Genomic DNA, 115,343 nt, shown 5'->3' with positions numbered 1-115,343 from the left:
AGGCGCATGACGTCGTCCTGACCGGGCTGACCAACACCCCGGAGCTCGACCCTCGACGCAGCTACACCACCGCCGAGCACCGCCATGCCGACGACCTTCTCGAGCTACTCGGAATGTCTGCGCGCCGGGAATCGGTGTGGACCACGATGAGTCAGGGCGAACGCGGGCGCACCCTCATCGCACGGGCACTCATGCCGCGGCCCTCACTGCTGTTGCTCGACGAGCCCGCCACCGGCCTCGACCTCGCCGCCCGCGAACAGCTGCTGACCAGCATCGACCAACTCCGAAAAGAAGTCACCGATCTGGCCAGTGTCATGGTCACCCATCATCTCGAAGACCTGCCGACGAGCACCAGTCACGCCGTGCTGCTGCGTGATGGAGAAACGGTCATCCAAGGCGGCGTCGAGGTAGCCCTCACATCGGCAACCATCACCAAGTGTTTCGACCACCCGGTCCTGGTGACGCGCGATGGTGGTCGGTGGGCTGCGCGCAGTCGTTAGGTCCGTAAACCCACGATCGGAGGCAATCCCATGACAGCTGACTTTCCGGAGATCGGTGCCATCCACCACGTCAGCATCACTGTCGTCGACCTCGACCGAAGTGTTGATTGGTATCGATGGGTCCTCGGCTTCGAGGTCGCCTCGCGCCAACAGAAAGACGGTGCCGACAAGGCGATGCTCCATCACCCCGGCGGGCTCATCCTCAGCCTGATCTCACACGGTCCCCGCGCAGCGCGCGGCGGCTTCTCCGAGTTCCGGCCCGGTCTCGATCATCTCGCGTTCGAAGTCTCCGACCTCGACGAACTGGAACGCTGGCGGTCGATACTCGACAACGCCCAGATCGAACACAACGGGATCGTGGCCGGGATGATCGGACACCTCATCGCCTTCCGCGACCCCGATGGCATCGCCCTCGAGTTCTACACTCGCCGGCCGGCCACCTGATCCCCCCGCGTTCGGATCAGCGGGGTCCGAACTGGCGGTCACCGGCATCGCCGAGACCCGGCGTGATGTAAGCGACGTCGTTGAGACCGTCGTCGATGGCCGCGGTCACCAGGCGAACAGGAAGACCTGAATTACCCAGCGCTGCCACACCTTCGGGCGCCGCCACCACGCACACCGCGGTGATGTCGGTGGCATTGCGGGTCACCAGCAATTCGATCGTGTGAATCATCGAACCACCGGTGGCAAGCATCGGGTCGAGGACAAAAACCGGCTGGCCGGACAGGTCGTCGGGAAGCGACTCGAGATAGGGCACCGGCTGGTAGGTGTCCTCGTTGCGAGCCATACCCACGAATCCCACGTTGGCTTCGGGCACCATGGCGTGCGCCTGCTCGACCATGCCCAAGCCGGCCCGGAGCACGGGTACCAGCAGCGGGGGCGCAGCCAACCGGACGCCCTTGGTCTCGGTCACCGGCGTCGACACCGCGATCTCGGTGACCGGAGCACCGATCAGTGCCTCGTAGATGAGCATCTGGGTCAGGTCTGACAACGCCCCACGAAACGCCGCGTTATCGGTGTTCTTGTCGCGCAAGGTGGTCAGTCTGGCCGCGGCCAAGGGATGATCGACAGTCCGGATCTGCATGGGATAACCATACGAGGGGAACCAGACCACCCGCCCATCGCGTCGTAAACCCATGACTTCGGTATCCGTTGAACCCGCCGCCCTGACCGCCGCCGCTGCCGGAACACGATCGGTCGCTGCCGAAATCGGGGCATACGCGGCCACCGGTCGCATCGAGGCGGCCGCACTGATTCCGGCATTCGGCCTCATGGGAGCCGAGTTCGCAGCGGCGGCGGTGACGGTCACCGACCGGCACAGCCGTGAACTCACCGACCTCGCGTCCCGGATCGACGCGCTGGCAACCGACCTGCAGCAGTCCGCCGCCACCTACTCAGGCGCCGACAACGGCAGCGCGCACGAGATCAGCGCCCAACAGATCAGAGTCCAACAGAACAGGGCGCTGTAGATGATCCCCGTCGAGATCCTGATCGCACCGCTGCAAGCACTCCTTGCCACCCTTGGCACCGGGGTTCTGCCAGGTGGTGCGCCCGCCACGCAATTGAGAACAATCGCAACGGTTCTCGACGATTCCCGCGCCGGCCAGTACCGCGTGAACACCGAACTCAAACCACAGTGGTCCGGGGCAGGCGCCAACTCGGCCATCGCAGTTCTCGACGAGGCTGTCGTCGCGGCGGCCAACTACTCCGACGACAGCCTTGCCATCGCCGACATCATCGAGTCGGCAGGCGACACCGTGCGGCAGGCAGCCCTCGAACTCGAGGCCATCCTCGATTCCTTTGTGACGATCGCGGCCGCGATGGGACCGACACTGTTCACCCCGGCGGGCATCGCCGCGATCCTGCCGGTTGCGATGACCCACCTGCAACGTGGCATCGATGTCGTCGAACGCACCCGCACGAAACTCGCCGCGGACACCGATAGGCTTCTACAGATCGGCCGCACACCCGCGCCGGCCACCACCGATTCGGTCACCTCCCAGCTCGCCCGAGTGGGCACCGGACTCGGCAATCTCGCAAACGCCGCCTTCGGGCCCGTCACCGCGGCCGCACAGTCAACCCCATCCGAAGCAGGACTGCCGCAGGACCCGGGCGCCGCACCGACCGTTCCCGCCGGGTTGTCGGCCACCAACACCGACGGCACCGGCGTCGCGATCACCCTGCCGGACGGCTCGGTCGCCTACGCCCCCAACGAGCGTGCAGCCAAGGCGGTGCGGGCCGCGTTGAGCCAGCAGGGTGTCCCCTACGTCTGGGGCGGGACCACTCCCGGCGTGGGCCTCGACTGCAGCGGCCTGACCCAGTGGGCGTACCGCGAGGCAGGCGTCGAACTCCCCCGCCTCGCCCAAGAACAGGACACCGCCGGAGTTGCGGTGTCACAAGCCGACCTTCAGCCAGGCGATCTCGCTGTCTGGTCCGGACACGTCGCGATGTACATCGGCAACGGCCAGATGGTCGAAGCCGGCGGCGATCCGGTCAGCGTTTCGCCCGTCCGAACCTCAAACCTGAATCAGACGTTCGAGGGGTTTTACCGGCCCACGTGACTACAGGCCGCGTCTGACGATTTCGACTTCGTAGCGCCGGATGTGCTCTTCGATGTGTGGGAGGTTGTCCGGATCATCCATCGCGATGGCCAACTCTCGCGTCCGCTGCGACGCAAAGAGCCCGGGGCGCAACTCGTCGTCGTCCATTGCCTCTGGATCTCTCATGCTTCCCATCGTCGCATCGCGGGGCCGACGATGTGTGGACACTCACACACCACGATGAAGTTGCCGCCTACTGCAATCGCGCTCTCGAACCCGACTTTCGAGGGCTTTTGTCGGCCCTTCTGAGACGCGGCGACAAATTCATGGCAAAGCCACAGCGGTAATGGTGAGGCGAAGTAGCCCACGGTCATCATCGGTGACTAGGCTCTGTCCCCATGGCCGGAGACATCGTCCCAATTGAACTCGTGATCACCGAAGGCAACACCTTTACGCTGTGGGCTCCCCGCTGGCGTGAGGGTGATGACGAGTGGGAGGCGTTCCTGGGTCTCGACGAAGACTTGTACGGATTCAGCTCGGTCGCCGAGCTTGTCGCGTTCGTCCGATCGGGCGCTGAAAACGATCTCGATGAGCACCCCGCATGGAAGACCGTTGTCGGACTCAAGGCCGACGAGTTCGAACCCGCCGAGGACAAGTCCTTCGACCTGATCGCAGTCCCGGAACTCGCTGCCGAAGACCCGACACCTGATGTCATCGCCAAGCTCGAAGATGTACTCGAGATCGTCCGGATCATCGGCGAGGTCTGTGAACTGACGCCGATCACCAAGTTCTTCAACGGCAACCCCATCCTCGGCGCGGTCACCACCGGCACCCGCAACTTCGTCGGCAAAGACGGCGCCGAACTGTGGGAGCGCATCGGCACGCTCATCGACAAGCGCTGGGACGACGTCATCGACGCGATCGATGAGGTCATCAGCTCTCCAGACGTCGACGCCGATGCCGTTGCGGTGGCCGACGCCGAACTCCTCGCAGCCGCCAGCGCCGAAGACGAGGACGAGCCGGACGAAGACGACGTCGAGATCGTCGACCGTGATGCCGATGACGACGACGAAGACGACGACATCGTTGATGAAGACGACGAGGACGAAGACGAGTACGAAGAGATCGACGAAGACGACTTCTGGGCGTCCGTCGGTATCGACCCCATCCAGATCGTCACCGCAGAAGGCGAATTCTTCTCACTCCGTTGCTATCTGGACGATGATCCGGTCTTCCTCGGTAAGGACGGCAAGATCTACGCCTTCAGCTCGAAGCGCGCTTTGGAGCGGTACCTGGCCGACGACAACGAACACGACCTGTCGCCGATCAGCACCTTCGAGGACATCCAGGTCGCGGCCACTGACGGCTCTCTCGAGATCGACGTCTACGAAGACAACGTCTACGTTCTGCCGGGCCTGACCGATGACATCCTCGACGGCCCACGCCGCATCGACCGCAAGCAACTCGAATTGGCCGTCGAACTGCTCACGGACGCAGCAGATTATGCGGACGACGATTCGGTGGCCGAGGCCTTGGGCACGACCACACCGCTCGGCTGGTTCGTGGACTACACGCTCAACCCGGATCCGAAACGGATGGCACCGAGCCCGCCGTTCGACAACGAGTCCGAAGCCTGGCGAGCACTCGAGCACGACTTCGACGCCCGCCTGGAGAAGAAGCGCGGCTGACGCGCTTCCAGGGCTGGTCAGCCGATCAGGACCGCATAGCCCGGTTTGATGACGTCGTCGATGATGGACAGACGTTCGTCGAAGTGGATGAACGCTGATTTCATGGCGTTGACCGTGAAGCGCTCCAGGTCAGACCATCCGTAACCGAATTGGTCGACGAGCACCTTGCACTCGCGGCTCATGCTGGTGTCGCTCATCAGCCGGTTATCCGTGTTGACGGTGACCCGGAACCGCAGTCGCGCAAGCACATTGAACGGATGCTCGGCCAGACTCGCCACAGCGCCGGTCTGCACATTGGAGCTCGGGCACAATTCCAGCGGGATCCGCTTGTCGCGGACATAGTTCGCGATATCCCCCAGCTGCGCGCCTTTGAATGCGTCAGCGGCGAGGTCGGCACCTTCGGGCAACGTGATGTCGTCGATGACCCGGACCCCGTGGCCGAGCCGATCGGCACCACAGAAACTGATGGCCTCATGGATCGACGGCAATCCGAACGCCTCACCGGCGTGAATGGTGAACGGTGCGTTCGAGGCCCGCATGTACTCGAACGCGTCGAGATGACGGCTCGGCGGGTAGCCCGCCTCTGCGCCGGCGATGTCGAAGCCGGCCACACCCTGATTCCGGTATCGCACGGCCAACTCTGCGATCTCCCGGGACCGCGCCGCGTGCCGCATCGCGGTGACGAGGGTGCGAACCTGTATCCGGCGACCCCGAGCCGCGGCCTCCGCGGTGCCGTCGACAAAGCCGCGCAACACCGCTTCGACAACCTCGTCGAGCGACAACCCGGCCTCGAGGTGCTGTTCCGGCGCAAACCGGACCTCGGCGTAAACAACGCCGTCGTCCGCCAGGTCTTCGGCGCACTCCCGAGCCACCCGTTCGAGCGCCGGGGCGGTCTGCATCACGGCCACCGTGTGCTCGAACGTCTCCAGATATCGGACAAGCGAGCCACTGTCGGCGGCCTGCCGAAACCATGTCGCGAGGTCTGCGTGATTGTCCGCAGGCAGCGATGTATATCCGGCTTCGTGGGCGAGCTCGAGCACCGTTTCCGGACGCAGGCCACCGTCGAGGTGATCGTGGAGCAGCACCTTGGGAGCCAGCGCGATGGAGGTCAGATCCAGCGGCGATGATGTCATTCCTCGACGGTAACCCGATCGATCACCCGGGACCCGGTCTGCGGCGCCGACGAACCGATCACAGCGGCTCCGGCGAGTGCGTGAACTCCGGCCGCGAACCGCTCCGGTGTCTGCGTGTACATGGTGAACAGCGGGTCGCCGGCCTGAACCCTTTCCCCGGCCACGGCGTGCCATCGGACTCCCGCTTCGGCCTGCACGGCCTGGCCCTGCCGTTCGCGGCCCGCGCCCAGACGCCAGGCCGCGACTCCGACCGCCATCGCGTCGATCGACTCGATCACCCCGGCCCCCTCCGCCCTGACGACCTCTTCGTGGTCCGCCTGCGGCAGAGGCGCTTTCGGATCGCCACCCTGTCCGGCGATCATCGCCTCCCAGACGTCCATCGCCTTGCCGTTGCGAAGGTTTTCGGCCGGGTCGACGCCGGTGATCCCACCGGCGGTCAGCATCTCGCGCGCCAGTGCCACGGTCAGTTCCACCACATCGGGTGGACCACCACCGGCGAGTACCTCCAACGATTCGGCAACCTCGAGCGCATTGCCCGCCGTCAGACCCAATGGCTCCGACATCGACGTCAGCAAGGCCGACGTCCGCACACCCGCGTCATTGCCGATCTCGACCATGATCTGGGCGAGCTCACGGGCATCACTCTCGGATTTCATGAATGCACCAGCTCCGACCTTCACATCGAGTACCAGCGCACTGGTTCCCTCGGCGATCTTCTTGCTCATGATGGAGCTGGCGATGAGCGGGATCGACTCGACAGTCCCGGTGACATCGCGCAGTGCGTAGAGCTTCTTGTCGGCAGGTGCCAACGCCGAACCGGCCGCGCACACCACGGCACCGACCGATTCGAGTAGTTCGGTGATCCCGGTGTTGGTGAGGTCCGCGCGCCATCCCGAGATGGCCTCGAGTTTGTCGAGCGTCCCCCCGGTGTGACCCAGGCCACGTCCCGACAATTGCGGCACCGCAATGCCATACGACGCCACCAACGGTGCGAGCGGCAACGTGATCTTGTCGCCCACCCCACCGGTCGAGTGTTTGTCGACGGTCACCAACCGCTCACCGGCGCGACGCAGGTGAGTGAAATCCATCCGCTCACCGGTGTTGATCATCGCCTCGGTCCACCGCGCGATCTCACGACGGTCCATGCCGCGCAACAGGATCGCCATCGCCAGCGCCGACATCTGTTCGTCGTGCACCAGGCCGGCGGTGTAGGCGCTCACCACCCAATCGATCTGGCCATCGCTCAGCGCCCCGCCATCACGCTTGGTCCGGATCACCGAGACCGCGTCGAAGACCTCAGCCACGGAGATCCCCCGACACCCGGCCGGCGGCCAGGTCCGACGGACCGAAATGGTCCGGAAGCAACTCGCCCAAGGACTTCGGGCCGCCCGGGTGGTCGATCAACATCTGCGGTCCGCCGTGTTCGAGCAATACCTGCCTACAACGCCCGCAGGGCATGAGGATCTCACCTCGGCTGTCCGTGCAGCTGAGCGCGATCAGGCGCCCACCACCGGTTGTGTGGAGATTTCCGGCCAATGTGCACTCGGCACACAGGCCCAATCCATATGAGACATTTTCCACATTGCAACCCGTCACAAAACGCCCATCATCGACTATTGCAGCCGCGCCCACCGGATAGCCCGAATAGGGCGCATATGCCCACCCCATTGCTTCAATCGCCTTGTCCCGCAATATTTTCCAGTCAATTTCCGGTGCCACAGGGCAACCCTTTCGCCATCGACGCCCACGAAAGCGGACATCACCTACGCGCTAAAACCTTGGTAAGGCAATCCTAAGTCCAGATGTGTTGCAGCTCATATCCACTCGGGCAGGATTCTTTCTCACAACAGCTTAGGTTTATGGTTCTTGACGTGGGTCCACGATCGAGCAGCCCGGAACCGCGCTCGACGCGTCCATCAACGATGTTGGAGGCCAATTTCTCGATGAGCATTCCTACCGAGACCGCGCCCAAACCGGTGCGCAAGCGCTCGTTGTACCGGGGCGATCCAGGCATGTGGTCCTGGGTGCTGCACCGGATAACCGGCGTATCTATATTCTTCTTCCTCTTTGTACACGTTCTCGACACGGCAGTGATCCGGATCGATCCGGACAAGTACTCCGAAATCATCGAGACGTACAAGAACCCGATCGTCGGTCTGATGGAGATCGGCCTCGTCGCCTGCGTGCTGTACCACGCGTTGAACGGTGTCCGGATCATCCTGGTCGACTTCTGGTCCAAGGGACCGAAGTTCCAGCGTCAGATGCTGTGGACGATCTTGACCTTGTTCGTGATCATCTTCGGCGCAGCGGCGATACGTCTGCTGCAGCTGCTCGTGGAACACATTTAGGAAGGCGCCGCAGATGACCGCATCACAAGCACCTCGGATCGCCAAAACCTACGGCACCGACCACGATCGTCCCGCCAGCCTCGACAACCCGCGCTCACCGCGCAGGCCCAAGGGCGGCAACTTCGAGAAGAACGCATGGCTCTTCATGCGCTTCTCCGGTATCGCACTGATCATTCTGACCATCGGTCACATGTTCATCATGCTGGCGTGGGACGACGGCGTGCACCGGATCGACGCCTCGTTTGTCGCCGCCCGCTGGAAAGAACCGTTCTGGCAGGTCTGGGACCTCTCCATGCTGTGGCTCGCCCAGCTTCACGGAGGAAACGGCGTCCGTACCGTGATCGCCGATTACTCCCGCAAGGACTCGACCCGGTTCTGGCTGAACACACTGCTGGTCCTGTCGATGATCCTGGTGCTGCTCACCGGCACCTATGCCCTGCTTACCTTCGACGTGAACAGCGTCTAGACCCGGCCCGAATCGGAGCAACAAACACATGCAGGAACATCGTTACGACGTAGTCATCATCGGCGCCGGCGGCGCCGGGATGCGCGCGGCCATCGAGGCCGGGCCCCGCGCCCGCACCGCAGTGCTGACGAAGCTCTACCCGACCCGCAGCCACACCGGCGCGGCACAGGGTGGAATGTGCGCAGCACTGGCCAACGTCGAAGAAGACAACTGGGAATGGCACACCTTCGACACCGTCAAGGGCGGCGACTACCTCGCCGATCAGGACGCGGTCGAGATCATGGCCAAAGAGGCCATCGACGCCGTCCTGGATCTGGAGAAGATGGGGCTGCCCTTCAACCGCACCCCTGAGGGCAAGATCGATCAGCGCCGCTTCGGTGGTCACACCCGCGATCACGGTAAGAGCCCGGTCCGCCGTGCCTGCTACGCCGCCGACCGCACCGGCCACATGATCCTGCAGACGCTGTACCAGAACTGCGTCAAGCACGACGTCGAGTTCTTCAACGAGTTCTACGCACTCGACATCTGCCTCACCGAGAACGAGCAGGGTGAGCAGGTGGCCACCGGTGTGGTCGCCTACGAACTCGCCACCGGTGAGATCCACGTCTTCCACGCCAAGTCGATCATCTTCGCCACCGGCGGGTCGGGCCGGATGTACAAGACCACATCCAACGCCCACACCCTCACCGGCGACGGCATGGGCATCGTCTTCCGCAAGGGCCTGCCACTGGAGGACATGGAGTTCCACCAGTTCCATCCGACGGGTCTGGCCGGTCTGGGCATCCTGATCTCCGAAGCCGTCCGCGGCGAAGGCGGAATCCTCCGCAACGTCGACGGTGAACGCTTCATGGAGCGCTACGCACCGACCATCAAGGACCTCGCGCCCCGTGACATCGTCGCCCGGTCGATGGTGCTGGAGGTCCTCGAAGGCCGCGGCGCCGGACCGAACAAGGATTACGTCTACATCGACGTGACCCACCTCGGCGAGGAAGTCCTCAACGAGAAGCTTCCGGATATCACCGAGTTCGCCCGTACCTACCTCGGTGTCGACCCGGTCACCGAGTACGTGCCGGTGTTCCCCACCTGCCACTACGTCATGGGCGGTATCCCCACCAAGATCAATGGTGAGGTGTTGCGCAACAACGACGAGATCGTCCACGGTCTGTACGCCGCCGGCGAATGTGCCTGCGTCTCGGTACACGGCGCCAACCGTCTCGGCACCAACTCGCTGCTCGACATCAACGTGTTCGGCCGTCGCGCCGGCATCGCTGCCGCCGAGTACGCGCTGTCCACCGAGTTCACCCCGCTCCCCGAGGCACCGACCGCCATGGTCGATGGCTGGCTCGATACGATCCTGTCCGAGCACGGACACGAGCGCGTCGCGGACATCCGCTCCGAGCTGCAGGCCACGATGGACGCGAACGCATCGGTGTTCCGCACCGACGCGACGCTCACCAAGGTCTTGAACGACATCCACGGGTTCAAGGAGCGCTACAACAGCATCCGCGTGCACGACAAGGGCAAGCGCTTCAACAGCGACCTGCTCGAGGCCATCGAGCTGGGCTTCCTGCTCGAGATGGCCGAGGTCACCGTGGTCGGTGCGCTGAACCGCAAGGAAACCCGTGGCGGGCATGCCCGTGAGGACTTCCCGACCCGCGATGACGTCAACTACATGCAGCACACGATGGCCTACAAGAAGGGCGACGGACTGATCGCCCCGATTGAATTGGACTACAAGCCCGTGGTCCAGACCCGCTACGAACCGATGGAGCGGAAGTACTGATGACTGCCACCACTGATACTGCTGTCCGGCACGACGATCCGCCGTTGCCCCCGGTCCCTGAAGAGGCGACCATGGTCACGCTCAAGATCAGCCGGTTCAACCCGGAAGATCCTGACGCGCAGGGCTTCGAGAGCTTCCGGGTGCCGGCACTGGCGACCGACCGCCTTCTCAACCTGCTGCTGTACGTCAAGGGCTACCTCGACGGCACCCTGACGTTCCGTCGTTCGTGTGCCCACGGCGTCTGCGGCAGCGATGCCATGCGGATCAACGGCGTCAACCGGCTTGCCTGCAAGCTGCTGATGAAGGACCTGCTCCCCAAGGACAAGTCCAAAGAGATCACCATCACCATCGAGCCCATCAAGGGTCTGCCGGTGGAGAAGGATCTCGTCGTCGACATGGAGCCGTTCTTCGACGCGTTCCGCGCCGTCAAGCCGTTCTTGATGACCAGCGGCAACGAGCCGACCCGCGAGCGCATTCAGAGCCAGACCGACCGCGCCCGCTTCGACGACACCACCAAGTGCATCCTGTGTGCGTGCTGCACCACCAGTTGCCCGGTGTACTGGAACGAAGGCAGTTACTTCGGTCCGGCCGCGATCGTCAATGCTCACCGGTTCATCTTCGACAGCCGTGACGAAGGTGCCGCCGAACGCCTCGACATCCTCAACGACGTCGACGGTGTGTGGCGCTGCCGCACCACCTTCAACTGCACCGACGCCTGCCCTCGTGGCATCCAGGTGACCCAGGCGATTCAGGAAGTCAAGCGCGCGTTGATGTTTGCCCGCTGATCGCACTGATCTGATCTGACAACAAAATGGTCGCCGCCCTTTCGAGGGCGGCGACCATTTTTGTGTTCGGTCCGGCGATCAGTAGTGATAGGTGTCCGACGGTGCCGGCATGTGGTCCGGGTCGTCGTATTCCTGGCTGAACTCGATGCCGTAAGCGCGGGCCAGATCCAGGATCTTGGTGCCACGGGCGATGCGGGGCAGATCTGATCCGTTGCGGATCTCTCCCCCGTCGCGCTCGTATTCGGCGAAGAACTCCAGCGCCCACGCGACCTCTTCGTGCGACGGCGACAGTCCCTCGTTGACCGCGGCGCACTGATCGGGTGTCAGACAGATCTTTCCGGTCATGCCGAACTCAGCGCTGACCGCGGTGGCCTCGCTGAGTTTGAGCGCCGACGAACCGACGGTCGGTCCGTCGATCGCACTCGGCAGGTGCGCCGCCTTGGCCGCGATCGTGAAACGCGACCGGGCGTAGGCCAGCGTCGCGGGCTGATCACCGAATCCGGTGTCGCGGCGGAAGTCGCCGATCCCGAAGGCAAGACGGAATGTGCCCTTGGCCGAGGCGATCTCGCTGATCCGCTCCAGACCACGTGCGGTCTCGACCAGGGCCACGATCGGCACACCCGGCAGTCGCTTCGCGGTTTCGGTGACGTGGTCCACCGACTCGACCATCGCCAGCATCACGCCACCGACCTTGACCTCACTCAGTGCGGCCAGATCCTCGGCCCACCACTGGGTTCCGAATCCGTTCACCCGCACCCAGTCCCGGTTGCCGCCGGCAAGCCACCGGACGACGTGGTCGCGGGCGGCGACCTTGTCCTTCGGTGCCACCGCATCCTCGATGTCGAGGACAACGATGTCGGCACGCGACTGGACGGCCGGTTGGAAGCGTTCATTCTGCAAACCGTTGACCAGGAGCCAACTCCGGGCCAGCACCGGATCGATGCGCGAGCCGATGTCGTCGGGGTCAGTAGTCGTGACTGGAATCTTAGAGGCGTTCACAAAGGAACATGATCCCCTACCGACCGACCTCGACGCCATCCTCGTGGACCATCCAGTGCACAAGGCGATGCAACGGGTACATCGCATCGTGTGGATTGCCGATCGTGCTCGGCCCCGCCTCACCCAGGTGAACAATCCGCTGTGCACCGCCGCTGGCGAGCTGATCGCGATAGTCGGACATCCGGTCGAACGGGTAGAAGCCGACGGTCTGGGTCGCGACGTTGACGTACTTCATCGCGTCGTCGAGAGAGTCGACCCGCACCACGTTGGCGGTCTTGTTGATGGGGTGGAAATCAACCGGTTCGTCCGAGCGGATCACCAGGCCGGTGCCGTCGGTTTTACCCCATACCCGAAACTCGTCGTCGAGCATCGTCAAGGCGTCGACCTGTTCGCGCAGATCCATCTCCAGCGGCCGACTGTCTCCGGACTCCGCCGCCTTGGCGACGATACGTGCGTGGAGGCGATCGCAGAACCGGTCGGCGTCGTCCTGGTTCGCCTCGACATGCACAAACCGGCTGGCCACGCACGCTTCCTGGTTCAAGATCATGACGTCGGTGGCAGCCAACTCGGCAGCGAGGTCGAGCGACTCATCGGAGGCAAACGCTTCTTTGCCGACCATCGAGATCGACGTCTTGGGATCGAACGACACCAGCTGGAACCCCGGACCGAGGTACTTGATCACATTGTTGATCGCGTCGCCGCCACCCCAGGCCACGATCTTGTCGTAGTACTGCGGGCGATAGAGCACGCGCTCCACCTGGTCGTCGCCACCGCGCCAGTAGACCGCCGACATCGACTTCACGATCGCGTGGTCCGGATCGATCTCGGCCATGGTCCGCAGGATCGCGACGGTGGTGAACGGATCACTCGATGACATCTTGAAAAGGTTGACGGCCTTGACCATCGCGCCCTGGGCGATGGATTTCACGGCGACACCGGGCGAGTTGCCCGGCAGCACGTGAACCAGCCGCGGAGCGAAGGCACGGACAAAACTCTTGCGACCGGTGAAGTCCCCCTTCGGAACCCACTCGTCAAGCGCTTTGGGGTCGGGGAAGTTCTGCTCCACTACGGCCTCGAGCACCCGCTTGTCGAGATAAGCGGCTGCGCCCTGGACCTGCGCCTGCAGCACCGCGCGCGGCAGGACGTGCGTGGAGGCCATCCGGTCGATGCAGTCCTGTACGAACGGATTTCCGGGATCATTGATGCGCTGACCGGTCTCGACGAGGAAGTCGATGATCTCGGCGAGCGGCACGTTGAGCAGGGGTGGCAGCTCGGTGCGCGGGTGCACCACTTTGTCCATCGCGATCCGTGGAGTGGTGAACGTGACCCCGAGATCGCGGGAACGGTGCGAGACTTCCTGGCCCTCGAACAGTTCTCCCCGAAGAAAGAACGGTGCCGAGACCGTGGTGTCCCCTGCCCTGTCGGTGTCCACTGCTCGGTCGGTGTCGATCGTTGTCATGACAGACCTCTCACATATGCGTCGACGGTGCCGGCACAGCCGATTTTGTCGTCGCCCTTGATATCCGCGTAGCGGGCGATGTTGTCGCGGATCGATGCACCCTTGGAGCCACAGGCGCAGGGACTGAAGTCGAGCGAGATCTTGTCGCCGGTGATGACGCCGCCCCAGCGACCGTCGAGCGAAAGGTCGAAGAAGGCTGCGCGCCCCTCGATCTCACCGGTCTCGTGCGGAAGCAGGGTCTCACCGGATTCGTCGAGGACGAAGGGCACAATCCACGGCGGTACGTGATAGCGCTCCCCCACTTGACACTTGGGCATTCCGGAGTTGAGCTCCTGCATGGAGTAGTTCTGGAAATCCCGGCTGGCCGGGATGTTGAAGGTTTGGTGGACGAACTCCTGATAGTCCGGTGGCAGCTGCGCCCGCTTGAGTCCGCCGCCGACGTAGATGCAGTTGTCGGGATGAAAGTCCTTCGCGGAGTAGCCCATGTCGCGAACCAGCTTCGCCAGCTGGTACAGCGAGTTCCACATTCCCGCGATGTAGAGCTTTTCGTGGCGATACTCGATGAGCGCCTCGGCGCCGGAGATCATCGCCTTGTCGAGGCCTTCCTGACGCTCCAGCGAGGTCCGCTCGAAGTCCGCCAGTTCATCGGGTCGGGCGGTGCCATCGGCGATCTTCTTGCGCAGCACCACCATCTGGGTCAGCGAACCGACTGTGATCGGTGGGATCGGCAACCGAAACCGCTCCAGGGCCGGATCGCCGAATGCCGCGAGCTGAGCCTGGGCGATGACCTCGTTCTTGGGAACCGACGCCGTCGGCGCCAACCCCATGATCCGCCGGTCCGCGGCCGGTTTGACGCCCGAACCCCACGAGAAGACGTTGACCGTGTCCATCCGCGACCACGCCATGTCTTTCTCGCTGGCCGGCAACATCGCGGACTTTCCGGTGGTGCCGCTGGAGCAGGACACATAGTGCCCGGCAGCCGCGAGGCGCCCGATCCACTCGTCGATGTCGCCGATGTCTGCGGTTTCGATTGGGCTGATGGGATGCGGGGAGACCGTCCCCAGCCATTTGCCGAGGCGGTCCCACTTCTCCTCGATCAGGAAGCTCTCGGGATAGCTCTTGTACGCGGTGTGCGGAAACAGCAACGCCACCATGTCCTCGCGACTGCGAACTTCGGTGATGCCGGCCTCGCGGGCTCGGTGACCGAGCAGTTTGATGCGATCTTTGCGTTCCTGGAATTGCTCCTCGAGCGCTTCGATCTGAATCGGGAGCAGGTCGGCGGGCGAATGGTCGAAGCGGTCCTCCGCATCGACCAAACTCACCAGCCTCTCGGTGGCTGAAGTCACTTGGTCAACCTTTCAATTGTGGTCGAGCCGGTTCCACTTAATGGCACCTTATGCGTATCATTCCTACCTGTACTCGATGTCAGAGCGCAAGAGGCAACTTCGGCGAGGATGCGATGGCCAACACAGATTCATCAGTTCACCGGGGGGCAGGCCGCCCCACCCGCGAGCAGGCGCAGGCACGCCATGAACAGCTACTCGATGCCGCGCTCGATCTGTTCCTCGAGCACGGATACGAGCTCGCGACGATCGAGATGATTGCCGCCAGAGTCCACATGACCAAGCGCACCGTCTACGCGCGCTACCCCGACAAGGCCTCGTTGTTCCACGCCGCCACGCAGCGGGCCATCGAACGGCAGGTCGTACCTCCTGACACACTCGCAGAGGCCGACAAAGGCGACCTGGCCGAAACCCTCGAGACGATCGCCCGGCTGCGCATCCGCCAGGTGATGACACCCAACGGTGTTCGGCTGCAACGCATCATCAACACCGAGAGCTACCGGTTCCCCAAGCTGTTCGCATCGAACTACCAGCAAAGCACCAAACCGGTGATCGAGTTCGTCGCCGCCTTGTTCGACCGCGCGGTCATCGCCGGGCAGATCGCTCCGACCGACTGCGACCGCGCCGCTCGGGCGTTCATGTCTCTGGTGGTCGGTGGCTGGGTGCGCGCGATCGTCAATGGCCGCGAACCGACCCCGACCGAGCTGGACATTCAGGTTCACTTCACGATCGACTTACTACTCAACGGCCTGCGACCACGATGATGTTCACGACAAAACACGAGGAGACAACCATGGAACTCGATGGAAACAGTCCGGTCGCCGTCGTCACCGGAGCCAGCGCGGGCATCGGCAAAGCGACCGCCGGCAAACTGGTGGCGATGGGCTGGCAGGTGATCGGAGTCGGCCGCGACCCCCAGCGTTGCGCGGAAGCCGAGGCCGAGATCGCCGAATCCGCCCGAGCTGGTGGCAGATTCATCATGCTGCGCGGCAACTTCGACCTGATGACAGAGGTTCAGCGCGTGGCCGTCGAGGTCGCCGAACTCACGACTCGCGTCCAAGTACTCATCAACAATGCCGGCGGCGTGCGGGATCAGCAAATGGTCACCGCCGAAGGCACCGAGGCCACCTTCGCCGCGAACCACCTCGCCCCCTTCCTGCTGACCCGGGAACTGATGCCGCTGCTCATGGCGAATGCCGCCGACTCGGTCCCCGGTTCGACACGAGTGCTCGCGGTGTCCTCGACTGCCCACCGGATGAGCAGCGGCATCGATTGGGAAGACATGCAAAGCCTGACCGGGTTCAGCGCCGCCTCATCGGCGTACGGGCAGGCCAAGCTCGCCAATATCCTGTTCACCCGAGAACTGGCACGGCGGGTGGCCGCCGATGGGATCGTCGCCCAGGTCATGCACCCGGGTGCGGTCGCCAGCAATTTCGCATCCCACGGCGACGAGCGCATGCAGGCGCACATGGCCGCCCTCGACACCGTCACCCCCGATGAACCTGCCGAAACGCTCCTCTGGCTGGCCACCGACCCCGAAGGTGGACGCGATGGTGGGCGCTACTTTCACCGCATGCGCGAAGAGCAGCCCACCCCGGTCGCACTCGACGATGTCGCGGCGGCTCGCCTGTGGATCGAGAGCGAAAAATTACTGGCCGCCTTGGGTATCTAAATCTGGCTATCAGGCAGTATCGGACTGGTCCGGCCGAGCTGTCTTCAGCTTCTGGAGAGACATTACGGATTGGGTGTGACACACCTGAGTTGATCTAAAAGGGTGGCGCTTCACCGTCATATACGACCGCGATCTCGTCCGGGTCAGGCGCAGGCTCTGGCTCATCAGGCCTTCGCCGGTTACGTTCCCGTTCGGCTTGTCGTCGAGCGTGTTTGCTTGCCAGGCGGGTCTGCGTCCGGAGCTGCATACCCTCACTGGCCGGTCTCCGTTTCGCACCGATCCACGTCATGACGGTCAACTCTGGGAACAGGTCCTCGCCTGTCCACGCGGGACCTTCGAACCGCTCACCTTCGGGGCTGATGAACACAACCCGGCTGCGACCCTCATCGTCGAGCTCCTGGACGTCAATCCAGTCACCAAAGGATTTCAGCAGGTGATGAAACCTGCACAGGCACTTGGTGTCTTCCGGACAGGTCTGTCCCCCGGCCTCAGGATTCTCGTGGTCGTATTCTTCGGTGTGGTCGACGTCGGATCGCCACGCCGGACGATTGCATCCGGGAAAGACGCAATAAGCATCGCGAATCCGTACGAACGTATCCAGCGCCGTCGACAGCCGATAGGGATTCGACGGAATGCTCATCGGCATGAGCAACGGTCCCGTGCCGCGTCTGTGGCTGCGACCATTCCCGACGGTGCAGCACTGCCGATTCGGGCTCTCAAGTGAGGTTATGCGTCGCACGCGTGGCGCTGGCTTGGGAGGCGGAGCTTCACACCCGGCAACGATCGGACCATTCCTGGTCTTCTCCGTGCTCGTTGGCTCCGCCTCTTCTTGCAAAGCGTCCTTCTCTGGGGTGGGGTTCTTGGCGTTCGTGCCGATCGCCGCCGCATTGGGTTCGGACGCGACACCGACATCCACCACGCGGTCGGCTTCTGCGCCGAAAGCGGCATCCGAATCCTGTGGCGCCGCAGTATCCTTCGCCTCTGTTTCGCTGAACTTCGTAAGTCGCTTCCATTCGGCGAGTCGCTCAGTTGGGGTCATCTCAGGATCGCGTTCGGGAGCTCTGGGCGCGTACGCGCTAACGCCCAGAGCATTGTCATCGGAAATATTTTCAGTTGACAGGTTCTTTGCCAACTCGCCACCGAGCGGCCGGATTCGTGCATCACGCCGGCGAGCGATGTCGCTGGCGTGATCTCCAGAGATCACCCCGTGCCCATCGATGAAGCCCGGGTTACTCGCCCGGCCTTCGGCAGTCGCCTGGTCCATCACCACATGGACAACGAACAGCGCAGACCCGTCGCCGTCATTGTCCGACTCGCGGTATCCGTGTTCACAGTTATCGTCGCCGCATTCGCAGGAGAAGTCGACGCCCATCGTTGCGCAGAACAGCGCGTCAGAAAGCCGCTGGGGCTTGGTTCGTGGATCTCCTTCGCAGACCTTGGACGCCAGCTCCTGCACTCTCTTGTCCAGCAACAACGCATTCTCGGCTGTCATCGAAGCGACAATGTCAGCCATGCCGTCCTGGGTGGTGTACCTCTGGAAGCTGCGGCCATCCTTGGCTTTTTCGCGGCGTTCCCGGACACCTTCGGGGTCGTGCCGAAACACGATCTGGTCGACCATGTTTCGCATGCGATCGATTGACCAGGATCCATCTCGCCACAACATTTCTGCGATCTCGGCGTCTATGACCGCTGCCCACGGCATACCTTCGACAAGATCGGTGCGTGAGACGATGTCCGGAATATGATGCGGTGCAATCTGTCCCGCCTTCAATGCGTCATTGACAAGCGGCAGCCGATCCCGCAATGCCAATGCGCGGCGGAGGACCCCATCAGCAGATCCCGGTGTCAGATTCAGGCAGGCCGCTACACGAGCGGAACATTGCGCCCATCCGTCGAGTTGTCGGAGATCTTCTTTCTCAGTGGGTTTGGCCAACTGCCGATGAATCTCGGCCGCGGTGGAGTACTCCGCCCATGCCGCATAGCCTTTCGCGTGAGCAATCGTCCGTAGCGACCGCACCAGCTCCGGCGGACGCAATAGGTTCGGGGACGCCACACCCAGGTCCCCGAACGCTGCCTCCACTCCGTCTTCGAACATGCTTGCTATTTTGCCACGCGTCTACGACAGCCCGAGGGCGTCAAACCAAATCTGTGGATGGCTTCCGGGACTGTGGATGACCTGCTGGAGGCCAGCACTGGGGATGGTCAGACGCGCATCCTTCATGTGGCTGGCGTATGTGGACTCCACGCCCCCATCTCACGAATGAAGGGAAAGATCCGCTTTGCGACTCGGTCGTATGCCTCGTCCGGACCAACCTGCGTGAGTCGTAGCCACCTCAAACCGTCGTAGTCATTCCGTTGCCAGGTGGACTCTGTTGGCTGCGCCTGGGGCAACCAAGCTACCCATGCGGTCCGGATCCGGCCGCCGGAACGTATCCAGACAACCGATTTAGTCGAAATGTTACCGATTTGGAAATAATTCCATCGTTGCGCAGCGACATGACCACGAAAATCGTACTCTGACCGTGTTCGAATCCCTCACTGTCGGGAGACATACATGGCCATATCGGAAGCATCGGAAGCACCAGGTCCAACTGTTCCAGACAAGGGCCTGCGCAGCGGATCGCTCGGACTCTTCGGCAACGTGGTCATCGGACTCTCGGCGGTCGCACCCGCCTACAGTCTCGCGGCCACGCTCGGGTTCGTCGTGGCAGCTGTGCACGAGAAGGCGCCGGCAATGTTTGTCCTGGCCTTCATCCCCATGTTGCTCATCGCCTTCGCCTACCGGGAACTCGGAGAAGACACCCCGGATTGCGGCACCACATTCACCTGGGGCACCAAGGCATTCGGTCCATGGATCGGCTGGATCGGCGGCTGGGGACTGGCGGTGTCGGCGATCATCGTGCTGGCCAACGTGGCCGAGATCGCCGGTGTCTATTTACTCAAGTTCCTGGGCCTCGACTCGTGGGCGGAAAACCTCTGGGTCAAGGTCCTCCTCGGCTCCGCCCTGATCGTGATGATGACGTGGGTCAGTATCCGCGGCATCCTGATCAGCGAGCGCATGCAGAACGTGCTCGTCGTCATCCAGTTCGGCGTCCTGATCGTCGCAAGTGTCATCGCGCTGTTCAAGGTGGGATTCGACAAGGCCGGCCCGCAGGCCATCAACCCGAGCCTGTCGTGGCTGTGGCCGAGCGGCCTGACCGCCTCATCCATCGCCGAAGCGGTGATCCTCTGCATCTTCATCTACTGGGGCTGGGACGCCTGCCTCGCCGTCGGCGAGGAGACCAAGGACTCCGCCAAGACCCCCGGCCGCGCCGCGGTCATCACCACGATCATCTTGGTGTGCACCTACGTTCTGGTCGCCTACGCGATCCAGTCGTTTGCCGGATTCGGAGAGGAGGGAATCGGTTTGAACAACCCGGACAACGCCGACGACGTCCTGACCATTCTCGGCGACCCCGTGGCCGGGGCGATCATGGCCTCCCTGTTGTTGCTGACGGTATCCATCTCGGCGCTCTCCTCGACCCAGTCCACAATTCTCCCGACCGCTCGCGGAACGTTGTCGATGGCCGTGTACGGCGCGATCCCGAAACGATTCGCCACCATTCACCCCCGGTACATGACCCCGGCCTTCGGCACGGCCGTGATGGGCGCCTCGGCACTGATGTTCTATCTGGTTCTTTCCCTCGTCAGCGAAGACACCCTCGGCGACTCCATCTCATCCCTCGGTCTCGCAGTGGCCTTCTACTACGGCATCACCGCCTACGCCTGTGTCTGGTACTTCCGGCAGACGCTGTTGCGGTCGGCGCGCAATCTGTTCTTCCGCGGTATCTTCCCGCTGATCGGGGCCCTCGCGATGACCTGGGCCTTCTTCCAAAGCGCCGTTGACATGTACGCGACCGACTACGGTTCGACATCGATCGGCGGTGTCGGTGGCGTGTTCATCATGGGCGTCGGCATGCTGGTGCTCGGTATCCCGTTGATGCTGTTGTGCTTTGCGTTCGGTCCGAAGGATTTCTGGAAAGGCAAGACACTCAATGCCAAGACCGAGGTCAAGGTCCCCGATGTCTACTGATTGCAGCTCGGCCCGGTCCCTGTGCACCACAACGGCATCCACGGAAGCGAGTACCAGGCGATGAGACTGACAGTGGGTTACCTCTACACCGACACCGGCGACGACGGCGTCAACCTGGCGATTGCCATCGCCAAGACCACCGGCGCCGCAATCGACCTGGTGTGTGTCGTTCGGGAGGTCGAACCCGACGGCACCCCCGGCCGGGTCACATTCCAGGAGGCGCTGGTCAAGAAGGCGCAGAAGTGGCTCGAAGAAGCCGCCGCCGATATCCCCGACGACATCGAGGTCGCCCTGCACACGCCGGTGGCGGAGTCATTTCCGCAGGCGCTCATCGACTTTGCGGTGCACAGCCATGCGACGATGATCGTGGTCGGCGGCACCAGCGACGGCATCCTGGGCAAACACACACTCGGCAGCATCTCGTCGGCACTGACCCATGCATCGCCGGTTCCGGTTGCCCTCGCTCCACGTGGCTACACCCGCCTCGAGCGTCCGGTCATCCCCACGCTGACGGTTGCCATCCCCACCTCGGATTCAAAAGACAGCCCTCTGCCCTTCGCACTCGATCTCGCAGAGAAGGCAGGCCTGAATCTCCGACTGCTCTCGCTGGTCTCGCACGACGACCTACACGGTCAGGACGAGGAGTCGATTGCGGTCCGGCAGCGACACGTCGCCCAGGCGACTGCCAATCTGGAACTCGCCAAGAAGAGTTGTGGCAACGCCGTCAAGATCGAATCCCTTGTCGCCGACGGCAATACCATCGAAGAGGCACTCGAGCAATTGCAATGGTCGCGCGGCGACGTCGTCGTCATCGGTTCCGGACACCTGGCACCACCGCGCCGGGCCTTTCTCGGGTCGATGTCGGCGCGGATCCTCAAGAACACCGACGCACCCATCGTTGTGGTCCCCAAGGGCTTCACCCCGTAAGCCCGATGGGTGCGGAGGCGGGGGGTCAGGAGTCGAAACCCAACCCGACGGCGTCCATCGCCCGTAGCCACAGTCCTCGTCGACCCTGATTGCGATCGGCTCGGGCGAACTCACGACGGGTCACGGTGATCCCGAACCAGCGCAACGGCTCTGGCGGGAACGGGATCGGCTTGGATCGCACCATCTTCAGGCGGGTGCGTTCGGTGTCGCGGCCGTCGACGAGGTCGAGTGCGGTCGCGGCGCCGAAGTGCGACGCGCCAACACCGAGTCCGGTGAACCCCAGCACCGAGACGACCTTGCCGCCCATGCTGACATCCCAGAAGTTGCTGAACCGCGAACACGTGTCGATGACACCGCCCCACGTGTGGCTCGCGGTGATGCCTTCGAGTTGCGGGAACACCTGCAGCAAATGCTCTGCGAGCAGGCCGAATTCACTCGGCTTCTGCGCCCGGCGTGGATCGGTGTCACCACCGTAGTAGTAGAACGCATCCCAGCCACCGAACAGGATCCGGTTGTCGGCCGTGAGCCGGAAGTAATGGAAGCGATTGCCGGAATCAGCCAGCCCCTGACGTCCGGACCAGCCGATCGCGGACAGCTGCTTGTCGGTCAACGGTTCGGTCATGATGGCGTAGTCCCACACCGGCACCATCAGATGGCCGAGCTTGCGGCGCAACGGCTTCGACGCCGACGTGGCTACGACCACCCGCGCCGCATCCACACTGCCGTACCCCGTCGCCACGGCGACCCGGTCCCCCACCGAGGTCAGCGACGTCACCTCACTGTGCTCGAAGACCCGGACCCCGAGGCGTTCGGCCGCCGCAGCCAGCCCCCAGGCCAGCTTGGCCGGGTCGATGATCATCACGTCCGGGTCGTACATGGCTCCGTGGGCCATCGGACTGTGCAGATGCTTCGTGAGTTCGTCGCCGTCGAGGAAGCGCAGTGGCTGGTCGAGGCGATGTCCTTGATCCACCACATCTTTGAGTCCGGGGACCTGCCAGTCGAAACTCGCCAGGTTGAGTTCCCCGGTGCGTTCGACGTCGGCATCGATTCCGAGCCTGGTGATCGCATCGGCGATCGCCTCGAGGGTCTCGACCCCCATCCGGAGCAGCTCCGGCAATTCGTCTTCGTACCTCTCCATGCCGTTGACGAGCCCATGGGTCAGACTGGCCGAGCAGAATCCGCCGTTGCGGCCAGAGGCACCCTCGGCGATCCGGTCACCTTCGAGCAGGACAACAGATCGCTGCGGATTCGCCTCGGCCGCTTGGACTGCGGCCCACAAACCGGTGAATCCGCCTCCCACGACAACCAGATCCGCGCTGCGGCGCCCCGCCAGACGCGGTCGCGCGGCGGGTCGCAGTGGCCGGTCGAGCCAATAGGGCGCCGGGGTCGCGCCCGCGACCATCGCCGTACCGCGAACGGTGGGCTCGAGTGCCCAGTCGATCCGCGACCCTGAGCTGCTCACTGCGGCAGCGTGAAAATCGTTCGGTGCCATGGCTTGTGCGGTACTCCTGTGATGTCACTCATCACGTGTTTGATGGTGAGATATTCGTCGAGCGAATACGTGGACATGTCTTTTCCGAAGCCCGAGGCCCCGACGCCGCCGTGCGGCATCTCGCTGATGATCGGGATGTGGTCGTTTATCCACACACATCCGGCATGGATTTCGCGGGACGCCCGCTGTGCGCGATACACATCCCGCGTCCACGCCGATGCCGCCAGGCCGTAAACGGTGTCATTGGCCATCCGGAGCGCATCGTCGTCGTCATCAAAAGCGCTGACGGTCAGGACCGGTCCGAAGATCTCGTCGCGATACACCTCGGCGTCTTCGGGTACGTCGGCGAGCAGAGTCGGCTCGTAGAAGGCACCGGGGCCCTCCGGTGCGCGACCACCGGTGACAACCCGGATCCCGGCCACCCGGGCGCGTTCGACCATCGCGCCCACCTTGTCACGGTGACCGAAAGAAATGAGCGAGCCCATGTCGGTGGCCGGATCGAACGGATTGCCGACGCGCACCTTTGACATGAGTTCGGCGACACCGGCAACGAAGTCGTCGTACACGGGACGGGCGACGATGGCCCTGGTCGCCGCGGTGCAGTCCTGGCCGGAGTTGATCAGCGCACCCGCCACCGCTCCGTGGATCGCTGCCTCGAGGTCGGCGTCGTCGAACACCACAAACGGCGCCTTGCCGCCGAGCTCGAGTTGGACCCTGGTCCCATTGGCCGCAGCCTGCGACATCACCTGTCTGCCGACCCCGGTGGACCCGGTGAACGTGACCACGTCCACCCCGGTATGACCGGCGATGGCGGCGCCGACCTCTGCGCCGGTCCCGGTGAGCACGTTGAACACACCGTCGGGGATACCGGCTTCGGTGGCGAGCCTGGCCAGCGTCAATGTGGTCAGCGGCGTCAGCTCCGCCGGCTTGAGCACCACCGTGCATCCGGCGGCCAGCGCCGGGATCACCTTCCACACCGCCATCTGCAACGGGTAATTCCACGGTGTGATGGAGCCGACCACACCGACCGCCTCGCGACGGATGGATGACGTGTGGTCGCCCGAATACTCGGCGCTGGCCTTGCCTTCGAGATTGCGGGCCAGGCCTGCGAAGAACTCGACGTTGTCCACCGAACCCGGGACATCGAACCCGGTTGCCAGGCGAATCGGCTTGCCGGTCTGACCGACTTCCTCTGCAGCGAGCTCATCAGTGGCCTTCGACATCGCCGACGCCAACGACCGCAGCGCCGCACTTCGCTCGGCCGGTGTTGCGCTTGACCACTGCCCCAGCGCATTTCGTGCGACGTCGACCGCCTTGTCCACATCTGCGGCCGTGGCCAACATTGTGGATGCGACGACGGCGCCGGTCGCCGGATCGATCACCTCGTGAACACGTCCAGCACCGGAGCGCTCACGTCCGTTCACCCAGCCGGCGGCAAAAGTTGTTGCAACAATGGTCATTTTCAGTCCTCGCGGGCCGTCGTCCTCGATGGGTATCTGATGGCCACCCTACCGAGGCACTGCGCATTTCGCGATGGTTACCGGCATCAGACAACGAATTTCCTCCGTTTGGGTTGCAGATTATTGCGGATTCCGTAGCATGTGGGGTGCAACGATCGAACCGGCCAGCGCATCGAGAAGAATCGGAGCCATGACCGAGCAGCCAATAGTGTTAGACAACATCTCCAAAAAGATCATCGAGGAGCTGCAGGCCGACGGCCGCCGCTCGTACGCCTCGGTGGGCAAAGCAGTGGGGCTCTCGGAAGCGGCGGTGCGCAACCGGGTTCAGCGCCTCGGCGAGGCGGGTGTCCTCCAGATCGTGGCGGTGACCGATCCGATGCAGGTGGGTTTTGCCCGCCAGGCGATGATCGGAATCCGTTGCACCGGAGACACCGCAGCACTGGGCGAAGCACTCGCGGAGGTCGAGGAAATCGACTATGTGGTCCTGACCGCCGGATCATTCGATGTGGTCATCGAAGTGGTCTGCGAGAACGACGAACACCTTCTCGAAGTACTGAACAAAAAGGTGCGATCGCAGCCTGGCGTGACCGGGACAGAGACCCTGGTCTACCTGAAATTGGTCAAACAACAATACAATTGGGGTACCCGATGACCGCAGTCGAGAACAACACCACCACCCTTGGCGACCGCTCGGCACGCCACCTGTGGGGCCACTTCTCCAGGCACGGCGACACGACCACACCACCGGTCATCACCCGCGGCGAGGGTGTCCGGATCTTCGACGACCGCGGTCACAGCTACCTCGACGGCCTGTCGGGACTGTTCGTGGTGCAGGCAGGCCACGGTCGAGTCGAGCTCGCCGAGGCCGCGGCGAAGCAGGCCAAAGAACTCGCTTTCTTCCCCCTCTGGTCATACGCGACATCGCCTGCGATCGAGTTGGCCGAACGCCTGGCGAACTATGCACCCGGTGACCTCAACCGGGTCTTCTTCACCACCGGTGGTGGCGAGGCAGTGGAGAGCGCATGGAAACTCGCGAAACAATACTTCAAACTGACCGGAAAACCCGGCAAGCACAAGGTCATCTCGCGATCGATCGCCTATCACGGCACACCGCAGGGCGCGCTGGCGATCACCGGTATCCCGGCGCTCAAGGAAGCCTTCGAACCACTCACGCCAGGAGCGTTCCGGGTTCCGAACACCAACATCTACCGCGCCGGTGAATACGGTGACGATCCCAAGGCATTCGGTCTCTGGGCCGCCAACCGCATCGAAGAGGCCATCGAGTTCGAGGGACCCGACACGGTTGCCGCAGTCTTCCTCGAACCGGTTCAGAATGCCGGCGGCTGCTTCCCACCGCCGCCCGGCTACTTCCAGCGGGTTCGGGAGATCTGCGACAAGCACGACGTGCTGCTGGTCTCCGACGAGGTGATCTGTGCGTTCGGCCGGATCGGTTCGATGTTCGCCTGCACCGACTTCGACTACGTCCCCGACATCATCACCTGCGCGAAGGGCATGACCTCGGGCTACTCCCCGATCGGCGCAATGATCGCCACCGATCGACTCTTCGAGCCCTTCAACGACAACACCACATCGTTTGCCCACGGATACACCTTTGGCGGACATCCGGTTTCGGCGGCGGTCGCGCTGGCCAACCTCGACATCTTCGAGCGTGAGGGCCTCAACGATCGGGTGAAGCAACTCGCACCGGACTTCCGGCGGACGCTCGAACGCCTGAGTGACCTGCCGATTGTCGGCGATGTCCGCGGCGAAGGTTACTTCTATGGCATCGAATTGGTGAAGGACAAGGCCACCAAGGAGACGTTCACACCGGACGAGTCCGAGCGGGTCCTGCGCAACTTCTTGTCCACCGCATTGTTCGACGCCGGACTCTACTGCCGCGCCGACGACCGGGGAGATCCGGTGGTCCAACTCGCTCCCCCACTCACCTGCGGGCAGGCCGAGTTCGACGAGATGGAACAGATCCTGCGGTCAGTGCTGACCGAGGCCTACACAAAGATCTGAAGGCAAGCCCGCTCAGATCCATCCGAGATTTCGGGCTTTGAGGGCTGCCTCGTACCGGTTCGAGGCACCCAGCTTCGCCATCGCCGACGACAGATAGTTGCGCGTGGTGCCGACCGACAGGTGTGCGCGCGTGGCGATCTCGTCCACGGAGGAACCATCGATGGCGAACTCCAGGACGTCGGCTTCGCGTGCGGTCAGTACGGTGTCCCCGGCACTTATCGCTTCGGCGGCCAACTGTGGATCGACGTGACGGCCACCGCCGTCGACCGTGCGGATGACTTCGGCGAGGGTGGCAGCCGACGATGTCTTGGGCAGAAAACCCCGAACCCCGGCGGTGAGAGCACGTTTGAGGTAGCCGGGCCGTCCGTGACTGGTGACGATCAGGATGCCGGCGTCCGGCGTCAGAGCGAGAAGCTCGGTCGCGGTCTCGATGCCGTCGATCCCGGGCATCTGCAGATCGACGACGGCGACGGCAATGGGTTGGCCGTCGGCCACGCGTTGTCGCCACATGGTGACCAGTTCTTCGCCAGACCCGACGTTCGCGACGACATCGAGATCGTCCTCCAAGTCGAGCATGGCGGCCATCGCGGTGCGGATGAGAGTCTCGTCGTCGGCCAGTAGTACTGGAATCACTTTTTCTCCCACTGTATTTCGAGCATGAAAGTCTCGCCGCTCGTGGTGGCCTCGAGTCCGGAGCCGACGTGTGCCAGACGCTCCGACAGGCCACGGAGCCCCGAATGCCCACCGGCATCTTGTCCGGTGACCTCGCGGGAGCCGTTGTTACGCAGGGACATTCCCGCCACACCGATCGAGAGGGTCGCCGACGTCGCTGCCGAATGTTTGACTATGTTGGTTGTCCCTTCTCGCACCACCCATGCCGCCACCTCGTGGAATTGTGGGGGCACCTTGGCCGGGTCGCCCTCGACGACTAGCAGACAGCCCGCCGCCGCCAGGAGTGAACGGGCACCGGCGACCTCACCGTCGAGGTTGATGTCACGATAGCCACGCACCAGCTCGCGCATCTTGTCCATCGATTCGACAGCGAGTGACTTCACCTCGTCCATCTCGGTGGCCGCCCGGTCTCCGGCTCCGACACGTGAAAGTGTTGCGGCGAGTTCACTTTTCACCGCGATGGCGGAGAATCCACGGCCGACCACATCGTGCAGGTCCCGGCTGAAACGCAATCGCTCTTCGGCAACCTGCAACCGGGCCTCGACGGTCTTGGCGCGCTCCAGCTCGTCGACCACATCCAGACCCCACATCGTCAACAGCGTGGTGGCGACGAGGAAACCGCCGATGAAGAACGTGACCGCAGCCAACCAGAGTCCCGCTGCCGGAGACGACCCGAAAGCCACGCCGGAAGCGATGCTGACGCCAAGAATCAGCCACCACCTGCCCCGCCGAAACGGAACGATCGAAAGCATCGGCAGTAGTGCGGCGAAGATGCCCGCCGTACGTGCCGCGTCGATGTCGGATTCATCGGTGGCCAGATTGGCCACCAGAGCACAGAACAGCCAGACCACGACAAGTACCGCTGTCCCCACCGGTTGTGCCCACCGCCGCAGTCCGGCATTCGTCCAGACCGACAGATCAGGTTGGGTCTGCATGGCGAGAAGAGCTGCAGCCCCGGAGATGACAATCGCCGCTGCCGACCACGGAACGCCGACGGTGGTGGCCGCCGAAACGACCACCACCCCGGCGATGGCGCCCTGGAGCGTGAGCTGGCTGTAGAGCCGGAACTTCGCAGGCCCCGACAGCTCACGCCACCAGGACGCCACCCGTGTCATCCGCGGTCGTCCCAACGGAAGCTTGTTGCGACGATTGCCAGCGCCAACGCGGTCCATATACCCAGTGTTGCAAGTGGTTGTGCCATCTCGGCAAAAGTGCCCGCGAAATCGAGCGGTGCGTCGGACTCGCCTGCGGCGGCAGGCAGGCCGGCCGTGCCGAGGGAGACCAGGTCGGACAAGGCCGCGAACGGTGTCCACGAGACCACGTCGCCGAGGCGATCGGGAAGGATGTCACGGATCGATTCAAGGCCGACCATCGCGATCATCATCACCGGTAGAGAGGTGATCTGCGCTGCCTCAGCGTTTTTGGTGACCGCACTCGTCGCCAGTCCGAGCAGCGAGAAGACGATGATTCCGCCGGCCATCGCAACGATCAGTGCGATCGGATTGACGGGCGCTGGCGCACCGGCGCCGTAGATCACCCCCGCGACGATCACACCACCGATCACGGTGAGGATGGCACCGGGTACGGCCGGGGCCGTCTGGATCTGCCAGTCCGCTGCCTCACCCGTTCGCAGCCTCTTCAATACTCCTTCCCCACGGCGGGTGGTGACCATCGACAGCACCGAGTAGTACTGCACGAACAGAAAGGCCATCAGCGCGAACATCTCCAAGCCCGTGGTCGCGACCTCCGCCGTGGCACCGGACTCGTTGCGAGCGATGAAGAATGTCGCAAGCGGAAGAGCCACCGGGAACACCGTTCCCAGCACGACAAGGGTTTTATTGCGGACGAACTGCCGGTACTCGGCCTTGGCCAGAGCGCTCAGCGGGCGTCGGCCGTAGCCGACAGATGTGGATACGGTGGTCGTGGTCATCGGTGTGCTCCGATCATGTCGGGGGTGGATGCCGAGGCGTCGACCGGGTCGGCGGCGACGTCGAGGAAGACCGATTCCAACGACGCGGCGCGGGCTTCCAGGCCACCCAGCTGCAGGCCGCGAGCACCGGCCCAGGCCAGCACCTCCGAGAGGTGGCCCTGCAGGTCGTGGGTGTACGCAGTCACCCGAGCGCCGGCATCGACGCGAGCGCCGGGTAGTGGCGGCAGAGGCGTCCCGGGGTGGTCGAAGACAATTCGCGCCGGATGCTCGTCGACGATGTCGCGGAGTGTGCCGCGGCGGGCGATCTGACCCTTGTGCATGATCGCGATCCGGTCGGCGAGCGCTTCGGCCTCGTCGAGGTAGTGGGTCGTCAGGACCATCGTGACCCCGGACGCCTTGAGATCTGCCAGCAGACGCCATGTGGCGCGGCGACTTTCCGGATCGAGGCCGGTGGTCGGTTCATCGAGGAACAGCAACCGGGGCTGCCCCAGCAACGCGCAGGCGAGGTCGACCCGGCGCCTTTCACCGCCGGACAGCACTCCGACGCGCACATGGGCGCGGTCTGTGAGGTTGACCTGTTCCAGGACTGCGTCCACGGTCGTCGGATTCGAGCAGGTGCCACGCCACATTTCCAATGTCTCGGCGACGGTCAATTCGGCGGGCAGACCACCGGACTGCAACATGATGCCCACCTTCCGGCGGACCAGCTTGCGGTCCCGTCGTGGGTCGAGACCGAAGACCTCGACCTGACCGGCAGATGGTGCGGCAAGTCCTTCCAGCACGTCGAACGTCGACGTCTTACCGGCACCGTTGGTGCCGAGCAACGCAAAGACCTCGCCCTCTCCGACATCGAGATCGATGCCCTTGACCGCCTCGAACGCGTCGTCGCCCTGGCCATAGACCCGACGCAACCCGCGGGCGGTGATCACTGCACTCATCGCTGCCCCCATTTCCGGCTGCCAACGGGTGCCGGACCGATACGAAGGACGTCTTTCATCAGATTGCCGAAACTGGTTGCTTGCGAACTTGTTTCGCGATAATCAGGCGGATGTTGGTTGTGGTTGTGATGTGTTGTGTTCATGCCTTCAAGGCTCACCCACATCGACTGTGGGTCACCAGTGCACCCGATCATCAAAAGCTCGATGGATACTCATGTCCGAGCCATGACAAATGTCATCGAAAACCGGTTGATCGACTCGAAAACTGAATGTCATGGGTGCGCGGACGAGAGAAATAGGCCAACATGTTGATCATTGCGCCGGGGGTTTGTCGGTGTCAGTGTTCGAGTGTGGACGGCTGGAACGACGAGTGAAGAGCGGGGGCACCGGTTGAACGCATTGTGGAATTACATGACGTCACACCGATCTCAGTTGGTGTTCGATTCCTATCAGCATGTCAGTGCAGTACTTCAAAGCGTTCTCATCGCGACCGTGATCGGTGTCGTGGTCGGTCTGCTCACCTATCGCAGTGACATCGCTTCCAACCTGGCCACATCGATTTCCAGCGCCATCCTGACCGTTCCGTCCTTTGCGCTGTTGGGATTGCTCATCCCGCTCGTCGGTCTCGGTGTCATACCGTCGGTGACCGCGTTGGTGCTGTATTCGTTGCTACCGATCATCCGGAACACCATCGTCGGACTCAACAACATCGAGCCTGCACTCATCGACGCCGCCAGGGGAATTGGCATGGGCGGCTTCATCACCCTCGTCCGGGTACAACTCCCCTTGGTGTGGCCGGCAATTCTCGCCGCGATGAGACTGAGCACGCAGATGGCCATGGGCGTGCTGGCCATCGCCGCCTACGTCAAGGGCCCGGGACTGGGCAATCTCATCTTCGCCGGCCTCGCCCGCGTCGGCAGTCCGACCGCGGTGCCCATGGCCCTCAGTGGCACCTTGCTGATCGTTGTCCTCGCTCTCGTTCTCGACGCCCTCTACGTACTTCTCGGACGGCTCACAACGTCGAAAGGCATCCGATGACAGAACAGACCTCAGCGTCGAAAAGCCTGCGCTCAGCAAACCCGACCGGGGTGCAGATCACCCTCGAACACGTGTCGAAAACCTACCCGGGATCCAAGACGCCTGCGGTGGAAGATGTTTCGCTGCACATCCCGGCCGGCGACGTCGTCGTCTTCGTCGGGCCCTCCGGATGCGGCAAGACCACCACCATGCGGATGATCAACCGCCTGAGCGAGCCAACGTCGGGCAAGATCACCATCGGCGACAAAGACGCGCTGTCGATCAAACCCACCGAGTTGCGGCGCTCGATCGGCTACTCGATCCAGCAGGCCGGACTCTTCCCACACATGACGATCCGCCAGAACATCGGCCTGGTACCGGGATTGCTCAAGTGGGACAAGAAACGTATCGCCGCCCGCGTCGAAGAGCTACTCGATCTGGTCGGCCTCGATCCGGCACAGTACTCAGGCCGCTACCCCCGCCAGTTGTCCGGCGGTCAGCAGCAACGTGTCGGTGTCGCACGGGCTCTGGCCGCGGATCCTCCTGTACTCCTGATGGACGAACCCTTCGGTGCCGTCGACCCGATCACGCGAAGCTCGCTGCAGGACGAACTCCTGCGACTGCAAAGCGAATTGGGTAAGACCATCGTCTTCGTCACCCACGACTTCAGCGAGGCGGTCAAACTCGGGGACCGCATCGCAGTACTCGGTCAGCAGTCGAAGGTCCTGCAATACGACACCCCACAGGCGATCCTTGCCAATCCCGCCGACGACACCGTCGCCGGGTTCGTGGGAACCGGCGCCTCACTGCGCCAACTCGGGTTGGTCCGGGTCAAGGATATCGATCTCGAGGCCCGATCCACCGCGCACACCGGCGACGACGTCGACGCACTCCGAGCGGAACTGGCCGCAGGCGAACATGATTGGGCCGTCATCCTCGACGACCGGGAACGCCCGGTCAGCTGGGTGCGCGAGAGCCGGCTCCGGCAGGCGCGCACCGTCGAGGAGTTCGCCGAGCCGCTTGGCGAGGTGATCAGTGTGCAGGCCACGCTGCAGGACGCGCTCGAGGCGATGCTCGCCGAGGACCACGCCTCCGCAGTGGTCGCAGGCGCGGGAAACCGCTATCAGGGGGTGGTGACACTCGAGACGTTGATCTCCACCATCACCAAACTCCGCGACACCTCGCCCACCGCGACGGCTGCCCCCGACTCCCCTGACACCCCTGACACCCCCGACACCGGGGACGTCACGCCATGACCACGGCCGTCGAGACGCCGCCGACCTCGATCAGCGTGGCGGACCGCCTGCGCCTGATCATCCAACCGATCCTCGTGCTGATCGTCGCGGTCGCCGTCATTTTCTGGGCATTCAACCGGGATCTGACCGCCACCCAAAAAGTGAACATCAATGCAGGCAACGTGAGCACCCTCCTCTGGCAGCATCTGCTGATCACGATCACGGTTGCCACCATCGTCGTCATCGCGGGAGTCCCGCTCGGAATCCTGGTGACCCGCGGCCACGCCCGCTTCCTGCGACCGCCGCTCATCGGGGTGGCGAACATCGGGCAGGCCGCGCCTGCCGTCGGCCTGCTCGTCCTGCTCTTCCTGTGGACCGGCGAGACCGGTTTCTGGATCGGCGTCCTGCCCATTGCGGTGTATTCGCTGCTCCCGGTGTTCAGCAGCACGATCCTGGGCATCGATCAGGTCGACAAGTCGCTCATCGACGCCGGCCAAGGACAGGGCATGTCCCAGTCCTCGATCCTCTTCCGGGTCGAATTGCCGTTGGCTGTGCCGTACATCCTCGCGGGCCTGCGCACCTCGCTGGTTCTTGCAGTCGGTACCGCGACACTGTGCTTCCTGGTCAACGCCGGTGGTCTCGGTGTCCTCATCGACACCGGTTACAAACTGCGGGACAACGTCACGCTGATCCTCGGCAGCGTCCTGGCGGTGTGCCTTGCGCTGCTCGTGGATTGGGTCGGCGCGCTGGCCGAGTACTACCTCGGACCGAAGGGGATACGAGGATGACAACGGTGCCTCGAACCGGTTCCCGGATGGACCGCGCGCTCAAGCCGCTCATCGTCGCGATCGTCTGCGCGGTGGCCGCCGCCTGTGGCCTGTCGTCCGGCGGTGCCGTCCCACTCAAGATCGGCCCGGGTTCGATCACCGAGAACGAGGGTCTCAAAGGAGTTCAGATCACCGTGGGATCCAAGGAATACACCGAACAGGTGATCCTGGGATACATCCTCGAGTTCACCCTCGTTGCGGCCGGCGCAGATGTCCGGGACATGACCGGGATCGTGGGTTCACGCAGCACACGCGATGCACAGATCGCCGGTCAGGTCGACGTCGCCTACGAGTTCACCGGCAATGCCTGGATCAATTATCTCGGTCACGAAAAGCCGATTGCCGACACCCGGGAACAATTCGAGGCGGTGCGCGACGAGGACCTCGAAAAAAATGACATGGTATGGCTCGAGCCGGGCCCGATGGACGACACCTATGCCTTGGCCGCCAGCAAAAAGGTGATCGACGAAACCGGCGTGACGAACCTTTCCGAGTATGCCGAATTGGTCAAGCAGGATCCGGCCGCGGCCGCGACCTGCGTGGACACCGAGTTCCGGGCCCGCCAAGACGGATATCCGGGTATGGCCACCGCGTACGGGTTCGACCCGGCGAAGGCCGACACCCCGATTCTTCAGGTCGGGATCATCTATCAGGCGACCTCGACCGGAACCCAATGCAAGTTCGGCGAGGTATTCACCACCGACGGTCGGATCGCCGGGCTCGGGTTGGTGGTCCTCACCGACGACAAACAGTTCTTCCCGCACTACAACCCGTCCGTGACGATGAAGGCGAGTTTTTTCGAGAAACACCCCGAGATCGCCGAGGTGACGGCCCCGGTCACCGCCGCCCTCACCAACGAGGTGATCACCGAACTCAACAAGCAGGTCGATGTCGACGGCAAGGATCCGGCAATCGTGGCACGGGACTGGATGATCTCCGAAGGCTTCATAACCAAGGGGTGACGGTCCGGAGGTGGCACCGACTTTCGATCAGGCTGCTCCTAAGGTTCCGACACTGCGGAGTTACCGCAAAACTGGAGTCATGAGCGTTCTGGTCGAATCTCCCGCCACCGGTTCCACCCTGTCGGCATCCCCAGCCCTGACGGTCACCAAACTCGGTGAACACCTTGGTGCCCGGGTGGATGGTGTCCGGCTGTCCGGCGACCTCGACGATGCAACAGTGCAGGCCATCCGGACCGTGATCGCCACCCACAAGGCGGTCATCTTCACCGGTCAGCACCATCTCGACGACATGTCGCAGTACGAGTTCGCATCATTGCTCGGTACGCCGACCAAGGCGCATCCGACTGTCCTGTCCCGGGGTGAAGACCTGCTCCCCCTCGAAGGTGCTGCCAATTCCTGGCACACCGACGTCTCGTTCGTCGACCGGATCCCCAAGATCTCCGTGCTGCGCGCCACCGTCCGCCCCACTTACGGCGGCGCCACCATATGGGCGTCCACGGTCGCCGCGTACGCCAACCTCCCGAGCCCGATGCGGGCGCTTGCCGACCAGCTGCGGACTGTTCACACCAACGACTACGACTACGCCGAGCACCTCACCGTCGGCGACAGCTCGGACCCGGCGTACCGCGAAGAGTTCGTCAAGACCGTCTTCGAGACGGAACACCCCGCCGTGCGGGTGCACCCCGAGACCGGCGAGCGGGCACTGACCCTCGGCCACTTCGTCAAGTCGTTCTCAGGTTTCAAGACGTCCGAGACCACGGATCTGCTCCGTCTCCTCCAGGCCCGGATCGAACGCCCCGACAATACGTTCCGCTGGAATTGGAACGACGGTGACGTGGCCATCTGGGACAACCGTTCCACTCAGCATTACGGCGTGGCCGACTTCGGTGACCAATTCCGGCGAGTCAATCGCGTGACGCTTGCCGGCGACATACCCATCGGTGTTCATCGGGATCGGTCGACGATCATAGAGGGTGATGCGACTGGATATTCGGTGGTCGAAACGCCGCGACCTCTGGTCGCATGGGAGCCGGCAAGCTCGGCGAGTATTCGCGGATTCGCCGAGTTCGGGTCGTTGAAGATCGATTGATTCGAGCTGCCCCTGAGCCACAAGTGGTTCGGTATCAACTTTCTCCTTTCTGCGTCACAGGATCTCTTCGCTGCTCTGCTGAACGCTTGAGTGAAGAAACCGAGCACTCACAGTCCGTGACGAGAACTCCGTCACCGGCAATCAATCCGGCGTCAGCATGCCACCGAGGACTCGGCGCAACACCGACTCGAACATGTCACCAGACTGGTCGGCGCCTGGATCCGAAAGATGGAGCGCTGCCGCAAGATACGGATGACCGCCGACCGCGGCGGTTTTGTGTAAGTACATCACCTGAGAGATTCGGCGTTTCTGTCTCGCCGTTCCGCCACCGACCTCGGCGCGCGCAAACTGCTGGACAAGGGTGTTCAGCACAGCCACCACCTGCAACTTCACCATCCCCGATACGTCGACCGCAGCCATGGCCCGAAGTGCGTACTCGAGAAAGTCGATCCCCCGCGGCCCGATGCGCATCGCTTCGACCGGAACGTCAAGCAACCACGGGTATCTCACGTGAACGCCCTTCGCGCGGGCCGCGAGAGCGGTGAGGTCGTCGATTGCCTCGCCGCGCAACGGGACATCGAGGTCGATCTCGCCGGCAGCAGCATCGACGATGAGGTCGAGCACGTCGTCATAGCCCGCCACGTACCGGTACAGAGCCGACTGACTCACCCCGAGTTTCTGCGCAATTCGGCGAGTGGAGACGGCCGATAATCCCCCCTCTTGCGCAAGTTCCATCGCTGCGGCAGCGACATCGTCGCGACTGTGCGTCGGCGCGGGCCCGCGTGTGCCGCACGAGCGTTCCCACACCGTCGTGTGCCGCTGCTCCGTCCCGGACCGTGTCACTCGTCTTCACCCTTCCACTCGCGGTTGTCGTCAGTAACCTACACTAAAACTGCATTCAGTGAACGCAGTAAATGGGAGGTTCAAGATGACACTCGACAATCCATGGGGACCGCGGCGATGGGCTCAGAGCGGATCGGTACGTCTGGCATTCGATCAATACCGGCCCGAACTCGGCGGCACACCATTACTGATCGCCACCGGCTTGGGCGTCAACCGACACGCAGTACCTGATGGATTCTGTGAACAACTGGCCGCACAGGGGTTCGCTGTCGTGCGCTACGACCAGCGCGACGGCGGCGAGTCCACCCATCTGCCGCCGACGGCCGTACGAAACCCCATCGCCGCGATCCTGACCAAACGCAGTGAGGGATACACCGCCGAAGACATGGCGGACGATGCAATTGCGGTAGTCGACGAACTCGGGTGGAGCACCGTGCACGTACTCGGAATCTCACTCGGCGGCGCTCTCGCGCAACGTGTCGCCCTCCGACACCCCGCCCGGGTGTGTTCCCTCACATCCATCGCGGCTGTCCCGGGCGATGTCACCGGGTTGCGAACATTCCGCTTCATCCGCTTGCGCACACTCTCCAAGTTCGCGCGCTTGAAATTCCCCGACAACCGAGAGGGCGCAATCGACGCCGGTCTGGCAGTCGCACGACTACTCGCCTCCCCGCGCCGAGAGTTCGACGAAGCGGCAATGCGCGCACAATTGGAAAGCAATCCCGACCCCGGGATTCACGACCAACAGGCACAGAGTCGACAGATCGGCGCCCGATGGAGTGGCCCCGCGATCACCGAGATCGCAAGTCCCACATTGGTCGTGCACGGCGAAGACGATCCTCTCATCAAAATTACTGCTGCGCATGCAATTTCGTCCAAAATACCCGGCTCGAGCACCCTTATCCTTCCCGAGGTCGGGCACGACTTACCCCCGCACGCATGGGCACCACTGGCCAAGGCAATCCGCGAACTCGCAGGCGAGAACACCAGAAAATAGGTCACCGAACAACGGATCCGTCCCGCACAGCGCGCCCGATCAGTCGGTTTCGAAATGTTCAATTGGGCCGAATTGCCGCCGCACGGAGGCCCAAACAGGTCCCAACAGCTGTATCGTCCGGTGCGATGATCCGATTCACGACACGCGCCGCAGCCCTGTTGGCGGCGTCACTCCTTTTCACCGGCCTCGGCGGTCCGGCGCTGTCCGGGGCCACCCCCGTGACGATCACGCCGCCGATCGGAGCGCCCGCGCCCGAGACGGTGACCGACGCGTGCCCGTACCAGACCACACCGGTGCCCCCTGTCGATGAGTCCGAAGTGGTCTCCGACGGGTCCACCACACCCACGCCGCTACCGGTGCCCGACCCTCCGATCGGTGGCGAGAAACTCGGCGGCTGTGGGGTCGTGCTGGCCGACGGCGCCGCTCCGCCGCCCGCAGGTCTGACCGCGACCGGCTGGCTGATCGCCGATCTGACTGCCGGAACGGTGTTGGCCGCCAAGGACCCCCACGGGCGCTACCGGCCTGCCAGCACCATCAAGGTGCTCCTGTCGCTCGTGGTGCTCGACGAACTGGACCTCGACTCCACGGTCACCGGCACTGCGGAAGACGACGAGGTCGAAGGCGATGCCGCCGGAGTCGGTCCCGGTGGCACCTATACGGTTCGCGACCTGATGACCGGACTGATCCTGGTCTCCGGCAACGACTGCGCGAACGCGCTCGCCCGCGAACTGGGTGGAACAGACGCCACCGTGGCGAAGATGAACGCGATGGCGGAGCGGCTCGGAGCACAGGACACCCGCGCCGCATCCCCGTCGGGCCTTGATGCCCCGGGTATGACCACGTCCCCGTACGACGAGGCCCTGATCTTCGGGGCAGCTCTGCAAAATCCTGACTTCGTAGAGATCTCGAAAGAAGATCAGGCCCACTTCCCCGGCTATCCGGGCATGCCAACCGAGACGTCCGAGAACGACGGACTTTCCACCGAAACCACACCCGCGGCGGCACCAACTGCGGATCTGGGAATCGATCTCTACAACATGAACCAATTGTTGTACGACTATGAGGGAACCATTGCAGGCAAGACCGGATACACCGACGATGCCCGCAAAACCTTTGTCGGAGCGGCAGAGCGCGATGGTCGGCAGATTCTCGTGGTTCAGATGTACGGACTCAACGACAGCCCCGGATCATTCTGGCGACAGGCCGAGGCGATGCTCGACTACGGCTTCGCCCAGTCGGCTGATCAGAACATCGGCGTGCTGGTCGACGGACCCGACGAGCTGGTGGAAGAACTCTCCGAATCAGACTCTCCCGGAACCGGAACCGGCGGTGACATCGCATCGGCCAGCGGTCTTCCATCCGATTCCACGTCGGGCACTGCCAAGCTGATCATCGGGCTGGTGGGCGCGCTGATCGTGGTGGCGCTGGTTTATGCCGGGCTGCGCTTGAACAAACGCTCCTGAAATCATCCCGGGGTCGGAATGCCGGTGCCGTCAGCGTTTACGCCGCGCCGCCGCCGAAATACCCAACGCCGCAACCACACCGGCACCGACAGCAGCCACCGCGCCACGTCCGGACAATCCTTCGCGGACCACCACCCGCGGGCTGATGACCACCGGATCCGGTACCGGTGTCGGCTCGTACTTGCGGTTACGCGGATCAGTGGCCGCCCATGCGGTGGCGAACAGGATGATCCGGGTCGTGATGAAGGCAAAAACCATGATGCCAAGAATCGGCCCGAACGTGGCTCCGGCAGGGCCGCTCACCACGGACTTGAGGTAAAAGCTCGCCACCTGTTTGAAGATCTCGAACACCACGGCGGTGAGCAGTCCGGCCTTCCACGCGTTACGCAACGGTAGTGCCACCCGAGGTAATTTCGCGATCACCCAGGTGAACAGCAACCATGACGCCAGGATCGAAAGCACCACGGAGACCACCCGAACCCCCAACGACACACCTGGGAGGTCATCGACACTCAGCCATTCCAAGATCTGATGGACCAGGCTGCCACTGGACAGCGCCGACAGCGAAAAGGTGACGATCATGGCCAGGAAGAGGCCGAGGAGGGCTCCGAGATCGGACAACTTGGTCTTCACGATGCCAGGTGATTCGGGTTCTGAACCCCATTGCACGGTCAGCGCGTTCCGCAGGTTAGCCATCCACCCGAGGCCGGCATAGAGGGCGATCAGCAGACCCAGGACACCGATCGTGGCGCGCGAGTCGATGGCCTGGTCCATCAGATCGGTGAGCTGCTCACCCATGCTGCCGTCCGCGGAATCGGCGATCTTGTCCTTCGCCTTGTCGAGTAACTCCTCGTTGTTGGCGAACACGAAACCGGCGACGGCAAACCCGATCATCAACAGCGGGAACAGCGCAAAGACACTGAAGTACGTTGCCCCGGCGGCGAAATAGTCACCCTTGGAGCCCTGATACCGTGTCGCCGCCTCCATGAGGTGGTTGAACCATGGAAATCGTACGCGCTGTTTGTCGAGGAACGACGGCTTGTCGGCCGCACCGGGCGTGGTGATCACGCCCGGTTTGCGTGCGTCCTGCCCTTGATCGGATGCCCGTAGCTTGAACTTTGAATCGGCGCGAGCCTGTGGCATGTCGTTCCCCATTCGGTGTGTCAGTCGAGCGGCACTGGAGCTACAAATCCCACCTTGTCATAGACCGTTGCCAACGTTCGCGAAGCCACTTCACGGGCCGTTTGCGCGCCCGCAGCCAGAATCTGATCGAGCTGAGCCGGATCCGCCAGCAGTTCGTCGAAACGGGCCCGCAACGGAGTCACGAACTCGGTCAACGCCTCGGCGGTGTCGACCTTGAGCTGGCCGTACCCCTGGCCGTCGTATCCGGCGACGAGGTCGTCAACCGACTTACCGCTCAGCGCCGACAGGATGGTCAGTAGGTTGCTCACACCCGGCTTCTCCACACGGTCGAAGACAATCTCCCGGCCGTTGTCGGTGACCGCCGAACGGAGCTTCTTCGCCGACCGTTTCGGATCGTCGAGCAGATTGATCAGACCGGCATCGGACTCGGCCGACTTGCTCATCTTCGCCGACGGGTTCTGCAGGTCATAGATCTTCGCGGTCTCGGTGACGATGTACGCCTCCGGAACGATGAACGTCTTGCCGAACCGAGAGTTGAACCGCTGGGCGAGATTTCGGGTCAGTTCCAGGTGCTGACGCTGGTCCTCGCCCACCGGCACCTGATCGACCTGGAAGGTGAGGATGTCGGCGGCCATCAGGATCGGGTAGGTGAACAATCCGACGCTCGCATGATCGGTGCCCTGCTTGGCCGACTTGTCCTTGAACTGGGTCATCCGGCCGGCCTCGCCGAAACCGGTGAGACACGAGAGCACCCAGGTCAATTGAGCGATCTGCGGCACATGCGACTGCAGGTAGATGGTCGAGCGGGCCGGATCGACACCGAGGGCCAGCAACTGGGCGACGCTGCGCCGCGAGCGATCCCGCAACGCTTTGGGGTCGTGTGCGGTGGTGATGGCGTGCATGTCCGGGATGAAGTAGAACGCCTGCTCGAACTCGTCCTGCAACCTCACCCACTGCTGGACCGCACCCAGGTAATTCCCGAGATGGAAGGAGTCACTGGTGGGCTGGATACCCGACAGGACTCTCTTGCGCCGGGCGGGCTTGGTTTCGGTTGCCGATTCACTCACAGACGAATTCTCTCATCCGGCCGCCACCGCATTTCACACACACCGCATTTGGACAATCAGGCCCACTCGACCCTCAGGCGTACTCCACGGTGACCGGCGCATGGTCTGACCACCGCAGATCGTAGGCACCGGCGCGGTCGACCCACGACTTCGTCGCCGTGGCGGCCGTCGTCTTGTTGGCGAGCTGGTAGTCGATCCGCCAGCCCGAATCGTTGTCGAATGCCTTGCCACGCCAGCTCCACCACGAGTACGGCCCGGCAACCTCACCGGCGAGATCACGGGCGACGTCACGCCATCCGGTCTCCAGTACCCCGGCCACCCATGCGCGTTCTTCCGGCAGGAAGCCGGGGTTCTTCACGTTGCCCTTGGCGTTCTTCAGATCCAGGGCGGTGGGTGCGATGTTCCAGTCGCCGCCGACCACCACACCCCGGCGCTTCCGGCCGAGTGCGCCCAGGTGCGCTCCGAACTCGTCGAGAAAACGGAACTTCGCCTCGCGCTTGGGACCGTCACTCGCCCCCTTGGGCAGGTACAGGCTGGCCACGGTCAGCGTTCCGAAATCTGCCTCGATGTAGCGCCCGGTGTCGTCGAACTCATCGCTGCCGAAACCTTTGCGCACCTTGTCCGGCTTGGTGCGCGACAGGATCGCCACTCCTGAATGTCCCTTGACCGACGACTCGTGCAGGCTCAGGTACCAACCGTCGTCCAGCGCCGGGGCCAGCGCCTCGACGACCTGCTCCTCGGTGGCGCGGGTCTCCTGGAGCAAGACGTGGTCCGTGGTGGTCTCACGAAGCCACGGGATCAGCCCCAGATTGCGCTCCGAGCGGTGCTTCACCGCGGCGCGAATGCCGTTTACGTTGATCGTCGTCACGATTGTGGTCACGTCGGGCGAGCCTACGTGCGTCCTCTGACAGCAGATCGGCGGGCGTAGAGCAGCGCGAGTCCGAGGACCGCGAGTCCGGCAACGGCCAGTCCGGCGCCGAGCAGCGACGGCGCCCGGTATCCGTATCCGGCCGCGATCACCAGACCGCCCATCCACGCACCACCGGCGTTGGCGATGTTCAGTGCCGAGTGGTTCAGCGCCGCGGCAAGGGTCTGGGCGTCCTCGGCGACATCCATCAGCCGGATCTGCAGGGCCGGAGTGAGCGCAACCCCGGTCAGTCCGATGAAGAAAGTCAGGATCAGTGCGGCCCACGGATTGCTCGCCAGCAGCGCAAAAGCGGTGAGCGTCACCACGATGGAAACCAAGCTGATGAGTATCGCCCGCACCACACCACGATCGGCGAGGGCACCGCCGATGATGTTGCCCGCCACCATGCCAAGGCCGAACAGCATCAGGGCAAACGGCACAAACGATTCCGATACACCGGCGACGCTGGTCAGTGTGGTGCTGATGTACGTGTAGAACGCGAACATCCCACCGAAGCCGACGATTCCGATGAGGAGCGCAAACCATACCTGCGGCCGTTTCAACGCACCGAGTTCGGTCACCGGATTGGTCATCTTCATGTCGGACAGGGCAGGCAGGAATCTGAACAGTGCCGCGATCGTCAGCAAACCGATCACGGCCACCACCACAAACGCTGCCCGCCAGCCGAGTGCCCCACCGAGCCACGTCGCCGCAGGCACTCCGACGACGTTGGCAACGCTCAGACCGATCATCACCTGGCCCACGGCCTTTGCCCGGGACTCCGGACCCGCCAGATGGGCGGCCACGAGAGCGGCCACACCGAAGTAGGCGCCGTGTGGCAGCCCGGCGACAAAGCGGGCAGCCATCAACATGCCGTAGTTCTGGGCGAACACGGTGGCGAGATTGCCGATGGTGAAGGCGACCATCAACACGATCAGCAGGGCGCGTCGTGGCATTCGTGCGGTCAGTGCCGCGATCGTCGGAGCGCCGACCACCACTCCGAGTGCGTAGGCAGAGATCACGTGCCCGGCCGTCGGTTCGCTGGTTCCCAGCGAATTGGCGATATTCGGCAGCAGTCCCATCGCGACGAACTCGGTGGTCCCGATACCGAACGCGCCGAGCGACAACGCCAGAATGACCGTCCGTCTACTGCCGCGCACCTCCCCCAAGGATTCGGGGGCGACGGTGCTGACTGCAGACATGTTCGAACCTCTCGAAGACGATCAGGGGCGATCGGGGCGACGGCGACACTGCCGGGAGCTCGTTGCGGGGGTAACTACGGTGTCAACCGGCACAGGCCAGATGTCATTCCGGGATGGGACGTGAACTGACCCACAGAACGACAATCCGCCCCGAGACATCCGGGGCGGACTGTGATGCGATCGGCGCGTGGCCGGCCGCTCAGCCGGTCTTGATGGCCGCCTCCAGGTTCTCATCAAGTGCCCCAAGGAATTCCTCGGTGGTCTGGTACGCCTGGTCGCCGCCGACCAGCAGCGCTAGATCCTTGGTCATCTTGCCACTCTCGACCGTCTCGATGACAACGTCCTCGAGCTTCTGGGCGAACTCACGCACCTCGGGGGTGTTGTCGAGCTTGCCACGATGATCGAGACCGCGGGTCCACGCGAAGATCGACGCGATCGGGTTGGTCGAGGTCGGCTTGCCCTGCTGGTGCTGACGGAAATGCCGGGTGACGGTGCCGTGCGCGGCCTCCGCCTCGCAGACGCTGCCGTCCGGGGTCATCAGAACCGAGGTCATCAGACCCAGCGAACCGTAGCCCTGGGCCACGGTGTCCGACTGCACATCGCCGTCGTAGTTCTTGCAGGCCCAGACATATCCACCCTCCCACTTGAGGCTGGAAGCAACCATGTCGTCGATGAGCCGGTGCTCGTAATGGATTCCGGCAGCATCGAATTCAGCCTTGAACTCGGTATCGAAGACATGCTGGAAAATGTCTTTGAACGCTCCGTCGTAGGCTTTGAGAATGGTGTTCTTGGTCGACAGGTACACCGGGTAGTTGCGCTGCAGACCGTAGTTCAGCGATGCCCGCGCGAAGTCTTCGATGGACTTGTTGAAGTTGTACATACCCATCACCACGCCGCCCTCTTCGGGCATCTGGACGATCTCGTGCTCGATCGGCGCCGAGCCGTCGTCCGGGGTGAACGTGATGGTGACCTTGCCCGCGGTGGCAACCTTGAAATCGGTCGCGCGGTACTGGTCGCCGAACGCGTGACGTCCGACGATGACCGGCTTGGTCCATCCCGGCACCAGTCGCGGGACGTTGGAGATGATGATCGGAGCGCGGAAGATCGTGCCGCCCAGAATATTTCGGATGGTGCCGTTGGGCGAGCGCCACATCTTCTTCAGGCCGAACTCTTCGACACGAGCTTCGTCGGGGGTGATGGTGGCGCACTTCACGCCGACACCGTGTTTGAGGATGGCGTATGCCGAGTCGATGGTGACCTGGTCGTCGGTACGGTCACGTTCCTCGATGCCGAGGTCGTAATACTCCAGGTTCAGATCGAGGTACGGGTGGATCAGCTTCTCTTTGATGAACTGCCAGATGATCCGAGTCATCTCGTCGCCGTCCAGCTCTACGACCGTTCCTTCGACCTTGATCTTGCCCATATGGCTACGCGTCCTCCTCGACGATGTGTGCCCCGCTTTCGGACGCCGACTCATGAGCTGGCGCGCCTGCACCCAAACATGTTCAACCTAGTCCGGCGGGCTGTTACCTCGCTCACCGGACAAAGTAAATATAACGGGCGTACTGCTTGCCAGCATACCCATCACCTGACGGGTCAGGGGCGTCAGCGCAGGGGCCGGATCACGAGGCGGTGGTGAGGTCCGCCGACATGTCAACGGCCATTGTCTCGGTCGCAGCAGGCGCTTCGACAGCAGGCAGATCAGGAGCGACCGGCTTCTGACCTGCCGTGGAATCAACGACGTCGGGGCCGTCGTCATCAGCACCCTGGTCCGCGTGGGAGGTTGCCGGACCGTTCCACACCGGTACGGAGGCGGGCACATCGGCTTCCGGCACATCGGGATCCGACACAGCCGGCGGGGACACCTCGGGCGCCCGATGCCGACCAGGCCCCGGGATGACGTCGGCAGAGGCCTGCGGGCGATCAACGGACGACGCAGCGAGCGCCCTCTGAGAAGCACCGGCAAGGGCGGTGTCAGTGGCCGGGTCCCCCACGTCCGCCCTGCCCGCGGAGACCGCACCGAATGCCGCATCCGCCATGGCGCGCACCGTCGGTGCCGCGATGAACCCGAGATCCGGGTCACGGTGGTCGAGTACGGCATCGATCACCGCAACCCAGTCCCGAACGAAGTTCACCGGATATTTGACGATGCTGACCGCGCTCCCGAGAATCGCGGCCCACGCGGCCGGGTCACCGGACAGCGCGTCCCGGACCGTGTACAGGTCGGTCAGATACGCACCATGCCCGAGCTGCGGGAGCGCAGGCAGCAAGCCCATGATCGCGCGGGAGATCGGCCGGATGACCTCCGTTTCGGCATAGGGGAAATCGAGAATCACCGGGCGCAGCAAATTAGGCAGTCCGACCTGCGCCAGCACAGTGGTGAGTGAGGGATCGGCGGCGATGAAGATCACCGTGGCACCGTCGGGACCCTCGATGACGGTGATCCCGTCGGTGCCCACAGCCGCCCCCGGGCCTGCCGTCATGATGCCGCCATAGTTGTGGTGCTTGACCCAGAAGCCCAGCAACGCGTCCAATGCCCCGATCGGATCTCGCCGCGGGTCGGGTATGTCACAGACCGGGTCACCATCGATGCAGACCGAGTACACCGGTATGTCGCCGAAGTCGCCGTCGCGCGAACCATCGAGCATCGCGCCCGGATACGCATTGATGAGGTTGACCTCGGCTCCGGCACCGTCGTTTGTGCCGCGTCGCCGAGGGTCGGAATAGAGCTCGCCCGACACTCCGACCGAGGTCACGCCGTCGGCCTTGCCTGCCGCGATGTCGGCCAGTACATCGCCTGCGATCCGGGCCCCCTGCGAATAGCCGGCGATGACGGCCGGGTTGCCCGGGCAGTTGGCCTGATAGGTCGCCACATCCTGGGTGAGCGCGGCTTGTCCGGTCTCGATGTTCTCGTCGTAACTCTGTGCACCGAGTGGCCAGAAGGTCCCCGGATAGTCGACGCGTTTGATCACGTAGCCCCGGGCGCTGTAGCGGGTCTCCACCCCTATGGTGTGCAGGAAGTTCGGATCGTCGGTTCCGGCCACCACGAACACGACGCCGTCACCACAGTCGTACGCCTGCGCCTGGGCCGCGAGCCCTGGAGCACTCCCGAGGAAGGTCAACACGGGCAGCGCGACCGCAGCCGCTCCGGATGCCAGCGCCGCCACCCGTCGGCCGGCCGGTTTCGGAACAGAGCGATCAGGCTTCGTCCTCACACCCACAGCAGCCCCAGTTGTTTCGAATCACCGACGGCCTCAAGCATTTCGAGGCAGTTCACCAAAGTTACGGTGGACATTGACAATGGCCAATCGCATGAACGTAGTACAGGGGCATCCGGCTGGTGGCGAATCGCAGAATCTCCGTGCGCTGAACGCTTTTTTGAACAGGAACCGCGTGTTATATCCTTTTGGCCAGGTCCTGAGTGTCAGCGACAAGCCCCGGCTAGCTGACCGGCAACCCTCCAACCGCGGTGGGGTGCTCCGGGTGACGACCAGGTTGCGGTTCGCCGCGGCAAGCGCGGGGTCCGAAAGGTCGGACCCTCTAATTGGATGTCTACCGACCATGAAAGAGAAGTCCTACATGTCTGACACCGACGTCAATCCGGCTGACAACTGGAGCTTTGAAACCAAACAGGTCCATGTTGGCCAGAGCCCGGATTCGGCAACCTCTGCCCGTGCCCTGCCGATTTACCAGACAACGTCGTACACGTTCCGCGACACCGAGCACGCCGCCAACCTCTTCGGTCTGGCCGAGCCCGGCAACATCTACACGCGCATCATGAACCCCACCCAGGACGCCGTCGAGCAGCGAATCGCAGCCCTCGAAGGTGGCGTGGCGGCTCTGCTCGTCGCGTCGGGTCAGGCCGCCGAGACCTACTCAATCCTGAACATCGTCGAAAACGGCGGTCACGTGGTGTCGAGCCCGCGGCTGTACGGCGGTACGTACAACCTCTTCCACTACACGCTGCCCAAGCTCGGAATCCAGGTCAGCTTCGTCGAAGATCCCGAAGACCTCGACAGCTGGCGCGCGGCCATCCAGCCCAACACCCGTGCGCTGTTCGGTGAGACGATCTCGAACCCGAACAACGAGATCCTCGATCTCCCCGGCATCTCCGCCGTCGCCCACGAGGCCGGCCTGCCATTGATCGTCGACAACACCGTCGCCACCCCGTACCTGATCAACCCGCTGGAGCACGGCGCCGACATCGTGGTGCATTCGGCCACGAAATACCTTGGTGGACATGGCACCGCGATCGGCGGCGTGATCGTCGACGGCGGCACCTTCGATTGGCGGGGCCAGCGTGACGGTGTGGACCTGTTCCCCGGATTCACCACCCCGGACCCGAGCTACCACGGTGCGATCTTTGCCGACCTCGGTGCTCCGGCCTACGCCCTCAAGGCCCGCGTGCAGTGGTTGCGCGACACCGGTGCCGCCATCTCGCCGTTCAACGCGTTCCTCATCGCCCAGGGCCTGGAAACACTCAGCCTGCGGATCGAACGCCACGTGTCGAACGCCCAGGCGGTGGCCAAGTACCTGGAAGAGCACCCGCAGGTGGAGTCGGTGGCCTACGCCGGACTCGAATCCTCGCGCTGGTACAAGCGAGGCCAGGAATTGGCTCCGCGCGGCCAGGGCGCGATCATCGGCTTCGAGATCGTCGGCGGCGTGGACGCGGGCAAGAAGTTCGTCGACGCACTGGTCCTGCACAGCCATGTCGCCAACATCGGTGATGTGCGCTCGCTGGTCATCCATCCCGCCTCGACCACCCACTCCCAGCTGATCGCTGAAGAGCAGCTGGCCGCAGGCGTGACCCCCGGCCTGGTCCGGTTGGCTGTCGGCATCGAGAACGTCGTCGACATCATCGCCGACCTCGATGCAGGCTTCGCTGCGGCCAAGTGAGGTGAGTATCGACCCGCACACGCCACCACGAATCCATCCGGACTGGGAATCCCTGCCCGATGGGCAGCTGACCAGTGTGCCGGTCGGCCCGATTTCGTTGGACAACGGTGGACAGATCGAGAATGTGACCCTGGCGTTTCAGCGCTGGGGCACGCTCTCGCCCACCCGCGACAACGTAGTTCTGGCTCTGCATGCCCTGACCGGCGACTCCCACGCAACCGGACCCGCCGGTCCCGATCAGCCCGCCCCCGGTTGGTGGGACGGGCTGATCGGTCCGGGCGCCGCAGTCGACACCGACGAGTGGTGTGTCGTCTCGGCGAATGTCCTCGGTGGATGCGGCGGTTCCACCGGCCCGGCATCACTGGATTCCGAAGGGCAGGTGTGGGGTTCACGTTTCCCCAACATCACCGTGCTCGATCAGGTCCGCGCCGAGGTCGCATTGCTCGATGCGCTGCAGATCGATACCGTCGCAGCCGTCATCGGCGGCTCGATGGGTGGCGCCCGCGCGCTGGAATGGGTCATCGGTTACCCGGAGCGAGTGCGGAGCGGCTTGATCCTGGCCGTGGGCGCTCGCGCATCAGCCGACCAAATCGGTACGCAGACAACACAAATTGCGGCAATCAAGGCCGATGCCAACTGGCAGAACGGCGACTATCACGGCACCGGTCGCACCCCCACGTCAGGTCTCGGCATTGCCCGCCGCATCGCGCACATGTACTACCGCAGCGAACCCGAACTCGACCAGAGGTTCGCCAACCTCCCTCAGGGGCAAGAGGATCCGCTACACGGCGGCCGCTACGCGGTGCAGAGCTACCTCGAGCACCAGGCCGACAAGCTTGTCCGCCGGTTCGATCCGGGTAGCTACGTGGTGCTGTCCGAGGTGCTCAACAACCACGACGTCGGACGCGGACGCGGTGGCATCGAAGCTGCCCTGCGGAGCTGCCATGTACCCGTCGTGGTCGGTGGCATCGACTCCGACCGGCTGTATCCCCTGCGTCAGCAGATCGAGTTGGCCGAACTCATGTCCGGCTGCGTCGACGGATTGCACGTGGTGCATTCCGCCAATGGCCACGACGGATTCCTGACCGAATTCGAAGCGGTCTCAGACCTTCTCAAGAAGACTCTCGTCCTCGCGCGTGGCTGATAACCTCCACCTGACCGGCTGGCCCACGTGGCAGTCGGTCAGGTGCGGCAGCACCGGAAAATCGTCAGGTTGCCGGCGGCGACGTCGGCACCGTACCTGACGCCGGATCATCGGACTGCGGTGAATCCGCCGGGGCAACGAGCGCAGGCGCGGACGGTGGTGCCGGCGACTGCGTGCCCTCCTGCGGCTGAGCGGGTTCAGCCTCAGGGATCGGATCGGGCGTCGTTGATTCCGGCGGCGGAGGAGTCGACGGAGACGATGGGGACGACGGAGACGACGGGTCGAGATTGGGCGGCCACGTGATGCTCGGCAACGGGAACGGGATCAGGGACGGGCTCAGGGTTCTCGTCGGCGGATCCGAAAAAGAAACCGGCGGCGGCAATTCGGTTGTCACCCAACCAGGTTCGGGGTTTCCATTGACAACCGGTGGTGCCATATCCCACGTGGTCTCGGTCGGTTTCGGCGTCAGCGTGGAGGTCACCTGCGCGTTGGTGGTCGTGGTCGTTGTCTCCGGCGGAGCTTCAGCGATTGCGGATGGCACCGTCGGAGCCTCCGTGGACTTGATCGGTGTCGACGGGTTGCCTGCGAGCGATGATCCGACCGCGTACACGGTCATCAACGCTCCCGCGAGCAACGCACCGAACATGGCCAGCGGCGCCGCCGACAACCAGTCCCGGCTACGCCGTCCACCGATGAAGGCAAGTCCGGCAGGCCGGGTGCTCGCGGCGGCAAGGCGGGCGGCACCGGTCGCCGCAACCGATTCCGGGCCGTCCGGAAGCACCGCCTCGACACCGGCCTCGTCTGTGATGAGGTCGCGGACCAGTGGAATGTTTGCAATGCCACCGATGAGCACGATGGCCTCTGGGCGGGAGGCCGCCGTGTACTCGGAGACGGCAGCAGCCGCCGCCTGCGCCATCGGCCGGATGAGACCTTCGAACGATGATCGGGTCAGGGTGCCGGTATCCGACACGCCACCGATCATCAGCGAGGTCGACTCACTCACGGACAGTTCTTCTTTCGCGGTCCGGCATGCGCTCAGCACCGTGGACCTGCGACGTCCGCGCAGGCGACCGATGATGGTGTGATCCTGCATCAGCAGAGCATCGAGCGCAGCGCCCGAAATCGCCTCGCTCCGTTGCAGGTCACTGATCCGTCCGGTCGCCGGATCAAGCGTGTACATGCTCATCCCGGTGTCGCCCAGGTCCACGACGACCACCGATGCGAAGCGGCTGATCTCGCCGGTTGAACCCAATTGGTGCGCCACAGCCTCTGTTTCGGCGATCAACTGGATCTGCCGCTTGACACCGGTACCACGAGAAGCGATTTCGCGAGCGTGCTCATCGGTGCGATACGCAACGCCGATCGGCCCGACCTTGCTCCCGCGGTCCTGCGCGGTACCCAGCATCAGATCGATGCCGGAATTCACGCGGCCGGCGCGGGTCAGACCATCGGTGAGGTCGACGTCGATGACGCGGTTGATCGAACTCTGGCGACCATTGTCATCGGTCGACAGCAGGACACAGTGGATCATTCCACTGCCTGCGGACAAACCCAGTGACGTACTCATGGTCCTCATTCCGATCGCTATCTCTCGGTTGGGGCCCAGATGATGCCGACTTCACACCCCTGATCCATTCACTGCCGTTGTTGGACAGTCCCCCTGCCGCCCTTGTCTGAGGCCGCACTTTTACGTTTCGGCACGACCAAAGTCAACAGACAATTACAGCAACGGAACCATTGTAATCAATCTGTGCCCAAAGGGTCGATCGAGGTCGCCAACCAGAGGATGGCGACACCGACAAACACCATCGACGACACGTCCGCCACACGTCCGCGAACCTCGAGGAGACCGGCGCGGGATGTCGGCAATATCGCCCGGAGAAGCGCCGCCAGCAAGGCGGCCGAACCGAGCACGAAGGTCCCTCGACGCCAGCGGTCGAAGATCAAGAAGATCGCGGCCACCACGATCAGCGCCATGACAGCGATGAAAGGTATCTGGACCAGCACCGACCGCAACTGCCGGACGCGATGGAGGCGACGAGCACGCGCACGCCGTGCGCCGGTTGCTTCCCCCTCGCCCGCGGTCGACCTGCTGCTCATATCCGGGTCAGCTCCGCGACAATGCGGATTCGGCGCGCTCGACGACATTGGCCATCAGGAACGCGCGGGTGAGCGGTCCGACACCACCGGGGTTGGGTGAGACATATCCGGCGACATCCCACACTGCGGGGTCCACGTCGCCGACCAAACCTGCATCCGTTCGACTGACACCGACATCGATGACCGCGGCTCCGGGCTTGACCATGTCGGCGGTGATGAGGCCTGCCACGCCGGCTGCGGCGATCACGATGTCGGCGCGCGAGACCTCGGCGGCAAGGTCCGCGGTGCCGGTGTGACACAGAGTGACAGTGGCGTTCTCGGTCCGGCGGGTGAACAACAGCCCGATCGGACGTCCTACCGTCACACCGCGGCCGACAACAACCACATGGGATCCGGCGATCGGCACGTCGTACCGTCGCAGCAGATGCAGGATGCCGCGCGGGGTGCACGGCAGCGGAGCATCGGACGAGGTCCCGGAGCTGTCCAGCACAAGCCGGCCCAGGTTGATCGGATGCAGTCCGTCGGCATCCTTGGCCGGGTCGATGCGTTCCAACGCCGCGTTCTCGTCGAGATGCTTGGGCAGTGGCAGCTGGACGATGTATCCGGTGCAGGCCGGATCGGCGTTCAGCTCGTCGATGACCGCGTTGAGTTGCTCGGTGGTGATGTCGGCGGGCAGATCCCTGCGGATCGATGCGATGCCGAGTTTGGCGCAATCGTTGTGCTTGCCACGCACATAGGCGTGGGAGCCGGGGTCCTCACCGACCAGCACCGTACCGAGACCGGGAACGATCCCGGCGGCGCGGAGCTTGTCCACCCTCTCTTTCAGGTCGACAAAAACTTCATCACGGGTGGCTTTTCCGTCCAACACAGCTGCACTCACGACACCCATCATTTCAGGTCGCGGCCACAGGTTGTGCAGGCCATGGATCTAGCGGATGTCGAAGCACGCAATTTTCGATGATCCGATACCCGAGATCCACACTTTTTCGCCGGCCTCGACAACTCCGGTGCTCTGGCCGAAACCCGGGACATGTGCCCGATGATCTGCGACAACACGACCACTGGGCAACTCGATCTCGAGCAGCCACAGCGGGGACACCGGCTCCGGAAGGAAACGATCCGGCACCCGCCAGATCAACCTCCGCAGCCATGGATGTCCGGCAAGCAGCTCCAGCGGCCGGCTCCGCATACCCGCCATCGCCAGCCACATGCGCTGTCCGTCCCGGCTCAACGACGCGTTGTCCGGATATCCGGGAAGCCGATCGATGAGCATCGACTGCTCCCCCGTCGCGGGATCGTAGGACCGCACCCGGTGGTCACCGGTTTCAGCGATGAACAGGACCCCGGAGTGCGCGACGATCCCGTTGGCGAATTGCAGGTCGTCCAGAACGACGGTGGCGGTCGGCCGCAGATCGTCATCGAGGTCCACCCGGATCAGCCGCCCGGTCGCCGAGTGCTCGATGATGTCGGCTTTGTAATGCTCGTAACCGAATCGCGTGGTGGACTGACTCACATAGAGCACCCGCGGCCGCGGATCGATGCCACCGGTGTGCTCGGTCACGATCACGTTGGAACAGAACGTCAGCCGTTGACCGTCCACCTCATCGAGGATCGTCTCGATCACGTGGGTGTCGAGGTCCATCTGCAGTAGTCCACGTTCGCTGTCACAGATGAGCAGTCGCCTGCCAAGCACTTCCATGCCGAGTGGGCGCCCGCCCGTGGTGGCAACCACCTGCCAGTGCCCGGTGTCGGGATCGATGCAGATGATGTCGCCACCGATCGCCCCCGTCCAGATCCGCCCACGGCCGTCGACGACCACATCTTCGGGTGAGTCGGATTCGACATCGATGACGGTGATCTCGGGTTCCTGCGGCTCCGGCCAGCCATCGGTCGTGGCAGGGGTCGACGTCCAACGCACCGGAGAGATCGATGGCTTGCTCAGGTCAGCCTCCGATGTCGAGTCCGTGTGCTGCCGCGAATTCCATCGCCTGACCGTGGTCGACGAGTGAACCGGTGACCTTGGCCTGCAGCCAGAGCATCGGATCTATTCTCGCACCACGCAGATTCGCCTGACCGAGTTTTGTCCCGATCGCGCGGACACCCGACAGATCCGACCCGGCCAGGTCGGCGCCGGTGAGGTTCGAGTCCGCCAGGTTGGCCTCCCGCATCCGGCAACCCCGCAGCACCACACCTGAGAGGTCCAGACCGCCGATCGACGTGAGTGAGAGATCGCAGTCGATGATCTTCATCGGTCGGACCCGCGAGTTGGTGATGACCGACCCCAGCAGACTGCAGTCCGTCATCTCGACCTTGTTCAGGTGCGTGCGTTCGAAATGGCAGTTCCGGAATGCGCTCGAGGAGTGTTTCGAGAATCCGAGGTTGGCGCCGGTGAAGTCACAATCGGTGAACGTCACTGCACGAGTGGACAACTCACTCAGGTCCGCTTCAATAAAACTACAGCTGACAAACTCGCGGTCCTCCCAGGTCTCCCCGGAGAAGTCGGCATAGTCGAACTGTTCACCCTGTGCCACATCAGTCATGCCCCATGTCTACACGGGCACTTCCCTCCACCCAAACGAGCCAGGAATACGACGACGAGCCACACATATTTGTGGCTCGTCTGTGCAAAGGCGGCTCGTTTGCGACACCCATCGGTGGGGTCGAAGCGCCGGTACGGCAAGCTTGGCGAGTGTTCAGAATGCTATTTCACGAACCATGTATCCCACCCAACACCGGCAATGCGATCAGGTTGGCTGCCAACACCGGCTGCGAACTCCACCTGGTCGAACCACTCGGTTTCGACCTGTCCGAGCCGAAAGTCAAACGAGCCGGGCTCGACTACCACGACATGGCGACGGTGAGTGTTCATTCCGATCTGCTGGCGGCATGGGGCGCACTGGCACCCAAGCGGGTGTACGCCTTCACCGCCCATGCGGACACGTTCTACACCGACATCAAATATCAGGCCGGCGACGTCCTGCTGTTCGGCCCGGAACCCACCGGACTATCCGCCGAGGTCCTGGCAGACCCACACATCACCGAAACCGTCCGCATCCCGATGCTGCCCGGACGACGCTCCCTCAATCTGGCCAACGCCGCGAGCATCGTGATCTACGAAGCCTGGCGTCAACACGGATTCCCCGGCGCCGTCTGAGTTGGAGCCCCGGCCGGCAGCGATCAGTCGATGGGCAAACCGCGCATGACAAATCTGCGCAGCATGGCGGACGTCGGCTCGGCGATCATGAGTTCGGCGTTGTCGGCCTCGAAAGGCGCGGTGACCGTCAGCTGTAGTTCGCCACCGGGCAGGATGTCCGCGGTGTAACCACATTTGTCACGGGCCCATTGCATGCTCAGGCCGCCGTCCACGGTGGCGGACGGTGTGGACTCGGTCCAGTACGAGCTGCTCAGACCGTCCCAGTACGACTCGAAGAACGCCTTGGCCTGGGCCGTCGGTGCCAGCGAGCCGGCCCCTTTCCAACCGTCCTCCAATTCCCACAGATCCTTGATGTGGGAGTCGATGACCTGCTTGGCGTTCGCCTGGTCGTCTCCCGACGCTTGCTTGTCGAGATTGCTCGAATACGTGCTTCTCGTGGTCATATACCGAGGTTAGGCTCTTTCCGGCCGCCGGGTGGTTCCCGTGCCCGCGGTGGCCGACGTCACCGGGTCCAAACAGCCTGTTCAGCCATCGCAAGCAGCAGCGCACCACCGCTTTCACACTATGAAGTTGTCAATCTTCGTGCGCGGTCCCGGCCGAAGCCGGGTGCGACAGGGGAAGCCAGTTGCGACAGAGTCAGGCAGCAAGGGTGAGTGTTCGCCTGTTGTAAGCAGGCAGCGGTCTTCGCTGCGGGTCGATGTCGGCCGGTGGATGAGCCAGGGGTGGCCGTCTGATCCCATGATCACGTCCCAGTCGGTGTGGTGGACCGCCATATGGCAGGTCCGGCACAGCAGGCAGCCGTTCTCCAGTGTGGTGGCGCCGCCGTCGGCGAAGTGCACGATGTGGTGACAGTCCGTCCAGGTCACCGACGTGATCGTCGAATCGCAGGCCAACGCTGCGGCGGTGGCCTCGGCGACCGGACCCATCCACGGCAGGGACGCCGCGTGCGGATGGTCGGCGGGAACGGTGACCATCACCTCGGTCCGCGGCGCCGACACCAGCGTTTGCCCACCACCACCACCGCAATCGAGCAGCTGGTGCAATGCGTCGGCGCGACGTTGCGAGAGTGTGCGCGGATCGTCCGAGCCGTCGGGTGCAACAACTTAGCCGTTGTCGACCCCGCGGTGCGGGCGATGCCGGACTCGTCGATCACCGCTGCGCACACCGTGAGCTGATGCTCGGTCGCATTGCGTAGGGTGATCAGATCTTTTGTCATCCCCAGCGCCACGTGGGGATCGTCGGGTAGCACCAGGTCGACCAGGGAATCGACCATATCGAGAAGCCGCACCACAGAACACCTCCGGGCATGAAGCAACAGGAAAGTTGATCAATTCTCTTGGGAAGAGGATTTGTTCGTCAGTAGTCTCTCTGCGATCAACTGACTCCAGCCTAGCGGATCGAACACGTGTTCGCAAGGTCAATTGTCTCCAATTATGTTTTGCTGCAACATCTTTCGATAGAAATACGAAGCAACTTAGGGTGGCGCCTCAAACAACGATTTTGAATCGTTTGACGCGTGAAGCGGCACCACCGACCAGCGACACGCAGCTTTTCGCGACGCCGAAATGCTTGGCCAGCAACGCCGCGACAGCCGCATTCGCTTTGCCTTCGGTGGCCGGTTCCCGGACGAACACCGTGAGCGCACCGGCCTCGTCGGTTTCGATCAACGGGCCCTTACGACTGTTCGGCTTCACCGTGACCACCACCAGTTTTTCCACGACTTCAGGTTATTACGCCATGATCAACGACGGCTTTCAGCACACTCGACGAATCAGGCCCAATCCCGTGACCGGGAGGCGACCCGAAGGTCCATGCGCTGCATACGTTCTGCCACCACGGTCACCGCACCTTCGGCATTCTGTACCCGGCCCCGGATCAGCAGGGCAGGCGACGACTGGGCCAACTTGCGGTATTTGGCCCACAAACCCACCGAGCAGACCACGTTGACCATGCCGGTTTCGTCCTCGAGATTGACGAAGGTCACCCCGGAGGCGGTGGCAGGCCGCTGCCGATGTGTCACCGCTCCCCCGACCAGCACCCGGGAACCATCGGGTACCGACAACAGATCGGCAGCCGCGACCACACCGAGCTCCTTGAGCTGGGGCCGGATGAACTCGGTGGGATAGCTTCCGGGGCTGACACCGGTGGCCCACACATCCGAGGCGGCCATCTCCACATCACTCATCCCCGGCAGCGCCGGTGACCCGTTGACCTCGTGCAATGCCAGCCGATCCGATTTCTCCGCAGCGGCCGCCCCGGCATCCCACAACGCCTGACGGCGGCTGGTCCCAAAACACTCCAGCGCCCCCGCCGTGGCCAGCGACTCCAACTGCCGGGTGCTCACCTCACAGCGACGGGACAGATCCGCAGCACCGTTGAACGGTCCCCCGGCCTCCCGCTGCGCCACGATCTTCTCGGCCAGATCGATGCCGATGTTGCGCACCGCCCCCAGTCCGAGCCGGACATCGAGGCCGCCGTTCTCCAGGTCCGCATAGGGCTTCGAGACGTTGATGTCCGGTCCGTGCACCCTGACCCCATGCCTGCGGGCATCGGCAACCAGCGACTGCGGCGAGTAGAAGCCCATCGGCTGAGCCTTCAGCAGTGCCGCGCAGAAGGCTGCCGGGTGGTGCAGCTTGAGCCACGACGAATAGAAGACCAGGGAGGCGAAACTCTGCGAATGGCTCTCGGGGAAACCGAAATTGGCAAAGGCAGCCATCTTCTCGAAGATGCGATCGGCCACCTCCCCGGTGATCCCGTGTAGGTCTTCCATGCCCTGGTAGAACCGGCTGCGCAGTCGATCCATCTTCTCCGGTGATCGTTTCGACCCCATCGCCCGCCGCAGCTGATCGGCCTCGGCGGCGCTGAAGCCGGCAACATCGACCGCCAACTGCATGAGTTGTTCCTGGAACAGCGGTACCCCGAGGGTCCGCTTGAGTGCCTGCTCCATCGAGGGATGCTCACTGGTCGGTTCTTCCAGACCATTGCGACGACGAATGTAGGGATGCACCGACCCACCCTGGATCGGACCCGGCCGGATCAGCGCCACCTCGACCACCAGATCGTAGAACGTGCGGGGTTTGAGCCGTGGCAGTGTGGCCATCTGAGCTCTCGACTCCACCTGGAACACCCCGACGGTGTCGGCGCGGCAGAGCATGTCGTACACCGCCTTTTCGGTGAGGTCGATCTTTGCCAGGTCGACGTGGATGTCGCGATGCTCGGCCAGGAAGTCGATGGCGTAATGGATGGCCGAGAGCATGCCAAGACCCAGCAGGTCGAACTTCACCAGACCGATTGCGGCACAATCATCTTTGTCCCACTGCAGCACACTACGACCGGGCATCCGCGCCCATTCGGTGGGACACACGTCGGCGATCGGTCGATCGCAGATGACCATGCCACCGGAGTGGATGCCCAGATGCCTTGGCATGCCGTTGATCTGCTCGGCCAGATCGAGCACGTCGTCGGGGATGTCGGTCTCGACAGATTGGGCAGCGCCATACCGGTGCACCTGCTTGCTCCAGGCATCCTGCTGACCCACCGAGTATCCGAGGGCACGAGCCATGTCGCGTACCGACGACTTACCGCGGTAGGTGATCACATTCGCCACCTGGGCCGCGTTCTGCCTGCCGTAGCGCCGGTAGACGTACTGGATGGCCTCTTCGCGCCGATCCGATTCGATGTCGACATCGATGTCCGGTGGGCCGTCCCGGGCCGGGGACAGGAACCGCTCGAACAGCAAGCCGTTGCTCACCGCATCCACGGCGGTGACACCGAGGGCATAACAGACCGCCGAGTTCGCGGCGCTACCTCGACCCTGACACAGGATGTTGTTGGCACGACAGAACGAGACGATGTCGTGCACCACCAGGAAGTAACCCGGGAAGCCCAGTGAGTCAATAACATTCAGTTCGTGTTCGATCTGCTGGTACGCCTTGGGATGCTCCTGCGGGGTGCCATACCGCTCCACTGCCCCCCGCGCGGTGAGCTCACGCAACCACGAACTCTCCGTATACCCTTGCGGCACATCAAAAGGCGGCAGCTGCGGCGCGATCAGATGCAGCCCGAATGCCAGGTCCTTGGCCAGCATGACGGCATTGTCGAGGGACTCCGGATGTGCGGCGAGCAACCGCGCCATCTCATCCCCGCTGCGCAGATGCGCGCCACCGAGTGGACCGAGCCACCCGTCCATCTCGTCGAGGCTGCGCCGCGCCCGCACCGCAGCCATCGCCATCGCCAGACGCCGACGCTCCGGCGCCGCGAAGTGCGCGCCCGTGGTCGCGATGGTCTGTACCCGATTCCGGTGGGCGATCTGCGCGAGGGCGGCATTGCGCTCATCGTCTTCGGGAACACCGTGGGCGGTCAGTTCCATCACCACGTTGTCGCGGCCGAACCTGCCAACCAGATCACGCAGCGCCTTCTCGGCAGCCGAGGGACCACCCGCCTCCAGTGCGCGACGCACGTCGCCCTTACGGCAACCGGTCAGGATCAGCCAATGTCCTTGCGCCGCCTGCGCCAGCGTGTCGATGTCGAAGCGCAGCAAGCCCTTCTCCCCGGCCGCCATGTGTCCGTCGGCCAGTTGACGCGACAGGCGGCGGTACCCCTCCTGCCCCCGGGCCAGGACGAGCAGGTGAGAACCACTCGGATCGGCGATCCCGGTCCGCGACGAGTCGTGTTCCAGTGACAACTCGGATCCGAAGATGGTTGGCAGTTCCCATTCCCGGGCGGCCTCGGCAAACCGCACCACCCCGTAGAAGCCGTTGTGATCGGTGATCGCCAGCGCCTCGAGTCCCAGCCTGTAGGCCTCCTGCGCCATCTCTTCCGGACTACTGGCACCGTCGAGAAAACTGTACGAGGTATGGGCATGCAATTCGGCATACGGAGTGGCAGAAACACCCCTGCTGAGCGCTCCGGCCTCATAGGGTTCGCGTTTGCGGGACCAGGCCGGACTATCACTGCCATCACCGGCAAATGTCTCACCGGACCGGCCACCGTCGGACGGTCGACCGGACAGTACGCGCTCCATCTCCGACCAGGTCGGAGGGCCATTGTGCCAGCCCATAACCCATGGTATCGAACATAGTTTCGATCGACAAGTCGCCCTCACACCTCGACCTGGGTCGATGGCGGTGAACTACCTCGGTGCCGCGAATCCGACTCTGGCATTGTTGCCTCACATGACGGAACGCATCACAGCTCGCCGGGTCGAGCCCGATCGGGGCAGTCGGATACTGACCGCGACATCGGCGATCGACACCCCGTTCCTCGCGGTCGACGAGCAGGTGCTCGACGCGAACATCGCCCACATGTCGGCCTTTGCGGCCACGGCCGGACTCCGGTTGCGTCCCCACGCGAAGACGCACAAGTCACACATCCTGGGGCAACGCCAATTGGACGACGGTGCAACAGGTCTGACAGTTGCCACCATCGCGGAGGCGGAATCCTTTGCCGCCGGCGGCTTCTCGGACCTCTTCATCGCCTATCCACTGTGGCTGACCGAGAACAAGGCCGCACGACTGCGTGCGGTGATGGAGCGGGCGCGGGTGCTGCTCGCGGTCGATTCGGTTGCCGGCGCACGGCAACTCGCAGCGCACCTCCCCGAAGCCTCGGTACTGGTCGAGGTCGATTCGGGGCATCACCGCACCGGTGTCGCCCCGGAGCTGGTCGGCGATGTGGGAGCAGGCGCGGTCGAGGCGGGCCTACAGGTGCTCGGGATCTTCACCTTCCCCGGACACAGCTACCGACCCGGTGGCCCGTCCGATGCCGCCGGGTCCGAATCGCGAGCCCTGGCAATGGCCGCCGAATCACTGCGCAGTCGCCAGATCGACCCGGTGATCCGCAGCGGCGGTTCCACGCCTTCGGTATCCGATGCCGATCCCACGGTCCTCACCGAGATCCGGCCGGGCGTCTATGTGTTCAACGACGCGCAGCAGGTCGAACTCGGGGTCGCTACCATGGCCGATGTGGCATTGACGGCAATCGGCACCGTGGTGCACCGCAACGGAGCAAAAGCCGTCGTCGACGTCGGGAGCAAAGTCCTCGGGGCAGACCAGCCGGCCTGGATCAGCGGTGGCGGACGGCTTCCCGACGAACCCGAGGCGCGCGTCACCGCACTCTCCGAGCATCACGCAACCATCGATTTCTCGAACGCCTCGCGCACCCCGGAACCGGGGATGCGGGTCCGGATCGCCCCCAATCATGTGTGCACCGCCGTCAATCTCGCCGATGCGCTGGTCGTGGTCGGCGCGGATGACGTGGTGACGCACTGGCCCGTCACCGCCCGTGGAGCCAACACGTGAAGCGACTCGGAACCACGGCTTTGGCCGCCCTGATACTGGCCGTGTCCGCGTGCGCCCCGGACGAACAACCCGAGGTGACACTGGAATTGACCGCCGCTCCCGACATCGAGTTCGAGGAGATCGGCGTCGACGAGGTCCGCGATACGGCAACCGAATTGGTCAGGTCCACCAGCGATCTGGGGGTCGACATGATCCACAGCGCCCAGTCTGCTGACAAACAGCAGGCCGCCAATGCGGTGGTGTCCCCCTGGGGGGCCATGGTCACGCTGCAGATGGTGCGGGCCGGCGCCGGTGGCAACACCGCTGCCGAACTCGATTCCGTACTGGGTGTCCCCGATACCGACGCCGTGGCAGCACTGATCGGTCAGCTCGACCAGGTTTCGGGTGATCCCGGCACCGTCGACCGGAAGAACCCACCGTCGCCCCCGGTGTTCCACCAGGCATCGGGGATCTTCATCGACGACTCCCTCGAGGTCGGTGCCGACTACCTCGAAGTGCTCGGACGCAGCTTCGGCACCGGCGTCTACCCGGTCGACTTCTCGGTGCCGCAGACCGAATCAGCACTCAACCAGTGGATTTCGATCAACACCGGTGGCGAGATCTCACAAACCCCTACCGAGTACAGCACCGAAACCGTGATCAGTCTGCTGTCCACCGTCTTCCTCGCCGGCGCGTGGCAGCAACCGTTTTCACCGGACTCCACGACCTCCGCGGAGTTCACCACCACCGGCGGTTCGGTGTCCAAGGTCGCCACGATGAACAAGACCTTGACCGTGCCGCTGCGTCGCGGCCCCGGATGGACCGCGATCGGGCTGCCGTACTCACAGAACCTGGCCATGCAGGTCTTGTTGCCGGACAACGGGTCCACACCGGAAGATCTATTGGGCTCGACCGCCCTGACCGATGCGAACACCGCGCTGCGGTCCGGACCGGAGTCGTCGGTGGCGGTGAGTCTGCCCCGCTGGGACATCGCCGGTCAGGTTGATCTCAAGGCCACACTCGAAGAGCTCGGCGTCCGGGATCTGTTCACCGATGCCGCGGACCTCACCGCGATCAGCCGACAGTTGGTGGTGACCGCCGCCGCACAGAACACCTCGATCACCGTCGGCGAAAAAGGCACGGTTGCCGCATCGGCCACCCAGGTCGATGTCGGTGTCACCTCCGCACAACCGGACGACCCGGCGGAGACGTTCATCGCCGACCGGCCATTCGTCTTTCAGATCGTCGACACTTCAACCGGTTTGCCGCTGTTCCTCGGTGTGCTCAACCGTCCCGGTCAGGGTTGACGGGCACCGAGGAACAACGGACACCTGCTGCGGTCAGCCGATCGCGGCGAGCCCCTGCTCACGTATGTCGAGGGGCAGATTGTCGTTCGGGTGGCCCAGGCCCAGATGATCGCGCAGGGTGTCACCGGTGTACTCGGTGCGGAACAGGCCGCGCCGCTGCAGTTCCGGGACCACGTAGTCGACGAAGTCGTTGAAGGTGCCCGGGGTCTGGGCGGTCGACACGATGTAGCCGTCCGCTTCCCCACCGGTGAAGCCCGCTTCGATCTGGTCGGCCACGTCGGTGGCGGTACCGACGAATTGGGGCAACAGCACACCCTGGGCGTACAGCTTTCCGATGTCGCGCAACGTCAACTTGTCCCGCTGACTGAGTCGGCGGGCCACATCGAAGAGGCCCTGGGTTCCGGTGACCGTGATGTCTTCGAGCGGTGCATCGAGGTCGTATTGGGAGAAGTCGTGGTCGGTGTGGACCGACAACGTGATCAGACCTGAGATGGGATCGGCCAATTCATTGTGGAACGCCTGCTTTTCGCGGGCGATGGACTCGGTCTCACCGATGAACGGGATGAACGAGGGCAGGATCTTGACGTGATCGGGGTTGCGACCCACATTCACCACCCGTGACTTGATGTCGTCGTAGTAGGCGCGGCGACCCTCGGGTGTGGGGTCGATCTCGAAGATCGCCTCCGCCCAGCGCGCCGCGAAATCTCTACCGGTGGAGGATGATCCGGCCTGGATCAACACGGGCCGGTGCTGCGGTGATCGCGGTTGGTTCAGCGGGCCACGGGTCCGGTAGTACTCCCCGTTGTGATCAACCGTGCGAACCTTGCCGGGATCGGCCCACACGCCGCCTGCCTTGTCGGCGATCACCGCGTCCTCGTCCCAGGCCGACCACAACTTGATGGCGGTCTGGACGAACTCCTCGGCCCGGAGGTACCGCTCGTCATGGCCGAGATGCTCGTCGAGTCCGAAGTTGAACGCCTCGGCCTGGGTCAGTGAGGTGACGATGTTCCAGGCCACCCGGCCGCGGGAGATGTGATCGAGCGAGCCGAAGACACGGGCCAGTTCGTATGGGTGGAAATACGTGGTGGACTTGGTGATCGCAATACCAAGGTGCGTGGTCACGGCCGCGATACTGGCCGCCACCACCGACGGATCGAGGGCGGCGGCAGCCTGCGTGCCACGCCGCAAGGGCTCGGACTGGTCGTCACCGAAACGTAGTGGCGCCGCGAGCAGGTCCGCAAAGAATGCGAAGTCGAACTTGCCGCGTTCGAGGATCCGGCCGACCCGGTGATAGTGCTCGGGTGAGAAGAACTCGGTGGTGGATCCGGGATGCCGCCACGCGGCGTGCGAGTGGGTGACGGGTGAGGCGATCAGAAATCCGCCAAGGTGCAACTCACGGCTCATGGTGTGGGGTCCTCAATCTCGGGTGTGTCATCCCATGACAGTCTCGGATGTGTCATCCCATGACAGTGCCCACCGGCCGATCCTCCAAGCATTGCCATCAGGGTGAACCAAACACCGCATTGCTCCGGTAGCCCCGCGTATCGTCCCCTATTCATAGACTCCCTCAACCACCCACTTGCCCTGCTGATACAGCAGCAGCAACGCTCGCGAATCTTCCAGCAACACTTGAGCTCTCGCATACGACCCGACATGCGATCCGTCGTCGGCAGCGGACCACCACCGTTCGTCGACCGCCCACGGCCCGGCCCACCAGCTCAGCGACCAGGTCCGACGACCCCAGCACAGACTGACCGGTTCGGCACTGAAGCCACCGCGGGCCGTGACCTCGACGGGTTGATCTTCTGCGTCCAGCACCCGGACCGGTGCCATCGGCAGGATCGCCGGGGAGGGCCCCGGCAGTCGGCCCGGCCACGGCGCCGACGGATCCGATGCCGCCACCAATTCATCACCAAGCGGCACCAGCGTGATCTGCTGCCCCGGACCCCGACCACCACTGCGCACCGGGACCTTGACCCGCTCACCACCGAGTAGACCCTGCACCCGGACCAGCGCCCGGCGCACCCGCTCGGTCACCTCGCCGTCACCCCCGGTCAGACCACCACCGGTGAATCCCAATTGCATTGCCCCCGCGCCGATCACCTCCACCGGATCCAACCGGATCAGCACAACCGGACCGTCCGGACGATCGGCGGCACTGCGCCCGGAGAGCCATCCCTCCACCTGCCAGCGGATCCGGTCGGCCGTGGCATCCGGTGTCAGCGGCTGCGCACACCGCCAGGTACGCGAATACTCACGACCACTGTCGGTGACCGCCTGGACGGTCAGCCGGGTACAGGCCACCGACGCCGCCGCCAACAGATCGTGGAGCTGGGCAGAGAGTCTGCGCCCGACGAAGGCGGCCGCATCCACCCGGTCGATCGGCGGATCACACTGATGCTCGACCACCAGGTCCGGTGGCGGCGCCTGCCCCGAGGCGGGGCGTTGGGGCAGGGCCCGCGCGGTGCGGTGGGCGTAGATCGCATCGGCCGCGAACCGGGTTGCCACGTCGGTCGCCGACAATGCCGCAAAGTCACCGATGGTGCGTAAACCCATCCGCCACAACAGGTCGACAAGGGCAACCCGATCATCGGCGCACATACTCGGCTCCACAGCCAGCTCCGAGATACGTAGCGGCGCCAGGAACTGCGCACCCTGCCCGGGTGGGATCACCAGCCCACGACGGGCGGCGATGATCGCGGTGAACAGTTCATCGGCCACCCCGACCTGCGATTCGACACCGCAGGCCGACACCACATCCGTCAGCTTCTCGGCGGCAATCTCCTCACTCCCGAAATAGCGGGCCACCCCGCGGGCAGGCAACACCATCAACCCCGGCCGCAACACCTCGACCACCGGGATCAATTCGGCAACCGCTGCCACCACCGGCTCGAACAGGCGCGCATCGCGCCCGGTATCCGCATCGGCGATCACCAACTGCGGACAACGGGCCTGCGCATCGCGCTTGCGCATCTCCCTGCGCACCCCGGCGCCGCGCGCCGAGGCCGAACAGGCGACAACCCGCCCCGACTGCAACACCGCCACCGGTCGCTCCGGCGAGATGTCGGCCTCCGCTGCCGCAGCCACCGCCGGCCAATCCGGGCACCAGACCCCAAAGCTCCGCCCACTCATCTACAGCGCCACCTTGAGTGTTCCGGATTCATAAAAGTCTTGTGCCACAGCATCATCCGACACACCTTCGGTGTCGGTGCGCGAATCCACCAACTGAACACGGTTGTCGCGGTGCATCACATCCAGCCTGGTGGTGGCGCCGGCAAATCCCCGGCCCCGCGAACGCACCATCAGTGACACCCCACCGAGCCGACCATGCCCGCGCCGGAGCGCGGACTGTCCAAACCCCGACGGTTGATGCCGGTAGTCACACACCCGGGACTGCACTTTCACATGCGCCCCCGACCACTGGCCGTCGGTGACCACCAAGACCGCGCCTTTACTGCGGGCCCGAGCCATCACCACCCGGCTACGGGAGGGCGGCACACTGATCCCACCGAGCCCGACAACCACCAGGTCAAGCCCGTCCAGCAGCACCGCCGCGATCTCCACCGGGTCAGGACCCGGGTCTGGGATCACCGCGATGCGGGACAGATCCGCACCCATCTCCACCGCCGCCAACAGTCCCAACTGCGGCTGCCCGATCACCGCCACGTGGCCCCCATCAGCACTCACCTGGGCTATCAACGACAGCAACGGTGATCGCGCTCCTTCCAGCACCAACACCGTGCCCCGAGCCAGCCCAGACGGCGGCAGCACCCGTTCGAACGCCGGCGGAACCGGCAGCCGATCGCGCTCAGAATACTTTTCATCGACGGACCGCACGGCGGCCATCTGACGCTGCGGCACAACGGATTCCGGTCGTGACCGAGTGGTGGCAGCAGCAAGGGTCTGCCGCAACATCTCCAGCTTCTGCGCCCTACTCGGCACCGCGTCCGTTGCCATGTCCGTCGCCATTGCCGATGCCGTTTCCATCGCCTGCATCACACCTCCACATCACTCCTCACCCGAGGCGAGGAAGCGGCACAGGGAAGGTGGGCCACCGTCAGAACCAACATGAACAATCGAACATGTTTTCGATATCTACGAGCGTAGGTCAGCCCTCCGACAAGCGTCAACACGGACGGCGAGTCGGCCCCGAAATGCCGGGGCGAGTCGCACAGAGCGATACAGCAACCGCACGCGCTCCGGTGTCCACTAAGGTCAATGCCGTGAGCGCCCCCTCTTATCGCGTTCCCGGCCCCGACTACCTCGTCGCCGGGCGATACCGCCTGCGTTCGAGGATCGGTGGCGGCGGGATGGGCGCGGTCTGGCTGGCGCACGACACCCTCCTCGACCGCCAGGTCGCCGTCAAGCAGGTGCTCTCGGTCGCCGGGATGACCGAGGATTCGGCAGCCGAGATGCGGCAGCGGGCGATGCGGGAAGGCCAGATCGCCGCCCGCCTCAGCCACCGCAATGCCATCGCCATGCACGACGTCGCCGTCGACTCCGGCGAGCCGTGGCTGGTCATGGAATACCTCCCTTCGCGCAGCGTGGCCGAGATCCTGCACCAGTCCGGCACCCTGCCGGTCGACCAGGTGGCACAGATCGGCGCCCAGATCGCCGACGCCATGGTCGAGGCGCACGCCGCGGGCATCCTGCACCGCGATATCAAACCCGGCAACATCCTGATCGCCGAAGGACGCAACGCCGGACTGGTCAAGCTCACCGACTTCGGGATCTCCCGGTCCAAGGACGACGCCGCACTCACCCAGACCGGGGTGGTCACCGGAACCCCGGCGTACTTCGCCCCCGAAGTGGCCAGGGGCGAGGATCCCAGCGAGGCCTCCGACGTCTACTCCCTGGGTTCCACCCTCTATACGTCCGTCGAGGGCCAACCGCCCTTTGGCGTCGACGAGAATTCGCTCGTGTTGCTACACCGCGTCGCCCGTGGCGAGATCATCCCGCCGAAACGATCCGGCACCCTCGAAGGCGCTCTGCTGGCGATGCTCGAACCCAGCCCGGCGCGGCGCCCGACCATGGCCCAGATCCGCGACCGACTCGTCCAGATCGCAGCAGGCGAGAACAGCAACACCGCACAGATCCTCACCACACCTCTCGAGCGCAAACCGGCCACCCCCCATCGCGCTCCTACCCGGCGGATACCCACCACCACCGAATCGGGTCTCCCGGCAGCCACCGGTGTTCCGGGCCCCGCTCCACAGACCAACACCGCGCCGCGGACGAACCCTCAACCCACAGCCGAGCGAACACCGCCGCCTGCACGCGCCGATCCGTCGCAGACCACCCAGATCTCCGGCTCGGCCTATCCGGTGTCCTGGGCTGCTGCGCAACCGCAGAATCAGCAACCACCGCAACGTCACCTCGGGCTGGCCGCTGCGGTGTTCCTGGTGTTCGTGCTGCTGGCCGCCATCGCAATCACCATCATCGCCCTGGTGCGCTGAAGCCCTGGTGCGCTGAATCCTGGTGCGCTGACGTCAGTGGATGTGCCGGTTCACGGCCCAGCGGGTGAGCGCGTTGCGATTCGACTGCTGGGTTTTGCGCAGCACATTCGAGGCATGCGTTTCCACGGTCTTGATCGAGATCACCAAGTCCTCGGCTATCTCGCGATAGGTGAAACCGCGGGCCAACAGCCGCAGCACCTCCATCTCACGTGGTGTCAGCGAATCGAGCTCGGGATCGAGTTGCGGTTCCGGTACCGGCGAACGACCGGTGAACGAATCGAGCACGAACCCGGCAAGACGGGGACTGAACACCGCATCACCATCGGCGACCCGCCGCACCGACTCGGCCAGCTCGGCGCCGTCGATGGTCTTGGTGACATACCCGCGGGCGCCCGCCCGGATGGTGGCGATCACGTCCTCGGCGGCGTCGGAAACACTGAGCGCCAAGAACACCGGCGGATTTTTCGGCGCGGCATCGGCGACGCCGCGGAGTACCGCGATCCCACCGCCTGCCGGCATGTGGACGTCGAGCAACACCACATCTGGTGCCGACTGCAGAATTCCGGAAATCGCATCCGGCACAGATCCCGCCTCACCGACCACCTGAACATCCGCCTCGGACGCGAGTTCGGCCCGGACACCGGAGCGAAAGACACCGTGATCGTCCACCAAGAACACGCGGTACGGTCCGCTTCGCCCGGTCATCACTTCTGGTCTCCATCCCCCGGCGTCTGCCCACCGTTGTCCACCTGCGGTTCACCGCCGCGCTCAGCACGCGGCATCGCCATCCGAACGTCGACGCCTTTGCCCGGCACCGACTTGATGTCAACGCTACCGCCGTGCCGGATCACGCGGCCCTTGATCGAACCCGACACTCCGCGACGATCTTCGGGCACCTCGTCGGGATCGAAGCCCACGCCACGATCGCGGACGTAGACCACGATCTGCCCGGCGTCGACCTCCGCGTACACATCAACCGATCGTTGCCCGGAATGCTTGGCGGCGTTCACCACAGCCTCCCGGGTGGCCGCGATCAGCGCAGCCCACCGGCGCGTATCGGTACTCCATTCCGGATCATCTGCGGTGACGTCACCGACGGTCACCACCTCGACCTCCACCCCGTAGTGGTCCTCCACCTCGGCGACAACGGACTTGATGGCTGCGGTCAGCGAATCACCATGTCTGTCAACCTCTCCGAACAGATAGCTGCGCAGCTCTCTCTCCTGGCTCCGGGCCAGCCGCTGCACCTCCTCGGCGTGAGCCGAACGCTTCTGGATCAATGCCAGCGTCTGCAACACCGAATCATGCAGGTGCGCTGCGATTTCCTCGCGTTCGATGTTGCGGATCCGAGCTGCGCGTTCCATTCCGAGCATGCGCGCCATCCGCAACCACAGCGGGATGGTCAACAGCATCACGCCCATGACCGTGGCCGCGACCGCCAGCAGGATGGTGCTCCAGCCACCGATCATGTTGTTGCTGGCCAGCACGACCACCACCAGTCCGATCACCACCAGCGTTGCGCCACCGGCGATCCGGGTCCACGTGAGCGCACGCGCCGACCGCGACCGTGGCCGCCAGCTCGAGTCGAGTTCGCGCCAGACCAGGGATGCGCCGATGGCAACCACCACCAGCGGGATCAGGAACTGTGCCGGGGTGCCGGAGGCGACGAACCCGACCAGCACCACCGCGACGACGCCGACGATCGCCAGCCCGATCCCTTGTCTGCGTTCGGCCTTCGTGGGTGGCACGGTGTCGGTACCCGGCGGGCACATGAACCAGAGCAGGCCATATGCGCATATTCCGGCACCGGCCAATGCACTGAGCACCACGAACACAACCCGTACCCGAAATGCGTCGACACCGAGGTGATCGGCCACGCCTCCGGCGACTCCACCGATGACACGGCCCCCATCACGGCGGCGAACACGTGGGACAACAGTGGACATCAGTCGATACTGGCATGCCGTGGCCGTCCGCCACATCGGGGACATTCCCCAGATGTGAAGACAGGGTGCAAATCAGGGTGAATCCCGATGGTGCGCGGACCTCGGTCTCCGCAGAATAGAAGCATGAGTACCAGCACGCCGAGTACCGACGACTTGCAGCAGCAGATTCGGAAGATGTGGCAGACCCGGCCTGCCCGGGCCACCGACGGTTCCACGATCGGTGGCGTGTGCGCAGGCATCGGTGCCCGCTACAAGGTCGATCCGACCCTGGTGAAGGTCGCGTTCATCGTTGCAGCCCTGTTCGGCGGGTCCGGGTTGGTGCTCTACATCGTCGCGTGGATCGTATTGCCCGAAGGTTCGTCGACCACACCACCGACCGCCCAGCATCACGGACGCCGGTGGCATGGTTTCGGGCACTCGTCATCGCATCCACCCACCGTCGTCGCGATCGTCGTCCTGGTGGTCGTTGTCCTTGTCCTGCAACCCAATCTCACCTGGAGCGGGGGCGGTCTGGCCGGTACAGCACTCATGCTGCTCGGCTGGTGGCTCCTCTATCAGCGGACCCCGGTACCTGTGCCGGGGACCAGCGCCGACACCCTCGGACGAGGGTCCGGCAGTGTGCAACCCGACGGTCAACCCGCCGCTGCGGCCGGCTCGTGGTGGCACAGCGGTGTCGGTTCCGACAGCGTCACCGACCCGGCGGACCAGTTCCAGCGCTGGACCCCGCGGGCCTGGCTCAAAGACGAACCACCGACCACCTCAAAAAGCAGCACCGACCCCGTGAACGACAATGCGGTCGCGGCCGACGCCCCGCTGCCGTCCCCGCCTGCGTGGGATCCGTTGGGCGTTGCACCTTTTGCCTGGGATCTCCCCGAGCCCGCACCGCCGAAGCACGAGAAGAAGTCGACCTCGCGATACACCCCGATCGTGCTCGGCATCGCGATCATCGCGACCGCGGTGACCGCAGGCATCTCCAGTTCCGTGGACTGGCTCAGTCCGGCCAAGATCGCTTCGGTGGGGTTGCTGGTACTGGCGGCCGGAATACTGGTCGGCGCATTCCGCCGACGCGGCTTCGGACTGGTCACCGTTGCCATCCCGGTCGCCGGCTTTGTTGTGGTCGCGTCGTTGATCAATGGCATCGAATTCCCGTCCGGAGGGGTCGGTGACCGTGACTGGAAGCCGCTGACCACCGCAGACCTGCGGGACAACTACTCTCTGTCCATGGGCAACGGCACACTCGATCTGCGGAACATCGAACTCACCGAAGACAAGACCGTGACCGCCGAGGTCGGTGCCGGGGAGTTCACGGTCATCGCTCCGCGCGACATGAACATCCGCGCCGACTGCGATGTCGCGGTCGGTGAGGTCAAGTGCCCCGACGGTCTGGACGGCGGACGGGACGGCACCGAAGGTCCCGTCCTGACCCTCGACCTGAGCGCGTCACTCGGAAACGTGGAGGTCACCCGTGGATAAGTTCTCTCCAACACTCGCCCTGAGCGGTATCGGAGCTCTCCTGGTGGCGATCTGGGGACTTCTCGGCGGCCCGGACATCACCAATTCGGGCACCGCGCTGTGGAGCACGTTGGCCGTTGCCGTCCTGGTCGGATTCGCACTGATCTTCAGTGGCGGACGGCCGGACAAGAGCGGACAACACGACAAGAAGGACACCGAACCGGCGGAGTGACCGCAGCCGGACAACCGCTCGGTGGCCAAACCTCAGAAACGAGGTCCGGCGATCACTCCCACTCGATGGTGCCCGGCGGCTTGCTCGTCACGTCGAGAACCACCCGGTTCACCTCAGGCACCTCGTTGGTGATGCGAGTCGAGATGAGTTCGAGGACCTCATAAGGAACACGGGTCCAGTCGGCGGTCATCGCGTCTTCACTCGACACCGGGCGCAGCACGATCGGATGACCGTAGGTACGGCCGTCGCCCTGCACACCCACGCTGCGGACATCGGCGAGCAACACGACCGGGCACTGCCAGATCTGGTTGTCGAGTCCGGCCGTGGTCAGTTCCTCGCGGGCGATGAGATCGGCCTTGCGCAGCAACTCGAGTCGCTCTGCGTTGACGGCTCCGACGATGCGGATGGCCAGTCCCGGTCCCGGGAAGGGTTGGCGCGCAACGATCTCCTCGGGAAGACCCAGCTCGCGACCGACCGCACGCACCTCATCCTTGAACAGCAGGCGGAGCGGCTCGACAAGACTGAACTCGAGGTCTTCCGGGAGCCCACCGACGTTGTGATGGCTCTTGATGTTCGCGGTACCGCTGCCACCACCGGATTCGACGACGTCCGGGTACAGCGTCCCCTGGACGAGGAACTCGACCTTGTCGCCGTCGGCGGCACGGTCACCGAGGACATCGCTGACCGCTCCTTCGAACGACCGGATGAACTCCCGTCCGATGATCTTGCGCTTGGTCTCGGGATCGCTGACGTCGGCGAGTTCACGAAGGAAGGTCTCTTCGGCATCGACGGTGACCAGACGGGCGCCCGTGGCAGCGACGAAGTCGTGCTGGACCTGTTCACGCTCGCCGGCGCGCAGCAGCCCATGGTCGACGAAGACGCAGGTCAGTCGGTCACCGACGGCCCGCTGGACCAATGCCGCGGCCACAGCCGAGTCGACGCCACCGGACAGACCGCAAATCGCCAGACCGCCGCCGATCTGCTTGCGGACCTGCTCCACCAGGGAATCGGCGATGTTCGATGCGGTCCATGTCGGCTCCAGTCCGGCGACCTCGTACAGGAACCGGGTGAGCACGTGCTGGCCATGCGGCGTGTGCATGACCTCGGGGTGGTACTGGACGCCGGCCATCTGGCGCTCCACACATTCGAAGGCGGCGACCGGCGCACCGGGTGTCGACGCGGTGACCACGAATCCGGGCGGCGGCTCCTGAACGGCGTCGTTGTGACTCATCCAGACCGGCTGCTCATCGGGGGTTCCCCCATGGAGAACACCGCCTGCCGTGGTCATCGTCGTGCGACCGAATTCGCGGCCACCGGTGTTGGCGACCACACCGCCCAGGGCGTTGGCCATCGCCTGGTATCCGTAACAGATACCGAGCACGGGTATCCCGAGCTCGAACAGGCCACCATCGATCCCCGGCGCGTCTTCGGCGTACACCGACGCCGGACCACCTGAAAGAACCAGTGCAACAGGGTTTTTCGCTTTGATCTCATCGAGGCTCGCAGTATGCGGGATCACCTCTGAATAGATCCGGGCCTCACGGACCCGCCGAGCGATCAACTGCGCGTACTGGGCGCCGAAGTCGACCACCAGTACCGGACGCGGGGCCGCTGATTGCACACCTGTATCTACGCTGTTTGCCACCGGACCAGTCTAAACGCGTCGCAGTTGTGTTCCGACCGTGGGGAGACGATCCTAGGCACCGGCCTGCATGGGCTTCGTCACAACGGTCAGCGGAAGCCGCAGCGCTCCGGGCGCACCTTCTGGCACCACGGGCGAGTTGGGCCGGGTCGGCACAACCTGGACATAGGGCTGACCCTGCTCGGGCCGGATGTCCACCTCACCCTTGTTGGGCCACAACGCGACAGCCCGTTCGGCCTGCGCGCAGATCGACAACGACGGGTTCACACCGAGGTTCGCCGAGATGGCCGCGCCGTCGGTGATGTGCAGGGTCGGATAGTTCCAGACCCGGTGATATGGATCGACAACACCGTTCTCAGGAGTGTCCGAGATGACACATCCACCCAGATAGTGGGCGGTCAGCGGCATGTTGAACACATCACCCCAGGTTCCGCCCGCAAGTCCGTCCTCGAACTGCGCCGCCGCCCGTTCCGTCGCCTCGTTACCAGCCGGGATCCATGTCGGGTTGGGTTCACCGTGGCCCTGCTTGCTGTTCACGAAGCGCCACGGCCCGAACTTCTGCACAAAGGTGGTCAGCGAGTTGTTCCGGTTCTGCATCACCAGCAGGATGACCGTCCGCTGACTCCAGTGCCGCAGTTTGAACAACTGGATCAGACTGCCCAGTCCTTCCTGACGAATCTTGTCGATCAGTTTGAGGCGTCGCGAACGCCCCGGCTCACCGTCGGTCAACATGGTCTGCAACAGAGCAATCGCGTTGGAGCCCTTGCCATACCGCACCGGTTCGATATGCGTGTCCGGCGCCGGATGGAAGGATGAGGTGATCGCGATACCCTCGGAGAAGTCCTGTGCCGGATCGTATGTGCGACGCATCGCACCCAGGATCGACTCGGAGTTGGTCCGGGTCAACAGCCCGAGCGCATCCGACACGTCCGGCAGCGCACCGCTGTTCTTGCCAAGGTGCATGATCTTCTGCGTATTGAACGTACCGGCGGCAACGATGACCTGACCGGCGGTCAGGGTCCGGCGGCGCGCGCCCAACCGGCCCCATGCGGCCGACCGACCGGTCTGCACATCCCAGCCACCATCGCGGCGCTGCGAAAGTCCGGTCACCGTGGTGCGGTCGATGATCTTGGCCCCGTGGGACTCGGCCAGACCAAGATAATTCTTGAGCAAGGTGTTCTTCGCACCCACCCGGCAGCCCGTCATACAGGCACCGCATTCGGTACACACGGTACGGTCCGGACCGACACCACCGAAATAGGGATCTGCCACGTCCTCACCGGGACGTCCTGTGCCACCGGACTTTTCACCGAAGAACACCCCGACGGGCGTCGGGCCGAACGTGTCGGCCACACCCATCTCCTCGGCGACCTTGCGCATCACCCGGTCGGCATGGGTCTCGATCGGAGTGGTCACCACACCGAGCATGCGACGGGCCTGCTCGTAATACGGAGAGAGTTCACTCTCCCAGTCGGTGATGTGCGCCCACTGCGCATCGGCGAAAAACGGTGACGGCGGTTTGTAGAGGGTGTTCGCGTAGTTCAACGACCCGCCGCCCACCCCGGCGCCAGCCAGGATCATCACGTCTTTGAGCAGATGGATCCGCTGGATCCCGAACATCCCGAGCTTGGGAGCCCACAACCATTTGTGCAGCCGCCAGCTCGTCTTGGCGAACTGCTCGTCGGAAAAACGACGTCCGGCCTCGACAACGCCGACCTTGTAGCCCTTTTCGACCAGCCGCAACGCACTGACGCTCCCGCCGAACCCCGATCCGATGATCAGTACATCAAAATCGTGGTCGCGGCGGGCGTCAGGCTTCTCTGGCTGCGAGTTACCGTTACCGCGCGATACAGACATCGTGACATCGTACCTTGTCACATAACGCTGCGGCGGTGACTCGACCTTCGGCCGATCCCGGCACTCAGTCGCAGACCGAGAGCCCGACCTTCTGGAACTCCTTGAGAGTCGAGTAGCCGGACTTGGCCATCGAACGACGAAGTGCGCCAACGATGTTCAGGTGACCGAATGGATCGTCCGTCGGACCGTGCAGGACGGTCTCGAGGGATGGACGTCCCTCGTCGGAGGCCACCGGCAAGAGCGCGCCACGCGGCATCGACGGATGCGCCGCCGCGGCCGGCCAGTAGTAACCACGACCGGGCGCCTGCGCCGCCGCAGCCAACGGACTGCCCAGAACCGCGGCGTCGGCGCCACAGGCGATTGCCTTCGCGAGCTCACCGGAAGTGTTGATGTCGCCGTCGGCGATGACGTGGACGTAGCGCCCACCGGTTTCGTCGAGGTAGTCGCGCCGCGCCGCAGCGGCGTCCGCGATCGCCGTTGCCATCGGCACACCCATGCCAAGCACTTCACTGGTGGTGGTCGATCCCATGGTCGATCCGTATCCGACGATGACCGCGGCAGCCCCGGTTCGCATCAGGTGCAGCGCGGTGCGGTGGTCGTGCACACCGCCCGCGATCACCGGGACATCGAGCTCGGAGATGAACGTCTTGAGGTTCAGGGGTGCCGAATCCTCTTGTGAGACATGTTCGGCGGAGATGATCGTGCCGTGGATGACCAGCAATTCGACTCCGGCCGCCACCAGCACCGGGGTCAATTCGGCCGCGTTCTGCGGACTGACCCGGACCGCGGTGGTCACACCGGCGTCGCGGATCGTCTTGACGGCCTGACCCAGCAGATCCCGATCGATCGGCGCGGCATGCAGTTCCTGCAGCTTGCGAACCGCGGCCGACGGATCGATCTCGTTCTCTGCGATCTCGACAACCTGGGCGATCTTGTCTTCGACGTCGCGGTGCCGCGCCCATAGTCCTTCACCGTTGAGCACACCGAGGCCGCCGAGACGACCCAGCTCGATGGCCACCTGCGGCGAGACCAGCGCGTCCGTCGGATGACTCAGGATCGGCGTGTCGAAACGGTATGCGTCGAGCTGCCAGGCGGTCGACACCTCTTTGGACGAACGTGTCCGGCGGGACGGAACGATGTTGATGTCACTGAGTTCGAATGTCCGCCGGGCAGTCCTGCCCATGCCGATGTCCACATGATCGCGCACGTGTTGTGCCTTTCGTTGCCGCTGCGCATCACACAGTGGTGATGCCGACCAGCTGAATTGACCGCTCCCCGGACGGCCGGCTCGCCGCCGACCAGGTTTTCACCGGGAAGTGTAGTTGGGTGCCTCGACGGTCATGGTGATGTCGTGCGGATGACTTTCCTTGAGACCGGCTGCCGTGATCTGCACGAACTGCGCATTCTGCAGGTCGGTGATCGAGCTCGAGCCGGTGTAGCCCATGGCTGCCCGGAGTCCGCCACCGAGTTGGTGGATCACCTGGGACAACGGTCCGCGGAACGGAACCCGGCCTTCGATGCCTTCGGGAACCAGCTTCTCTTCCGACAGCACGTCGTCCTGGAAGTAACGGTCCTTCGAGTACGACTTGGCCTGACCGCGACCCTGCATCGCACCGAGCGAACCCATACCCCGGTAGCTCTTGAACTGCTTGCCGCCCACCAGGATCAGCTCGCCGGGAGACTCCGCGGTCCCTGCCAGCAGCGATCCCAGCATCGCGGTGGATGCGCCTGCGGCCAGCGCCTTGGCGATGTCACCCGAGAACTGCAGACCGCCGTCGGCGATCACCGGGACCCCGGCCGGCTTGCAGACCGCGACGGCCTCCATCACCGCGGTGATCTGCGGAGCACCGACTCCGGCGACAACGCGGGTGGTGCAGATCGATCCGGGTCCGACACCGACCTTGACCGCGTCGGCGCCCGCTTCCACGAGCGCGGCAGCAGCCGCGCGGGTCGCCACGTTTCCGCCGACGATCTGGACCTTGGAACCCACCTCGGCCTTGAGCTTGCTGACCATCTCCAGCACCAGGCGATTGTGGGCGTGGGCGGTGTCCACGATGATGACGTCGACACCGGCGTCGGCCAAAGCCATCGCGCGGGCCCACTGGTCGCCGCCCGTACCGACGGCCGCACCGACGAGCAGCCGACCATCGGCGTCTTTGGTGGCGAGGGGATGCTGATCGGTCTTCACGAAGTCTTTGACGGTGATCAAGCCGGTGAGCCGGCCATGTCCGTCGACGATGGGGAGCTTCTCGATCTTGTGCCGGCGCAGGAGCCCGAGCGCGGCCTCCGCGGAGACACCTTCTTGCGCGGTGATCAACGGCGCCTTGGTCATGACCTCGGCGACCGGACGATTCTGATCGACCTCGAACCGCATGTCACGGTTGGTGATGATGCCGACCAGTTCACCCGCGTCATCGGTGACCGGCAGACCGGAAATGCGGTACCGGGCGCACATCGCGTCGACTTCGGCCAGCGTGTCGGTGGGACTGCAGGTGACCGGATTGGTCACCATGCCCGCCTCGGAACGCTTCACCGTCTCGACCTGACCTGCCTGCGCCTCGATCGACAGGTTCCGGTGCAGTACGCCCATGCCACCGGCACGGGCCATCGCGATCGCCATGCGCGACTCGGTCACGGTGTCCATCGCGGAGCTCACCAGCGGAACCCGCAGGGTGATCTCCCTTGTCAACTTCGTGGACGTATCGACGTCACTCGGAATGACATCAGAGGCGGCAGGAAGCAGCAGAACGTCGTCGAAGGTGAGGCCGAGCATGGCCACCTTGTTCGGATCGTCACCACCGGTCCACACGTGGGCTGGGCCGGCTATCTGATTGTTCATTCCGGGCACGCTCATTCCGGTCGGGCCATCGTCGTGAGACAGCACAGTCGTTTGAATGCCCCTATCCTATCTGCTCGAAAGTGCAACCCCTGCCACGGCAGCGGAGCCGCCCCTCACACCCCGATATCGCCGTCGCACTGTCATCCGCGCAACGGAAACTTTTCGCCACCCCGCGCGCAGAGTGGCGCTCGTGGGGTGCGGCTGACTACCGTGGTCAGGGTGCGAGACCATTTGCCACCGGGCCTGCCACCGGATCCTTTTGCCGACGATCCCCGAGGGGACCCATCGGCAGCGCTCGATGCAGCCCCTCCCGGAGAACCCTTGGACGCGGGTGAGCGGATGGCGATCGAGGAAGACCTCGCCGACCTCGCCGTTTACGAGGCATTACTCAATCGCCGCGGTGTCCGCGGTCTTGTTGTGATCTGCGACGACTGCCAACTCGACCACTACCACGACTGGGACATGCTGCGCGCGAATCTGCTGCAGCTCCTCGTCGAGGGAACCGTGCGGCCTCACGAGCCGGCCGTCGATCCGTCGCCAGAGGCATATGTCACGTGGGACTACTGCCGTGGATACGCCGACGCGATGATGCACGTCCGCGAAGACGACTAAAACTGCGCGACGACTGATCCGCGCAAAGCCGACCGAATCCTGACGTGCACTGAAAATCCTGACGCGCACTGAAACTGCTGCTGGTGATCTAGCGATCACCAGCAGTGCGGTCGGCATCAGCCCGGAGGAACCACCGGGACTTCACTGCTCGGAGTACTCGACGGCGGCGGCTCTGAGGTCGACGGCTCACTGACGATCGTGGGCGGTGGCTCCGACGACGACGGCACGGGTTCGCTCACGGCGGTCTCCGACGGGATGACCGTCACCGTTTCCTGCGGCACCGTCACAGTTGCCGTGGGTGCGCTGGGCGTGACGGTCAACGGCGCCTGGGCCGGACTCGAGCTGTCCGATCCCGATCCCGGTCGCGAAGTCGACGTCTTCGATGTCGGATCGTCCAACAGGCTGCGCATCTTGACGATCTTGCGCTCCAAGGACGTTCGGTCGCCGGCATCACGCACGTCATCGAGCAGCGATTCCGCGGTGTCAAGATACTTTTTCGCGGCCGGTTTGTCGCCGGCCACGAATGCTTGCGCGGCCCGGTCGATGTTGGCCTCGACGTCTGCCATGGCCAACGTGGATGACGCATCCGCGCCGAACATCACTTCTTTGACACCCCACAGCGGGTCGCCGGGCGCCGCATTGTGGGCAACCACGCTCACACCACCGAAGATGAGGGCAACCGCGGCCACCGCACCCCCGGCATAACGCGCGATACGCAGCGAACGTCGCTGCGTGGCTTGGCGCCGTGTGGCGGCGGCGATGCCGGCCTCGACATCTTCGAGAGTGGGTTTCTGTCCGATCGGCTGGGCCACCATGTCGTCACGCCACGTCGACAGCAGCCCGGCCAGTTCGTAGTCGACCTGAGTGCGAGTCGGAACGACCGGCTTCGACAGCAGTGCCTCGATGAACTCGTCATCGGCGCGAACAGCACCGAGATCCACCGGGATCGAGTCTTCATCCAGCACGGCGTCATCTGGCGAGGGCATGGCTCCGAATCCCTTGTCGACACCGCCTGCACGACGATCACGCTTTCTGGACACTACCCTCACCACCTTTCATGATTTCTTTCTTCAACTTTGCGAGCGCCCGATGCTGGGCCACCCGCACTGCGCCCGCGGTACTGCCGATGGCGACGGCCGTCTCTTCTGCAGACAACCCCACGACCACTCGCAGTACCAGGACTTCTCGCTGCTTCTCCGGAAGCTTCGTCAGCAGTGCGTTCATCCGCCGACCCGCGTCTGAATCGATGGCCCGCTGTTCCGGACCGCCGCCCGTTGCCATCTGTTCAGGTAACTCTTCGACCGGCTCGGACTTGTTCCGGCCGGCCGCCCGGTGTGCGTCCGCGACTTTGTGCGCGGCGATGCCGTACACAAACGCCATGAACGGCCTGCCCTGATCCTGATACCTGGGCAGCGCGGTCATGACGGCCATACAGACCTCCTGCGCAACGTCGTCGGCCGAGAGCGAATGTCGCTCACCACCCCCGACCCGGGCCCTGCAATAGCGCACAACCATGGGACGGACACTCTCTAATACGTCGGAGAGAGCTGACCGATCGCCCTGCGTTGCCGCAGTAACCGCCCGATCCAACTCGTCACCTGTAAAAATCATCGCTCGTTGATGTCTCCGCGTTACTTTTCGTCGAATGTCCCATGTCCATGCGAGGACCATCCCCCCACGGACCGTGGGGAAGTTTTCCCCCGCCGACCCGAGGGAATCACCCCCAGTACACCGCCCGGCGTCGCCCCCCGCTCATATGACAGCAGGAGTCGCCCCCCGTTTGTTGATTCATATGAACAGTCAGCTTAGTCAGCCTCCGGCGTCGCGCCGTTGACGCTAACCCATCGCCCCACCCCGCCCGGCGAGTACACAACCCAGCCGCTCGGCCTGTCCCGCCCAGTGCTCCCCCGCCCCGATTCCCTCCAACAGTTTCGCCGCCGCCCACTCCAGCGGCAGTTGACGGGCCGCCGCTGCCGCATCGGCAACCGATCGCGCGCGATCACCGGCGGCCGCCGTATCCCCGACTGCGGCCGCAGAAGCCGCGCAGATCAATTCGGTCTTGATCCTATGTCGCAGCGACGGACCCGCGATAGCGATCACCTCTGCGGCGGCGGCGTGTTCGGCGGCCGCCGCCGGGTCTGCGGTATACATCGCCAGCTCAGCCCACACCCAGTGCCACCGCAATTCCAGGCGCGGGCCCCAGATCCAGTCCCCCGCATCACCGCCGGGAACCGTGCGGCGATCACCGAGTGTCTGCTCGACACGCAAGAGAAGTCGCTCCGCGGCCGTGAACATGCCTCGCCCGAGATTGTCGGCGGCCAATCCGGTCAGGGCATCACACGCTGCCGTCACCGATTCGGTCTCGCCCAGATCTCCCAGGCCCGCGATATGGAGAGCGGCGCCGTCGTGGTCCGCCGCGCGATGGTGCCGGCCACCTTGCCTCAGGTGAGCGGCGCGGGTACTCGCAGCCAGCGACCTGAGGGCCGGACCACCGCCGTCACCGTCGATCCGGCGCAACTCGGTCGCGGCAGCGGCATAGAAGCCCTGGCCACCGAGAGCAACGGCCCGCAACCACCGCGACCACGCCCCATCTGCCGGTGGAATCTCTTGCGCGCTCGCGCTGCCACCGAACGCAATAGCGGGTAATGTGATCTGCATCGCTCTCCAGACTCGGTGACAATCGAATTAGCGCAGATTTAACGTACCTGCATCAGCCGAAACGTCGACAGAACGTTGACGGTAGATGGCCGAATCATTTCCGACGTGTTAATCGGACGCAGTGTCCGCATGTCTTCGTAACGAACCACATCCGCGACCCCACTACTCCACATGCGCCCTATCCAGCGCTGTGAACTGCGGTGATGGCCTCAATCGCGCCCCCCTCGCATCACATCAGCCACATGACAGTTGGCTCTGCGTCAATAAACGAATGGTTAACACCGGTCTAACTTTTCCCTGCCGTAGCCCTAGATATCGGGCTATTGACTCCATTTCACCCATTTGCATACGGTGTGCAGGACGACAAGGAAAACGTCGAATCGGTTTCATAAAGCTCACAATTAAGCCGCAAAGGCACGTCAAAGGGGAGCAGCAGATGCCTCAACCAAACCACCTCCCAGGACCTAACGCCGACATCTGGGATTGGCAGATGAAGGGCTTGTGCCGCGGAATCGACTCATCGATGTTCTTCCATCCGGACGGCGAGCGTGGACGGGCCCGCGCCCAACGCGAGCGGCGGGCAAAAGAACTCTGTCACCAGTGCCCGGTCCTGGCGCACTGCCGTGAGCACGCGTTGGCCGTTGCAGAGCCATATGGCATCTGGGGCGGACTGTCCGAATCCGAGCGTGGAATCTTGATGAAGCGCGGCGTCGGCCGTCGCATCGCGAGCTGAGCAACGCACCACCCGAACAACGAGTGACTTCCACCCCGACTTTTGATGTCGGTCGCTTCCACCCCGACTTTTGATGTCGGTCGCTTCCACCCCCACTTCTTGATGCCGGCCACTTCAAATCAGTGTGAAGACAAATAGGCACTGACGTTAATTCTCGGCCACAGCAAGATTTCCCGAACTGATGACAAACAACGGTGCCCCGGCGAAATCTCGCCGGGGCACCGTTGTTTGTCTGGGCTCAGGCCCTTTGTCACGAATCAGTGAGCGTGTCCGTGATGCCCGTGTCCGTCACCGGCAGGTGCGCCGGCCGGCTTCTCGGTGATCGTGCCTTCAGTGGTCAGCACCATCCGCGCCACGGATGCAGCGTTGACGATGGCCGAACGGGTCACCTTCACCGGATCAACGATTCCGTCGGCGAGCAGATCACCATAGGTCAGGGTGCCTGCGTTGAACCCGTGCCCGCGAGGCAGCTCGGCGACCTTGGAGGCCACAACGGCGCCGTCGGCACCGGCGTTGCTGGCAATCCAGAACAAGGGCGCCGAAGCGGCCTTCTGGACCACCCGAACACCAAGTGCCTCATCACCGGAGAGGCTGTCGGCGAGATCGTCGAGGACAGCTGCAGAGGCCTGCACGATGGCAGATCCACCGCCGGGGACGATGCCCTCTTCGACAGCGGCCTTGGCCGCGGCGACCGCGTCCTCGACCCGGTGCTTGCGCTCCTTGAGTGCGGTCTCGGTTGCTGCTCCGACCCGGATGACGGCGATGCCGCCTGCAAGCTTGGCCAGCCGCTCGGCGAGCTTCTCGCGATCCCAGTCCGAATCGCTGGCCTCGATCTCGCGACGAAGCTGATCAGCCCGGTTCGCGATGGCCTCGGTGGTGCCTGCGCCGTCGACGATGGTGGTCGAGTCCTTGGTGACAACAATCCGGCGAGCGCCGCCGAGCAGGTCGAGACCGGCATCGGCGAGGGTGATGCCGATGTCCGAGGTGATGACGGTGCCGTCGGTGACAATGGCCAGATCCTCGAGGAATGCCTTGCGGCGGTCACCGAAGTACGGCGCCTTGACGGCCACCGCGCGGATCGTCTTGCGGATCGAGTTCACGACCAGGGTCGACAGCGGCTCGCCCTCGACATCTTCGGCAAGGATCAGGACCGGCTTACCGGACTCGGCGATCTTCTCCAGCAACGGCAGGAAATCAGGCAAGGAGCTGATCTTGTCGCGGTAGATGAGCACCAGAGCGTCTTCGAGGACGGCTTCCTGGCTGTCGATGTCATTGACGAAGTACGGCGACAGGTAGCCCTTGTCGAACTGCACACCTTCGGTGACTTCCAGATCCGTGATCAGACCCGAGCTCTCCTCGACGGTGACAACACCGTCGACACCGACACGCTCCATCGCGCGTCCGACCATTTCGCCGACCTCTTCGTCGCGCGAAGAGACCGTGGCGACCTGTGCGATGGCCTTTGCGCCCTTGACCGGGGTCGCGGCGGCGATCAAGGCCTCGGACAATGCATCGGCAGCCTTGCTGATGCCCAATCCGAGTTCGATCGGGTTGGCGCCTGCGGCCACGTTGCGCAGGCCGGCCTTGACGATGGCCTGTGCGAGAACGGTTGCGGTGGTGGTGCCGTCACCGGCGACATCGTTGGTCTTCGTGGCAACCGATTTGACGAGCTGAGCACCGAGGTTCTCGAACGGGTCTTCGAGGTCGATCTCACGGGCGATGGTGACGCCGTCGTTGGTGACGCTGGGTCCGCCGAATGCCTTGGCCAGCACCACATGCCGACCGCGGGGTCCCAGTGTCACCTTGACCGCGTCGGCGAGCTGGTTGACGCCGCGTTCGAGCGAGCGCCGGGCCTCGTCGTTGTATTCGATCTGCTTGGCCATGGGTGTTGTGGCTCCTAGAAAGTGAGTGGGCTGGTCAGTTGGGTGATCGCAAAAACAGAACCGCCCCGGCAACCCCGCTGGGGGACGCCGGGGCGGTGATCCAATTCAGGTTCGATCGCTCGAGACCAGAATTTACTTGGAGATGACTGCCAGCACGTCACGCGCGGACAGGATCAGGTACTCCTCGCCGGAGTACTTGATCTCGGTGCCGCCGTACTTGCTGTAGATGACGGTGTCGCCTTCTTTGACGTCGACCGGGATCCGGTTGCCCTGCTCGTTCACGCGTCCTTCGCCAACGGCGACAACGGTGCCTTCCTGCGGCTTTTCTTTCGCCGTTTCCGGGATGACCAGGCCGGACGCAGTCGTCGTTTCGGCTTCGTTGGCCTGGACGAGGATCTTGTCCTCAAGCGGCTTGATGTTCACGCTCGCCACGATGTGAGCCCTCCACTTTCGGGGTAGTTCGGGCCCGAGGTGGACCCGTAGCTGTGTCTAACACGTATTCGGCGCCTGGATCGGTCCCGTCGTCGCGGGTGCCGGAACCTCACTGGGCGCCGACTAGCACTCTATACATGCGAGTGCCAGCACTCAAGGTCCGAGGGTGCAAGTTTCTCAAGCTGCGACCGCCACCCGCCGCCGCTGGGTGACGATCACGCCAACGGTCGTCAACAACGCGACCGTCGTGAGTACGGCGATCACGGTGATCGCCGGGACCATTCCACCGATGAGTTCTCCCGGCTCCCCGGGTTCTGCACTGCCCAGAATGGCCGTGACCACGGCCATCATCAGGGCTCCACCGATCTGGATGCTGGTGTTGACCAGACCCGATGCAAGTCCCTGCTCCTCATCGGCCACACCGGCGGTGGCCTGCGAGTTCACCGATGGGAAGGTCGCCGCAAAGCCCGCCCCGAGGAATATGACCGTGGGCAGCAGGAAGATCACGTAGCTCGCCCCCGGTTCCACCTGCAGGAACCAGAGGTAGCCGGCCAGGAAGGCCACAAATCCGCCGGAGATCAGGAGCTTGGTATCGACGCGGTCCAGCACCCGATCCATGAATGCGGCGCTCGCCACGACCAGCACTCCCGCCGGCAGGAATCCCAGCGCCATCTCCAGAGGTGACCAGCCCAGCGAATCCTGGAGGTACAGCGTCACCACGAACTGGAACGCGACATACCCGCCAAACATCGCGGCCGCCGAGAAATTGGCATGGACAAGCGCGATCGAACGCAGGATCCCCAGGCGCAACAGTGGATGACGATGGCGCATCTCGACTCCCACGAATGCGAAAGCCAACAGTGCAGAAACGACGAACAAGGTGATGGTCGACGGTGCCAGCCAGCCGATGTCGGGAGCTCGGACCACCGCGTAGACCAGGCTGAGCAATGCCCCGGTCGATGCGATGGCACCGGCGACGTCGAATTGGGCCCAACTGAAGTTTGTCCGCGCCGACCGCGGGATCACCCTGATGCCGACGACCAGGAGCAGGACCGCCACCGGTCCCGGGAATATCAACGTTGCACGCCAAGACAATTCGGTGAGCAGTCCACCGAAGACCAAACCGAGCGAGAAGCCGCTGGCACCGACGACGGTGTAGATCGAGAGCGCCTTGTTCCGTGCCGGCCCCTCGGCAAAGGTGGTGGTGATGATCGACAGTCCCGCCGGAACCGTGAACGCGGCCGCCACACCCTTGACGAACCTCAGGGCGATGATCAGGTTGTCGACCTCGGTCGCCGCGCTGATCACCGAGGCGATACCGAACACCGCAAGGGCGGTCAAGAACACCTTCCGTCGGCCCAGCAGGTCGCTGGTACGGCCACCGAGCAGCAACAGCCCGCCGTAACCCAGCACGTAGCCGCTCACAATCCATTGCAGTTGCGATTGGTCCATGCCCAGGTCAGCCCCCATGGACGGCAGCGCGACCCCCACCATCGAGATGTCGAGTCCGTCGAGGAACAGCGCCCCGGCCAGGACGACCAGCAAGATCCAGGTCTTTCGGCTCCACCCACCGGCAGCGGTGACATGGTCGGGCGGCTGCCCGGAATCGATCAGCCGCGATTGTGCAGTGTTTCGTTTCAGCTCAACTGTCATGCGACGAACTATATGCAGTTGCATCTTATTCGTCTACATAAAATGTACCTGCAATTAATGCCATTGCATGTGCTAGTATGCGGCTATGTCACACCCGCACCGAAGCGACGACGAGCTGGCCAAGGCCTGGCACGCGCTGTCTGTGCGCTACCACAAACTGCAGTGCGACCTCGACCGGGAACTGCAAGCCTGCCAACAGATCTCGAGTAGCGAGTTCGAGGTGCTCGAAGTCCTCGCCACTGCCGCCGACCACAAGATGCGGATGAACGAACTGTCCGGCCAGGTCCATCTGAGCCAAAGCGCGTTGTCGCGACTGGTGTCCGGCCTGGAAAAGGACGGGCTCGTCGAGCGGTCGATGTGCGCCGCCGACCGCCGGTCGGTGTTCACCGAACTGACCGACGCCGGGCAGGCCCGCTACGAGGCCGCCAAACCGGTCCAGCGCGCCATCCTGCGAGCCGAGGCCGATGACGACAACACCGGGTCCCTGTGCGGCGCAACGGGATTACATCAATCAGAGGTAAAGCCCTGACGTTCCGGTCAGGGGCGTCTGCCCGCGGCAACCAGTGCCACGCCGGGCAATTCGATGCCGTCGCGGGTTTGATACTCGGCAACCGATTCTCGTAACCGGCGGCGCAGCGAATCCCGGACTTCGGGTGCAAGGTTCTTGATGATCGCGGCAAGCGGGCCCGCCATCGCCGACACCCTCTCCCACCATTGATCGAAATCTGCTGCGACACAGGGTGTGTCAACCTCTTGGACGGTCACATCGACAAATCCTGCCGAATCGATCAACCCGGTGAGCGCGGACCTGTCGGCAAGTGAGAACGGACCGGGGACACCTGGCGGCGGGACCTCGGAACCCAGCTCCGCGGTCACCCCGTCAAACATCACTCCGAGCCACGGATTCCTCTCTCGGGCAGCCCACACCGCAAACGACACCCGTCCGCCGGGTTTGAGCACGCGATGGATCTCGGTGAGACCACGTGCGGGTTCCACCGCGAACATCAGGCCCTCCCGGCAGAGCACCGCGTCGAAGGCATCTGCCGGCATCTCGATCTGCTCGATATCCAGTACCGCCGTGGCGATGTTGGAGAACCCCAGCTGCTTCACCCGGTGGGTGGCCACCTCGACCATGTCCGGCGCCACGTCCGACATCGTCACCATCCCGGCCGCACCGACACGCCGCGCTGCACCGATGCCGGCGGCGCCGGTTCCGCACGCGAGTTCCAGGACACGGTCTCCGGGCGTCAGAGCGAGCCCGTCGAGCATCACCTCGGTAACCGCAGCCCCGCGTTCCTCGATGTAGTCGATCTGCGCGGCCCAGCCGTCGGCCACCGAGTTCCACATCGCATGCAACTGATTGCGCAGCGGATCGTTGTTCTCCTGCTCACCCATCGTGGCCTCCCTCGGGGTTAACAACGAGGATGCGCTCAATGAGTGTGGTTGTCACGGATTCTCGCTCGATGATGTCCGCTCGTGACACACCACTGCCAACTCGTGACACACCATCGCCGTCAGTAGGTGCTGACCTGAACCGACAGTCCCGGATCTGTCGCAACGGTCAACGCGGACGGGGATGCCCCACCGGCGATGACATGTGCCCCCAACGTGGCGATCATGACACCGTTGTCGGTACACAGCCGCGGCTTCGGAATACGAAGTGTGATGCCGGCGGCATCGCAACGCTCCTTGGCCATCGACCGGATCCGCGAGTTCGCGGTCGCACCACCGCCGAGCACCAGGGTGTCGACACCGACGTCGCCGCAGGCCCGGATCGCCTTCATCGTCAGCACATCGGCGACGGCTTCCTGGAACGACGCGGCGATGTCGGCAACCGGCGGTTCCACACCGTCGCGGCAGCACTTCTCCACATGCCTCGCGACTGCGGTCTTGAGGCCGCTGAACGAGAAATCATGGCGGGAATCGCGGGGTCCGGTCATTCCGCGCGGGAACTTGATCGCGTTCCGATCCCCGTGTGCGGCAGCCGCATCGAGCGCCGGACCGCCTGGGAAACCCAGACCGAGCAACCGGGCGACCTTGTCGAAGGCCTCCCCCGCCGCATCGTCGACCGTGGTGCCGAGTTCGGTGATCGGCGCACCCAAGTCGGTGACGTGCAGCAGATGTGTGTGCCCGCCCGACACCAGCAGTGCCACACAGGGCGGCATCGGTCCGTGCTCGAGCGTGTCGACCGCGACGTGTCCACCGAGATGGTTCACGGCGTAGAGCGGAACATCCCAGGCCGCGGCGTAGGCCTTCGCGGCGGCCACCCCGACCAGCAGCGCGCCGGCCAGGCCGGGGCCGATCGTCACCGCGATGGCGTCCGGCACCTTGATGTCGGCGGCGCTCAGCGCCCGCCGCATGGTCGGCACGATCGCCTCGAGGTGCGCGCGCGACGCCACTTCCGGGACCACACCGCCGTAGCGGGCATGCTCTTCGACGCTGGAGGCGACCTCGTCGGCCAGCAGTGTGGTGGTCTGATCCGGATTCCACCGAACGATGCCGACCCCGGTTTCATCGCAGGAACTCTCGATACCCATGACAATCATTGCGAATCTCCCGATTGTGACTGCTCACCGATCGCCCGGCGTCGCATGGTGTAGGCGTCGGCTCCGCTGGGCTGATAGTAACCCCGGCGCACACCAAGCTCTTCGAATCCGTTGCGGCGGTACAGGTTGATGGCGGTCTCGTTGTCGGTCCGAACCTCGAGGAACACCTGCGCATTTCGGCTGTCGGCAACCTCGAGCAGCGTCGCGAGCAATTCCCGGCCGTGCCCCTGACCCTGATACTCCGGATCGACGGCGATGGTGTGGATCTCGCACTCGGGGTCATCGGCGGGGCCGAGCACCGAGATCCCGGCGTAGCCGATCAGCGTCTCACCATCACGCATGGCGAAGTAATGATTGTGGGGTACAAGGATTTCCGACCGAAACGCCTCGGCGGGCCACGGCGAGTCCTCGGCGAACAGCTTCGCTTCGATCCGGGCACATCGTGCCGAATCCCGCGCCAGCAGCGGTCCGATCATTTCTTTCGATCCTTGAGTTCCACCGCGTCGGGCCGACGAAGATACAGCGGGGTCAGTGGCTTGGGCGCCACACCGCAGCGCAGGTCGGGCAGCGCCACCGCCACCAGACCAACCGCGGTCGGTGCGGTCGGGGTCAGGATCGGGTAGTCGTAAAGACTTGTATGACTCGGCGATCCGGCACTGGCATCGATCTTCTCACCGGCCAGCCTGGAACCGAGTTCGGCAGGCGCCATCACATCGGGTCCGTGAGTCCGGACACCGCAGGAGTAACGCGCCCAGTAGACCTCACGCCGCCGGGCATCGGTGACCACCAGCAACGAAGCGACATCGGTTGCCTGCGCGGCGATGCCGTCGAGTGAACACACCCCGTGCACCGGCAGACCCAGTGCATCACCGAACGCGGCACCGGTGGCCAGCCCGACCCGCAATCCCGTGAACGGTCCGGGGCCCTGCCCGACAACAACGGCGTCGAGATCGGACCGCGCCAGACCGGCCTCGTCGAGGCATTCGAGGATTCGAGTGGTGAGGATCTCTGCGTGACCGCGGGTGGTCACCTCACTGCGCTGCGCGCGGATGACGACCTGACCCGTTTCTGCGGTCACTTCAACGATCCCGGTGACAACTTCGGGAGTGGCGGTATCGATAGCGAGCACAAGCACGATGAGCCAGCGTACCCGTCCCCCGATGATGTGCCGTTTTGGCGCAGCTCACCTGGGGTTTTGTTCGCCACAACCCCACATCATCGGGAGACGAACCGGAGCGGAGCTCGACCCATGGGATCGGGAGAATCGGGTCAGTCTGTGATCCAGCCGTAGGAGGCGGTGCGTTCGTCGGTGTCGATGTCGCGCGTGAGGCGTATCAGCAGGTGCCGGCGGCTCAGCCGCTCGGCCACACCCTCGCCCCACTCGACCACGACCACCGAATCTTCGAGATCGGTGTCGAGATCGAGTGCATCGAGTTCATCGAGACCGCCGAGGCGATACGCGTCGACGTGGATCATGCCCGGCCGACCCTCTACACCCGCCCGGTGCTGGCGGGCGATGATGAACGTGGGCGAGCTCACCCGGCCGGTCACGCCGAGTCCGGCGCCGATACCGCGGGCCAGCGCGGTTTTGCCCGCGCCGAGTGGTCCGTCGAGGATCACCACGTCGCCTGCGGCCAGTCCGGCAGCGAGTTCGCGGCCGAAGGCCTCGGTGTCGGCGACGTCCGGCAGAGTGCACTGGTGCGGCAGGACAGGGCTCATGACTGCCAGGCCCGCTCGACCAGGGACTCGACGGCGTCGGTGATGACGTCCGGCTTCTCGAGCATCACCATGTGACCGCAATCCGGTACGCCGACCAGTTCGCATCGCGAGCCCAGCCGGTTGTGCAGTTCCACCGAGTTCGGAAGCGGGGTGACCTTGTCCTCGTAGCCGCACGCAACCAGGGTCGGGATCGCCGAAAGGACAGCCAGTCCGGCTGTTTCATCATGTTCTTCGAGTGACCGCAGAAAGTTGACCACCGTGTCGATCCGGGTGCGTTGGATGACCGACTCGACGAACTCGCTGACCGCCGGTGAATGGAATGTGGATCCGAAACTCCCGGCCGTCAGCACCGGGGCCATCAGCATCCGGGTCAATCCGCGTCCGGCCTCCACCGCGCGCGGCGCCTGCCGGACAGACAACCGGAAGGCATCGACCAGCGGATTCTGCAGACCGCGCCCCAGACCCACCTCCGCGATGCCGTGCGCGGCCGAGGCCACCAGCCCCACACCGAGAACCCTTGTCCCGAACAGTTCGGGTCGTCGGCTCGCCAATGCCATGATCGCCATCCCGCCCATCGAATGACCCACCAGGACAACCGGTCCGGTCGGGACCACTGTTCGCAGCACAGCTTCGACATCGGCGGCCATCTGGGTGATGGTGCACGACCCGGCCGAAGCCTGCCCGGACTCGCCGTGCCCACGATGGTCGAAGAAGATCATCCGAACGTCTCCACCCCAGCGCTTTTCGAGGTCGCGCCGCTGGAAATGCCACGTCGACATGCGCAGGCAGAACCCGTGGATGAATACCACCGTCAGCGGCGCATCGGCCGGTCCGACTTCCCGAACTGCAAGTGGCACACCATCGTCGGCGACCACGATGCTCGCGTGATCGGTGTAGATCAGGCCAAAATCCTCGATCGAGTTCGGATCGGGGGTTGCCGGTTGCCTGCGGGTCAGCGAGCGGGCAGCGGCACCGAGCGCCAACGCACCCAGCGTCGCGACACCGGCTGTGCCTGCGAGGATCTCGAGCCGTCCGGATCGTTCCATCAGACCACCTCACCGCGACCGGGCGCGGTGACGTAGGTCCGGACCGCACGGCCACGGATACCCGAGATGATCTCGTAGTCGATGGTGCCGATCGCTTCTGCCCATTCGAGCGCGGTCGGACCTCCGTCGGTACCGGTTCCGAACAGGACGGCCCGGTCTCCGACGACCACCCCACCGCCGTCAGGACCGACATCGACGACCATCTGATCCATGCAGACGCGGCCCACATTGGGGTATCGGCGACCGTTGATCTGCACACTCAGCGTGTTCGACAGCAGCCGGGGCACACCGTCGGCGTACCCGGCCGGAAGCAGCGCGACGGTCGTGTCGTGCGGGGCCACCCAACTATGACTGTATGAAACACCTTGTCCCGCCGGAACTTTCTTCACCGAGAGCACCTCGGCCGACAATGTCATCACCGGTATCAGACCGAAGTCACCGTGATCGGGAATCGGTGAGCGCCCATAGATCGCGATTCCCGGACGCACCAGATCGCGCGCAAGGTCGGGCCGCATCAGGGTGGCCGCCGAATTGGCGATGTGCCGAACCTCGACCGGCGCACCCACCCGGGCCAGATCGTCAGCGGCCTCGTCCAGACGCTGCGCCTGCAGATCATTGAGCGGATGATCCGGTTCGTCACCGCGCACGAGGTGACTCATCGCACCGCGCATGATGATCACCTGTTCGGCAACGGCTTTCGCCAACGCATCTCTGGTGTCGTCCCACTCGGTGATGTGTACCCCGTTGCGTGCCAGGCCCGTGTCGACCTTGACGGTCACCGATGCGGCGCGACCGGCGGTACGTGCCGCGGCCACCACCGCCTCGAGCTCACGAGATGAGGAGATCCCGACTTGAACGTCCGCCTCGATGGCCGAGACGAAGTCCGAATTACGACCGTGCAACCAGGCGAGCACCGGAGCGGTGATCCCCGCGCGGCGCAGTTCGAGCGCCTCGTCGATCGTTGTCACGCCCAACTCCGCGGCGCCCGCGGCGAGCGCTGCCCGACCTATCTCGACGGCGCCATGGCCGTATCCGTCAGCTTTCACCACCGCGATGATCTGGGCGCTGGTGTGCGCCCGCAGGATGCCGATGTTGTGCGAGACCGCCGAAAGATCGATCCGCGCTTCTAGTGCCGGAGTGTTCATCACGTCCCATTCTTTCACCTGCGGCCACCGAGTAACTCGCGCAAGGTCGGCGACAGGGCCTTGACCAGGGAAGATGCCCCGATCGGAGCCGTGTTGCCCGATGCGGTGATCGCAGCCAGAGCGTGTACCCGGGCCGCGGCGGCGCCGGCGAGTGATGCATCGATCCCGGCCGCGAGCAGGCTGCCCGCGATACCGGACAGTACGTCTCCGGCGCCCGCGGTCGCCGCCCACGACGAACGTGCGTCGTTGACAAGGGACAGGCCGTCGGCCCCGGCGATCACCGTGGCGCGACCTTTGAGAAGTATCGTCGCCCGCAGTTCGGCGGCCAGTTCACGCACTGCCGCGATCCGATCCGGCCCCGGAGCGGATCCGGTCAGACGGGCGAATTCGCCGGCATGCGGGGTCAGCAGGGTCGGCGCGTCGCGGCCTGTGACCAGATCGCGGTGCGCAGCGACCAACGTGAGTCCATCGGCGTCGATCAGGACCGGCAGATCGGTGGACAGGACGTACTCCAGTCGCCGGAGGCCGGCGGCATCGGTACCGGCGCCGGGACCCACCACCCAGGCCTGCACGGTCCCGGCGTTCTCCGGTTCATCGGCGACCACGGTCTCGGGATACTGCGCCAACACGTTCGGGCCTGCGCCTCCGGCATATCTGACCATGCCCGACGTCGCAGACACCGCGGCGCCGGTGCAGAGCACTCCGGCACCCGGATAACGGGCAGACCCGGCGACGATCCCGACCACACCCTGGCTGTATTTGTCGTCCGCGGGCCCTGGAATCGGCCACAGCGCCGCCACGTCGTCGTCCGTGAGCTGACCGACCGTTGACCCGGTGGCATCGATACCGATGTCCGCCACCACGATTCGGCCGCACTGCGCCGCCGCCATCACGTGCGCGATCCGCGCTGCCCCAAAAGTCACCGTGACCGCCGCCTTGACGGCAGGACTATTGACGAATCCGGTATCGGCCTCGACCCCTGATGGGATGTCCACCGAGATGATGGGCGCACCAGAGGCGGCAAGAACTTCCGCGGCCGGCGGACGCAAAGGACCGGTTCCACTGAGTCCGACGATTCCGTCGATGATCAGATCGACTGTGTCGGAGAACCTTTCGACAACCACACCACCGGCCTTTTCAAACGCGGCCAGTCCGCCGGCATGGGTGCGATCGCCCCCGAGTAGCACCGCCTGCGCCTGTACCCCGCGACGGCGGAGCTCGGCAGCGGCATAGAGCGCGTCGCCGCCGTTGTCACCCGAGCCGGCGACAACCCCGACCACACGGCCATAACATCCGCCGACCCGGGACTTCAGTTCGGCAGCAACCACTCCGGCAACCGCGTGCGCAGCCCGACCCATCAACACACCACCGGACAGCAGATCACCGGTGGCCGCCTCGGCCACCCGGATCTGGTCGGCGGTGAAGTAGCTGATCATGGCCGGAGAACCCCTGAACTACTCGACGGTGACAGACTTGGCCAGGTTGCGCGGCTTGTCCACGTCGTAGCCTCTGGCCTGCGCGACCGCGGCCGCAAATACCTGAAGCGGCACAGTCGAAACCAACGGCTGGAGCAATGTCGGTGTCTGCGGGATCCGGATCAGGTGATCGGCGACATCCACCACTGATTCGTCGCCCTCTTCGGCGATGACGATCGTGGTCGCCCCACGTGCCTGGATCTCACGGATATTGCTGATCATCTTCGAATGCAGCACCGCGCGCCCGGTCAGGGACGGCATCACGATGATCACCGGGAGCTCGTCTTCGATCAGCGCGATCGGGCCATGCTTGAGTTCACCGGCGGCAAACCCCTCGGCATGGATGTACGCGAGTTCCTTGAGTTTGAGTGCGCCCTCGAGCGCTACCGGATAGCCCACATGCCGGCCAAGGAACAGCACGGTGCCGCAGTGGGCGAGGTCGCGGGCGAGCGCACGAACCGGTTCCATGGAGTCGAGCACCTTGCTGACCGCGGCGGGCATCGCTTCGAGCGCCGCGAACTCACGGGCGACCTCGTCGGGGTACTTGGTACCGCGTGCCTGTGCCAGAGCCAGTCCGACCAGGTAGGTCGCGGTGATCTGCGCGAGGAAACACTTGGTCGATGCGACGCCGATCTCGGGGCCCGCATGGGTATAGAGGACGGCATCGGATTCGCGCGGGATCTGGGCACCGTTGGTGTTGCAGATCGCCAGGACCTTGGCCTTCTGATCCTTGGCGTGCCGCACCGCCTCGAGGGTGTCGGCCGTCTCCCCCGACTGCGAGATGGCCACCACGAGCGTCGAACGGTCCAGCACCGGATCCCGATACCGGAACTCACTGGCCAGTTCGACCTCGACCGGCAGCCGGGTCCAGTGCTCGATCGCATACTTCGACAGCAATCCGGCGTGATAGGCGGTACCGCAGGCCACCACGAAGACCTTGTCGATGTCGCGCAGGTCGTCATCGGTCAGTCGCTGCTCGTCGAGGACGATGCGCCCGTTCTCGAAGTGACCGAGCAGGGTGTCGGCGAGTGCCTGCGGCTGCTCGGCGATCTCCTTGAGCATGAAGTAGTCGTAGCCACCCTTTTCCGCGGCAGCGAGGTCCCAGTCGATGTGGAACGGTTTGCCGGGTTGGACGTTCCCCTCGAAGTCGGTGATCAGGTAGCTGTCGGCCGTGATGACCACCACCTGGTCCTGGCCGAGTTCGACGGCGTCGCGGGTGTGCTCGATGAATGCCGCCACATCGGAACCCACGAACATCTCGCCCTGCCCGACACCCACCACCAGCGGTGTCGACCGGCGTGCGGCCACGATCGTGTCGGGGTGATCGGCGTGGGTGAACACGAGCGTGAATGCACCTTCGAGCCGCGCGAGGACCGCGTACGCGCTGGCCACGAAGTCGCCCGCGGTGGGTCCGGACGCGTACTGCAGGTAGATCATGTGGACTGCGGTCTCGGTGTCGGTATCGGACGTGAACTCGATACCGGCCTGCTCCACCTCGCCACGCAACGCCGCGAAATTCTCGATGATCCCGTTGTGGACCACCGCGATCTTGCCGTCGATGCTGGTATGCGGGTGTGCGTTGCGGTCGGTTGGCCGGCCGTGGGTTGCCCACCGGGTGTGCCCGATGCCGGTGGTACCGGTAAACGACTCGCGCCCGATGGAGGCGAGTTCCTTGTCGAGGTTCTCCAGGCGACCGGCCTTCTTCTCGACTGCAGCGTTACCCGCGCCGTCCAGAATCGCGACTCCGGCCGAGTCGTAACCGCGGTACTCCATACGCCGCAGCGCCTCGACAACAACCTCGAGAGCATCGCGTCTGCCCACGTATCCGACGATTCCACACATAGTGCTACAGGGTACTTGCCGCCTGCGGCAGGAGTGAATTGCCGCAAGCAGAACCAGATTTGCGAAACCAAAACTCCGGTTCGGCGTGACAGGAAACGACATTCCGGGCTACAGTGAGCGAACTCTTGGAAATCACGGAGCGCAAGCGCCGCGAGAGTCAAGGGGGATGCGTCGGTTGGGACGCCCTGGATACGTTCGATTCGTATGTCCTCCACCACCGGTGGCCAAGTCGATTGGCGCCTTCGACATCACTGGATATTGATCCGGTTATCGATCTGAATATCTCCGATAGTTATCCCTTCCGCCTCTGGAATCAATGATTCTTTGGCAGCACTCTTGTTTCCACGCTTGATGAACCAATATTCGCTCCAATTCCCTTCTCAAACACCCTATTCGGGCATTTTTGCGGGTATCTTTCCAGAAGCGGTGATCTCCCCCGCATCGGCGATCACCAGCATTCGAAGGAAACAAGCATGAACTGGCTCTGGGACCTATCGGTGCTCGACGGCGCGCTGCCATGGATCATCGACATCGCCGGGTTCGCCGGACTCGCCTGGCTGATCCTGTTCTTCAAGAAGAAGTACCTGCTGGTGGTGGTACCGGTGGCCGCCGCGGTCGCGGTGGCGCTGGTAGTCCTGTCCAAGTGGCTCATCGAGGATGTCTGGAAGCTCTTTTCCGACGCGGTGCCCACGAACTGCTACATCTGGGGCGGTGTGGCGGTGTTCGCGGCGCTGCTCTTCATCCCCAGACTGGTCATGGGTAGCGGTCGCATCGGCAGAGTCATCACAGTTCTCGCTGCCATATTCGCGATTGTCATGCCGTTGTCTGCAATCAACGAACACTTCAGCGAATACCCGACGGTCGGGTCGGTTTTCGGGATCAATCACTTCAAGACGATTTCCTTTGAAGAGGCAAGCAGAAACGATCTCAAAACCGTAGATCCGGATGAGTGGAAGAACCCTCACGATCTGCCAACCCAGGGCAGCATCAGCACCGCATCAATTCCTTCCACGGCATCGAGTTTCACCGCGCGTCCGGCCAAGATCTATCTGCCGCCCGCCTATTTCTCCCACCCGCGCCCGCTGCTTCCTGTTCTGGTCCTGATGGCGGGACAACCCGGAGCTCCCCAAGACTGGCTCGTCGGCGGTCGACTGCCCGAGACCATGGACAACTACGCGAACCAGAACAACGGGCTCGCGCCGATCGTGGTCGTGGCCGATGCCACTGGCAGCGCGTTGGCCAATCCGCTGTGCACGGACTCCAAACTGGGCAACGTCGCGACCTATCTCTCGCAGGATGTCCCGAACTGGGTCAAACAGAACCTCCAGGTCGACGAGAACGCGAAGGCGTGGGCCATCGGCGGACTCTCGTACGGCGGCACCTGCGCGCTGCAGATGACCACCAACCATCCGGAGATCTACCCGACGTTCCTCGACCTGTCCGGCCAGTTGGAGCCGACACTCGGCAACCGCAAACAGACCGTCGATGCTGCCTTCGGCGGAGATGAGGCCAAGTTTGTTGCCGTCAATCCGATGGACCTGATGAAAACGAAGCAGTACCCGGGCGTGGCAGGCGCATTTGTGGTCGGTAAAGACGACACCGAATACCGGCCCGGACTGATGCAGGTCTACGAAGCCGCGAAGGCCGCCGGGATGGACGTGCATTTCAGCACCGTGCCGGGCGGCCACTCGTTCGCCGTCTGGTCAGCGGGCCTGAAGCAAGAAATGCCCTGGCTCGGAAAACGGCTCGGTCTGCCGTGAGACATACGACAATCATTCGAGTAGCGATGCACTACACATGCGGGCTGATGTTCCGTTGAGGCCCGCCACTCGCCGGACGCGTCCGGCGACACGAAACGAAAGGTGCCGATGAGCACGCCCGAGACCCCCAGTGAGGCAACACCGGCCGAGCAGGCGGCAGCCACCACCGAGCCGGCGGCGACCAACACCACCGAGCCGGCGGCGACCAACGCCACCAAGGCGGCCGACACCACGACTGCGCAGACGGCAGTTGCACCCCACCCTGCCTCAACGCAGACCCAGGTTGAACCTGCGGGACCGTCGGCAGTCGCCAAGGTTGCCGGGGTCCTCGGACAGACGATCCGCAGGGTCCCGTTCACCGCGGCGCTCATCTCCGTCATTCTCGTGCTGGGCATCGCCACCGGGGCACTGTGGGAGGCGGTCGAGCACAAGAGCTGGTTCGACAATGTCGCATACGGTTATCAGCCGCTGACCGAGGGTAAATGGTGGACGCCCCTGTCGGGCACACTCTTCGGACTGCACCCGCTGCGATACCTCAGCATCGTCCTGTTGCTTGCGATCTTCGTCGGTTGGTCCGAATGGCTGCTGGGCACACTGCGGGTGGCAGTTGTCGCGATTGTCGGCCAACTCGTCGGAATCCTGGGTGCGATAGCCTTCATCGCGATCTTCCTGCCGGCATCCTGGCACTGGGTCGATGGCCTGTCCGAGGTCCGCGACGTCGGGGTGACCACCGCGGTCGTCGCATCCGTGGCCGCGGCAACCGCCTGCCTACGATCCCCGTGGCGCTTGCGGGCCCGAGCGATCCTCCTTGCCTACGTGGCGATTTCGTTCCTCTTCGAAGGAACCCTCGCGGATGTCTCGCACCTGATCGCCGTCACTGTCATGCTGATCGTCGGCGAAAAGTTCTTCAGCAGGCACGAATCGGGCGTGATGCCACGCACGCGCCAAGAGATCAGGATGATCAGCTTCCTCGGCCTGGTCCTCATCGGGGTCGTGAACATCGCGGTTGCACTGTTCCCGGGAGACGGACCGTTTGGTCCCACCGATTCGACCGACAAGTTGAGCTGGGGATCGATCGTCACCATGCTGATCGTGCTGCTCATCGCGGATCAGCTACGTCGTGGGCGTCGGTGGGCGTGGTGGATCACCGTGCTCTACGGCCTGTTGTACGTTGCCGCCCTCATCGTTGTCATCGTTGCCCTCATCACCTCGTCGTATGTCGGCCAGGGTGCGGTCACCATGGGAACCGGCCTGCTCTGGATCGTGGAATTGATCCTGCTGTTCAATGGCCGCTACGCCTTCACCGTCCCGTTCAACAGCCGAAAGGTGATGGCCGGGAACGGTGGACCGGATCCGTCGCAGCAGGTCCGTACGTTGTTGAAAGAACACGGCGGCAGCACGATGAGCTGGATGATCACCTGGGAGAACAACCGCTACGCCTTCACGAAAGACGGCACGGGCGTCATCGGATACCAGCGTCCCGCCGGAACCCTCGTTGCACTCGCCGACCCGGTCTGCGCACCGGACAAACTCACCGAGACGGTCCGCGAGTTCACCGACCTCGCCGAGAACAGCGGCCGGATCCCCTTCTGGTTCTCCGTCAGTGAGAACACCGCCACCGTCGCCCGCGACATGGGTTGGCGCACACTGCAGATCGCCGAAGACACCATCATCGACCTGCCGACGCTGGCCTTCAAAGGCAAACCGTGGCAGGACATCCGATCTGCCATCAACCGGGCGAAGAAGGAAGGCATCACCTTCAAACTGACCACTTTGAAGGACGAACCGTTCGCGGTGCTCGCGCAGGTCCGCGCGATCTCCGAAGAATGGGTCGGCGACAAAGATCTCCCCGAGATGGGGTTCACCCTTGGCAGCGTGGAAGAAGCCCTCGACCCCGATGTTCGCATTGCGCTGGCCACCGATGAGACTGGATCGATACACGGTGTGCTCTCGTGGCTGCCGGTCTTCGGACCCGATGGCAGCATGCGCGGGTGGACGCTCGACGTGATGCGCCGCCGCGACGACGGCTTCCGCCCCTGCATCGAGTTCCTCATCGCCAGCTCCGCACTGGCGTTCAAAGCCGAAGGTGCACAGATCCTCTCGCTGTCGGGTGCCCCGCTGGCGCGGGCCGAGAACGAATCGGGTGATGCCGAGGCCATGGATCGTCTCCTCGACACACTGGGTGCGGCGATGGAACCGTTCTACGGATTCCGGTCCCTGCACGCGTTCAAGATGAAGTTCCAGCCCCGGTACGAGCCGGTCTACATGTGCTTCCGCGACGAGGGCGACCTGCCCCGCATCGGAATTGCGTTGACGCGCGCGTACCTTCCCAACGCCACCCCGGGTCAGATGCTCAGGCTGGCGACGAACAAGGAGTAATCGCGCCGATGCACGTGCTGGGTGATCTCGGGCGCCGCATCCGCGACGGGGTGCGGTGGCGGCGGACGAAGCGCCGGCTCGGCACCGTTCGTGTCTGGCGACTCCCGATCGGGCTCGTGCTGTTGGCGGTGGTGATGACCGGCGTCTTCCAGGCCATCGACAATGCAACTCCGTCGGAAACGGTCGATACCGGTTCGATGGCAACGCTGCTCAGTGCGATCGCCGGGGGCATGATCACACTGACCGGTCTTGTCTTCACCGCGACAACCCTGGCGATGCAGTTCGGCGCCACCCAGGTGTCGGTACGAGTGGTACCTGTCCTGCAACAGGATCCGGTCATCCGATGGGCCAACGGTCTTTTCCTGGCCACCTTTGTCTATTCCCTCATCGTCGCCTCCGACATGGCCTCTGAAGACAACCGCGCCCCGATCGCCTCCGGCGCCTTCGCATTGCTCCTGGCCTTCGCCAGCGCAATCATGTTTGTGGTACTCGTCTCCAAGGTCGGGCGAATCCTGAACTCCACGAGGCTACTTCGCTGGATCGCCGAAGAGGGACACCGGGCGATCAAACGCACATACACCGGCATTTCCACCGATCTCACCGCCTCAGGCCGCGAGAGCCCGATGCCGGCGACCCGGTCACCGGATCTCGATCTGCCTTCCGTGACCATGAAACTGGAACGACTACCCGGCAAAGGCCGGGTGCTGGTGGCGATCAACCTCCCGCAACTGCAGCGACTCGGAGTTCGCTGGGGCGCGCAGATCGAGGTGCAACCGCGTATCGGTGACTTCGTGGCACTCGAGGCCCCCCTCTTCGTCGTTCATGGGGATGCCCTGTCGCTCACCGAGATCCGGAAGCATCAGCTCCTCGGGACGCTGTGTTTCGGCGATGCGCATCGGCCATCGGTCAGCCCTTCGGCGGCGTTGCAGGCAATTGTGGACGTTGCGCTCAAAGCGCTGTCCCCCGCGATCAACGACCCGGGGCGCGCAGTCCAGGCCATCGACCATCTCGAGGATCTGTTGTTGCTGCTCGCACCCCGGGTGCGCACCGACCGCACACTGGAGGCGATGTCGCGGGTACATGGTTACCGACGGACCTGGAACGACTACGTCTCATTGGCCACCGATGAGATCCGGCATTTCAGCACCGGCTCCACCCAGGTCCAGCGCCGCCTGCGTTCGTTGTTCATGACGTTGCAGGCGAGCACACCGCCGGCTCAGCACCCGCCCCTGATCGAGCGGCTTGCCGCTCTCGACCAGCAGGTGAGCCGGGAGTGGAAGACCGAACTCGACATCAGGCTCGCCAGCGTCGCCGATCCCCAGGGCCTCGGCTCGGAATCGGGTGGCCAGGCCCACCAGAAGTGGGCTCCGGCCACCGATTCGCGAGCCCCGGAACAGCTCTAGGCGGTCCCGGCACCGAGCTTGGTCGAGGCCTGCGAACGGGCGCGCTGCGCCTCGATGGCGTCGTCGAACTCCGCGCGCCAGTTCTCGGTCAGCGGCAGCCCACGGGCCACGGCTTCCTCTGCCGACAACTCCACGGGGAATCCGAAGGTGTCCGAGAGCTTGAAGAGGTCGTCGCCGGTGACGGTGTCGCCGGTCTTGCCCAGCCGTTTCAGCTCTCGCAATCCCTTGCCAAGCGTCCGGCGGAATGACCGCTCCTCCTTCTCCAGAACCGCAATCACCACGTCGCGTCGATCCGCCACCTCGGGGTAGGCCTCCGTGTAGAGGTCGGCAACCACCGGGACGAGTTGGGTGAGCAAGTTCTGTTCCACCCCGAGCTGATGGGCGAATCGGATCGCACGACGCAGCAGACGCCGCATCACGTAGCCCTGTTCCTTGTTCGACGGGACAACACCGTCGACAGCCAGAAACACCGCTCCGCGGATGTGGTCGGCGATCACGCGCATCGCCACAATGTTGTCCTCATACGACTTCGCGGTGAGCTCTTCGATCTTCTCGATGATCGGCCACAGCAGACTGATCCGATATACGTCCGGGCTGTCGATCGCCGCGGCCGCGATCCGTTCGAGGCCACCACCGTAATCGACGTTCCGCTTGGGCAATTGCGCAAAACCGTCGTCCGTCTTGGCATATTGCATGAAAACCGAGTTGCCGATTTCCATGTACTGCCCGCCGTCGGAGTTCTGATGCGGGTACTTTCCGAAAGCGGTGTCGTGCTCGACCTGCGGGAAATAGTAGAAGACCTCGCTGTCGGGACCACCGGGGTCACCCACCGGCATCGTCGCCGGACCGCCTGAACGCGACCACCAGTTCTTGTCGCTGTAGTAGGCGATCCGCGCGCCCTGGTTACCCTGTTCGTTGCCCTGTTCCTCGGTGAGCAGTACCACTCGATCTGCCGAAACCCCTGCCGCGGTGAACAACTCGGTCCAGATGTCGGCACTCTCGTCGTCGCGTGGGATGCCGTTCTCCGGGTCGCCTGCGAACACCGTGACATAGATGCGACTCGGGTCGAGACCGACGACATCGGTCAGGAAATGCCAGAACAGTGGAATCTGTTCGGATTTGAAGTAATCGCCGAGACTCCAATTGCCCAGCATCTCGAAAAACGTGGTGTGCCGGTTGTCGCCGACCTCCTCGATGTCCTGCGAACGCAAGCAGGTCTGCGAATCGGCCAGACGTTTGCCTTCCGGATGCTCCTCGCCGAGCAGGTACTTCAACAGCGGTTGCATACCGCTGCCGGTGAACAATGTGGTGGGGTCGTCCTGCGGTACCAGCGGGGACCGCGGGATCAGGGCATGGCCCTTTTCCTGCATCAAAGCCAGGTAGGCACTGCGGATTTTATTGGCATCCATTCGAATACTCTCCCAATATCCCGATCCAAATGCGCGCTGAATCGACACTCTCGGCCCAACTTGCTTTCTTTAGACGAAGGCCTGCTGCCGTTGGTCGCCGCGATCACCTAGAGTCAGATCGTGGCCAACCCCAAGAAGCTTCTCTCGCAGCTGTCCAGAACGGGACCGCACAAGGTCCTGCGCGGCGACATGGCGATCGTCGGGCTCCCCGGAACCATCTACACACCAGCACAGGGCAAAGACCTCCCCGGCATCGCGTTCGGACACGGCTGGCTGACCGGTGCCAAGCAGTACTACAAGACGCTTGCGCATCTGGCGTCCTGGGGCATCGTGGCGGCCGCGCCGTCCACCGAGAAAGGCATGCTCGGCTCCGACGAGGGACTGGCCGCCGATCTCGAAACAGCGCTGGGTGTGATCAGCGAGGTCCGTCTCGGCACCGGCGACATCACCGTGAACAAGCATCGCCTCGGGCTCGTCGGACACGGTTTCGGCGCGGGTGCGGCCACACTAGCTGCTTCCCGGAGTGAGCGCGCGAAGGCGCTGGCCGCGCTGTATCCGGCACCGACCAGCAAGGCTGTGCTTCCGGCTGCAGAGGCGATCAAGATTCCGACGATGATCCTGACCGCACCGGGTGAGCTCGAGTCGATGACCTCGAATGCGTTGGCGTTGCGCCGCGCTCTGCCTGCCGAGAGCCAGGCTGTTCTGCGGATGGCGCCGAAGGCCGACAATCGTGGCCTGGCCGAGGGATTCAGCGTGCGTGGGGTACTGGGAGCCGGTGGAAACAGCAGGGCCACCCAGCGGGTGACCCGCGGTGTCCTCACCGGTTTCCTGCTTCATCAGCTGACCTCCGACAACACCTACTCAGCGTTCAGTGATCCCGATGCCGCGCTGGGCAAACTGCTCACCGTCGATCCCGAATCGCTGCCGCCGGGTACCGAAGATGTGGTCGATCCACTCACGCGACTGCTCCGTAGCTGACCCGACCGGACGAGAAGGTTCGGTCAGCGGTCGGTCAGCCAACCGCTGCCGAACGAGAAGTCCGCTCCGGTGTCGATCGGACCGTCTCCGGATGCGGCCCGGTTGTCGCTGACGATCTCGTCGGCGACGTCAGCAACTCCTTCGGTCACCGATGCCGGAGTGGAGACGGGGCTGTGCGGACTGAGGTCGATGTCGTCGGCGGGCAGGAGTATCGCCCCGCCCCGTGCGACCGACTCGCGCGTGACACCCCGGCGGTGCCGATCGTCGGCGGCCTGCACCCGTACCCGTTCACCGAGCACGGCCACCTGTCGCTCGTAGTTCTTTGTCGCAGAGGCGGTCTTACGCCTTGCCGCGCCGATGATCTCATCGAACAGGTCTGCAACGCTCACTGGTCACCCGCCAAAGCCAGCTGACCATCCTCCGCAGGTGGGACCCCGTCACCCTGTTGTGACGATTGCGGCGACACCGGCGTGCCCCTGTTCGACGGGTTGTCACCGACTCCGGGCGTGGTGTGTTCGATGTCCGGCGCCGGCCGGGTGGCGGCCTGAGGCGACGCCTGCGGAACCGGGGTCTGCGATCCCGGCTCATGGGGCGGGCACGGCGTTTGCGCCACGGCTGGCGGCGCGACGTCAGTATCCGGTAACGCCTGCGACGTCGGAGCCACAGGTTCGGTGGCCGCCCCCTCTTCGGTGGCCGTTTCTTCTGCGGTGGAGCTGCCCTGATCCCCGGAACCTCCCTGATCCCCGGCGCCGTCCCTGCCTGCCGTTGCCTCCGTGGTTCCGATCGAACCGTCCGGTCGCACTTCGAGTACATGGGTGTCGGTATCACCGCCTGCGCCGGTCACCGTAAGGCTCACCGACGCACCATCGGAACCCGCCTTGATCTCGATGATCTTGTCGCCCAGCATGATCGAGGCGGCCGCGCCGCCTGGTCCGCAACGACCATCGGATCCCGCCGGTTCTTCCGCTGGCACCGTGTCGATCGGCCCGTCGGCCGACAGCCCACCGCCCTGAGCGAGCACTGTGGTGATCGCTTCGGACAGACCGGTGACCGCGGCGGCAGCGATGGTGCCGACAACACCCAGCAACGGACCCAACAGTTCAGCGGCTGCCTCCCCCGAGAACGCCGACGCGCCCAGCGTCGGTGCATCGGATACACCAGACGTGCCCGTACCAGCCGGGATGCCGCTCTCACCGCCGGAGAAGGTGGCGGGTGATACCGGGGTCGCCCCGGAGACAGACCGCCCGGTAACGGCTGAGCCGGCTTTCGCCACACCCTGGCCCGGGTCCGCTTGCGGGTTCGCCGGTAACCCGCCCCGGCCCGACTCCCCTGCCCTTCCATCAGGCCCGTCCCCGTCACCGCCCCGATCTGCGCTCCCGCCGCCGTCGCGTCTGAGTTCGCCGTCGGCCCCGGAGACCGCCGCTGGACAGGCGGCGCTGTCGACCGCTGCCATGGCGTTACACAGCCCCGACAGAATCGCTTCGATGGCGTCATCGCAGGTGGTCACCGCCGTCCCGAACAGGTCAACGGCGGCGCCGATCGCGGCCCGGAGTTCGGCGTGGTGCGCAAAGCACGCTGTTTTCATTTTCAGCCACAAGGCAATCGGAACACCGAGGAGGTTGTCCGGTTCGATCATGGCGATACAGCTGTATTGGGTGAAGCGTGCGACGTCGATGCAGTCGGCCGCGACCAGCATGCCGGCGCCGATCCCGGCGATCTCTGCTAGATCGGCCTCGGCACGCGGAACGATCAATTGAAGCTGCTGTTGCGCGGCGATCCCGGACCCATCCGGCCACACGTCGGCCAGGACACCCTCTTGTTGTTTCTGGACCGCGACCGCAGATGCCACGGTTGTGTGGAGTTGTTGCACCACAACACCGTCGGCACGCAGTTGGGCCGTGCGCAGGTCGTCGGCCTGGCGAAAGCGCCCCTCGAAGACCGCGAACTCGGGGAAGTCGGTCATCCCCAATCGCTGCGCCAATGGTGCGACATGTGCAAAGAACTCCAGGGCGGACTCGGCCGCTTCGCGCGTGGCAGCGAGTTCGGACTGCAGGTTCGTGCCGGCGCCTGGTTCCCTACCCACGCCGGGCTTCCCCATCGCCGAAGGAATCGGCATTGATCGTGTCGTGTCCGTCCAAGGTGTCGGCCGCACAAACCAGGCCGTCACCGAACTGCCGCGCCGATTGCGCCAGCATTCTCACACTCTGTGCCATCGCCATCAGGCCCGCCGAGTAGGCCAATTCGTGATGGGCGTAGCGGCGGCCCAACTGGGCACCGAAGTCGCAATCCCCCAACCCCATGCACGCAACATCCACTGATCGCGCGGTGCCGACGAAGATGCCACCGACGCGCCGCACCTCCAACGGATCGATCCAGGTCTGATTTGCCATGCTGACCTCCCACCCGGTTGGACGTACCGGTGTGCGGTGAGGTTCCCTGATCGACTTCAGATGGCAGCGCCGGGATCATCCCGTCGAAACAGCGATGTCCGCGCCCCGAATACACGGGGCGCGGACATCACGACAGGCTTTCGCCTATCTCAGCTCAAGAGCCGAAGAAGACACCAAGAAAATCGGCGTTCTTGATCAGGAACTGAAAGATTTCCAGTACATCAATGTCAATGGACGATCCCATTTTGAATCCCTTCATAGAGGTGACAGCACGGTCACCCTGCGCGACCTGACGATTCGGGAAAAGCATTTCTTCTCAAACATTTCCCGCCAACAGCATTCCACAGTCAGGCATGTCTGTCATAACGAAAACCTCGACGGCCGACGCCGGTGACGAGCTACACCCAGATAAAGTTCTGTTCACCCAAATATCTCTTGCATAAGTGTTAAGTGGTGTATCTACGCAGGTCAGAGGCGTAAATGATGCCAATCGGATATTTCTACAATTTCACATTGGCAAATACCCCGATTATCCAAGGCAATTATCCGGCCCCAAAGAACCGAACTACAGTGACCCCAGTACGGGGGACGCCAATTCCATTCCATGCCAACTACCAGCATGAACAGAGTCGCCCAACCATGTCGATCGACCAATGGTTGCGAATGCGAGAATACTTCTCGAAGAATTCACATAGGAGCCAAACAAGCAGCAAGATTCGAAAAACAGTGATTCAAGTCACATCTGTTGTCAGATGTTTGCGGGCGCGTCGCGCAGGCGCGTGTGCACTGCGTCAAACGAGACCCGAAGACCTTCGGCGATCAGGCCGCCTCGACCGCCTCGGCGATCCGCTGGGCAACAGACCGGGCCTGCTCGGCGGTGGCGGCCTCGACCATCACCCGAACCAACTGCTCCGTCCCTGACGGCCGCAGGAGCACGCGCCCGGTGGTCCCGAGTTCGCCTTCGGCCACTGCGACAGCTTGTTTCACCGATGCGGCCTGCGCCACGACGTTCTTGTCGGCCACGCGGACATTGATCAACACCTGCGGCAGCGCGTGCATGATCGAGGCCAGGTCGGCCAGCGATTTACCGGTGGAAGCCATCCGGTCCATCAGTGCCAGACCGGTCAAGATGCCGTCGCCCGTGGTGCCGTGTGACGGGATCACCACGTGGCCGGACTGCTCGCCACCGAGGGAATAACCACCGGCGCGAAGTTCTTCGAGTACATACCGGTCACCAACGCCGGTGGTGCGCACCGCAATTCCGGCCTGCGTCATGGCGTGATGCAACCCGAGGTTGCTCATCACCGTAGCCACGAGGGTGTTGTCCTTGAGGGTGCCTGCGTCCTTCATGGACGTCGCCAGCACCGCCATGATGGCATCGCCGTCGACAATCTCGCCCGAGGCGTCCACTGCCAGGCACCGATCGGCGTCACCATCGTGAGCCAGTCCGAGATCGGCACCGTATTCGCGGACTGCTGCCTGAACCTGATCCAGATGCGTTGACCCGCAACCATCATTGATGTTGTTTCCATCGGGATCGGCACTGATCGCGATCACCGTGGCACCGGCGGCGCGGTAAGCGCGCGGGGCGGCCAGATAGGCGGCGCCGTGAGCACAATCGACCACAACGGTCACCGGCTTCAGGTTCGACTCGACCATCCCGGAAAGGTGCCGCAGGTAGATATCCAGGGCGTCGTCGGCGTCACGGACCCGCCCGACATCGGCCCCGGTCGGACGCGGCACGGCAGCGTCGAGCGCTGTTTCGATGGCGTCCTCGGCCGCATCGGCCAGTTTGTGGCCACCAGGGCCGAAGAATTTGATCCCGTTGTCGGGCATCGGATTGTGTGAAGCCGAGATCATGACGCCGAACGCGGCGCCGTAGTGATCGGTGAGGTACGCGACGGCAGGCGTGGGCACGACACCGACGCGCAGGGCGTCAACACCCGCTGCGGTCAAGCCGGCACACACCGCTGCCTCGAGCATCTCCCCCGATGCCCGGGTGTCACGGCCGACAATCGCAACCGGGCGTCCGGTGGAGTTGGATCGGGTCGCGAGTACTCGCGCTCCGGCTTGTGCCAGCGACAGTGTCAGTTCCGGAGTCAGGTCGGCGTTCGCCAGTCCCCGAACACCATCCGTGCCGAACAGGTGCCCCATTACGTTCCTTTGGTTCTCATGCACACAGGCAGGCGTCCAGAGATTTCTGAACGCCTGCCTGTGGTCAAGACGAGCTCGATAATCCTCGCGACTGAAAAGAGATCAGCGCTTGCTGTACTGCGAAGCCTTACGGGCCTTCTTCAGGCCGTACTTCTTGCGCTCCACTGCACGCGGGTCACGGGTGAGGAAGCCGGCCTTTTTCAGGGCCGGGCGATCGTCCGGTGTGACCTCGATCAGTGCGCGGGCAATGGCCAGACGCAGCGCGCCGGCCTGTCCCGACGGGCCGCCACCATGCAGGTTCGCGAAGATGTCGAATGCATCGTTGCGCTCCACGGTGACAAACGGGGCCTTGATCAGCTGCTGGTGCACCTTGTTGGGGAAGTACTCCTCCAGGCTGCGGCCGTTGAGCTTGAACTCGCCGGTGCCGGGGCTCAAGCGGACGCGAACGACAGCTTCCTTACGGCGACCAACGGTCTGGACCGGGCGATCGAACTCGATCGGCGCACGGGTGTCGACGACCTCTTCGGCAACAGCCTCGTCCACGGTGTAGTCATCGGCGCCGACCTCGGCCTCAACGACTTCAGCAGCCACAACTTCGGCTTCGGTCTGATCGGACACGTTTTGCTCCTCCGGCGCCGTCACTGGGCAACCTGGGTGATCTCGAAGGGCACGGGCTGCTGAGCCGCGTGGGGATGGTTGGGTCCGGCGTACACCTTCAGCTTGGAAGCCATGGCGTTACCGAGCTTGGTCTTCGGGAGCATCCCGATGATCGCCTTTTCGACGAGGCGCTCTGGACGGGTGGCCAGGGTCTCACCGACAGTGCGGGACTTCAGGCCGCCCGGGTGACCCGAGTGGCGGTAGAGCAGTTTGTCGTCGAGCTTGTTGCCGCTGATGGCAACCTTCTCGGCGTTGATGATGATGACGAAGTCGCCACCATCCATGTGGGGGGCGTAGGTCGGCTTGTGCTTGCCGCGGAGCAGATTGGCGCTCTGCACGGCAAGGCGACCGAGCACCACGTCGGTGGCGTCGATGACAAGCCACGCATGCGTGATGTCACTCGCCTTCGGGGTGTACGTAGGCACAGAAAGTCCTGTCGTTTCGGTGATATGGAGCTGGTCAGGTACGTGGCAGAGGTTGCCCTGGCGACCAGTGGGGACCCAGGCCTCGACTCGCCCGGTAAACCAGACGGCCGCGCACCAACGAATAACAGTACCGTTCGGGCGTCATCATGGTCAAAACGCCTCCGACCAGCGCTCGAGACCGGCCCGTGTCAGCGCGGCTCGATCCGCACCGATCGGACCGCCGTGCGGCATTGCGCGTCGATGGGTTCGCCCGCCGATCCGCTCTGACAACCGATGCTGACCTGCAGTCCCCGCTCCACCGTCAAGTACCAGCGGATGGTCCCACCCGATACCGGGACCTCGCGATAACTGATCACCTCGCGGCCCCCGAACTGCGTACTCGCGGAGAACTCCTGCACGACCGCGTCACCGCGCTGATCGATGCGGTTGCGCAGGCTCACCGCGACCGAGGCCAAGGTAGAGGTGTCGCGGACCGCGTTCTGCAGGACGATCAGACGGCTGTCGTTCTCCGGGGCGGCGAACGTGGTTCGCGAGACGACGCCTTCGGCAGGCGGTTCGCTGCTGCTCCGCCAGCCGCCGGGAACCGTCAGACTCACGCGTCCGAGCTGGACCGTCTGATCGGCCTCGGCCACCGGCGCCGCCGCCGCACCGTCCCTCATCACCGCGACACCGACGCCAACTGCCGCCGCCACAAACACCAGCAGGGCCGCGACGGCAGCGACGATGCGGCGCCGGCTCCGGGCTCTGACCGGTGGTGGGCCGTCGTCGATGCGTGCGGGAGGCAGTTCGGCACCACCGAATCGGCGCAACAGTGACCGGTCGACCGTCAGGACCCGGCCGACGATGGTCGATGCTTCGGCGCCACGACAGACCGCAGCCACCGCAGCCCGCTCGCGACCGTCGACCAGAATCGCCTCGACGCGGTTGTCCACCACCTCGGCCAGGAGTTCGGGTAGTCCCTCCGCATCGGTGAGAACCCGGGTCGACGAGATCTGCGGTCCGGCCGCCGACGACCGCAGCTCGTGGACGTCGATCCGCCTATCGGACGCGCTGCGCCCGTGGACCTCGATCACCACCACACATTGGGCCGCCGAGTCGAGGTGGGAACGGGCGATCGCCACCGCGCGCGGTACGAGTTCCAACTGGCTGCAGTACGCAAGTGCCGCGTTGCGCAGGATCTCGGTTCGCCGGTGGCCCCACGTGCTGGGGTACGCCAGCGTCACCGGACCGATCCCGGCCATCTCGGCGAACAACCGCGACCACGCCTCGGTGGTGTGCATCCGCCGACCATCGATCGTGACACCCGCACTGTCGATGCCCGCGACCATCGATGCGATGGGGGTGGCGTCGCCCGCGCCGACCACGAACTCGTCGTAGGCGATGTCGGCCACGGTCGCACGGATACCGACGCCGGTATCCCTGACGTCCCGGTTCAACGCGTTCCCGTTCACAGCGGCGGCAGATAGGCGACCTGGATCATTTCCTGCAGACGCGTGCGTGAGACGAGTTCACCGCGACCGGGTACCAACTGCTGCAGTCGGACCCGGCCGAGCAGATACCCCTCATCCCGGTCACCACTCATCAGCAGGCCATCGGTCGACAGATCTTTGAGGCGCCCGATGATCGTGTCGAACAGGGCCCGTCCCGCGCCGCCCGACCGTCGGGTGACGATCAGATGCAATCCGATGTCGCGGGCCGATGACAGCAGGTCGACCAGTGGCATCAACGGGTTCCCGCTACCTGTTGCCACCATGTCGTAGTCGTCGACCACGATGTAGACATCCGGGCCGGACCACCAGTTGCCCTCACGCAGTTGCTGTTGCGTCACGTCCTCACCGGGTATCCGGGCGGTGAAGAAGGCCACCAACTCGTTCACCATCGGCGCCAGGGTCTGCGCCGAACTCGCATATCCGGCCAAGTGATCCGACTCGATGACTCCGAGCATGGTCCGTCGGTAGTCGACCAGGACGATCTTCGTCTCCTCTGCGGTGCCGTTTTCGACGAGGCCGGCAACGATGTTCCGCAGCAACGTCGTCTTCCCGTGCTCGACGTCCGCGAAAGCCATGAAATGTGGTTGCGCCCCGAAATCGAGGATGACCGGGGCCAATTCGGCCTCACCGACACCGATGGCGACCTGTTTCGGCGTCAGCGTGATCCCGCGCTCACGCACCCGCTCGAGCATCTCCGCCCGATCGAGGTGAGATGCGAGCTTGCGGACCACCATGGCCTTGCGGTCGGGATAGACGGCACACAGTTTCTGGACGGTGTCGGCCAGTGCACCGCTGAGCGACTCGATACCGGTCTCGGAGTCGGTGCGAGGCAACGCGATCAACATGTGCAGCTGCTGCGGTGTCAGGCCACGCCCGGGCCTGCCCTCGGGGACGAGCCCGGCGACCTTGCGTCCCATCTCCGAATCGAGTGGGTCGCCGAGGCGGAGTTCGAGGCGGCTGCCGATCAGGTCTTTGATTGCAGGCCGGACCTCGGCCCACCGGGCCGCGGTCACGATCACGTGGACGCCGTAGGACAAACCCTGCGCAACGATGCTGTTGATCTGCTCTTCCAGGAAATCGAACTCCCCGCGGATCACCGCATAGCCGTCGACGACGAGGAACACATCGCCGAAGACGTCCTCGGACAGCGACTGATCTCCGGCGCTGCGCCGGTTCCGGAAGTCCCGCATCGACTCGATCCCGAGCGCCGCGAACCGCAATTCGCGTTGCCGGACCAGGGCTGCGACCTCGGCGACCGTCCGGCGGACCGCATCCATGTCGGCGCGTCCGGCCACCGAACCCACATGCGGCAACCCGGCGATCCCGGCCAGCGATCCGCCACCGAAGTCCAGACAGTAGAACTGCACCTGCTCGGGACTGTGGGTTACGGCAGCGGCAAGGATCAAGGCGCGCACCGCATTCGACTTGCCCGACTGCGGGCCGCCGACAATCGCCACGTTGCCGCGCGAACCCGAGACGTCGATGGTCAGGACATCGCGACGCTGATCATAGGGACGGTCGACGATGCCCAACGGGAACTCGAGCCTGCCGGTCTGCGGCGTCTGCCAGTGTGGGGCGAGCACGTCGATCGTCGGCGACTGATCCAGCGGCGGCAGCCACACCTCGTGCGCGGCCAGGCCGTGTCCCTCGATCTGACCGACCACGGTCTCGAGCAACGTCCGCGTCGGCGCGACACTCACGGGTTCTGGAACTTCCTCCAGCAGAACCGATTCGGGCACCACGACCGGGTCGAGCGGAACCCGCCCCGCGGTGAACATCTTGAGCCGGCCACTGCCGCCCGAGGTCGGTGAATACACCGCATCGATCGCCGACACCGGCGGCGTGTACGGACCCGAGACGTAACAGGTGTTGAAGCGGATCGGTTCGGCCGAATCACATTTCAGATATCCCGAACCCGGCACATTCGGCAGGTGGTAAGCATCGGGCACACCCAGGACCGAGCGGGATTCGTTGGCCGAGAACGTCTTCAGACCGATGCGGTACGACAGATGACTGTCGAGTCCCCGCATCTTGCCCTCTTCGAGCCGCTGCGACGCCAACAGGAGATGGATGTGCAGCGAACGGCCCAGCCGACCGATCGCGACGAACAGGTCTGCGAAGTCCGGTTTTTGCGCCAGCAGTTCGGAGAACTCGTCCACCACGATGAACAACGCGGGCATCGGCTCCAGGGCCGCGCCTGCGGCACGGGCCCGTTCGTAGTCACCGACATTCGCGAAGTTGCCCGCCGATCGCAAGAGCTCCTGGCGCCGATTCATCTCACCGGAGAGTGCGTCGCGCATCCGGTCGACCATCGACAGTTCTTCTTCGAGGTTCGTGATCACCGCAGCCACGTGCGGGGCGGCGTCGAGACCCAAAAACGTTGCGCCGCCTTTGAAGTCGACCAGAACGAGGTTGAGCGCCTCGGGTGAATGCGAGGCTACCATCGAGAGGACCAGCGTGCGCAGGAACTCCGATTTGCCCGAGCCGGTGGCACCGATGCACAGACCGTGCGGACCCATGCCACCCTCGGCCGCCTCTTTGATGTCGATCTCGACCGGTGTTCCGTTGACCGAGTAGCCGATCGGCACCCGCAGGCGACTGCGGGCGGTACGCGGGGCCCACACACTGCGCAGGTCCAGGCGGGCCGCATCACCGATACCGAGCAGATTCATCAAACCCGGATCCGTCGGCGACACCTCCTGCTCCAAGCTGACCATCTGCGCGGCGGTGGCCAGGCGGTAGCGGGCCATCGTGCGGGCGAAGGCCTCTGCCTCCGGCACACTCAGCGAGTCCATGTCGGCGAACTCTTCAACACCGAATGCGCTGCGCGCACCCACTTTTCCGTCCCGCACCACCAATTGCAGACCGCGGCGGACAGCCAAGCCGTCCGGCGGTGCGGACAAGTCGAGGACCGAGACCGCCTCCATGCCGGCGTCCCCGACGATCCGCTCGTCGCCGGTCACATGACCGTCGTCGATGATCACGACGAGCTGGGCCCGGCCCGCGGCCGGTGGCGCCGACCGCGAGAATCGGCCACGTTCGAGGAGATCTGTGGCGAGGTCGTCCTCGAGATCTGCCAGGGACCGGTAGATCATCCGAACCGAGCCGACACCGTCCCGTTCGTACGGATGCTGGACGTGCGGCAGCCACTTGCACCAATCCCACGACTCGGCGGCCGGATCGGCGGTGACCACCGCGACCATGAGCTGGTCGGGTCCGTGGAAGGCACACAGTTCCAGCATCATCGACCGAGCCAGTTGCCGGGTCTCCTGTCTGGCCCCTTCGATGTTGATCGCCGGGAATCCGCGCAGCGACACGGCGGTCGGCAGGCCGTGCACCACGGAATGCGTGCGAACGAAGCGCCGCAGGGCCACCGCCGACACCGGCTCGACGTCTTCGAGGGGTCCGGTCTCGGGCGGCATCAGGCGGGTCGCGAGACGCTGCGATCCGACGCCGACCCGCACGTGGCCGAAATCGTTGTCGCCGCGGCGCCGTTCCCACATTCGCCTGCCGCCGACAACACCGAGCAGGGCGGCGGGTTCGGGATGACTCCATTCGAGGGCGTCCCGTTGCGCGCCTCCGGTCTCGTGGACCTCGTCCCGGACCTGGCACAGGTACCGGAAGTAGTCTTTGCGCTCTTCGTTGAGTTCGGCAGCACGTTTGCCGCCGCGGTTGCCCCCACCTGCGTACATGCCGAACATCGACATCAGCATCATCATCGGGAACATCATGAACAGCGGATTCGACAGCATGTTGCGTCCGCCGGTCACGAACATCATCGCGATCATGCCCACCACGGCGAACACCATCACCACGGGCATCATCTTCATCAGGAGATTGCCGGGCACCACCCGCGGTACATCCGGCGGCACCTGAAGATTGACCTCGCCGCCCGGCGTCCGCGGTGCCGGCACCCGCGCTCGACGGACAAAACCCTCGGTTGTGCCCGCCGTCATCGCGACATCATGGAATTCAAACCCCACCCCTGAACCTCAAACTTGCTCCCCTGGCGGCACATCATTCCCCATGACGGTCCGAACCGCACCACGAAGGGTCTGATTCGTCCACATCGAATCCCGCTGCCGGGCGCCAGATGTCGTAGCGATTCGCTATGGTCATCGGTACTTGGGTGGGGATCTCTTGGGGGGAATCATGACCGCTGCTGACCTTTTGGCAGAGCTGGACGCCGCGGCAGGCGCAGAACCGGCGCTGGCGCGGGTATCCGTGATCGGTGGAACGACGCAGTTCGACGTGGGCCTACCGGCCGCCGTTGCGGTGGCCGCGCTGATCCCCGATCTGGTCGCGCTGATCAGTACCCGAGCACCCATCGACGACGACGAGAACGAGTCCCGGCCCGGGCCGATCCGTGATCATTGGACACTGTCCCGCGTCGGCCACGACCCCATCGCACCCAACCGCAGCCTGAGCGAGGCCGGGGTCCGCGACGGTGACCTGCTGATCCTGCGGGCAGTACCGGCCCGCGAGAGTGCCGTGCTCTTCGACGACGTCATCGATGCGGTCGCCCGCCTCGGCGAGGCGCAGTTCTCCAGTTGGAATGCCACCGCGGCCCGGGTGATGGGATATGCGGTCGCGGTGGGGGCATCGGCATTGCTGTCGCTGTCGCTGCTCCACGAGCGCGGTGACCGTGATCTGCTCTGGCCGATACTGATCGCCGCGATCGCCTGTGTCGCCTTCGTGGTGGCAGGCGCGGTTGTCGGCCGCTACTACGATGATCCGGCCACGGCGGCCTTCGCCTCGTTGTGCTCGATGCCGCTGGCATGGGCCACCGGAATGATGTTGCCACCGGGAGCTTTTGGGGCAGCTCACCTCACACTCGGTTGTGCGATGGTCACGGTGTTGGCGGCCCTGTCCTATCGCATATCCACGGCGGGTCCGTTGATACACGCGGCCGTCGGCACCGCCGCGATCTTCGGGACCTTCGCATCACTTGTGCAGCTTGTCTTCTCACCGGGCGCCGTCAAACTCGGAGCGGGACTGTGCGCTGTCGCGATCCTGGCGATCTCGATGGCGCCGCGCATCACGATCCTGCTCGCGAGGTTGCCGCTGCCCCCGGTACCGACCGCAGGCGCGGCCATCGATCCCGTCGACTCGGCGCCACGCCCCGCCATCGAGGGCATCGGGGCGATCGGCGCCATGGCACTACCGTCGGCCGCAGCACTCGAACTCCGGGCCAGGACGGCAGCGCGGTACCTCACCGGGATCATCGCGGGCACCTCGGTGGCCGCGGTGGCCGGCATCGCGATGGTGGCCT

Annotated in this window: 104 protein-coding genes and 1 riboswitch (2 of these 105 running past the window's edge); of the genes, 39 read left to right on the top strand and 65 right to left on the bottom strand. The window is 64.2% G+C overall.

What is annotated here, in order from left to right; translation table 11 throughout:
- Positions 1-500: the 3' portion of an ABC transporter ATP-binding protein gene (locus AC1TQG_RS16035; protein ID WP_482138468.1), read on the top strand. The gene continues 307 nt to the left of window position 1, outside the view; the window shows 500 of its 807 coding nt (coding positions 308-807); the start codon falls outside the window, past its left edge; its stop codon occupies positions 498-500.
- A gap of 30 nt (positions 501-530) precedes the next feature.
- On the top strand, positions 531-944 hold the full coding sequence (locus tag AC1TQG_RS16030) for a VOC family protein (RefSeq protein WP_482138466.1): 414 nt from the start codon (positions 531-533) through the stop codon (positions 942-944).
- A 16-nt stretch (positions 945-960) separates the two neighbouring features.
- On the opposite strand, the gene upp is transcribed toward AC1TQG_RS16030, so the two are convergent.
- Complete coding sequence (upp, locus tag AC1TQG_RS16025) at positions 961-1,584, bottom strand: uracil phosphoribosyltransferase (RefSeq protein ID WP_482138465.1); 624 nt, start codon at positions 1,582-1,584, stop codon at positions 961-963.
- 52 nt (positions 1,585-1,636) lie between these two features.
- Here upp and AC1TQG_RS16020 point away from each other — a divergent pair, with 52 nt between their 5' ends.
- Positions 1,637-1,969 (top strand): type VII secretion target, encoded by a 333-nt coding sequence (locus AC1TQG_RS16020; RefSeq protein ID WP_482138463.1) that lies wholly within the window; start codon positions 1,637-1,639, stop codon positions 1,967-1,969.
- The gene (locus AC1TQG_RS16015; RefSeq protein ID WP_482138461.1) at positions 1,970-3,061 is read left to right on the top strand and encodes a C40 family peptidase; all 1,092 of its coding nucleotides are present in this window, start codon (positions 1,970-1,972) and stop codon (positions 3,059-3,061) included. It abuts the gene before it with no gap.
- Here the strand turns inward: AC1TQG_RS16015 and AC1TQG_RS16010 are convergent, their stop codons facing one another.
- A complete protein-coding gene (locus AC1TQG_RS16010; RefSeq protein ID WP_482138459.1) occupies positions 3,062-3,226 on the bottom strand; it encodes a hypothetical protein in 165 nt (54 codons plus the stop codon).
- 212 nt (positions 3,227-3,438) lie between these two features.
- Here AC1TQG_RS16010 and AC1TQG_RS16005 point away from each other — a divergent pair, with 212 nt between their 5' ends.
- Positions 3,439-4,728 (top strand): primosomal protein, encoded by a 1,290-nt coding sequence (locus AC1TQG_RS16005; RefSeq protein WP_482138457.1) that lies wholly within the window; start codon positions 3,439-3,441, stop codon positions 4,726-4,728.
- Positions 4,729-4,745: 17 nt separating this feature from the next.
- Here the strand turns inward: AC1TQG_RS16005 and AC1TQG_RS16000 are convergent, their stop codons facing one another.
- The 3 genes from AC1TQG_RS16000 to AC1TQG_RS15990 are packed head-to-tail and all read right to left on the bottom strand — an operon-like array spanning position 4,746 to position 7,580.
- Positions 4,746-5,861, bottom strand: coding sequence for an adenosine deaminase (locus AC1TQG_RS16000; RefSeq protein WP_482138456.1), 1,116 nt, complete (start codon positions 5,859-5,861; stop codon positions 4,746-4,748).
- Complete coding sequence (locus tag AC1TQG_RS15995) at positions 5,858-7,165, bottom strand: thymidine phosphorylase (protein WP_482138454.1); 1,308 nt, start codon at positions 7,163-7,165, stop codon at positions 5,858-5,860. Before AC1TQG_RS15995 ends, AC1TQG_RS16000 begins: the two co-directional genes overlap by 4 nt.
- On the bottom strand, positions 7,158-7,580 hold the full coding sequence (locus tag AC1TQG_RS15990) for a cytidine deaminase (RefSeq protein ID WP_482138452.1): 423 nt from the start codon (positions 7,578-7,580) through the stop codon (positions 7,158-7,160). Before AC1TQG_RS15990 ends, AC1TQG_RS15995 begins: the two co-directional genes overlap by 8 nt.
- A 224-nt stretch (positions 7,581-7,804) precedes the next feature.
- Here AC1TQG_RS15990 and sdhC point away from each other — a divergent pair, with 224 nt between their 5' ends.
- Genes sdhC through AC1TQG_RS15970 form a run of 4 tightly spaced genes read left to right on the top strand, consistent with a single transcriptional unit; the run spans position 7,805 to position 11,243 of the window.
- Complete coding sequence (sdhC, locus tag AC1TQG_RS15985; RefSeq protein ID WP_482138451.1) at positions 7,805-8,209, top strand: succinate dehydrogenase, cytochrome b556 subunit; 405 nt, start codon at positions 7,805-7,807, stop codon at positions 8,207-8,209.
- Between the two features lie 13 nt (positions 8,210-8,222).
- Positions 8,223-8,675 carry a succinate dehydrogenase hydrophobic membrane anchor subunit gene (locus tag AC1TQG_RS15980; protein WP_482138449.1) on the top strand — a complete coding sequence of 151 codons (453 nt, stop codon included), beginning with the start codon at positions 8,223-8,225 and terminating at the stop codon, positions 8,673-8,675.
- A 28-nt stretch (positions 8,676-8,703) separates the two neighbouring features.
- Positions 8,704-10,458: a succinate dehydrogenase flavoprotein subunit gene (sdhA, locus tag AC1TQG_RS15975; protein WP_482138447.1), complete on the top strand. Its 1,755-nt coding sequence runs from the start codon at positions 8,704-8,706 to the stop codon at positions 10,456-10,458.
- Positions 10,458-11,243 (top strand): succinate dehydrogenase iron-sulfur subunit, encoded by a 786-nt coding sequence (locus AC1TQG_RS15970; RefSeq protein WP_482138445.1) that lies wholly within the window; start codon positions 10,458-10,460, stop codon positions 11,241-11,243. The genes sdhA and AC1TQG_RS15970 overlap by 1 nt, the downstream gene beginning before the upstream one ends.
- 78 nt (positions 11,244-11,321) lie before the next feature.
- Here AC1TQG_RS15970 and AC1TQG_RS15965 read toward each other — a convergent pair whose 3' ends face one another.
- The 3 genes from AC1TQG_RS15965 to AC1TQG_RS15955 are packed head-to-tail and all read right to left on the bottom strand — an operon-like array spanning position 11,322 to position 15,047.
- The gene (locus AC1TQG_RS15965) at positions 11,322-12,242 is read right to left on the bottom strand and encodes an HpcH/HpaI aldolase/citrate lyase family protein (RefSeq protein WP_482138443.1); all 921 of its coding nucleotides are present in this window, start codon (positions 12,240-12,242) and stop codon (positions 11,322-11,324) included.
- A 16-nt stretch (positions 12,243-12,258) separates the two neighbouring features.
- The gene (locus AC1TQG_RS15960; protein ID WP_482138441.1) at positions 12,259-13,701 is read right to left on the bottom strand and encodes an acyl-CoA reductase; all 1,443 of its coding nucleotides are present in this window, start codon (positions 13,699-13,701) and stop codon (positions 12,259-12,261) included.
- Positions 13,698-15,047 (bottom strand): hypothetical protein, encoded by a 1,350-nt coding sequence (locus AC1TQG_RS15955; protein ID WP_482138439.1) that lies wholly within the window; start codon positions 15,045-15,047, stop codon positions 13,698-13,700. Before AC1TQG_RS15955 ends, AC1TQG_RS15960 begins: the two co-directional genes overlap by 4 nt.
- A gap of 113 nt (positions 15,048-15,160) precedes the next feature.
- Between AC1TQG_RS15955 and AC1TQG_RS15950 the strand changes: the two genes are divergently transcribed.
- Both AC1TQG_RS15950 and AC1TQG_RS15945 read left to right on the top strand, forming a co-directional pair.
- Complete coding sequence (locus tag AC1TQG_RS15950; RefSeq protein WP_482138437.1) at positions 15,161-15,808, top strand: TetR/AcrR family transcriptional regulator; 648 nt, start codon at positions 15,161-15,163, stop codon at positions 15,806-15,808.
- Positions 15,809-15,837: 29 nt separating this feature from the next.
- On the top strand, positions 15,838-16,716 hold the full coding sequence (locus tag AC1TQG_RS15945; RefSeq protein WP_482138435.1) for an SDR family NAD(P)-dependent oxidoreductase: 879 nt from the start codon (positions 15,838-15,840) through the stop codon (positions 16,714-16,716).
- 94 nt (positions 16,717-16,810) lie between these two features.
- Here AC1TQG_RS15945 and AC1TQG_RS15940 read toward each other — a convergent pair whose 3' ends face one another.
- Complete coding sequence (locus tag AC1TQG_RS15940) at positions 16,811-18,811, bottom strand: HNH endonuclease signature motif containing protein (RefSeq protein ID WP_482138434.1); 2,001 nt, start codon at positions 18,809-18,811, stop codon at positions 16,811-16,813.
- Positions 18,812-19,270: 459 nt separating this feature from the next.
- On the opposite strand from AC1TQG_RS15940, the gene AC1TQG_RS15935 reads away from it, so the two are divergent.
- Together AC1TQG_RS15935 and AC1TQG_RS15930 are read left to right on the top strand one after the other, a co-directional pair.
- The gene (locus AC1TQG_RS15935; RefSeq protein ID WP_482138432.1) at positions 19,271-20,788 is read left to right on the top strand and encodes an APC family permease; all 1,518 of its coding nucleotides are present in this window, start codon (positions 19,271-19,273) and stop codon (positions 20,786-20,788) included.
- A gap of 60 nt (positions 20,789-20,848) precedes the next feature.
- Positions 20,849-21,715, top strand: a complete 867-nt coding sequence (locus AC1TQG_RS15930) for a universal stress protein (protein WP_482138430.1) — start codon at positions 20,849-20,851, stop codon at positions 21,713-21,715.
- Positions 21,716-21,740: 25 nt separating this feature from the next.
- On the opposite strand, the gene AC1TQG_RS15925 is transcribed toward AC1TQG_RS15930, so the two are convergent.
- Together AC1TQG_RS15925 and AC1TQG_RS15920 are read right to left on the bottom strand one after the other, a co-directional pair.
- Positions 21,741-23,117, bottom strand: coding sequence for an NAD(P)/FAD-dependent oxidoreductase (locus tag AC1TQG_RS15925; protein ID WP_482138783.1), 1,377 nt, complete (start codon positions 23,115-23,117; stop codon positions 21,741-21,743).
- A 56-nt stretch (positions 23,118-23,173) separates the two neighbouring features.
- Positions 23,174-24,667: a gamma-aminobutyraldehyde dehydrogenase gene (locus tag AC1TQG_RS15920; RefSeq protein ID WP_482138428.1), complete on the bottom strand. Its 1,494-nt coding sequence runs from the start codon at positions 24,665-24,667 to the stop codon at positions 23,174-23,176.
- 190 nt (positions 24,668-24,857) lie between these two features.
- On the opposite strand from AC1TQG_RS15920, the gene AC1TQG_RS15915 reads away from it, so the two are divergent.
- Complete coding sequence (locus tag AC1TQG_RS15915; protein WP_482138426.1) at positions 24,858-25,319, top strand: Lrp/AsnC family transcriptional regulator; 462 nt, start codon at positions 24,858-24,860, stop codon at positions 25,317-25,319.
- On the top strand, positions 25,316-26,689 hold the full coding sequence (locus AC1TQG_RS15910) for an aspartate aminotransferase family protein (RefSeq protein ID WP_482138424.1): 1,374 nt from the start codon (positions 25,316-25,318) through the stop codon (positions 26,687-26,689). The genes AC1TQG_RS15915 and AC1TQG_RS15910 overlap by 4 nt, the downstream gene beginning before the upstream one ends.
- 12 nt (positions 26,690-26,701) lie before the next feature.
- Here the strand turns inward: AC1TQG_RS15910 and AC1TQG_RS15905 are convergent, their stop codons facing one another.
- Genes AC1TQG_RS15905 through AC1TQG_RS15890 form a run of 4 tightly spaced genes read right to left on the bottom strand, consistent with a single transcriptional unit; the run spans position 26,702 to position 30,229 of the window.
- On the bottom strand, positions 26,702-27,322 hold the full coding sequence (locus AC1TQG_RS15905; protein WP_482138423.1) for a response regulator transcription factor: 621 nt from the start codon (positions 27,320-27,322) through the stop codon (positions 26,702-26,704).
- Positions 27,319-28,476, bottom strand: a complete 1,158-nt coding sequence (locus AC1TQG_RS15900; protein ID WP_482138421.1) for a sensor histidine kinase — start codon at positions 28,474-28,476, stop codon at positions 27,319-27,321. The genes AC1TQG_RS15905 and AC1TQG_RS15900 overlap by 4 nt, the downstream gene beginning before the upstream one ends.
- Positions 28,473-29,291, bottom strand: coding sequence for an ABC transporter permease (locus tag AC1TQG_RS15895; RefSeq protein WP_482138419.1), 819 nt, complete (start codon positions 29,289-29,291; stop codon positions 28,473-28,475). Before AC1TQG_RS15895 ends, AC1TQG_RS15900 begins: the two co-directional genes overlap by 4 nt.
- The gene (locus tag AC1TQG_RS15890) at positions 29,288-30,229 is read right to left on the bottom strand and encodes an ABC transporter ATP-binding protein (protein ID WP_482138417.1); all 942 of its coding nucleotides are present in this window, start codon (positions 30,227-30,229) and stop codon (positions 29,288-29,290) included. Before AC1TQG_RS15890 ends, AC1TQG_RS15895 begins: the two co-directional genes overlap by 4 nt.
- Before the next feature lie 411 nt (positions 30,230-30,640).
- Here AC1TQG_RS15890 and AC1TQG_RS15885 point away from each other — a divergent pair, with 411 nt between their 5' ends.
- The 5 genes from AC1TQG_RS15885 (at position 30,641) to AC1TQG_RS15865 (ending at position 35,360) form a co-directional block, all read left to right on the top strand.
- Positions 30,641-31,267, top strand: coding sequence for an ABC transporter permease (locus AC1TQG_RS15885; RefSeq protein WP_482138415.1), 627 nt, complete (start codon positions 30,641-30,643; stop codon positions 31,265-31,267).
- Entirely contained in the window at positions 31,264-32,502 is a 1,239-nt protein-coding gene (locus AC1TQG_RS15880; protein ID WP_482138413.1) for an ABC transporter ATP-binding protein, read from the top strand. The genes AC1TQG_RS15885 and AC1TQG_RS15880 overlap by 4 nt, the downstream gene beginning before the upstream one ends.
- Complete coding sequence (locus AC1TQG_RS15875) at positions 32,499-33,269, top strand: ABC transporter permease (RefSeq protein WP_482138411.1); 771 nt, start codon at positions 32,499-32,501, stop codon at positions 33,267-33,269. Before AC1TQG_RS15880 ends, AC1TQG_RS15875 begins: the two co-directional genes overlap by 4 nt.
- A gap of 26 nt (positions 33,270-33,295) precedes the next feature.
- Complete coding sequence (locus AC1TQG_RS15870; protein ID WP_482138781.1) at positions 33,296-34,270, top strand: glycine betaine ABC transporter substrate-binding protein; 975 nt, start codon at positions 33,296-33,298, stop codon at positions 34,268-34,270.
- A 79-nt stretch (positions 34,271-34,349) separates the two neighbouring features.
- On the top strand, positions 34,350-35,360 hold the full coding sequence (locus tag AC1TQG_RS15865) for a TauD/TfdA dioxygenase family protein (protein WP_482138409.1): 1,011 nt from the start codon (positions 34,350-34,352) through the stop codon (positions 35,358-35,360).
- A 141-nt stretch (positions 35,361-35,501) separates the two neighbouring features.
- On the opposite strand, the gene AC1TQG_RS15860 is transcribed toward AC1TQG_RS15865, so the two are convergent.
- The gene (locus tag AC1TQG_RS15860; protein ID WP_482138779.1) at positions 35,502-36,095 is read right to left on the bottom strand and encodes a TetR/AcrR family transcriptional regulator; all 594 of its coding nucleotides are present in this window, start codon (positions 36,093-36,095) and stop codon (positions 35,502-35,504) included.
- 193 nt (positions 36,096-36,288) lie between these two features.
- Here AC1TQG_RS15860 and AC1TQG_RS15855 point away from each other — a divergent pair, with 193 nt between their 5' ends.
- Both AC1TQG_RS15855 and AC1TQG_RS15850 read left to right on the top strand, forming a co-directional pair.
- Positions 36,289-37,200 carry an alpha/beta fold hydrolase gene (locus AC1TQG_RS15855; protein WP_482138407.1) on the top strand — a complete coding sequence of 304 codons (912 nt, stop codon included), beginning with the start codon at positions 36,289-36,291 and terminating at the stop codon, positions 37,198-37,200.
- A 125-nt stretch (positions 37,201-37,325) separates the two neighbouring features.
- A complete protein-coding gene (locus tag AC1TQG_RS15850) occupies positions 37,326-38,663 on the top strand; it encodes a D-alanyl-D-alanine carboxypeptidase family protein (RefSeq protein ID WP_482138405.1) in 1,338 nt (445 codons plus the stop codon).
- Between the two features lie 30 nt (positions 38,664-38,693).
- On the opposite strand, the gene yhjD is transcribed toward AC1TQG_RS15850, so the two are convergent.
- The 6 genes from yhjD to AC1TQG_RS15820 all read right to left on the bottom strand — a co-directional run bounded on the left by yhjD (position 38,694) and on the right by AC1TQG_RS15820 (position 46,197).
- Entirely contained in the window at positions 38,694-39,806 is a 1,113-nt protein-coding gene (yhjD, locus tag AC1TQG_RS15845; RefSeq protein WP_482138403.1) for an inner membrane protein YhjD, read from the bottom strand.
- Positions 39,807-39,826: 20 nt separating this feature from the next.
- On the bottom strand, positions 39,827-40,873 hold the full coding sequence (trpS, locus tag AC1TQG_RS15840; protein WP_482138402.1) for a tryptophan--tRNA ligase: 1,047 nt from the start codon (positions 40,871-40,873) through the stop codon (positions 39,827-39,829).
- 73 nt (positions 40,874-40,946) lie between these two features.
- Positions 40,947-41,753 carry an exodeoxyribonuclease III gene (locus AC1TQG_RS15835; protein ID WP_482138400.1) on the bottom strand — a complete coding sequence of 269 codons (807 nt, stop codon included), beginning with the start codon at positions 41,751-41,753 and terminating at the stop codon, positions 40,947-40,949.
- A gap of 11 nt (positions 41,754-41,764) precedes the next feature.
- Positions 41,765-42,982: an MFS transporter gene (locus tag AC1TQG_RS15830; RefSeq protein WP_482138398.1), complete on the bottom strand. Its 1,218-nt coding sequence runs from the start codon at positions 42,980-42,982 to the stop codon at positions 41,765-41,767.
- A 199-nt stretch (positions 42,983-43,181) separates the two neighbouring features.
- The gene (locus AC1TQG_RS15825) at positions 43,182-44,405 is read right to left on the bottom strand and encodes an NADP-dependent isocitrate dehydrogenase (RefSeq protein WP_482138396.1); all 1,224 of its coding nucleotides are present in this window, start codon (positions 44,403-44,405) and stop codon (positions 43,182-43,184) included.
- A gap of 199 nt (positions 44,406-44,604) precedes the next feature.
- Complete coding sequence (locus AC1TQG_RS15820) at positions 44,605-46,197, bottom strand: cutinase family protein (RefSeq protein ID WP_482138394.1); 1,593 nt, start codon at positions 46,195-46,197, stop codon at positions 44,605-44,607.
- Positions 46,198-46,395: 198 nt separating this feature from the next.
- Positions 46,396-46,505, top strand: a riboswitch (SAM riboswitch).
- A gap of 56 nt (positions 46,506-46,561) precedes the next feature.
- On the opposite strand from AC1TQG_RS15820, the gene AC1TQG_RS15815 reads away from it, so the two are divergent.
- Positions 46,562-47,878: a bifunctional o-acetylhomoserine/o-acetylserine sulfhydrylase gene (locus AC1TQG_RS15815; protein ID WP_482138392.1), complete on the top strand. Its 1,317-nt coding sequence runs from the start codon at positions 46,562-46,564 to the stop codon at positions 47,876-47,878.
- Position 47,879: 1 nt separating this feature from the next.
- Positions 47,880-49,022 (top strand): homoserine O-acetyltransferase MetX, encoded by a 1,143-nt coding sequence (gene metX, locus AC1TQG_RS15810; RefSeq protein WP_482138391.1) that lies wholly within the window; start codon positions 47,880-47,882, stop codon positions 49,020-49,022.
- Between the two features lie 64 nt (positions 49,023-49,086).
- On the opposite strand, the gene AC1TQG_RS15805 is transcribed toward metX, so the two are convergent.
- The 5 genes from AC1TQG_RS15805 to AC1TQG_RS15785 form a co-directional block, all read right to left on the bottom strand.
- Complete coding sequence (locus AC1TQG_RS15805; RefSeq protein WP_482138389.1) at positions 49,087-50,589, bottom strand: Hsp70 family protein; 1,503 nt, start codon at positions 50,587-50,589, stop codon at positions 49,087-49,089.
- Between the two features lie 176 nt (positions 50,590-50,765).
- On the bottom strand, positions 50,766-51,122 hold the full coding sequence (locus tag AC1TQG_RS15800; RefSeq protein WP_482138387.1) for a DUF3017 domain-containing protein: 357 nt from the start codon (positions 51,120-51,122) through the stop codon (positions 50,766-50,768).
- A gap of 7 nt (positions 51,123-51,129) precedes the next feature.
- Positions 51,130-52,002, bottom strand: a complete 873-nt coding sequence (locus AC1TQG_RS15795) for a bifunctional methylenetetrahydrofolate dehydrogenase/methenyltetrahydrofolate cyclohydrolase (RefSeq protein ID WP_482138385.1) — start codon at positions 52,000-52,002, stop codon at positions 51,130-51,132.
- 48 nt (positions 52,003-52,050) lie between these two features.
- Complete coding sequence (locus tag AC1TQG_RS15790) at positions 52,051-53,040, bottom strand: SMP-30/gluconolactonase/LRE family protein (RefSeq protein ID WP_482138384.1); 990 nt, start codon at positions 53,038-53,040, stop codon at positions 52,051-52,053.
- A gap of 25 nt (positions 53,041-53,065) precedes the next feature.
- On the bottom strand, positions 53,066-53,662 hold the full coding sequence (locus AC1TQG_RS15785; protein ID WP_482138382.1) for a pentapeptide repeat-containing protein: 597 nt from the start codon (positions 53,660-53,662) through the stop codon (positions 53,066-53,068).
- A 149-nt stretch (positions 53,663-53,811) separates the two neighbouring features.
- On the opposite strand from AC1TQG_RS15785, the gene AC1TQG_RS15780 reads away from it, so the two are divergent.
- Entirely contained in the window at positions 53,812-54,276 is a 465-nt protein-coding gene (locus AC1TQG_RS15780) for a tRNA (cytidine(34)-2'-O)-methyltransferase (RefSeq protein ID WP_482138380.1), read from the top strand.
- A 23-nt stretch (positions 54,277-54,299) separates the two neighbouring features.
- Here the strand turns inward: AC1TQG_RS15780 and AC1TQG_RS15775 are convergent, their stop codons facing one another.
- The 5 genes from AC1TQG_RS15775 to AC1TQG_RS15755 all read right to left on the bottom strand — a co-directional run bounded on the left by AC1TQG_RS15775 (position 54,300) and on the right by AC1TQG_RS15755 (position 59,335).
- A complete protein-coding gene (locus AC1TQG_RS15775) occupies positions 54,300-54,719 on the bottom strand; it encodes a hypothetical protein (RefSeq protein ID WP_482138378.1) in 420 nt (139 codons plus the stop codon).
- A 114-nt stretch (positions 54,720-54,833) separates the two neighbouring features.
- Positions 54,834-55,319 carry an HNH endonuclease gene (locus AC1TQG_RS15770; RefSeq protein ID WP_482138376.1) on the bottom strand — a complete coding sequence of 162 codons (486 nt, stop codon included), beginning with the start codon at positions 55,317-55,319 and terminating at the stop codon, positions 54,834-54,836.
- A complete protein-coding gene (locus tag AC1TQG_RS15765; RefSeq protein ID WP_482138375.1) occupies positions 55,250-55,564 on the bottom strand; it encodes a hypothetical protein in 315 nt (104 codons plus the stop codon). Before AC1TQG_RS15765 ends, AC1TQG_RS15770 begins: the two co-directional genes overlap by 70 nt.
- Before the next feature lie 199 nt (positions 55,565-55,763).
- Positions 55,764-55,994 (bottom strand): DUF167 domain-containing protein, encoded by a 231-nt coding sequence (locus AC1TQG_RS15760; protein WP_482138373.1) that lies wholly within the window; start codon positions 55,992-55,994, stop codon positions 55,764-55,766.
- Between the two features lie 53 nt (positions 55,995-56,047).
- Complete coding sequence (locus AC1TQG_RS15755; RefSeq protein ID WP_482138371.1) at positions 56,048-59,335, bottom strand: error-prone DNA polymerase; 3,288 nt, start codon at positions 59,333-59,335, stop codon at positions 56,048-56,050.
- Positions 59,336-59,450: 115 nt separating this feature from the next.
- Here AC1TQG_RS15755 and AC1TQG_RS15750 point away from each other — a divergent pair, with 115 nt between their 5' ends.
- The gene (locus tag AC1TQG_RS15750) at positions 59,451-60,572 is read left to right on the top strand and encodes an alanine racemase (protein ID WP_482138369.1); all 1,122 of its coding nucleotides are present in this window, start codon (positions 59,451-59,453) and stop codon (positions 60,570-60,572) included.
- Positions 60,569-61,858: a serpin family protein gene (locus AC1TQG_RS15745; RefSeq protein ID WP_482138367.1), complete on the top strand. Its 1,290-nt coding sequence runs from the start codon at positions 60,569-60,571 to the stop codon at positions 61,856-61,858. Before AC1TQG_RS15750 ends, AC1TQG_RS15745 begins: the two co-directional genes overlap by 4 nt.
- Positions 61,859-61,891: 33 nt before the next feature.
- On the opposite strand, the gene AC1TQG_RS15740 is transcribed toward AC1TQG_RS15745, so the two are convergent.
- From AC1TQG_RS15740 to AC1TQG_RS15730, 3 genes are all read right to left on the bottom strand, one after another.
- Positions 61,892-63,262, bottom strand: a complete 1,371-nt coding sequence (locus AC1TQG_RS15740) for an LLM class flavin-dependent oxidoreductase (protein WP_482138365.1) — start codon at positions 63,260-63,262, stop codon at positions 61,892-61,894.
- A 147-nt stretch (positions 63,263-63,409) separates the two neighbouring features.
- Positions 63,410-64,990, bottom strand: a complete 1,581-nt coding sequence (locus AC1TQG_RS15735; RefSeq protein ID WP_482138363.1) for a DNA polymerase Y family protein — start codon at positions 64,988-64,990, stop codon at positions 63,410-63,412.
- Entirely contained in the window at positions 64,991-65,845 is an 855-nt protein-coding gene (locus AC1TQG_RS15730) for a hypothetical protein (RefSeq protein WP_482138362.1), read from the bottom strand.
- A 236-nt stretch (positions 65,846-66,081) separates the two neighbouring features.
- Here AC1TQG_RS15730 and AC1TQG_RS15725 point away from each other — a divergent pair, with 236 nt between their 5' ends.
- On the top strand, positions 66,082-67,314 hold the full coding sequence (locus AC1TQG_RS15725; protein WP_482138361.1) for a serine/threonine-protein kinase: 1,233 nt from the start codon (positions 66,082-66,084) through the stop codon (positions 67,312-67,314).
- Positions 67,315-67,347: 33 nt separating this feature from the next.
- Here AC1TQG_RS15725 and AC1TQG_RS15720 read toward each other — a convergent pair whose 3' ends face one another.
- Both AC1TQG_RS15720 and AC1TQG_RS15715 read right to left on the bottom strand, forming a co-directional pair.
- Positions 67,348-68,019 carry a response regulator gene (locus tag AC1TQG_RS15720; RefSeq protein WP_482138359.1) on the bottom strand — a complete coding sequence of 224 codons (672 nt, stop codon included), beginning with the start codon at positions 68,017-68,019 and terminating at the stop codon, positions 67,348-67,350.
- On the bottom strand, positions 68,019-69,260 hold the full coding sequence (locus AC1TQG_RS15715) for an ATP-binding protein (protein WP_482138357.1): 1,242 nt from the start codon (positions 69,258-69,260) through the stop codon (positions 68,019-68,021). Before AC1TQG_RS15715 ends, AC1TQG_RS15720 begins: the two co-directional genes overlap by 1 nt.
- Before the next feature lie 123 nt (positions 69,261-69,383).
- Here AC1TQG_RS15715 and AC1TQG_RS15710 point away from each other — a divergent pair, with 123 nt between their 5' ends.
- Together AC1TQG_RS15710 and AC1TQG_RS15705 are read left to right on the top strand one after the other, a co-directional pair.
- Positions 69,384-70,733: a PspC domain-containing protein gene (locus tag AC1TQG_RS15710; protein ID WP_482138355.1), complete on the top strand. Its 1,350-nt coding sequence runs from the start codon at positions 69,384-69,386 to the stop codon at positions 70,731-70,733.
- Positions 70,726-70,944: a hypothetical protein gene (locus AC1TQG_RS15705; RefSeq protein ID WP_482138353.1), complete on the top strand. Its 219-nt coding sequence runs from the start codon at positions 70,726-70,728 to the stop codon at positions 70,942-70,944. The genes AC1TQG_RS15710 and AC1TQG_RS15705 overlap by 8 nt, the downstream gene beginning before the upstream one ends.
- A 52-nt stretch (positions 70,945-70,996) precedes the next feature.
- Here AC1TQG_RS15705 and guaA read toward each other — a convergent pair whose 3' ends face one another.
- The 4 genes from guaA to guaB form a co-directional block, all read right to left on the bottom strand.
- Complete coding sequence (gene guaA / locus AC1TQG_RS15700; RefSeq protein ID WP_482138351.1) at positions 70,997-72,589, bottom strand: glutamine-hydrolyzing GMP synthase; 1,593 nt, start codon at positions 72,587-72,589, stop codon at positions 70,997-70,999.
- Between the two features lie 51 nt (positions 72,590-72,640).
- On the bottom strand, positions 72,641-74,443 hold the full coding sequence (locus tag AC1TQG_RS15695) for a GMC family oxidoreductase N-terminal domain-containing protein (RefSeq protein ID WP_482138349.1): 1,803 nt from the start codon (positions 74,441-74,443) through the stop codon (positions 72,641-72,643).
- Between the two features lie 64 nt (positions 74,444-74,507).
- The gene (locus AC1TQG_RS15690; protein ID WP_482138347.1) at positions 74,508-75,650 is read right to left on the bottom strand and encodes a GuaB3 family IMP dehydrogenase-related protein; all 1,143 of its coding nucleotides are present in this window, start codon (positions 75,648-75,650) and stop codon (positions 74,508-74,510) included.
- A 99-nt stretch (positions 75,651-75,749) separates the two neighbouring features.
- On the bottom strand, positions 75,750-77,282 hold the full coding sequence (gene guaB / locus AC1TQG_RS15685) for an IMP dehydrogenase (protein WP_482138346.1): 1,533 nt from the start codon (positions 77,280-77,282) through the stop codon (positions 75,750-75,752).
- A gap of 219 nt (positions 77,283-77,501) precedes the next feature.
- On the opposite strand from guaB, the gene AC1TQG_RS15680 reads away from it, so the two are divergent.
- Positions 77,502-77,894 (top strand): DUF5319 family protein, encoded by a 393-nt coding sequence (locus AC1TQG_RS15680; RefSeq protein ID WP_482138344.1) that lies wholly within the window; start codon positions 77,502-77,504, stop codon positions 77,892-77,894.
- Between the two features lie 116 nt (positions 77,895-78,010).
- Here the strand turns inward: AC1TQG_RS15680 and AC1TQG_RS15675 are convergent, their stop codons facing one another.
- The 3 genes from AC1TQG_RS15675 to AC1TQG_RS15665 form a co-directional block, all read right to left on the bottom strand.
- Positions 78,011-78,934, bottom strand: coding sequence for an anti-sigma-D factor RsdA (locus AC1TQG_RS15675; protein WP_482138343.1), 924 nt, complete (start codon positions 78,932-78,934; stop codon positions 78,011-78,013).
- Positions 78,918-79,505, bottom strand: a complete 588-nt coding sequence (locus tag AC1TQG_RS15670; protein ID WP_482138341.1) for a sigma-70 family RNA polymerase sigma factor — start codon at positions 79,503-79,505, stop codon at positions 78,918-78,920. Before AC1TQG_RS15670 ends, AC1TQG_RS15675 begins: the two co-directional genes overlap by 17 nt.
- A 225-nt stretch (positions 79,506-79,730) precedes the next feature.
- The gene (locus AC1TQG_RS15665) at positions 79,731-80,552 is read right to left on the bottom strand and encodes a hypothetical protein (RefSeq protein ID WP_482138340.1); all 822 of its coding nucleotides are present in this window, start codon (positions 80,550-80,552) and stop codon (positions 79,731-79,733) included.
- Positions 80,553-80,988: 436 nt separating this feature from the next.
- Here AC1TQG_RS15665 and AC1TQG_RS15660 point away from each other — a divergent pair, with 436 nt between their 5' ends.
- Positions 80,989-81,285: a WhiB family transcriptional regulator gene (locus AC1TQG_RS15660; RefSeq protein ID WP_482138338.1), complete on the top strand. Its 297-nt coding sequence runs from the start codon at positions 80,989-80,991 to the stop codon at positions 81,283-81,285.
- Positions 81,286-81,542: 257 nt separating this feature from the next.
- Here the strand turns inward: AC1TQG_RS15660 and groL are convergent, their stop codons facing one another.
- The 3 genes from groL to AC1TQG_RS15645 all read right to left on the bottom strand — a co-directional run bounded on the left by groL (position 81,543) and on the right by AC1TQG_RS15645 (position 85,253).
- Positions 81,543-83,168 (bottom strand): chaperonin GroEL, encoded by a 1,626-nt coding sequence (gene groL, locus AC1TQG_RS15655; protein WP_482138336.1) that lies wholly within the window; start codon positions 83,166-83,168, stop codon positions 81,543-81,545.
- 132 nt (positions 83,169-83,300) lie between these two features.
- Complete coding sequence (gene groES / locus AC1TQG_RS15650) at positions 83,301-83,600, bottom strand: co-chaperone GroES (protein WP_482138334.1); 300 nt, start codon at positions 83,598-83,600, stop codon at positions 83,301-83,303.
- Between the two features lie 177 nt (positions 83,601-83,777).
- On the bottom strand, positions 83,778-85,253 hold the full coding sequence (locus tag AC1TQG_RS15645; RefSeq protein WP_482138332.1) for an MFS transporter: 1,476 nt from the start codon (positions 85,251-85,253) through the stop codon (positions 83,778-83,780).
- An 85-nt stretch (positions 85,254-85,338) separates the two neighbouring features.
- Between AC1TQG_RS15645 and AC1TQG_RS15640 the strand changes: the two genes are divergently transcribed.
- Positions 85,339-85,782, top strand: a complete 444-nt coding sequence (locus tag AC1TQG_RS15640) for a MarR family winged helix-turn-helix transcriptional regulator (RefSeq protein WP_482138330.1) — start codon at positions 85,339-85,341, stop codon at positions 85,780-85,782.
- Between the two features lie 8 nt (positions 85,783-85,790).
- On the opposite strand, the gene AC1TQG_RS15635 is transcribed toward AC1TQG_RS15640, so the two are convergent.
- The 9 genes from AC1TQG_RS15635 to glmS form a co-directional block, all read right to left on the bottom strand.
- Positions 85,791-86,648 carry a class I SAM-dependent methyltransferase gene (locus AC1TQG_RS15635; RefSeq protein WP_482138329.1) on the bottom strand — a complete coding sequence of 286 codons (858 nt, stop codon included), beginning with the start codon at positions 86,646-86,648 and terminating at the stop codon, positions 85,791-85,793.
- Between the two features lie 119 nt (positions 86,649-86,767).
- Complete coding sequence (gene tsaD / locus AC1TQG_RS15630) at positions 86,768-87,799, bottom strand: tRNA (adenosine(37)-N6)-threonylcarbamoyltransferase complex transferase subunit TsaD (RefSeq protein WP_482138328.1); 1,032 nt, start codon at positions 87,797-87,799, stop codon at positions 86,768-86,770.
- On the bottom strand, positions 87,796-88,275 hold the full coding sequence (gene rimI, locus AC1TQG_RS15625; RefSeq protein WP_482138326.1) for a ribosomal protein S18-alanine N-acetyltransferase: 480 nt from the start codon (positions 88,273-88,275) through the stop codon (positions 87,796-87,798). Before rimI ends, tsaD begins: the two co-directional genes overlap by 4 nt.
- Positions 88,272-88,934, bottom strand: coding sequence for a tRNA (adenosine(37)-N6)-threonylcarbamoyltransferase complex dimerization subunit type 1 TsaB (gene tsaB, locus AC1TQG_RS15620; protein ID WP_482138324.1), 663 nt, complete (start codon positions 88,932-88,934; stop codon positions 88,272-88,274). The genes rimI and tsaB overlap by 4 nt, the downstream gene beginning before the upstream one ends.
- 134 nt (positions 88,935-89,068) lie before the next feature.
- A complete protein-coding gene (gene tsaE / locus AC1TQG_RS15615) occupies positions 89,069-89,518 on the bottom strand; it encodes a tRNA (adenosine(37)-N6)-threonylcarbamoyltransferase complex ATPase subunit type 1 TsaE (protein WP_482138322.1) in 450 nt (149 codons plus the stop codon).
- Entirely contained in the window at positions 89,515-90,564 is a 1,050-nt protein-coding gene (locus AC1TQG_RS15610; protein WP_482138320.1) for an alpha/beta fold hydrolase, read from the bottom strand. The genes tsaE and AC1TQG_RS15610 overlap by 4 nt, the downstream gene beginning before the upstream one ends.
- Entirely contained in the window at positions 90,564-91,709 is a 1,146-nt protein-coding gene (gene alr / locus AC1TQG_RS15605) for an alanine racemase (RefSeq protein WP_482138318.1), read from the bottom strand. Before alr ends, AC1TQG_RS15610 begins: the two co-directional genes overlap by 1 nt.
- A gap of 14 nt (positions 91,710-91,723) precedes the next feature.
- Positions 91,724-93,145 carry an NAD(P)H-hydrate dehydratase gene (locus AC1TQG_RS15600; protein WP_482138316.1) on the bottom strand — a complete coding sequence of 474 codons (1,422 nt, stop codon included), beginning with the start codon at positions 93,143-93,145 and terminating at the stop codon, positions 91,724-91,726.
- 18 nt (positions 93,146-93,163) lie between these two features.
- A complete protein-coding gene (gene glmS, locus AC1TQG_RS15595) occupies positions 93,164-95,026 on the bottom strand; it encodes a glutamine--fructose-6-phosphate transaminase (isomerizing) (RefSeq protein ID WP_482138314.1) in 1,863 nt (620 codons plus the stop codon).
- 473 nt (positions 95,027-95,499) lie between these two features.
- Between glmS and AC1TQG_RS15590 the strand changes: the two genes are divergently transcribed.
- The 3 genes from AC1TQG_RS15590 (at position 95,500) to AC1TQG_RS15580 (ending at position 100,568) form a co-directional block, all read left to right on the top strand.
- Complete coding sequence (locus AC1TQG_RS15590) at positions 95,500-96,786, top strand: alpha/beta hydrolase (RefSeq protein WP_482138313.1); 1,287 nt, start codon at positions 95,500-95,502, stop codon at positions 96,784-96,786.
- 108 nt (positions 96,787-96,894) lie between these two features.
- Positions 96,895-99,165 (top strand): bifunctional lysylphosphatidylglycerol flippase/synthetase MprF, encoded by a 2,271-nt coding sequence (locus AC1TQG_RS15585; protein WP_482138311.1) that lies wholly within the window; start codon positions 96,895-96,897, stop codon positions 99,163-99,165.
- Positions 99,166-99,173: 8 nt separating this feature from the next.
- Positions 99,174-100,568, top strand: coding sequence for a DUF2254 family protein (locus tag AC1TQG_RS15580; protein ID WP_482138310.1), 1,395 nt, complete (start codon positions 99,174-99,176; stop codon positions 100,566-100,568).
- Here AC1TQG_RS15580 and AC1TQG_RS15575 read toward each other — a convergent pair.
- A complete protein-coding gene (locus AC1TQG_RS15575; protein ID WP_482138308.1) occupies positions 100,565-101,977 on the bottom strand; it encodes an alanine--tRNA ligase-related protein in 1,413 nt (470 codons plus the stop codon). The genes AC1TQG_RS15580 and AC1TQG_RS15575 overlap by 4 nt on opposite strands.
- 120 nt (positions 101,978-102,097) lie before the next feature.
- Between AC1TQG_RS15575 and AC1TQG_RS15570 the strand changes: the two genes are divergently transcribed.
- The gene (locus tag AC1TQG_RS15570; protein ID WP_482138306.1) at positions 102,098-102,955 is read left to right on the top strand and encodes a dienelactone hydrolase family protein; all 858 of its coding nucleotides are present in this window, start codon (positions 102,098-102,100) and stop codon (positions 102,953-102,955) included.
- A gap of 23 nt (positions 102,956-102,978) precedes the next feature.
- Here AC1TQG_RS15570 and AC1TQG_RS15565 read toward each other — a convergent pair whose 3' ends face one another.
- The 3 genes from AC1TQG_RS15565 to AC1TQG_RS15555 are packed head-to-tail and all read right to left on the bottom strand — an operon-like array spanning position 102,979 to position 105,345.
- On the bottom strand, positions 102,979-103,344 hold the full coding sequence (locus tag AC1TQG_RS15565) for a hypothetical protein (RefSeq protein ID WP_482138304.1): 366 nt from the start codon (positions 103,342-103,344) through the stop codon (positions 102,979-102,981).
- On the bottom strand, positions 103,341-105,038 hold the full coding sequence (locus tag AC1TQG_RS15560; RefSeq protein ID WP_482138303.1) for a DUF5585 domain-containing protein: 1,698 nt from the start codon (positions 105,036-105,038) through the stop codon (positions 103,341-103,343). The genes AC1TQG_RS15565 and AC1TQG_RS15560 overlap by 4 nt, the downstream gene beginning before the upstream one ends.
- Positions 105,031-105,345, bottom strand: coding sequence for a hypothetical protein (locus AC1TQG_RS15555; RefSeq protein ID WP_482138301.1), 315 nt, complete (start codon positions 105,343-105,345; stop codon positions 105,031-105,033). Before AC1TQG_RS15555 ends, AC1TQG_RS15560 begins: the two co-directional genes overlap by 8 nt.
- Before the next feature lie 94 nt (positions 105,346-105,439).
- On the opposite strand from AC1TQG_RS15555, the gene AC1TQG_RS15550 reads away from it, so the two are divergent.
- Positions 105,440-105,739 (top strand): hypothetical protein, encoded by a 300-nt coding sequence (locus tag AC1TQG_RS15550; protein ID WP_482138300.1) that lies wholly within the window; start codon positions 105,440-105,442, stop codon positions 105,737-105,739.
- A gap of 425 nt (positions 105,740-106,164) precedes the next feature.
- On the opposite strand, the gene glmM is transcribed toward AC1TQG_RS15550, so the two are convergent.
- The 5 genes from glmM to eccCa form a co-directional block, all read right to left on the bottom strand.
- A complete protein-coding gene (glmM, locus tag AC1TQG_RS15545; protein ID WP_482138299.1) occupies positions 106,165-107,499 on the bottom strand; it encodes a phosphoglucosamine mutase in 1,335 nt (444 codons plus the stop codon).
- A 102-nt stretch (positions 107,500-107,601) separates the two neighbouring features.
- The gene (gene rpsI, locus AC1TQG_RS15540) at positions 107,602-108,141 is read right to left on the bottom strand and encodes a 30S ribosomal protein S9 (protein WP_482138297.1); all 540 of its coding nucleotides are present in this window, start codon (positions 108,139-108,141) and stop codon (positions 107,602-107,604) included.
- Positions 108,138-108,581 (bottom strand): 50S ribosomal protein L13, encoded by a 444-nt coding sequence (rplM, locus tag AC1TQG_RS15535; RefSeq protein ID WP_482138295.1) that lies wholly within the window; start codon positions 108,579-108,581, stop codon positions 108,138-108,140. The genes rpsI and rplM overlap by 4 nt, the downstream gene beginning before the upstream one ends.
- Before the next feature lie 188 nt (positions 108,582-108,769).
- Positions 108,770-110,017, bottom strand: a complete 1,248-nt coding sequence (locus AC1TQG_RS15530; RefSeq protein ID WP_482138293.1) for a type VII secretion-associated protein — start codon at positions 110,015-110,017, stop codon at positions 108,770-108,772.
- 11 nt (positions 110,018-110,028) lie between these two features.
- Positions 110,029-114,027: a type VII secretion protein EccCa gene (gene eccCa / locus AC1TQG_RS15525; RefSeq protein ID WP_482138291.1), complete on the bottom strand. Its 3,999-nt coding sequence runs from the start codon at positions 114,025-114,027 to the stop codon at positions 110,029-110,031.
- Between the two features lie 196 nt (positions 114,028-114,223).
- Between eccCa and eccD the strand changes: the two genes are divergently transcribed.
- Positions 114,224-115,343, top strand: the 5' portion of a protein-coding gene (gene eccD, locus AC1TQG_RS15520; protein WP_482138289.1) for a type VII secretion integral membrane protein EccD. It continues 368 nt past the right edge of the window; the window shows 1,120 of its 1,488 coding nt (coding positions 1-1,120); the start codon lies at positions 114,224-114,226; its stop codon lies off the right edge, out of view.

The sequence above is a fragment of the Williamsia sp. Y844 genome (assembly GCF_056786475.1).
Note: the sequence above shows the minus strand (reverse complement) of the source record. Positions and strands in the feature narration are given on the sequence as shown.

Excerpts from the sequence above, each read along its gene's own strand:
- AC1TQG_RS16030 (WP_482138466.1), top strand. The coding sequence starts at position 531 with ATGACAGCTGACTTTCCGGAGATCGGTGCCATCCACCACGTCAGCATC.
- upp (WP_482138465.1), bottom strand. The coding sequence starts at position 1,584 with ATGCAGATCCGGACTGTCGATCATCCCTTGGCCGCGGCCAGACTGACC.
- AC1TQG_RS16020 (WP_482138463.1), top strand. The coding sequence starts at position 1,637 with ATGACTTCGGTATCCGTTGAACCCGCCGCCCTGACCGCCGCCGCTGCC.
- AC1TQG_RS16015 (WP_482138461.1), top strand. The coding sequence starts at position 1,970 with ATGATCCCCGTCGAGATCCTGATCGCACCGCTGCAAGCACTCCTTGCC.
- AC1TQG_RS16010 (WP_482138459.1), bottom strand. The coding sequence starts at position 3,226 with ATGAGAGATCCAGAGGCAATGGACGACGACGAGTTGCGCCCCGGGCTC.
- AC1TQG_RS16005 (WP_482138457.1), top strand. The coding sequence starts at position 3,439 with ATGGCCGGAGACATCGTCCCAATTGAACTCGTGATCACCGAAGGCAAC.
- AC1TQG_RS16000 (WP_482138456.1), bottom strand. The coding sequence starts at position 5,861 with ATGACATCATCGCCGCTGGATCTGACCTCCATCGCGCTGGCTCCCAAG.
- sdhC (WP_482138451.1), top strand. The coding sequence starts at position 7,805 with ATGAGCATTCCTACCGAGACCGCGCCCAAACCGGTGCGCAAGCGCTCG.
- AC1TQG_RS15980 (WP_482138449.1), top strand. The coding sequence starts at position 8,223 with ATGACCGCATCACAAGCACCTCGGATCGCCAAAACCTACGGCACCGAC.
- sdhA (WP_482138447.1), top strand. The coding sequence starts at position 8,704 with ATGCAGGAACATCGTTACGACGTAGTCATCATCGGCGCCGGCGGCGCC.
- AC1TQG_RS15970 (WP_482138445.1), top strand. The coding sequence starts at position 10,458 with ATGACTGCCACCACTGATACTGCTGTCCGGCACGACGATCCGCCGTTG.
- AC1TQG_RS15960 (WP_482138441.1), bottom strand. The coding sequence starts at position 13,701 with ATGACAACGATCGACACCGACCGAGCAGTGGACACCGACAGGGCAGGG.
- AC1TQG_RS15950 (WP_482138437.1), top strand. The coding sequence starts at position 15,161 with ATGGCCAACACAGATTCATCAGTTCACCGGGGGGCAGGCCGCCCCACC.
- AC1TQG_RS15945 (WP_482138435.1), top strand. The coding sequence starts at position 15,838 with ATGGAACTCGATGGAAACAGTCCGGTCGCCGTCGTCACCGGAGCCAGC.
- AC1TQG_RS15940 (WP_482138434.1), bottom strand. The coding sequence starts at position 18,811 with ATGTTCGAAGACGGAGTGGAGGCAGCGTTCGGGGACCTGGGTGTGGCG.
- AC1TQG_RS15935 (WP_482138432.1), top strand. The coding sequence starts at position 19,271 with ATGGCCATATCGGAAGCATCGGAAGCACCAGGTCCAACTGTTCCAGAC.
- AC1TQG_RS15930 (WP_482138430.1), top strand. The coding sequence starts at position 20,849 with ATGAGACTGACAGTGGGTTACCTCTACACCGACACCGGCGACGACGGC.
- AC1TQG_RS15925 (WP_482138783.1), bottom strand. The coding sequence starts at position 23,117 with ATGGTCGCGGGCGCGACCCCGGCGCCCTATTGGCTCGACCGGCCACTG.
- AC1TQG_RS15920 (WP_482138428.1), bottom strand. The coding sequence starts at position 24,667 with ATGACCATTGTTGCAACAACTTTTGCCGCCGGCTGGGTGAACGGACGT.
- AC1TQG_RS15915 (WP_482138426.1), top strand. The coding sequence starts at position 24,858 with ATGACCGAGCAGCCAATAGTGTTAGACAACATCTCCAAAAAGATCATC.
- AC1TQG_RS15910 (WP_482138424.1), top strand. The coding sequence starts at position 25,316 with ATGACCGCAGTCGAGAACAACACCACCACCCTTGGCGACCGCTCGGCA.
- AC1TQG_RS15900 (WP_482138421.1), bottom strand. The coding sequence starts at position 28,476 with ATGACACGGGTGGCGTCCTGGTGGCGTGAGCTGTCGGGGCCTGCGAAG.
- AC1TQG_RS15895 (WP_482138419.1), bottom strand. The coding sequence starts at position 29,291 with ATGACCACGACCACCGTATCCACATCTGTCGGCTACGGCCGACGCCCG.
- AC1TQG_RS15890 (WP_482138417.1), bottom strand. The coding sequence starts at position 30,229 with ATGAGTGCAGTGATCACCGCCCGCGGGTTGCGTCGGGTCTATGGCCAG.
- AC1TQG_RS15885 (WP_482138415.1), top strand. The coding sequence starts at position 30,641 with ATGACGTCACACCGATCTCAGTTGGTGTTCGATTCCTATCAGCATGTC.
- AC1TQG_RS15880 (WP_482138413.1), top strand. The coding sequence starts at position 31,264 with ATGACAGAACAGACCTCAGCGTCGAAAAGCCTGCGCTCAGCAAACCCG.
- AC1TQG_RS15875 (WP_482138411.1), top strand. The coding sequence starts at position 32,499 with ATGACCACGGCCGTCGAGACGCCGCCGACCTCGATCAGCGTGGCGGAC.
- AC1TQG_RS15870 (WP_482138781.1), top strand. The coding sequence starts at position 33,296 with ATGGACCGCGCGCTCAAGCCGCTCATCGTCGCGATCGTCTGCGCGGTG.
- AC1TQG_RS15865 (WP_482138409.1), top strand. The coding sequence starts at position 34,350 with ATGAGCGTTCTGGTCGAATCTCCCGCCACCGGTTCCACCCTGTCGGCA.
- AC1TQG_RS15860 (WP_482138779.1), bottom strand. The coding sequence starts at position 36,095 with ATGGAACTTGCGCAAGAGGGGGGATTATCGGCCGTCTCCACTCGCCGA.
- AC1TQG_RS15855 (WP_482138407.1), top strand. The coding sequence starts at position 36,289 with ATGACACTCGACAATCCATGGGGACCGCGGCGATGGGCTCAGAGCGGA.
- AC1TQG_RS15850 (WP_482138405.1), top strand. The coding sequence starts at position 37,326 with ATGATCCGATTCACGACACGCGCCGCAGCCCTGTTGGCGGCGTCACTC.
- yhjD (WP_482138403.1), bottom strand. The coding sequence starts at position 39,806 with ATGCCACAGGCTCGCGCCGATTCAAAGTTCAAGCTACGGGCATCCGAT.
- AC1TQG_RS15830 (WP_482138398.1), bottom strand. The coding sequence starts at position 42,982 with ATGTCTGCAGTCAGCACCGTCGCCCCCGAATCCTTGGGGGAGGTGCGC.
- AC1TQG_RS15825 (WP_482138396.1), bottom strand. The coding sequence starts at position 44,405 with ATGGGCAAGATCAAGGTCGAAGGAACGGTCGTAGAGCTGGACGGCGAC.
- AC1TQG_RS15815 (WP_482138392.1), top strand. The coding sequence starts at position 46,562 with ATGTCTGACACCGACGTCAATCCGGCTGACAACTGGAGCTTTGAAACC.
- AC1TQG_RS15805 (WP_482138389.1), bottom strand. The coding sequence starts at position 50,589 with ATGAGTACGTCACTGGGTTTGTCCGCAGGCAGTGGAATGATCCACTGT.
- AC1TQG_RS15800 (WP_482138387.1), bottom strand. The coding sequence starts at position 51,122 with ATGAGCAGCAGGTCGACCGCGGGCGAGGGGGAAGCAACCGGCGCACGG.
- AC1TQG_RS15785 (WP_482138382.1), bottom strand. The coding sequence starts at position 53,662 with ATGACTGATGTGGCACAGGGTGAACAGTTCGACTATGCCGACTTCTCC.
- AC1TQG_RS15775 (WP_482138378.1), bottom strand. The coding sequence starts at position 54,719 with ATGACCACGAGAAGCACGTATTCGAGCAATCTCGACAAGCAAGCGTCG.
- AC1TQG_RS15755 (WP_482138371.1), bottom strand. The coding sequence starts at position 59,335 with ATGGGCTGGCACAATGGCCCTCCGACCTGGTCGGAGATGGAGCGCGTA.
- AC1TQG_RS15750 (WP_482138369.1), top strand. The coding sequence starts at position 59,451 with ATGACGGAACGCATCACAGCTCGCCGGGTCGAGCCCGATCGGGGCAGT.
- AC1TQG_RS15740 (WP_482138365.1), bottom strand. The coding sequence starts at position 63,262 with ATGAGCCGTGAGTTGCACCTTGGCGGATTTCTGATCGCCTCACCCGTC.
- AC1TQG_RS15735 (WP_482138363.1), bottom strand. The coding sequence starts at position 64,990 with ATGAGTGGGCGGAGCTTTGGGGTCTGGTGCCCGGATTGGCCGGCGGTG.
- AC1TQG_RS15730 (WP_482138362.1), bottom strand. The coding sequence starts at position 65,845 with ATGGAAACGGCATCGGCAATGGCGACGGACATGGCAACGGACGCGGTG.
- AC1TQG_RS15720 (WP_482138359.1), bottom strand. The coding sequence starts at position 68,019 with ATGACCGGGCGAAGCGGACCGTACCGCGTGTTCTTGGTGGACGATCAC.
- AC1TQG_RS15715 (WP_482138357.1), bottom strand. The coding sequence starts at position 69,260 with ATGTCCACTGTTGTCCCACGTGTTCGCCGCCGTGATGGGGGCCGTGTC.
- AC1TQG_RS15710 (WP_482138355.1), top strand. The coding sequence starts at position 69,384 with ATGAGTACCAGCACGCCGAGTACCGACGACTTGCAGCAGCAGATTCGG.
- AC1TQG_RS15695 (WP_482138349.1), bottom strand. The coding sequence starts at position 74,443 with ATGTCTGTATCGCGCGGTAACGGTAACTCGCAGCCAGAGAAGCCTGAC.
- guaB (WP_482138346.1), bottom strand. The coding sequence starts at position 77,282 with ATGAACAATCAGATAGCCGGCCCAGCCCACGTGTGGACCGGTGGTGAC.
- AC1TQG_RS15670 (WP_482138341.1), bottom strand. The coding sequence starts at position 79,505 with ATGATTTTTACAGGTGACGAGTTGGATCGGGCGGTTACTGCGGCAACG.
- AC1TQG_RS15665 (WP_482138340.1), bottom strand. The coding sequence starts at position 80,552 with ATGCAGATCACATTACCCGCTATTGCGTTCGGTGGCAGCGCGAGCGCG.
- AC1TQG_RS15660 (WP_482138338.1), top strand. The coding sequence starts at position 80,989 with ATGCCTCAACCAAACCACCTCCCAGGACCTAACGCCGACATCTGGGAT.
- groL (WP_482138336.1), bottom strand. The coding sequence starts at position 83,168 with ATGGCCAAGCAGATCGAATACAACGACGAGGCCCGGCGCTCGCTCGAA.
- AC1TQG_RS15645 (WP_482138332.1), bottom strand. The coding sequence starts at position 85,253 with ATGACAGTTGAGCTGAAACGAAACACTGCACAATCGCGGCTGATCGAT.
- AC1TQG_RS15640 (WP_482138330.1), top strand. The coding sequence starts at position 85,339 with ATGTCACACCCGCACCGAAGCGACGACGAGCTGGCCAAGGCCTGGCAC.
- AC1TQG_RS15635 (WP_482138329.1), bottom strand. The coding sequence starts at position 86,648 with ATGGGTGAGCAGGAGAACAACGATCCGCTGCGCAATCAGTTGCATGCG.
- tsaD (WP_482138328.1), bottom strand. The coding sequence starts at position 87,799 with ATGATTGTCATGGGTATCGAGAGTTCCTGCGATGAAACCGGGGTCGGC.
- rimI (WP_482138326.1), bottom strand. The coding sequence starts at position 88,275 with ATGATCGGACCGCTGCTGGCGCGGGATTCGGCACGATGTGCCCGGATC.
- tsaE (WP_482138322.1), bottom strand. The coding sequence starts at position 89,518 with ATGAGCCCTGTCCTGCCGCACCAGTGCACTCTGCCGGACGTCGCCGAC.
- AC1TQG_RS15610 (WP_482138320.1), bottom strand. The coding sequence starts at position 90,564 with ATGGAACGATCCGGACGGCTCGAGATCCTCGCAGGCACAGCCGGTGTC.
- alr (WP_482138318.1), bottom strand. The coding sequence starts at position 91,709 with ATGAACACTCCGGCACTAGAAGCGCGGATCGATCTTTCGGCGGTCTCG.
- AC1TQG_RS15600 (WP_482138316.1), bottom strand. The coding sequence starts at position 93,145 with ATGATCAGCTACTTCACCGCCGACCAGATCCGGGTGGCCGAGGCGGCC.
- glmS (WP_482138314.1), bottom strand. The coding sequence starts at position 95,026 with ATGTGTGGAATCGTCGGATACGTGGGCAGACGCGATGCTCTCGAGGTT.
- AC1TQG_RS15590 (WP_482138313.1), top strand. The coding sequence starts at position 95,500 with ATGAACTGGCTCTGGGACCTATCGGTGCTCGACGGCGCGCTGCCATGG.
- AC1TQG_RS15585 (WP_482138311.1), top strand. The coding sequence starts at position 96,895 with ATGAGCACGCCCGAGACCCCCAGTGAGGCAACACCGGCCGAGCAGGCG.
- AC1TQG_RS15580 (WP_482138310.1), top strand. The coding sequence starts at position 99,174 with ATGCACGTGCTGGGTGATCTCGGGCGCCGCATCCGCGACGGGGTGCGG.
- AC1TQG_RS15575 (WP_482138308.1), bottom strand. The coding sequence starts at position 101,977 with ATGGATGCCAATAAAATCCGCAGTGCCTACCTGGCTTTGATGCAGGAA.
- AC1TQG_RS15555 (WP_482138301.1), bottom strand. The coding sequence starts at position 105,345 with ATGGCAAATCAGACCTGGATCGATCCGTTGGAGGTGCGGCGCGTCGGT.
- AC1TQG_RS15550 (WP_482138300.1), top strand. The coding sequence starts at position 105,440 with ATGTCCGCGCCCCGAATACACGGGGCGCGGACATCACGACAGGCTTTC.
- glmM (WP_482138299.1), bottom strand. The coding sequence starts at position 107,499 with ATGGGGCACCTGTTCGGCACGGATGGTGTTCGGGGACTGGCGAACGCC.
- eccCa (WP_482138291.1), bottom strand. The coding sequence starts at position 114,027 with ATGACGGCGGGCACAACCGAGGGTTTTGTCCGTCGAGCGCGGGTGCCG.